Source organism: Elusimicrobiota bacterium, assembly GCA_041660185.1.
Lineage (GTDB): Bacteria > Elusimicrobiota > Elusimicrobia > 2-01-FULL-59-12 > 2-01-FULL-59-12 > JBAZWU01.
The window spans coordinates 173,015-279,319 of sequence record JBAZWU010000002.1; the positions used below are offsets into that span (position 1 = coordinate 173,015).

Annotated in this window: 98 protein-coding genes and 2 tRNA genes (1 of these 100 running past the window's edge); 51 read left to right on the forward strand and 49 right to left on the reverse strand. The window is 55.7% G+C overall.

Features of this window, described 5'->3' with window-relative positions:
- Together WC859_03135 and WC859_03140 are read left to right on the forward strand one after the other, a co-directional pair.
- A protein-coding gene (locus tag WC859_03135; protein ID MFA5975141.1) for an efflux RND transporter periplasmic adaptor subunit crosses the window boundary here: on the forward strand, window positions 1-806 show its 3' portion. 67 nt of this gene lie to the left of the window's left edge; the window shows 806 of its 873 coding nt (coding positions 68-873); its start codon lies off the left edge, out of view; its stop codon occupies window positions 804-806.
- Window positions 803-3,904 (forward strand): efflux RND transporter permease subunit, encoded by a 3,102-nt coding sequence (locus WC859_03140; protein MFA5975142.1) that lies wholly within the window; start codon window positions 803-805, stop codon window positions 3,902-3,904. The genes WC859_03135 and WC859_03140 overlap by 4 nt, the downstream gene beginning before the upstream one ends.
- On the opposite strand, the gene WC859_03145 is transcribed toward WC859_03140, so the two are convergent.
- Window positions 3,798-4,838 carry an acyltransferase gene (locus WC859_03145; protein MFA5975143.1) on the reverse strand — a complete coding sequence of 347 codons (1,041 nt, stop codon included), beginning with the start codon at window positions 4,836-4,838 and terminating at the stop codon, window positions 3,798-3,800. The genes WC859_03140 and WC859_03145 overlap by 107 nt on opposite strands.
- Window positions 4,839-4,983: 145 nt before the next feature.
- Between WC859_03145 and WC859_03150 the strand changes: the two genes are divergently transcribed.
- From WC859_03150 to WC859_03160, 3 genes are all read left to right on the forward strand, one after another.
- A complete protein-coding gene (locus tag WC859_03150) occupies window positions 4,984-5,847 on the forward strand; it encodes a sulfide/dihydroorotate dehydrogenase-like FAD/NAD-binding protein (GenBank protein ID MFA5975144.1) in 864 nt (287 codons plus the stop codon).
- Window positions 5,802-7,211 (forward strand): NADPH-dependent glutamate synthase, encoded by a 1,410-nt coding sequence (gltA, locus tag WC859_03155; GenBank protein ID MFA5975145.1) that lies wholly within the window; start codon window positions 5,802-5,804, stop codon window positions 7,209-7,211. Before WC859_03150 ends, gltA begins: the two co-directional genes overlap by 46 nt.
- 141 nt (window positions 7,212-7,352) lie before the next feature.
- On the forward strand, window positions 7,353-8,945 hold the full coding sequence (locus WC859_03160; protein MFA5975146.1) for an FMN-binding glutamate synthase family protein: 1,593 nt from the start codon (window positions 7,353-7,355) through the stop codon (window positions 8,943-8,945).
- Window positions 8,946-9,049: 104 nt separating this feature from the next.
- Here WC859_03160 and WC859_03165 read toward each other — a convergent pair whose 3' ends face one another.
- Entirely contained in the window at window positions 9,050-9,877 is an 828-nt protein-coding gene (locus tag WC859_03165) for a YihY/virulence factor BrkB family protein (GenBank protein ID MFA5975147.1), read from the reverse strand.
- Window positions 9,878-10,162: 285 nt separating this feature from the next.
- On the opposite strand from WC859_03165, the gene WC859_03170 reads away from it, so the two are divergent.
- Entirely contained in the window at window positions 10,163-10,657 is a 495-nt protein-coding gene (locus tag WC859_03170; protein ID MFA5975148.1) for a phospholipase D-like domain-containing protein, read from the forward strand.
- Window positions 10,658-10,867: 210 nt separating this feature from the next.
- Here WC859_03170 and WC859_03175 read toward each other — a convergent pair whose 3' ends face one another.
- A complete protein-coding gene (locus WC859_03175) occupies window positions 10,868-11,839 on the reverse strand; it encodes a cation:proton antiporter (GenBank protein MFA5975149.1) in 972 nt (323 codons plus the stop codon).
- A 261-nt stretch (window positions 11,840-12,100) separates the two neighbouring features.
- Here WC859_03175 and WC859_03180 point away from each other — a divergent pair, with 261 nt between their 5' ends.
- Window positions 12,101-12,736 (forward strand): outer membrane beta-barrel protein, encoded by a 636-nt coding sequence (locus WC859_03180; GenBank protein MFA5975150.1) that lies wholly within the window; start codon window positions 12,101-12,103, stop codon window positions 12,734-12,736.
- A gap of 17 nt (window positions 12,737-12,753) precedes the next feature.
- Here WC859_03180 and WC859_03185 read toward each other — a convergent pair whose 3' ends face one another.
- The 7 genes from WC859_03185 to WC859_03215 are packed head-to-tail and all read right to left on the reverse strand — an operon-like array spanning window position 12,754 to window position 16,998.
- Window positions 12,754-13,071: a transcriptional regulator gene (locus tag WC859_03185; GenBank protein ID MFA5975151.1), complete on the reverse strand. Its 318-nt coding sequence runs from the start codon at window positions 13,069-13,071 to the stop codon at window positions 12,754-12,756.
- Complete coding sequence (locus WC859_03190; GenBank protein MFA5975152.1) at window positions 13,055-13,498, reverse strand: type II toxin-antitoxin system RelE/ParE family toxin; 444 nt, start codon at window positions 13,496-13,498, stop codon at window positions 13,055-13,057. The genes WC859_03185 and WC859_03190 overlap by 17 nt, the downstream gene beginning before the upstream one ends.
- A 37-nt stretch (window positions 13,499-13,535) precedes the next feature.
- Window positions 13,536-14,483: a permease gene (locus WC859_03195; protein MFA5975153.1), complete on the reverse strand. Its 948-nt coding sequence runs from the start codon at window positions 14,481-14,483 to the stop codon at window positions 13,536-13,538.
- Complete coding sequence (locus WC859_03200) at window positions 14,480-15,154, reverse strand: aromatic aminobenezylarsenical efflux permease ArsG family transporter (protein MFA5975154.1); 675 nt, start codon at window positions 15,152-15,154, stop codon at window positions 14,480-14,482. The genes WC859_03195 and WC859_03200 overlap by 4 nt, the downstream gene beginning before the upstream one ends.
- On the reverse strand, window positions 15,154-15,588 hold the full coding sequence (locus WC859_03205) for a nitrophenyl compound nitroreductase subunit ArsF family protein (GenBank protein ID MFA5975155.1): 435 nt from the start codon (window positions 15,586-15,588) through the stop codon (window positions 15,154-15,156). Before WC859_03205 ends, WC859_03200 begins: the two co-directional genes overlap by 1 nt.
- On the reverse strand, window positions 15,585-16,640 hold the full coding sequence (gene arsB / locus WC859_03210; GenBank protein ID MFA5975156.1) for an ACR3 family arsenite efflux transporter: 1,056 nt from the start codon (window positions 16,638-16,640) through the stop codon (window positions 15,585-15,587). Before arsB ends, WC859_03205 begins: the two co-directional genes overlap by 4 nt.
- Window positions 16,641-16,653: 13 nt before the next feature.
- Window positions 16,654-16,998, reverse strand: coding sequence for a metalloregulator ArsR/SmtB family transcription factor (locus WC859_03215; GenBank protein ID MFA5975157.1), 345 nt, complete (start codon window positions 16,996-16,998; stop codon window positions 16,654-16,656).
- A 149-nt stretch (window positions 16,999-17,147) separates the two neighbouring features.
- On the opposite strand from WC859_03215, the gene WC859_03220 reads away from it, so the two are divergent.
- Window positions 17,148-18,236, forward strand: coding sequence for a transposase (locus tag WC859_03220; protein ID MFA5975158.1), 1,089 nt, complete (start codon window positions 17,148-17,150; stop codon window positions 18,234-18,236).
- Here the strand turns inward: WC859_03220 and ilvD are convergent.
- Window positions 18,188-19,837, reverse strand: coding sequence for a dihydroxy-acid dehydratase (gene ilvD, locus WC859_03225; protein ID MFA5975159.1), 1,650 nt, complete (start codon window positions 19,835-19,837; stop codon window positions 18,188-18,190). The two genes, WC859_03220 and ilvD, sit on opposite strands and share 49 nt — an antisense overlap.
- A gap of 337 nt (window positions 19,838-20,174) precedes the next feature.
- Window positions 20,175-21,401 carry an NAD(P)/FAD-dependent oxidoreductase gene (locus WC859_03230; GenBank protein ID MFA5975160.1) on the reverse strand — a complete coding sequence of 409 codons (1,227 nt, stop codon included), beginning with the start codon at window positions 21,399-21,401 and terminating at the stop codon, window positions 20,175-20,177.
- Between the two features lie 99 nt (window positions 21,402-21,500).
- On the opposite strand from WC859_03230, the gene WC859_03235 reads away from it, so the two are divergent.
- The 3 genes from WC859_03235 to WC859_03245 all read left to right on the forward strand — a co-directional run bounded on the left by WC859_03235 (window position 21,501) and on the right by WC859_03245 (window position 23,160).
- Entirely contained in the window at window positions 21,501-22,160 is a 660-nt protein-coding gene (locus tag WC859_03235) for an outer membrane beta-barrel protein (protein ID MFA5975161.1), read from the forward strand.
- Between the two features lie 52 nt (window positions 22,161-22,212).
- Complete coding sequence (locus tag WC859_03240; protein ID MFA5975162.1) at window positions 22,213-22,578, forward strand: hypothetical protein; 366 nt, start codon at window positions 22,213-22,215, stop codon at window positions 22,576-22,578.
- 171 nt (window positions 22,579-22,749) lie between these two features.
- Entirely contained in the window at window positions 22,750-23,160 is a 411-nt protein-coding gene (locus WC859_03245; GenBank protein ID MFA5975163.1) for a four helix bundle protein, read from the forward strand.
- A 96-nt stretch (window positions 23,161-23,256) separates the two neighbouring features.
- Here the strand turns inward: WC859_03245 and WC859_03250 are convergent.
- The 17 genes from WC859_03250 to WC859_03330 form a co-directional block, all read right to left on the reverse strand.
- A tRNA-Met gene (locus WC859_03250) sits at window positions 23,257-23,330 on the reverse strand.
- Between the two features lie 148 nt (window positions 23,331-23,478).
- Window positions 23,479-24,798, reverse strand: a complete 1,320-nt coding sequence (locus WC859_03255; protein MFA5975164.1) for a restriction endonuclease subunit S — start codon at window positions 24,796-24,798, stop codon at window positions 23,479-23,481.
- Window positions 24,791-26,413 (reverse strand): class I SAM-dependent DNA methyltransferase, encoded by a 1,623-nt coding sequence (locus tag WC859_03260; GenBank protein ID MFA5975165.1) that lies wholly within the window; start codon window positions 26,411-26,413, stop codon window positions 24,791-24,793. The genes WC859_03255 and WC859_03260 overlap by 8 nt, the downstream gene beginning before the upstream one ends.
- A complete protein-coding gene (locus WC859_03265) occupies window positions 26,410-29,541 on the reverse strand; it encodes a type I restriction endonuclease (protein ID MFA5975166.1) in 3,132 nt (1,043 codons plus the stop codon). Before WC859_03265 ends, WC859_03260 begins: the two co-directional genes overlap by 4 nt.
- A gap of 285 nt (window positions 29,542-29,826) precedes the next feature.
- Window positions 29,827-30,498 carry a hypothetical protein gene (locus WC859_03270; protein ID MFA5975167.1) on the reverse strand — a complete coding sequence of 224 codons (672 nt, stop codon included), beginning with the start codon at window positions 30,496-30,498 and terminating at the stop codon, window positions 29,827-29,829.
- 120 nt (window positions 30,499-30,618) lie between these two features.
- Window positions 30,619-31,767 carry a site-specific integrase gene (locus WC859_03275; protein ID MFA5975168.1) on the reverse strand — a complete coding sequence of 383 codons (1,149 nt, stop codon included), beginning with the start codon at window positions 31,765-31,767 and terminating at the stop codon, window positions 30,619-30,621.
- A gap of 155 nt (window positions 31,768-31,922) precedes the next feature.
- Window positions 31,923-32,576: an MT-A70 family methyltransferase gene (locus tag WC859_03280; GenBank protein ID MFA5975169.1), complete on the reverse strand. Its 654-nt coding sequence runs from the start codon at window positions 32,574-32,576 to the stop codon at window positions 31,923-31,925.
- A gap of 28 nt (window positions 32,577-32,604) precedes the next feature.
- On the reverse strand, window positions 32,605-32,871 hold the full coding sequence (locus tag WC859_03285; protein ID MFA5975170.1) for a hypothetical protein: 267 nt from the start codon (window positions 32,869-32,871) through the stop codon (window positions 32,605-32,607).
- 17 nt (window positions 32,872-32,888) lie between these two features.
- Entirely contained in the window at window positions 32,889-34,544 is a 1,656-nt protein-coding gene (locus WC859_03290) for a hypothetical protein (protein MFA5975171.1), read from the reverse strand.
- 204 nt (window positions 34,545-34,748) lie between these two features.
- Window positions 34,749-35,033, reverse strand: a complete 285-nt coding sequence (locus WC859_03295) for a hypothetical protein (protein ID MFA5975172.1) — start codon at window positions 35,031-35,033, stop codon at window positions 34,749-34,751.
- Window positions 35,034-35,236: 203 nt separating this feature from the next.
- A complete protein-coding gene (locus WC859_03300; protein MFA5975173.1) occupies window positions 35,237-36,040 on the reverse strand; it encodes a hypothetical protein in 804 nt (267 codons plus the stop codon).
- 140 nt (window positions 36,041-36,180) lie between these two features.
- Complete coding sequence (locus tag WC859_03305) at window positions 36,181-36,822, reverse strand: recombinase family protein (GenBank protein MFA5975174.1); 642 nt, start codon at window positions 36,820-36,822, stop codon at window positions 36,181-36,183.
- Window positions 36,812-37,252, reverse strand: a complete 441-nt coding sequence (locus tag WC859_03310; protein ID MFA5975175.1) for a hypothetical protein — start codon at window positions 37,250-37,252, stop codon at window positions 36,812-36,814. The genes WC859_03305 and WC859_03310 overlap by 11 nt, the downstream gene beginning before the upstream one ends.
- A 291-nt stretch (window positions 37,253-37,543) precedes the next feature.
- Window positions 37,544-38,083: a terminase small subunit gene (locus WC859_03315; GenBank protein MFA5975176.1), complete on the reverse strand. Its 540-nt coding sequence runs from the start codon at window positions 38,081-38,083 to the stop codon at window positions 37,544-37,546.
- A 44-nt stretch (window positions 38,084-38,127) separates the two neighbouring features.
- On the reverse strand, window positions 38,128-41,613 hold the full coding sequence (locus tag WC859_03320; GenBank protein MFA5975177.1) for a hypothetical protein: 3,486 nt from the start codon (window positions 41,611-41,613) through the stop codon (window positions 38,128-38,130).
- Window positions 41,610-42,416, reverse strand: coding sequence for an ATP-binding protein (locus WC859_03325; protein MFA5975178.1), 807 nt, complete (start codon window positions 42,414-42,416; stop codon window positions 41,610-41,612). The genes WC859_03320 and WC859_03325 overlap by 4 nt, the downstream gene beginning before the upstream one ends.
- 414 nt (window positions 42,417-42,830) lie before the next feature.
- Complete coding sequence (locus WC859_03330; GenBank protein ID MFA5975179.1) at window positions 42,831-43,181, reverse strand: DsrE family protein; 351 nt, start codon at window positions 43,179-43,181, stop codon at window positions 42,831-42,833.
- Window positions 43,182-43,243: 62 nt separating this feature from the next.
- Between WC859_03330 and WC859_03335 the strand changes: the two genes are divergently transcribed.
- The gene (locus WC859_03335; protein ID MFA5975180.1) at window positions 43,244-43,816 is read left to right on the forward strand and encodes a class I SAM-dependent methyltransferase; all 573 of its coding nucleotides are present in this window, start codon (window positions 43,244-43,246) and stop codon (window positions 43,814-43,816) included.
- A 64-nt stretch (window positions 43,817-43,880) separates the two neighbouring features.
- Here WC859_03335 and WC859_03340 read toward each other — a convergent pair whose 3' ends face one another.
- Window positions 43,881-44,558, reverse strand: a complete 678-nt coding sequence (locus WC859_03340; GenBank protein ID MFA5975181.1) for a sigma factor-like helix-turn-helix DNA-binding protein — start codon at window positions 44,556-44,558, stop codon at window positions 43,881-43,883.
- A 12-nt stretch (window positions 44,559-44,570) separates the two neighbouring features.
- The gene (locus WC859_03345; GenBank protein MFA5975182.1) at window positions 44,571-45,395 is read right to left on the reverse strand and encodes a hypothetical protein; all 825 of its coding nucleotides are present in this window, start codon (window positions 45,393-45,395) and stop codon (window positions 44,571-44,573) included.
- A gap of 558 nt (window positions 45,396-45,953) precedes the next feature.
- On the opposite strand from WC859_03345, the gene WC859_03350 reads away from it, so the two are divergent.
- Window positions 45,954-46,706 (forward strand): metallophosphoesterase, encoded by a 753-nt coding sequence (locus WC859_03350; GenBank protein MFA5975183.1) that lies wholly within the window; start codon window positions 45,954-45,956, stop codon window positions 46,704-46,706.
- 131 nt (window positions 46,707-46,837) lie between these two features.
- Here WC859_03350 and WC859_03355 read toward each other — a convergent pair whose 3' ends face one another.
- On the reverse strand, window positions 46,838-48,007 hold the full coding sequence (locus tag WC859_03355; GenBank protein MFA5975184.1) for an ATP-binding protein: 1,170 nt from the start codon (window positions 48,005-48,007) through the stop codon (window positions 46,838-46,840).
- Between the two features lie 363 nt (window positions 48,008-48,370).
- Here WC859_03355 and WC859_03360 point away from each other — a divergent pair, with 363 nt between their 5' ends.
- The 4 genes from WC859_03360 to WC859_03375 are packed head-to-tail and all read left to right on the forward strand — an operon-like array spanning window position 48,371 to window position 52,744.
- Window positions 48,371-50,656 (forward strand): glycosyltransferase family 4 protein, encoded by a 2,286-nt coding sequence (locus WC859_03360; GenBank protein ID MFA5975185.1) that lies wholly within the window; start codon window positions 48,371-48,373, stop codon window positions 50,654-50,656.
- Window positions 50,653-52,149 carry a glycoside hydrolase family 130 protein gene (locus WC859_03365; protein MFA5975186.1) on the forward strand — a complete coding sequence of 499 codons (1,497 nt, stop codon included), beginning with the start codon at window positions 50,653-50,655 and terminating at the stop codon, window positions 52,147-52,149. The genes WC859_03360 and WC859_03365 overlap by 4 nt, the downstream gene beginning before the upstream one ends.
- A 16-nt stretch (window positions 52,150-52,165) precedes the next feature.
- Window positions 52,166-52,312 carry a hypothetical protein gene (locus WC859_03370; GenBank protein MFA5975187.1) on the forward strand — a complete coding sequence of 49 codons (147 nt, stop codon included), beginning with the start codon at window positions 52,166-52,168 and terminating at the stop codon, window positions 52,310-52,312.
- A 3-nt stretch (window positions 52,313-52,315) separates the two neighbouring features.
- On the forward strand, window positions 52,316-52,744 hold the full coding sequence (locus tag WC859_03375) for a hypothetical protein (GenBank protein MFA5975188.1): 429 nt from the start codon (window positions 52,316-52,318) through the stop codon (window positions 52,742-52,744).
- A gap of 108 nt (window positions 52,745-52,852) precedes the next feature.
- Here the strand turns inward: WC859_03375 and WC859_03380 are convergent, their stop codons facing one another.
- From WC859_03380 to WC859_03405, 6 genes are all read right to left on the reverse strand, one after another.
- Window positions 52,853-54,034 (reverse strand): cache domain-containing protein, encoded by a 1,182-nt coding sequence (locus WC859_03380; protein MFA5975189.1) that lies wholly within the window; start codon window positions 54,032-54,034, stop codon window positions 52,853-52,855.
- 19 nt (window positions 54,035-54,053) lie between these two features.
- The gene (locus tag WC859_03385; GenBank protein MFA5975190.1) at window positions 54,054-54,260 is read right to left on the reverse strand and encodes a hypothetical protein; all 207 of its coding nucleotides are present in this window, start codon (window positions 54,258-54,260) and stop codon (window positions 54,054-54,056) included.
- 102 nt (window positions 54,261-54,362) lie between these two features.
- Window positions 54,363-56,366 (reverse strand): TonB-dependent receptor, encoded by a 2,004-nt coding sequence (locus WC859_03390; GenBank protein ID MFA5975191.1) that lies wholly within the window; start codon window positions 56,364-56,366, stop codon window positions 54,363-54,365.
- A gap of 161 nt (window positions 56,367-56,527) precedes the next feature.
- On the reverse strand, window positions 56,528-57,988 hold the full coding sequence (locus WC859_03395) for a potassium/proton antiporter (protein MFA5975192.1): 1,461 nt from the start codon (window positions 57,986-57,988) through the stop codon (window positions 56,528-56,530).
- Between the two features lie 31 nt (window positions 57,989-58,019).
- Entirely contained in the window at window positions 58,020-58,562 is a 543-nt protein-coding gene (locus WC859_03400) for a VanZ family protein (GenBank protein MFA5975193.1), read from the reverse strand.
- On the reverse strand, window positions 58,559-59,401 hold the full coding sequence (locus WC859_03405; protein ID MFA5975194.1) for an MBL fold metallo-hydrolase: 843 nt from the start codon (window positions 59,399-59,401) through the stop codon (window positions 58,559-58,561). Before WC859_03405 ends, WC859_03400 begins: the two co-directional genes overlap by 4 nt.
- Before the next feature lie 157 nt (window positions 59,402-59,558).
- Here WC859_03405 and WC859_03410 point away from each other — a divergent pair, with 157 nt between their 5' ends.
- The 10 genes from WC859_03410 (at window position 59,559) to WC859_03455 (ending at window position 70,929) form a co-directional block, all read left to right on the forward strand.
- Window positions 59,559-59,993 carry a PilZ domain-containing protein gene (locus tag WC859_03410; protein ID MFA5975195.1) on the forward strand — a complete coding sequence of 145 codons (435 nt, stop codon included), beginning with the start codon at window positions 59,559-59,561 and terminating at the stop codon, window positions 59,991-59,993.
- Window positions 59,994-59,995: 2 nt separating this feature from the next.
- On the forward strand, window positions 59,996-61,180 hold the full coding sequence (locus tag WC859_03415) for a glycosyltransferase (GenBank protein ID MFA5975196.1): 1,185 nt from the start codon (window positions 59,996-59,998) through the stop codon (window positions 61,178-61,180).
- A gap of 119 nt (window positions 61,181-61,299) precedes the next feature.
- Window positions 61,300-62,457, forward strand: a complete 1,158-nt coding sequence (locus tag WC859_03420; GenBank protein ID MFA5975197.1) for a hypothetical protein — start codon at window positions 61,300-61,302, stop codon at window positions 62,455-62,457.
- Between the two features lie 132 nt (window positions 62,458-62,589).
- A complete protein-coding gene (locus tag WC859_03425; protein MFA5975198.1) occupies window positions 62,590-65,652 on the forward strand; it encodes a tetratricopeptide repeat protein in 3,063 nt (1,020 codons plus the stop codon).
- A gap of 42 nt (window positions 65,653-65,694) precedes the next feature.
- Window positions 65,695-66,915, forward strand: coding sequence for a homoserine O-acetyltransferase (locus WC859_03430; protein MFA5975199.1), 1,221 nt, complete (start codon window positions 65,695-65,697; stop codon window positions 66,913-66,915).
- The gene (gene metW / locus WC859_03435; GenBank protein ID MFA5975200.1) at window positions 66,912-67,511 is read left to right on the forward strand and encodes a methionine biosynthesis protein MetW; all 600 of its coding nucleotides are present in this window, start codon (window positions 66,912-66,914) and stop codon (window positions 67,509-67,511) included. Before WC859_03430 ends, metW begins: the two co-directional genes overlap by 4 nt.
- A gap of 4 nt (window positions 67,512-67,515) precedes the next feature.
- Window positions 67,516-68,667: a RuBisCO large subunit C-terminal-like domain-containing protein gene (locus tag WC859_03440; GenBank protein MFA5975201.1), complete on the forward strand. Its 1,152-nt coding sequence runs from the start codon at window positions 67,516-67,518 to the stop codon at window positions 68,665-68,667.
- Window positions 68,664-69,110 (forward strand): cupin domain-containing protein, encoded by a 447-nt coding sequence (locus WC859_03445; protein ID MFA5975202.1) that lies wholly within the window; start codon window positions 68,664-68,666, stop codon window positions 69,108-69,110. Before WC859_03440 ends, WC859_03445 begins: the two co-directional genes overlap by 4 nt.
- A 17-nt stretch (window positions 69,111-69,127) precedes the next feature.
- On the forward strand, window positions 69,128-70,423 hold the full coding sequence (locus tag WC859_03450; protein ID MFA5975203.1) for an O-acetylhomoserine aminocarboxypropyltransferase/cysteine synthase family protein: 1,296 nt from the start codon (window positions 69,128-69,130) through the stop codon (window positions 70,421-70,423).
- Complete coding sequence (locus WC859_03455; protein ID MFA5975204.1) at window positions 70,384-70,929, forward strand: CoA-binding protein; 546 nt, start codon at window positions 70,384-70,386, stop codon at window positions 70,927-70,929. Before WC859_03450 ends, WC859_03455 begins: the two co-directional genes overlap by 40 nt.
- 347 nt (window positions 70,930-71,276) lie before the next feature.
- Here the strand turns inward: WC859_03455 and WC859_03460 are convergent, their stop codons facing one another.
- The 4 genes from WC859_03460 to cbiM are packed head-to-tail and all read right to left on the reverse strand — an operon-like array spanning window position 71,277 to window position 73,993.
- Entirely contained in the window at window positions 71,277-72,182 is a 906-nt protein-coding gene (locus tag WC859_03460; GenBank protein MFA5975205.1) for an ABC transporter ATP-binding protein, read from the reverse strand.
- A complete protein-coding gene (cbiQ, locus tag WC859_03465) occupies window positions 72,116-73,000 on the reverse strand; it encodes a cobalt ECF transporter T component CbiQ (protein MFA5975206.1) in 885 nt (294 codons plus the stop codon). Before cbiQ ends, WC859_03460 begins: the two co-directional genes overlap by 67 nt.
- The gene (locus tag WC859_03470) at window positions 72,990-73,313 is read right to left on the reverse strand and encodes a PDGLE domain-containing protein (protein MFA5975207.1); all 324 of its coding nucleotides are present in this window, start codon (window positions 73,311-73,313) and stop codon (window positions 72,990-72,992) included. Before WC859_03470 ends, cbiQ begins: the two co-directional genes overlap by 11 nt.
- Window positions 73,310-73,993, reverse strand: a complete 684-nt coding sequence (cbiM, locus tag WC859_03475; GenBank protein MFA5975208.1) for a cobalt transporter CbiM — start codon at window positions 73,991-73,993, stop codon at window positions 73,310-73,312. The genes WC859_03470 and cbiM overlap by 4 nt, the downstream gene beginning before the upstream one ends.
- A 264-nt stretch (window positions 73,994-74,257) precedes the next feature.
- Here cbiM and WC859_03480 point away from each other — a divergent pair, with 264 nt between their 5' ends.
- On the forward strand, window positions 74,258-74,551 hold the full coding sequence (locus tag WC859_03480; GenBank protein MFA5975209.1) for a hypothetical protein: 294 nt from the start codon (window positions 74,258-74,260) through the stop codon (window positions 74,549-74,551).
- Between the two features lie 143 nt (window positions 74,552-74,694).
- Here WC859_03480 and WC859_03485 read toward each other — a convergent pair.
- The 3 genes from WC859_03485 to WC859_03495 form a co-directional block, all read right to left on the reverse strand.
- Window positions 74,695-74,780: transfer RNA gene (locus WC859_03485), tRNA-Leu, on the reverse strand.
- Window positions 74,781-74,806: 26 nt separating this feature from the next.
- The gene (gene malQ, locus WC859_03490) at window positions 74,807-76,354 is read right to left on the reverse strand and encodes a 4-alpha-glucanotransferase (GenBank protein MFA5975210.1); all 1,548 of its coding nucleotides are present in this window, start codon (window positions 76,352-76,354) and stop codon (window positions 74,807-74,809) included.
- A 38-nt stretch (window positions 76,355-76,392) separates the two neighbouring features.
- Window positions 76,393-78,105 carry a maltotransferase domain-containing protein gene (locus WC859_03495; GenBank protein ID MFA5975211.1) on the reverse strand — a complete coding sequence of 571 codons (1,713 nt, stop codon included), beginning with the start codon at window positions 78,103-78,105 and terminating at the stop codon, window positions 76,393-76,395.
- Window positions 78,106-78,304: 199 nt separating this feature from the next.
- Between WC859_03495 and WC859_03500 the strand changes: the two genes are divergently transcribed.
- From WC859_03500 to WC859_03520, 5 genes are all read left to right on the forward strand, one after another.
- Complete coding sequence (locus tag WC859_03500; protein MFA5975212.1) at window positions 78,305-79,372, forward strand: ROK family protein; 1,068 nt, start codon at window positions 78,305-78,307, stop codon at window positions 79,370-79,372.
- Window positions 79,373-79,403: 31 nt separating this feature from the next.
- Complete coding sequence (locus WC859_03505; protein MFA5975213.1) at window positions 79,404-80,975, forward strand: Ppx/GppA phosphatase family protein; 1,572 nt, start codon at window positions 79,404-79,406, stop codon at window positions 80,973-80,975.
- A 1-nt stretch (window position 80,976) separates the two neighbouring features.
- A complete protein-coding gene (gene ppk1, locus WC859_03510) occupies window positions 80,977-83,037 on the forward strand; it encodes a polyphosphate kinase 1 (protein MFA5975214.1) in 2,061 nt (686 codons plus the stop codon).
- Between the two features lie 225 nt (window positions 83,038-83,262).
- Complete coding sequence (cobA, locus tag WC859_03515; protein MFA5975215.1) at window positions 83,263-84,774, forward strand: uroporphyrinogen-III C-methyltransferase; 1,512 nt, start codon at window positions 83,263-83,265, stop codon at window positions 84,772-84,774.
- On the forward strand, window positions 84,771-85,604 hold the full coding sequence (locus tag WC859_03520) for an inositol monophosphatase family protein (GenBank protein MFA5975216.1): 834 nt from the start codon (window positions 84,771-84,773) through the stop codon (window positions 85,602-85,604). The genes cobA and WC859_03520 overlap by 4 nt, the downstream gene beginning before the upstream one ends.
- Here WC859_03520 and WC859_03525 read toward each other — a convergent pair.
- Window positions 85,582-87,681 carry a PAS domain-containing sensor histidine kinase gene (locus tag WC859_03525; GenBank protein ID MFA5975217.1) on the reverse strand — a complete coding sequence of 700 codons (2,100 nt, stop codon included), beginning with the start codon at window positions 87,679-87,681 and terminating at the stop codon, window positions 85,582-85,584. The two genes, WC859_03520 and WC859_03525, sit on opposite strands and share 23 nt — an antisense overlap.
- Before the next feature lie 131 nt (window positions 87,682-87,812).
- Here WC859_03525 and hemB point away from each other — a divergent pair, with 131 nt between their 5' ends.
- Both hemB and WC859_03535 read left to right on the forward strand, forming a co-directional pair.
- Window positions 87,813-88,775, forward strand: coding sequence for a porphobilinogen synthase (hemB, locus tag WC859_03530; GenBank protein ID MFA5975218.1), 963 nt, complete (start codon window positions 87,813-87,815; stop codon window positions 88,773-88,775).
- Window positions 88,753-89,442, forward strand: coding sequence for an NUDIX hydrolase (locus tag WC859_03535; protein ID MFA5975219.1), 690 nt, complete (start codon window positions 88,753-88,755; stop codon window positions 89,440-89,442). The genes hemB and WC859_03535 overlap by 23 nt, the downstream gene beginning before the upstream one ends.
- 187 nt (window positions 89,443-89,629) lie before the next feature.
- Here the strand turns inward: WC859_03535 and def are convergent, their stop codons facing one another.
- Genes def through WC859_03550 form a run of 3 tightly spaced genes read right to left on the reverse strand, consistent with a single transcriptional unit; the run spans window position 89,630 to window position 91,302 of the window.
- Window positions 89,630-90,130: a peptide deformylase gene (gene def / locus WC859_03540; GenBank protein MFA5975220.1), complete on the reverse strand. Its 501-nt coding sequence runs from the start codon at window positions 90,128-90,130 to the stop codon at window positions 89,630-89,632.
- Complete coding sequence (locus WC859_03545; GenBank protein MFA5975221.1) at window positions 90,127-90,672, reverse strand: ACT domain-containing protein; 546 nt, start codon at window positions 90,670-90,672, stop codon at window positions 90,127-90,129. The genes def and WC859_03545 overlap by 4 nt, the downstream gene beginning before the upstream one ends.
- Before the next feature lie 30 nt (window positions 90,673-90,702).
- A complete protein-coding gene (locus tag WC859_03550) occupies window positions 90,703-91,302 on the reverse strand; it encodes an HNH endonuclease (GenBank protein MFA5975222.1) in 600 nt (199 codons plus the stop codon).
- 94 nt (window positions 91,303-91,396) lie between these two features.
- On the opposite strand from WC859_03550, the gene WC859_03555 reads away from it, so the two are divergent.
- The 16 genes from WC859_03555 (at window position 91,397) to pstB (ending at window position 106,241) form a co-directional block, all read left to right on the forward strand.
- On the forward strand, window positions 91,397-91,822 hold the full coding sequence (locus WC859_03555) for a FlgD immunoglobulin-like domain containing protein (GenBank protein ID MFA5975223.1): 426 nt from the start codon (window positions 91,397-91,399) through the stop codon (window positions 91,820-91,822).
- A 90-nt stretch (window positions 91,823-91,912) separates the two neighbouring features.
- Window positions 91,913-92,638, forward strand: a complete 726-nt coding sequence (locus WC859_03560; GenBank protein ID MFA5975224.1) for a HAMP domain-containing sensor histidine kinase — start codon at window positions 91,913-91,915, stop codon at window positions 92,636-92,638.
- Between the two features lie 127 nt (window positions 92,639-92,765).
- Window positions 92,766-94,283 (forward strand): GspE/PulE family protein, encoded by a 1,518-nt coding sequence (locus WC859_03565; protein ID MFA5975225.1) that lies wholly within the window; start codon window positions 92,766-92,768, stop codon window positions 94,281-94,283.
- Between the two features lie 70 nt (window positions 94,284-94,353).
- Entirely contained in the window at window positions 94,354-95,673 is a 1,320-nt protein-coding gene (locus tag WC859_03570; GenBank protein ID MFA5975226.1) for a PAS domain-containing protein, read from the forward strand.
- A 162-nt stretch (window positions 95,674-95,835) separates the two neighbouring features.
- The gene (locus tag WC859_03575) at window positions 95,836-96,462 is read left to right on the forward strand and encodes a DUF47 domain-containing protein (protein MFA5975227.1); all 627 of its coding nucleotides are present in this window, start codon (window positions 95,836-95,838) and stop codon (window positions 96,460-96,462) included.
- A 17-nt stretch (window positions 96,463-96,479) separates the two neighbouring features.
- Window positions 96,480-97,481, forward strand: coding sequence for an inorganic phosphate transporter (locus WC859_03580; protein ID MFA5975228.1), 1,002 nt, complete (start codon window positions 96,480-96,482; stop codon window positions 97,479-97,481).
- Between the two features lie 120 nt (window positions 97,482-97,601).
- Window positions 97,602-98,279 (forward strand): response regulator transcription factor, encoded by a 678-nt coding sequence (locus WC859_03585; GenBank protein ID MFA5975229.1) that lies wholly within the window; start codon window positions 97,602-97,604, stop codon window positions 98,277-98,279.
- Window positions 98,279-98,926: a hypothetical protein gene (locus WC859_03590; protein ID MFA5975230.1), complete on the forward strand. Its 648-nt coding sequence runs from the start codon at window positions 98,279-98,281 to the stop codon at window positions 98,924-98,926. Before WC859_03585 ends, WC859_03590 begins: the two co-directional genes overlap by 1 nt.
- 38 nt (window positions 98,927-98,964) lie before the next feature.
- Window positions 98,965-100,062, forward strand: a complete 1,098-nt coding sequence (locus WC859_03595; protein MFA5975231.1) for an ATP-binding protein — start codon at window positions 98,965-98,967, stop codon at window positions 100,060-100,062.
- Between the two features lie 124 nt (window positions 100,063-100,186).
- Window positions 100,187-100,639 carry a cysteine rich repeat-containing protein gene (locus tag WC859_03600; protein ID MFA5975232.1) on the forward strand — a complete coding sequence of 151 codons (453 nt, stop codon included), beginning with the start codon at window positions 100,187-100,189 and terminating at the stop codon, window positions 100,637-100,639.
- 170 nt (window positions 100,640-100,809) lie between these two features.
- Window positions 100,810-100,980: a hypothetical protein gene (locus WC859_03605; GenBank protein MFA5975233.1), complete on the forward strand. Its 171-nt coding sequence runs from the start codon at window positions 100,810-100,812 to the stop codon at window positions 100,978-100,980.
- A 154-nt stretch (window positions 100,981-101,134) separates the two neighbouring features.
- Entirely contained in the window at window positions 101,135-102,352 is a 1,218-nt protein-coding gene (locus WC859_03610; GenBank protein MFA5975234.1) for a putative porin, read from the forward strand.
- A gap of 10 nt (window positions 102,353-102,362) precedes the next feature.
- Window positions 102,363-103,379, forward strand: coding sequence for a phosphate ABC transporter substrate-binding protein PstS (gene pstS / locus WC859_03615; GenBank protein MFA5975235.1), 1,017 nt, complete (start codon window positions 102,363-102,365; stop codon window positions 103,377-103,379).
- A 57-nt stretch (window positions 103,380-103,436) separates the two neighbouring features.
- Window positions 103,437-104,417: a phosphate ABC transporter permease subunit PstC gene (gene pstC, locus WC859_03620; protein MFA5975236.1), complete on the forward strand. Its 981-nt coding sequence runs from the start codon at window positions 103,437-103,439 to the stop codon at window positions 104,415-104,417.
- A gap of 130 nt (window positions 104,418-104,547) precedes the next feature.
- Window positions 104,548-105,393 carry a phosphate ABC transporter permease PstA gene (gene pstA / locus WC859_03625; GenBank protein ID MFA5975237.1) on the forward strand — a complete coding sequence of 282 codons (846 nt, stop codon included), beginning with the start codon at window positions 104,548-104,550 and terminating at the stop codon, window positions 105,391-105,393.
- Between the two features lie 59 nt (window positions 105,394-105,452).
- The gene (gene pstB, locus WC859_03630; protein MFA5975238.1) at window positions 105,453-106,241 is read left to right on the forward strand and encodes a phosphate ABC transporter ATP-binding protein PstB; all 789 of its coding nucleotides are present in this window, start codon (window positions 105,453-105,455) and stop codon (window positions 106,239-106,241) included.
- Window positions 106,242-106,305: the final 64 nt, after the last annotated feature.

Here is a 106,305-nt window from a genome sequence, read left to right on the forward strand (position 1 = left end):
ACGAAACCCCGCGACTGGAAGCCTTTCCGGTCCGCGTGGAGCGCGTCATGGCCCGGACACTTGAGGAAACCCTGGTCCTGGTCGGCTCTCTCAAGGCACGCAACGAAGCGACGCTTTTCCCCCGCGTTCCCGGTAAACTGAAAGAGAACCTTCTGCGGGAGGGAGACCCGGTGGAAAAAGATCAATCCGTCGCGCTCATCGAACGCGACGAGGTCGGCGTCAAATTCGAAGCGGCGCCTGTTCCGTCGACGCTCGGCGGGGTCGTCGGGCGGATTTATCTCGACAGGGGAGCCAATGTGACCCTGAACACCCCCATCGCCTTCGTGGTGGATGATCGGGAAGTGATCGCGAAGGCGGATGTCCCGGAACGTTACGTCGGGAAGATCTCTCTGGGGCAGGGCGCGCGCGTCCAGGTGGAAGCGTATGCCGATCAATCCTTCCAGGGGACGGTTTCCCGCGTCAGCCCGGTGGTGGACACGGCCACACGCAGCGCGCCGATTGAAGTTCGTATTGACAACACCGCGCGGCGGCTGCGATCAGGCATGTTTGCCAAGATGACCCTGGTGACGACTCGCCGGCCCGGGGCTCTGGCGGTGCCCAAAGAAGCCGTTATGGACGACGGGCGTTCCTTTGTGTTCCTCGTTCAGAACGGCCAAGCGGTGAAGCGGGAAATCCATACCGGCCTGGTCACGGAACGCTATCTGGAAGTGACCGATGGCCTGCCGCTGGGGGCCACCGTCATTACGTCCAGCCTGTTTGGCCTCCAGGACGGCAGCCCGGTGGATGTCACCGAGGGAAATCCGTGAAACTAGCCGACATCAGCATTAAACGTCCGGTTTTCGCGGTGATGATGATCGCCGCATTGGTCGTGCTCGGTCTCTTTTCCTACAGCCGCCTGGGAGTGGACCAGTTCCCGAACGTTGATTTTCCCTTCGTCATTATCCAGACGACCCTTAAAGGCGCCAGCCCCGAAGAGATCGAAACCTCCCTGACCAAACCGATCGAGGAAGCGGTCAACACCATTTCGGGAATTGAGGATCTTCAATCCACCAGTTTTGAAAGCCTCAGCCAGGTCTTCGTTTCCTTCGTTCTGGAAAAGAACTCGGACGTGGCCGCGCAGGAAGTCCGCGACAACGTCAACCGTATTCTCAGCCAGCTGCCGCAGGGAACCGACCCCCCGGTTATTCAGAAGTTCGACCCGGGCGCGGCGCCCGTCATGTCCATTTCGGTGAACGGCTCCCGCTCGCTGCGCGACCTCACGGAAACCGCCAAAAAGAAAATCAAAGAACCCCTGGAGGGGCTCAAAGGCGTCGGCAAAATTACGATGGTGGGCAGCCGGGAACGCGAAATCCATATTATCCTGAACCCGATGAAAATGGCGGCGTTCAAGCTCTCCAGCAAAGAGGTCAAGGACGCTCTCACCCAGCAGAACATTGAAATTCCCGGAGGCCGCGTGGACCAGGGGCAACGAGAACTGGTGCTGCGAACGCTGGGCCGCATCGCCGCCTCCGCTGATTTCGAGAAGGTCATCGTCACGAACGTTAACGGCGTGCCGGTCCGCATCCGGGACATCGGACGGGTCGAGGATACCGAAGAAGAACCCCGCTCCCTGGCGCGGCTGAACGACCAACCGACGATCTCGCTCATCGTGCAGAAGCAATCGGGGACGAACACCGTGGAAGTTATCACAACCGTTAAGACGGCGCTTGAAAAACTGACGGGTGGACTTCCTCCCGGGGTTCACGCGGAGGTCACGCGCGATCAATCGGATTTCATCCTGGCTTCGGTCCGCACGGTGCAGGAGCATTTGATCCTGGGGGCTCTTCTGGCCAGTCTCATGGTCTTGTTCTTTCTCGGCGACCTGCGCAGCACGATCATCGCGTCTATCTCGATCCCGACCTCGATCATCGCGACGTTCGTTTTGATGGACCTGGCTCATTTTACGCTCGACACCATGACGCTCCTGGCGCTGGCGCTGGCGGTCGGCGTGGTGATTGACGACGCGATCGTCGTACTGGAAAACATCTTCCGGCACATGGAGGAAGAAAAAATCGTCCCCATGACCGCCGCGTCCAGCGGCACCCGTGAGATCGGCCTGGCGGTCATGGCCACCACGCTTTCGCTTGTCATTATCTTCCTGCCGTTGGCCTACATGCAGGGAATTGTCGGGCGCTTCCTGAAGAGTTACGGACTCACGGTGGCTTTCGCCATCATGGTCAGCTTGTTTGTCGCTTTCACGTTGACCCCCATGCTTTGTTCGCGTTTCCTCAAACTCCGGCAAGGTCCTCGCAGTGCCCTGCAACGAGGGGTGGATGCCTTTAACGAGGTTCTCAGAACCCGCTACGGGCGTCTCGTTCAATGGGCTCTGGCGCACCGGGGATGGGTCGTGGGGGGTGCGGCCGCGGTGATCCTTTCCACCGTGCCGCTCATCCTCGTGATCGGCAAAGACTTCCTGCCGCCCGACGACACGAGTGAAATGCAGATCACGATTAAGGCACCCGAAGGCACGTCGCTCACGGCCACCGATGAGATTATGAAGCAGCTCGAACGGGAGATCCGGCGACTGCCCGGCGTGCGCACCCTCCTCACCTCCATTGGAGAAGGGGAAGGCCGGAACGTCAACGATGGTTTAATTTATGTCCGCCTGCAACCCATCGGCAAGCGGCGGCATTCCCAGTTTGAGATCATGGCCATGGCGCGCCGGGCTCTCAAAAAATACACCGGCCTGCGGACCAGCGTCAGTAAGGTCGACCTGATCGGCGGGACCAACTTCCCGACCTCCGACTTCAGTTACGTGCTCGTGGGCCCTGATCTCGACAAGCTGCAGGAGTACTCCGGAGCCATTGTGGATGGGCTCAAGAAGGAACCGGGGTTTGTCGACGTGGACACCACCCTGAGCTACGCCAAGCCGGAACTGCAGGTGCGCATTGAGCGCGACCGCGCCCAGGACATGGGCGTCAAAGTGGAGGACATCGCCTCCAGTTTGAGAACGATGGTCGGAGGCGAAGAAGACATCACCAAATACAAAGAAGGGGATGAACTCTACCAGGTGCGCCTGCGTGTGGATAAAAATTACCGCAACACCGCGGAAGCCGTGTCCGGACTCTATTTACCATCCTCCAAGGTTGGGCTGGTTCGCCTCGACAACATCTCGACGCTCATCGAACGCAAAGGGCCCTCCCAGATCGACCGGATGAACCGCCAGCGCCAGGTCACGATCACCGCCAATCTGGAAGATGTCCCGATGGGGGCGGCCATCGCCAAAGCGGACGCACTGGTGAAAAATCTCCGCATGCCGCCCGAATACAAACCCCTGCTCATCGCCGAAGGCCGGGAAATGGGCCGCATGTTTACGGGATTTTTGATCGCCTTTGGGTTGTCGCTCATCTTCATGTACATGGTGCTGGCGTCACAATTCGAGAGCTTTCTGCACCCCATCACCATTCTTCTATCGTTGCCGCTGTCGATTCCCTTTGCCCTGCTGTCGCTGTTTATTCTGGGCCAGAACCTGACGATCTTTTCAATCATGGGATTGTTCATGCTTTTCGGAATCGTGAAGAAAAACGCCATCCTGCAGGTAGATTACACCAACACCCTGCGGGCCAGGGGAATGCCGTGTTATGAAGCGATTCTCGAAGCCAACAAAACCCGGCTGCGCCCGATTCTCATGACCACGCTCGTGCTCGTCGCCGCCATGATCCCCGTGGCGCTCGGCCGGGGGCCCGGATCGGCCAACCGCGCGACCATGGCCGCCGTCATCATCGGCGGGCAGACGCTCTGCCTGCTCATTACGCTTCTCATGACTCCGGTCGCTTACTCGCTCTTTGACGACGCCAACACCTGGTTTCGAAAACGGTATCGGTCCCTTGAAGCGCCACGCCCGCCCAAACAAGAGTCAAACTAAAAGCCAGAATTCGACTGACGTTCCCTTCGCTGTAGCGAAAAGCAGCCGTCAACCAATAGGCATGGGATAGATATATCCCGAAGCTGCGATGCCCCAGTTCCACCAGCGGCCGCCAGCTCAGGAAGGATTGGAACCCATCCGCACGTTCATTCAACACACGGTCCGTCACCCAAAGAAGAATGAGTGCTCGTGATAACTCTGTGGTCATCAGGGAAAAACCGTTCCCGAAAAGGCTCCCCGCAAACACCTGCCGCAGGAAAATCAACCCTAATCCTCCCAATCCAAAAAGCTCAATCGATTTCCGGTTCCGCCAGGCGGCCAGCAGCGCCCCGGCCCCGAATGTTTCAAAAGCGCCTGGCGTCATAATGTCGAGCGCAATCTTCGGCCAATCGAAAAATCCTCCGATGGTCCGGATCAGGAGTCCCAGCGCCACCAGGACGAGGCTGACTGTTTTCAGGCGCGGCCATCCCGCCCACCGGATGACCCAGGGCCAGATCAAATAAAACTGCATGATCACCGCCACAAACCACAACGGACCGCCCGGACTCGAGAAGCGCCCTTCCCGGATAAAATGCCAATTGCTCAGAAACGATAAATGCCAGGGAAGATGCCGCAGCTCCTCCAAGCGGAACAAAGCCGCCAGAAGAACCGTGATTAAGAAAAGTGGAAGGATACGGCGAAAGCGCCGCTGGTAAAACACGGCCAGCAGCTCCCGCCAGGACTCCCGCGGCGCCTCGGCCAGAGGGCGAAGGGAGCGCGTGATCAGATAACCGCTCAGGACAAAGAAGACATCCGCGCCCAGACGGCCGCCCGTCGGGTCAAAGGAAATCCCGTGGGGCAGGTAATGCTGCCCCACGACCAGCAGAATAGCCAGTCCCCGCAAGCCGTCGAGTCCAGCGTCGTGTTGAATGGCTTTCGAAGGAGTTTGAGTCACAATGCTGAAAATTAGAGCATTTCTTGAACAGCGGAAAGAAGATGACCTGACTTTGCGATATTTTTCGACCAATCAGATAAATTATCATGTTAAAGTGTTCGCCGGTCGGTCGAACGAGAGGGATTGAGGAGAGGCAGGGAGTAGAATGCACAAGATCCTGAGAAAAGAACAACTGAATGCAGGGATTACCCTGCTCGAGTTCGAAGCGAAAGAGATCGCCGAAGCCGCCAGGGCCGGCCAATTTATCATCCTCCGGATTGACGAACGCGGAGAACGATTTCCCTTAACTCTTTTCGACTTTAACCCCCAAAAAGGAACGATCACCGTGGTGTGCCAGGCCGCCGGCGTCAGCACCCGAAAACTCTCCTCCCTCAACCCGGGGGATTCGATCCTGGATGTGGCCGGGCCTCTCGGGCACGCGGTCGACATCGATTCCATGGGCCGCGTGATCATGATCGGCGGCGGGGTAGGCACCGCGGAAGCTTATCCGATTGCCAAAGCCCTCCAAAAAAGCGGAAAAGAAGCGACCGCCATCATCGGCGCCCGGACCAAGGACCTCCTGATCTGCGAGAAAGAAATTCGCGAGGTCTGCCGCACAACCTATTTCACAACGGACGATGGTTCTTACGGCCGGAAGGGGTTCGTGACGGATGTCCTACAGGAGCTTCTGGATAAAGGTTCCTATGACGTGGTCTTTGCCATCGGCCCGGTACCCATGATGAAGAAGGTGTCCGAGGTGACACGCCTCAAAGCGGTGAAAACGCTCGTCTCCTTAAACTCGATCATGATTGACGGCACCGGGATGTGCGGAGGCTGCCGGATCCAGTTGAACGGGGAACCCAAGTTTACCTGCGTGGACGGCCCTGAATTTGATGGGCATGCCGTTGATTTCGCAGATCTGACACGCCGTCTGCAGCAATACAAAGAGCAGGAGAAGCGATCCCTGGACCGCTACGAAGAACAATGCCGGATTGGTCTGAATCAAAATCAAGCGACCCCTCCCCGATGAAAGAACAAGATCCGAAAGAACGGATAAAGAATTTCAACGAAGTCCCCCTGGGATACACCGCCGAAGAGGCGATCGCAGAGGCCTCTCGATGCATTCAATGCAAGAATTCCCCCTGCATCAAAGGCTGCCCGGCCGAGATAGATATCCCCGGTTTCATCAAGGCCATCCGGGAGAAGCGCTTTGACGACGCCATTTTTGTCGTCAAAACCACGAACAACCTGCCGGCGGTCTGCGGGCGGGTCTGTCCCCAGGAAGACCAATGCGAGAAGCTTTGCGTTTTCGTCCGAAAGGGAACTCCCATCAACATCGGGAACCTCGAGCGATTTGCCGCGGATTGGGAATTGCGAAACGTTGCGGCCACGCGCAAGCCGAAGAACCCCACGCCGGGTCCTCTCGAAAAAGTAGCGGTCGTTGGATCCGGACCTGCCGGGCTCGCCTGCGCGGCGGACCTCGCGAAACAAGGATACCGCGTAACGATTTTTGAAGGGCTGCACAAACCCGGCGGCGTCCTGACCTACGGGATCCCGGAATTTCGCCTGCCCAAGGAAATCGTCATGCGGGAAGTGGAGTCGATCCAGAAGTTGGGCGTGGAGCTCAAACTTAATTTTGTGATCGGCAAGATCAAGACGATCGACCAGTTGCGCGCGGAAGGCTTCAAAGCGTTTTTTATCTCAACGGGAGCCGGTTTGCCGCATTTCATGGGAATCGAGGGAGAGAACCTCAACGGGGTTTACTCGGCCAATGAATTCCTGACGCGCATCAACCTCATGAAAGCGTACACGTTCCCGGAGGTCGACACGCCGATTCGAGTGGGGAAGAAAGTCGTGGTGACCGGGGCAGGGAACGTGGCCATGGACGCGGCCCGCTCAGCCTTGCGCCTCGGCGCCGAGAAGGTCTCGATCGTCTATCGGCGATCCGAAGCCGAGATGCCCGCACGGCTGGAGGAGATCCATCACGCCAAAGAGGAAGGCATTGAATTCCATCTTCTGACGTCTCCCGTAAAAATTATCGGCGATGCCAATGGCCATGTCAAAAAACTGATTTGCCTCAAGAATGAACTCGGGGAACCCGACGCGAGCGGTCGCCGGCGCCCTGTTCCCATTCAAAACTCCGAGTTTGAAATCGAGGTCGACACCGTTATTGTGGCCGTGGGGAGCGGCTCGAATCCGCTCCTCCTTAAAACGGTGGAGGGCCTGAAGCTCAGCCGGAAGGGAACCATCAAAGCCAACGAATCCGGGCAGACCAACCTTCCGGACATTTTCGCAGGCGGCGATATTGTCACGGGGTCTGCTACGGTCATCGCCGCCATGGGAGCAGGAAAGAAAGCGGCCCGTGCCATCCATCAATTTTTGAATAAGGTTTGATTCTTCCGTGAAGTGTTATAGAATCCGCTGAATCCCCACGGGATGTTCCGTTGGATGCAATGACGCATCTATCCGGTCCTACCTATCTTGCCCTGGATGGGGGTCGCGCTAAAACCGCACTACTAAAAGGAGATCATTTCCATGAACCTATGTTCCCCCAATGCCAATGACGCCACTGGGTCGTTCAACCGTTCCAAAAGTGTTGTTCCTATGAGTGGCCTTTGTTCTCGCTGTTTGGACGGTTGCCGAGGCAACTGCGAAGTGTTTAAAGCGACGTTCCGCGGAAGAGAACTCATCTATCCAGGCCCTTTCGGCGAAGTAACGGCCGGCGGAGATAAGGATTATCCCGTCGACTATTCTCATCTCAACATCCAGGGTTATGCCCTCGGCGCCCGCGGGCTGCCGGCGGGGGTCAAGCCGGGACCGGACACCGCGCGCTTCCCGGCGGTGGATACCGCCACCGAGTACGGATGGAAGTCCAACGTTCGCATGACCATGCCGGTCTTCACGGGGGCCCTCGGGTCCACGGAGATCGCCCGGAAAAACTGGGATCACTTTGCCGTGGGCGCTGCCCTTTCCGGCATCACCATTGTGTGCGGAGAAAATGTCTGCGGGATTGATCCAAAGCTCGAGCTGGATAAGAAGAAAAAAATCAAGAGCTCTCCTGAAATGGACCGGCGCATCGAAGCCTACCGGAAATACCACAAAGGCGACGGAGAAATCCTGATTCAAATGAATGTCGAAGACACGCGTTTGGGCGTGGCCGAATACATCATCGACAAACATGGGATTAAAACCATCGAGCTCAAATGGGGCCAGGGAGCCAAATGCATCGGCGGAGAAATCAAAGTCAATTCGCTGGAGCGGGCCCTGGAACTCAAGCGGCGGGGGTATATTGTGACGCCGGATCCGGAAGATCCCGTCAATCAGGCGGCGGTCAAAGACGGCGCGCTGAAAGAATTCGAACGGCACAGCCGTCTCGGGTTCATCGAAGAGGAGGCGTTCTATAAAGAAGTGGAACGGCTGCGCGCGCTGGGATTTAAGCGCATCACGCTCAAGACAGGGGCCTACGGCCTGCGCGAATTGGCGATGGCCATCAAATGGTCCTCAAAAGCCAAGATCGACCTCTTGACCATCGACGGCGCCTCGGGCGGGACCGGCATGAGCCCGTGGCGGATGATGGAGGAATGGGGCATGCCCTCCCTCTATCTCCATGCCGCGGCCGCCGAGTTCGCGCGGGTGCTTCACCACAAGGAAGAAAAGGTGCCGGACCTGGCGTTCGCGGGCGGCTTCAGCTCGGAAGACGGCCTCTTCAAAGCGCTGGCTCTGGGATCCCCGTATGTGAAAGCGGTCTGCATGGGGAGAGCTCTCATGATCCCGGGCATTGTCGGGAAAAACATCGCCCAATGGCTGGAAGAAAAGAGCCTGCCGAAAACCGTCAGCGAATACGGCACGACCCCGGAGGAGATCTTCGTCTGCTACGAACAGGTTGCCGAAATGGTCGGCAAGGCCGAAATCAAGAAAATCCCGCTGGGGGCGATCGGCATTTACAGTTACATCGACAAACTGCATGTCGGCCTGCAGCAGCTCATGGCCGGCGCGCGGTGCTTCAACCTGGCGTCCATCAGCCGCAGCGACTTGATGTCATTGACGGACGAATGCGCGAAAGTTACGGGAATCCCGTACCTGATGGAGTGCAACCGGGAGGAAGCGCTGGCAATCCTCAACAGCTGATCTCCGTTTAGATCGCAGATCACCGAGAAAGCCGGAAAGGCCCGTCAAGGCCCTTCCGGCTTTTCTCGTTTTCGAGGTCAGCCCCTCAAGGGGACGCCGCCGTGTTAGAGGACGTAGTCTTCTTTTGAATGGGCTTGAGCAAAAACGCGGGTAAAAACAGCGCCGAAAAAGAAAATCTGAGCGGAGAAATACGTCCAGGCCATGATGACAATCAGCGATCCGGCCGCGCCGTAGAGGGATCCGTAGGAACGCCGGCTGAAGTAGAACCCGAGAGCGACTTTGCCGATATCAAAGAGAGCCGAGGTCAACAACGCCCCGGGCCAGATCTGTCGCCAGCGAAGTTTCACGTCCGGCACCCATTTGAATATCCCCCCCAGGAACAGGGTGACCAGCGCCAGCGAGGTGAGATGCCCGAGGCCCTTCCAGAAGGCGACCCGGCCAATGCCGGGGAGGAAACCGCCGAACTGGCGGTTAGCGATTCCCAGTCCGGTATCGAGCACCGTAAAGGCCAGAATAAAAACACCAGCGGCCAGGATCATGGCCAGCGGGACCAGCGTGGATTTAATAAACGCGCCCCACCCGTGTTGGGTTTTGACTGGCACGTGCCAGATATGGTCGAGAGAGGCCTTGAGCTGAACAAAGACCGAGGAAGCGCCGTAGAGAAGCATCGAAACGCTGAAAAAGGTCAGCGTCTGCAGGCCGTGCCCCCGCTTGGGCAAAAGCCAACCCCGAATGAGATGCCCGACACGCTCCCCCATAACCACATCGAACTGGGCCATGATCTCGGCCCGGGCAACAAAACGGCCGAGAATCCCGATGATCAAAACCAGAAGCGGGGTAACGGAAAAGATGGCAAAATATGCCAACCCGCCGGCCAGAATTTCCGGCCGGACCTTTCGCCATTCGTGATAGGTTTTCTTGAGAATCTCCAAAATCGTTCCCTCCCGCCATTATCCTACAGAATTTTAGTGAAAATGCATCTGTTGCCCTCTCCCTCAGCAGGGAGAGGGCAAGGCCGACCAACGGGACCCGCCACACTGCTGGCGAGGCCTCGCGGGACGTCTGGCGGGGAGCCGCGGGTGAGGGCACAACTTTAACCCTCACCCAGACCCTCCCCCTCATCAGGGGGAGGGATCTACTGTTAACATTCCCGTTCCCTATTCTTAACCCTTCGGTTCGTTGTTTTTCTGTCGGAAAGGAGGTAAATCCAGAGGGCCATGAAACCCTCCTCCATCGTTAAAAGCCTCCTCTTTCTTGGATTTATTCCATCGTTGGCGTGGGGAACGTCTCTGAGAAGCCAGATCTTGGCGCAGATCGCAGAAACACATTCCTCCATCCAGGTCGTTATTTATGAGATCAACTCTCCGGAAATGGCGCAGGCTCTGGCTTCCGCAGCCCATCGCGGAGTGGATGTGCGGGTGATTGTCGACGAAGCGCGTTCCAATAAGCCGTCAAGCCAGGAAGCGTTTTTGAAGAGCGAGGGCGTTGCGGTCAAGAAAATCGCGGCAGACGGCCGGAATCTGATGCACGACAAATTTGTCCTTTTTGACCGCTCTCTGGCGCTGACCCCCTCCTATAACCGTTCCATCCGGTCCCTGCGCGAAACCGGCTCCGCCGAACAACTCTTCACCGATGAGCCCACCCTCGTACGACAGTTCCAGAAGGAATTCGAAGCCGTCTGGCACGCCGCTGACTACGCCCGCCTCCCCTAACACCTTGGTGACAGACACCGGTTAGCGACAGTGATTTCAGCTTATCTGTAGAAGGTTTTCGATCAAGTTTCTCGAAGTGGGCCCGATCTGGAGGAATAAAAAAGAGCGGTGGTGCCGGATTGCAAATCGGGGCAGAAATGCGCAGCTCACTACAAACGATACACCCAACATATTGAATTTGAGTAGTATCCCAGGTGACTGACACCAAGGTTAATGAAGGACTTTTTTCAGGAGGGGTGGTGTGATGAACGTGGTGACGACCACCATGGCGATGAGGGCCGAATAGAGAGGCCCCTGAATCACACCGGAGGCCAGCCCGACTTGCGCAAAAATCAATCCGACTTCCCCCCGCGGGATCATACCGATACCAACACTGAGGCGATCCACGCCTTTCGTCCAAACCGCCCAGCCGCTCGCCAGTTTCCCGATGACCGCCACCCCAATCAGCAGAACAACCAAACCATAAAGGCCTGCGGAGGCCGCAACAAACGGATTAAAGGGACGAAGATCCACTTTGGCGCCGACCATCACAAAGAAAATCGGGACAAAAATGCCGGCGGCGGGTTTCAGGAAAGAGTGTATTTTCTCCTTCCGGGGTGTCTGCGCCAGAAGGATCCCGGTCATAAAAGCCCCCACGATAAGCACGCTCCCCACGGCCTGCCCCCAGGACGCCGGCCCGGACAAGGCCTGCCTCTGCACAACGGCCAGAAGGATGATCCCCAGGATATCGTCGATCACCGCCGCACCCAGGATAATCTGCCCCTCCGGCGTCTGGAGCTTTCCGATGTCCGTCAGAACACGCGCGGTGATGCCAATGCTTGTAGCGGTCAACGCCGCGCCGACCAGTACCGCCGGCAGACTCGCATGCCCCAGACCCCGCATGACCACAACCCCCAGGAGAAAGGGCAGCACCACCCCGACACACGCCACCGCAAAGGAGACCGGACCGGCTTTTAACAACTGTTTCAAGTCACTGTCGAGCCCGGTCTCCAGGAGGAGAAGAATCACCCCGGCCTCAGCCGCGAGCGAGAGCCCCGGATCATTTGGATGAAAAAACGATACCACTCCAGTTCCCAGGAGGACGCCCCCGAAAAGCTCCCCCAGCACCGCCGGCTGTTTCCAACACTCCGCCAGCTTTCCAAAGAGCTTCGCGCTGACCAGAATCATCAGCAGATTAGTCAAAAAATGGGAAACGTGCATTTGAAGCATTTATACCAATAATCTGACAAGACCTCGCAAAAAAACGTCATCCCCTGCGGTCTCTGGCAGGGGATCCATCCTGCCTTTTATCACTGATAGATTCCCCGCCAGTGGCCGCGGGGAATGACGATCATGAGTTAAGAATTTGGGTTCCGATGTGTAAGCAGATTATGCTATCGTCCAATCATTATGCGATCAACCCGTTTGGTATTCCGGACTGCTTTTTGCGCGGCGTGGCTGTGGATGACTGAGAAGCCCGGCAGGGCCTCGGAAAACCAGCTTGAGTTTAATCTGGGGCGCGGTTTTCCATCGAGTTCGATCCAGGCCGGAGACCGTTCCGACCGGGTTGGCGCGCGCGGCACAGAATGGTCCGCAAACCTGTTGCATCATCTGGCCGGCAAGAGGGCCTACTGGGGCCTGGGCGGCGGCCAATTCAGATCAAACGACAATGTGTCGCAAACCTTTGTGCCGAACGCTTTTTCGACGATCACATCAAAGGCAACCACGGTCCTGGTCCTGCTGAGGACTGATCTATCCGCCCAATCCAGGTTTGTTCCTTACTTTATCGGCGGTCTCGGCTGGGCACAAAACTCCCTCTCGGTGGTCGCTGTGCCAAACTCCACCTGGACGGATACGGGAACGTCGGAATCCAGAAAGCTTCTAAAGGATTCAAAGAACACCTTGGGGTATGCCTACGGCCTTGGACTGGATTATGCGCTCAACGATCGGCTGCTGATCGGCGTTGAAGCCCGCTACCAGGGATCCCTGAAAAACACCTACGAAATGACCCCCGCCGGCGCTGCCGCCACCGGCCAAAACAGCGTCCGAGCGCCGTTGAACCTCTTCGCGACCAGCGTCAAAGCCGGTATCAAATACTAAATACGAGTAAATTTAAGTCAGGCGGCTTCAGGGTGTTGGCCCAATTTTTTAGGGACAATGGCCAGGTCCAAACCGACAGCATGAAGGATGTCGTGAAGGCTCACAATTTCAGGGTTTCCCCCGCGCGACAGGATCTGATAGAGATGGCCGCGATTCATGCGGGTGCGGCGGGACAAGGCCAGCAAGCCTCCCTGAGCTTCGGCGACGTTACGCAGGGCAACCAGGAAATGTCGGCGGTCCCCCTCTGCGAGCGCCGCATTGAGATAGGCGCAGGCTTCACAGGGATTCTTCAAATCCTTAATAAGTTCTTTATGGTAGCTAATGCTTGGTTCCATGGTTTCTCCATTGGTAATCTTGCCAGAAGTTCTGCGCTTCATGAATATCCCGTGTCTGAGTGCTCTTTTCGCCACCGATCAATAGAATGATTATGTGTGGGCCATCGCAACCAAAGTAAACCCGATACCCAGGACCCCAGTATATCTTTAGCTCGAAAACGCCCTGACCGACCGCCAATGGCCAGGGTTTCCTTCCGCAAACCGTTCCAGTCGATTGCGTATGATCGCCCTTGTCCTGGGGTTCCGAAGCCCACGCAGCCAATCCAGAAACGGGACCCGGCCGCCAACCAGAACATATGGCCGGAGCTCCTTCGAACCACTCAGCACGGAGCGTTACCCAAATTGTACGGTATAACAGACATTCCCGCAACCTCTTTCCGAGCCACCAAGTGAGACGGAGCCCTACCGACTTAGATAGAGATCGCAATGAACTATTCAGAGAGGAAGCAGGGACAGGAGGGAGGTCAGAGAATGGCGTTGAAGAGGTAGCCGACGGCGATGATCGACAAAGCGACGATGGCGAAAAAGGTCGCTAAAAGCCGGGGTTTGAGCACCCTGTTTAAGATAACCGCCTCCGGGAAGGAGAGCGCTGTCACCGCCATCATGAAGGCGAGTACGGTTCCGACCGGCAGGCCTTTGCCCATCAGCGCCTGAACCACCGGGAGGATGCCGGCGGCGTTGCTGTAAAGGGGAACGCCGATCAGAACAGCCACCGGCACGGCAAAAGGATTGTGGCGGCCGGCATAGCGCACGAGGAAATCCGACGGGGCATAGCCATGAATAAATCCGCCGATGCCGACGCCGATCAGGATGTAGGGCCAGATTTTGTTGAGCAACTCGACGGTGTATTCCCTGGCGTAACGCACTCGATCAGTCCAGTTTTGCTCCTCCGGAGCCGCAGAACCGACCTTGGTTTGATAGACATAATCCTGGACATACCTTTCCATCCGCAAACGTCCAATCACAATCCCTGACACGATCGCAACAACCAGCCCCGTACCGATGTAGAGCAGGGCAATTTTCCAGCCAAAAAGGCCCCAGAGCAGGACCATGGCGACCTCGTTGATCATGGGCGAGGAAATCAGGAAGGAGAACGTCACCCCCAGAGGGATTCCAGACTCGATGAACCCGATGAAAAGGGGTACGGCGGAACAAGAGCAGAACGGCGTCAAAATACCCAGCAACGCCGCCAGGACGTTTCCAAGATACTGCCGCCGGTGCGACAGCATCGCCCGGGCGCGCTCCGGGGAAAAGAAGGAGCGAATGACGGCAATCCCGAAGACGATGATCGACAGAAGCAGGAAGATCTTGGTCGTGTCGTAAACAAAGAAGTGGACCGCTTCCCCCAGCGGACTGCCGGGAGTGAGCGCAAAGACGGTCCAGCTGATCCAATCAGCGAATAGTTTCATCATCTTAGAACTCCATAATAGAAACCGATCAGGATGAAGACTCCTCCGGTGATGCGACGCGCCCAGACCTCGATGCGCCGGATTTGCTCAAAAGCACGGGCAAGCCCTTGGACACCGGCGGCAATCGCCAGGGCAAAAACAGCCACCGGCAATCCGGTCCCAAGGCCGTAAATCGCAGGCAGGATCAGCCGGGATTCATGCGCCACCGCAAGAGGAACAAGACCTCCGAAAAAAAGCGCTGCCGAGACCGGGCAGAACGACAACGCGAAAATCATTCCTAGCAGGCCCGCACTGACGAGCCCCTTGCCTGACACGCGGGCCTGCAGCCGGGCAACCCAGCCCTCTCCAAAAGAGGGAAACCGCAGCCATTCCAGGAGAAACAACCCCATCAGAATCAGGAGCGGCCCCAGCAGCACCTGCGCATAGCGCTGCAGCGCAAAGGAAAGACCGGGAATCGAAAGCATCCCCGCAACAATAAGTATGGAAAGCACGATGTAACTCACCATGCGCCCTGCCGTATAGAAGAGCCCTGACAGCCAGACGCTTTTCAGATCGTCCATTCGACGGCCGATAAACGACATCGCCGCGATGTTGCTCGCCAGGGGACAGGGGCTGATGGAGGTCAGGAGCCCAAGCCAGAAAGCACCGCCAACGGCTATGGCTGAGGAATCCATCAAGAACCCTTTTGAAATTGCCGCACTTCGTCCTCAACGTAGCGAGCAAAGGCTTCGGGCGTCTTGACCAATGACCAGACCTGATCAAGGTTCTTCCAGTGAGGCTTGTCTTTCGCCTGGCTCACCAGCACCAGCGAACTGGCGTAAAGACCGAAGTCCTTGATGAAATGACGGTTGGCGGGTTCATCGATATTGACTACCCGCCATTCCAGCGAACCGCTAGCCAGTTCTTTGGCAAACTCTTTCTTGAGGGCCTCTGCGGAATAGGCCTCGATCTTGCGGCAGGTGGGACAGCGCCGGGCCGAATGGAAGTAATAGGCGACGACCTTCGAAGTTCCCGTCGATGGGCGCACCGCAAACACTCGATCCGCCATCACCAATGGGCTCAAGACTGAAAGGGCGACCCCTAATAGAAACACCTTGCGCCTCATCATGCGCGGGATCCGCAAACGAACCAGTGTTTCGTCCGGACGCAGAAGCTACAGACCGACAGCATCACCGGAACTTCAACGAGCACGCCGACGACGGTGGCCAGGGCGGCTCCGGAACCGGGGCCATAGAGCGCGATCGCCGTAGCAACCGCCAGTTCGAAGAAGTTCGAAGCGCCGATGAGCGCCCCCGGCGCGGCAATCGGATAGGGTACTTTGACCAGTTTCATCAACCCGTAGGCCAGCCCCGAATTAAAGTAAACCTGGATCAAAATCGGGATGGCAATCAGGACCACATGCAGCGCCCGGGTCGTAATGTTCTCAGCCTGGAACGCGAAAATCGCCACCAGCGTGGCCAGGAGGGCCAGAATCGTTATGGGATGGAAGAACGAAACAAATTTTTCATTGAACCACTCCACGCCTTTGCGGCGGATCAGCCAGGCGCGGCTCATCGACCCCAGGACCAGGGGGATCACCACAAAAACAAGCACCGAATAGAGGAGCACCTGGAACGGCACCTGCAAACCGGAGGCGCCCGACACCAGGAGCTTCACGATCGGCGCAAAGAGCACGAGCATCAGGAGGTCGTTGACCGACACCTGAACCAGCGTATACGCGGGATCGCCGTCCGAAAGATAGGACCAGACGAAGACCATGGCGGTGCAGGGAGCGGCGGCGAGAATAATCGTACCGGCGATGTACTGACTGGCCAGATCGGGGCTTATCCAGGACTGCAGGAGATGCCGGAAGAAAAGCCAGCTGAAGAACGCCATCGAGAAGGGTTTGACCAGCCAATTCACAATGAGGGTTACGACCAGACCGCCGGGCCGCTTTCCCACGTTTTTAATCGAGGCGAAATCGATCTTAAGCATCATCGGGTAGATCATCAACCAGATGAGTACCGCTATCGGAATATTGATGTGGCTTCCCTGGCCGAACTCCATACGGCGCAGTGCATCGACCAATCCCGGGAGCGTCTGGCCGATCAAGATTCCTAGCCCCATGCAGATGGCGACCCACAGCGTGAGGGTGCGTTCAAAAGTATTCATCTTCTTCATAGAATTCGCTCTTTCATCGATTTCTTTTCACTTTCCACCACTTCTGGAGATTCACCCTATCGCGTCCTAGCACCTTAACTTCTTCGGAGCAGCCACGCAGGCAGCCCAAAATCCCCCGATGGAATGCGTTTTGCGGTTCGCACAAGGAATAGTGTTTCCAGAGCCCTTCCTTCCGGTCTCGAACCAGACCAGCCCGGCGAAGATAAGCCAGATGGCGGGATACTTTTGATTGGGGAAGGCGGAGAGTTTTCAGGAGGTCGCAGACGCAAAGTTCGCCATGCGTCAGCAGATGGAGAATCCGAAGCCGCGTCTCATCGGCAAACGCCTTAAACATCCGATCCGGTTGGGTGGCTTTCATCTATATCTGCCTTGGCAGATATAGTAGCACACTTCAGGAGGACTAGAGGATGTTGCTTCCGGTTTTAAACCTCAAGGGGTAGGGGACGTTGCTTCCTTTCTTCCTTTTTATTTTTATGAATAAATGGGTCTCGTTTTCATCTAAGAGATGTGCCTCGTCAACCGCGCCTGAACCTCCCCGGCCTGTTTTATCACGTCATGGTCCGGGGCATTGAACGTCGCAGGATTTTCCGGTGTCCCGCTGATTATCTGGATTTCCTTCGACGCCTCGGTGACGGCCTGTCCAAGACCGGCTGCCGTTGCTTTGCCTGGGCGCTTATGCCCAATCATCTGCACCTGCTGCTCTTAAGCGGTGTTCGAGGCTTGGTCTCGTTGATGCATCCCCTGCTCACCGGATATGCCGTCAACTTTAACACCAAATATCGCCGTGTCGGCCATCTCTTCCAGAACCGCTACAAGGCCATCATCTGCGAAGAGGACCCTTACTTCCTTGAATTGGTCCGCTATATCGGGCTCCAACCCGTGCGTGCCGGTTTTCTTCATACCCCGGAAGAACTAGCGCGCTACCCTTGGACCAGTCACCCAGCGATCATCGGCGAGACTGCGGATTCCTGGTTAGAAGTGGATGAGGTTCTGAGCCGGTTTGGATCGGAGCGGCTGCAGGCCAGAGCCGCCTATCAGCGCTTTATATTGGACGGCTGGGACCAAGGCTATCGAAACGATCTGGAAGGAGGCGGGCTTCTGCGCAGCGTGGGTGGGATCTCCGGTGCTCTGGCCCTGAGGCGCTCGGGCCAACAACAGATGGCGGATGTCCGAATCCTGGGCAGTGGCTCTTTCGTCGAAGGGATTCTGCATCAGTCCGAGACTCTGAAGCAAACGAGTCAGGCGATGACGCAACAATGGTCTCTGGAGGAGCTTCAACAGGCCATCGCCGAATGGACCGGCGTCAAGACGGATGAGTTGACTTCCGGGGATCGCCGGCGCACTGTCGCAGCAGCCAGAGCTCTCTTTATTTTTGCCGCCCGGGAATGGTTGGGGATGACAGGAGCTGCCCTGGGACGTCAGCTCGGTCTATCCAGCGGAAGCCTGTCGAAGGCTTTTGGACGCGGACGAGACCTAGCTCAAGAACGGCAACTTCTAATCCATATCAAAAGGAAGAAAGGAAGCAACGTCCCCTACTCCAACGTCCCCTACTCCAATACGGCGCCGGTGTCGGCGCTGGTCACAAAACGCGCATAGCGTCCCAGCCAGCCGCGCTCCACGCGAGGCTTAAAGGGTTTAAGCGCCTTCAAACGTTTAGCGATCTCCGCCGAAGAAAGCAAAACATCCAGCTTTCCCTTAACGGTATCGATCCGGATCCGGTCGCCTTTCTTCAGAATAGCGATCGGCCCGCCAGCCGCCGCCTCAGGGGAGACGTGCCCGATACAAAGTCCTCGTGTGCCGCCGGAGAACCGGCCATCCGTAATCAGCGCCACCCGAAGACCCGCGCCGACAATGGCGGAGGTCGGGCTCAGCATCTCCTGCATCCCGGGCCCGCCGCGTGGTCCTTCGTAGCGAATCACGACGACGTCGCCGTTCTTGACCTTGCCGCTCAACACGCCGTCCCGCGCGTCTTCCTGGGATTCAAAGATGTTCGCCGGTCCTTCAAATTGCATCATGTCCGGCGCCACACCAGCGGCTTTCACAACCGCCCCGCGGGGAGTGATGTTCCCGAACAGAACGGCAAGCCCGCCGGTCTGACTGAAGGGATTGGCCACCGTCCGGATAACGTTGCCATCCGGCGCCGGCGCTTGATCCAACATGTCGCCCAGCTGCCCCGTCACGGTAGGGCAATCGGTCTTCAGCCCGGCCCTGGATTTTGCCGCTTCTTTTAAAATCGCAGCAATTCCTCCTGCGGCATGGACGTCCTGGAGATGGACATCGGGCCGGGAAGGACTCACCTTGCAGATGCACGGCGTGCGTTTAGCCAGCGCACTGAGACGGCGCAGGTCATAACGCACCCCGGCCTCATGGGCCAGCGCCATCGTATGCAGAACGGTATTGGTGGAACCGCCCATCGCCATATCCAGAATGAACGCGTTATCCAGAGCCGCCAGCGTCACGATATCCCGCGGCCGGAGCTTCAGATCGATGCACCGTTTGAGCGCGTGCGCCGCCCGGCGAAGAAGCGCTTCCCTCTCCGGATTCGGAACCATCTGTCCGTTCACCCGCTGTTCAGCCGGAATCGTGCCGTTGCCCGGAAGCGCCAGCCCGATCGCTTCGCCCAGACAATTCATCGAGTTGGCCGTAAACATCCCGGCGCAGGAGCCGCAGCCGGGGCATGCCCGCTCCGCCAAGGCGGAGAGTTCCTGCTCGGACATTTTGCCGACGGACTGCTTTCCGACCCCTTCAAAAACGGTAATGAGATCGGTGTTGCCGCCCCCGGCAAGCATCGGGCCGCCGGAGACATACACCGCCGGGATGTTGAGGCGTACCATCGCGTTGTACATCCCCGGCACGATCTTGTCGCAGTTGCCGATGCCGATCCAGCCGTCGCACGGGTGGGCGCCGATCACGGTTTCAATCTGGTCGGTGATGAGCTCACGGCTCGGAAGCGAGTACTTCATCCCGAAATGCCCCATGGCGATGCCGTCATCGACGGCCCCGCCGACGTTGCAGTACCAGACGTTGTAGCCCAGGCTTTTGAGCTCCCGCTCAACAAGATGCCCCAACTTTTCCAGATGGGCGTGCCCGGGGATATGGGTGGTGTAAGAGTTGACAACCGTCACGAACGGCTTTTTGCGGTCCGCTATCGAACCAATAACACCCGCCGCCTTCATCAATGAGGCAGCCGGCAGCATTTGAAAGCCTTCTCCGACAATACGGCTGCCTTTCTTGCGAAGGTTATCGATGCCCTCGTTGATCCATCCCTTATCGCTGTGTTTAGCCATGAGCGTTCTCCCTAATCTGCTGTTTTCTTTATCAGGCTGTGTCACAACTCGTCATCCCCGGCGGTCACTGGCCGGGGATCCAAGCATCTTGGCATGATGGATTCCCCGCCTGTGGCCGCGGGGAATGACGAAGTGTGTCGCTATGACACGCTTTCTTTATTAAACCATAAGACGCCTTTAAGAGCGCAGAACCTCCAGCTTTTTGACCAGGATATCAACGATGGATGGGGTTGACTTCTGACTGGCTTTACCGGGCGGCGGAACGGCCCGCGATCCAGCCGGTGGTCCAGGCGTTTTGAAAGTTAAACCCGCCCGTGAGCGCATCGATATCGAGGATTTCCCCGGCGAAATAAAGCCCGGGAGACTTTTTGCTCTCCATCGTCCGGAAGTCGACTTCATCCAGGCGCACGCCGCCGCAGGTAACGTACTCTTCTTTATTGGGGTTTTTGCCGCTGACAGGATAGAGACCGGCCGTCAGTTCACCGGCCAGCACGTGCAGCCGCTCCTTCGACACTTCGCTCCAGTGCGCGCCGGCAACGATCCCGGCCGTTGAGGCGAGGCGTTCCCAGAGCCGGCGCGGCAAACGGAAGGGACCGTGTCCCGGTGTCGCACGCCGCAATTGGATGGAGCGGTATTTCTGAAGCGAGAGCAGAACATCTTCGGCGGTCAGATTCGGCAGCCAGTTGATTATGATCTGAGCACGGTAATCGCGGGTCTGCAGTTCACGCGCACCCCAGGCCGACAGACCCAGAACCGCCGGACCGCTCAATCCCTGGTGCGTGATCAGAAGCGCTCCGGTCTGCGACAAGCGCGTGCCTTTGAGGCCCAGCTTGGCCTTCGGAACCGAGACACCGGCAAGGCCTTCGAGGCGCGGGTCCGCGATCAAAAATGTGAACAAGGATGGAACCGGCGGAAGGAGCGTGTGCCCGAGCGCCTTCGCCCATTCCCAGCCGAGCGGACTGCTGCCCGTAGTCAGAATCACGCGCCGCGCAGCGCGGGACTCGCCGTTGGCCAGACTCAAAGTATACGATTCGCCCTCGCGCGAAAGTGTTTTCACTTCGACAGCCGTCTGAACATCGACGCCGGCCGCGCGGGCCGCGGACTGAAGACAATCCACAATCGTCTGTGATTGGTTTGTCTCCGGGAACATTCGTCCATCGTCTTCGGTTTTAAGGGGCACACCATGCGCCTCAAACCAGGCAACGGTGTCCCGCGGCTGGAACCGGCTGAAAGGACCGCGCAGGACCTTCCCTCCGCGCGGGTAATACGTCACGAGAACCGCCGGGTCAAAGCAGGCATGCGTGACATTGCAGCGGCCCCCTCCCGAAATCCGGACCTTTTCCAGAACGTGGGGGGTTCGTTCCAAAAGGTTCACGTGAAGCCCCGGGTTGGCCTCCGCACAGGCGATCGCCGCGAAAAACCCGGCGGCGCCTCCCCCCAAAACAACGATATTGTTCAACTCGTTTACTCCCATGCAATCATTCTAACGAATCAGGGCCGGCTATCGCTGACGCGTGTGCTATAATTCCGCGATGGTCATGAGAAAAAACTCACCCTATAGGAGGACGTATCCGTGAAAAAATTCATCGCTTTGCTGTTCCTGGCCGGCCCCTGCTTCGGAGCGGTCAATGTTTCCCTCCTGGGCGGCGGCGCATTCCCGCTCAGTGACCTGGAAATTGAAGGAGGAGGGTCGGAGAAGATCGGAGAGTCCGGCGGGGCGATCGGCGTTCAGCTGATGGTCCCGATCGATGAACAGATTTCGGTCGGATTTGACTTCTTGAACCAAGCCTTCGGCGAGAAGAAATCGGATTCGCTCATTCCAACGGCGAGGACGACCTACCAGTTCAGCTCCCGCACGTTCCTGGCCGGGGTGCGCTACACGATGAAAAAAGAGAAATGGCATCCCTTCCTTTTTGGAGGCCTGGGTGTCGGATATCTGTCGGGGACAGCCGATCTCGAACCCGCGGCAGGCTATATCTGGAGCGACACCGGCACGGCGGAGAAACGGAAGATCCTCGATGATTCGGGCGCCGCGGCGGCCGTGGCGCTGGCGTTTGGAGCGGACTACGCGGTGACACCGCGCTTCAGTTTTGGGGCTGAAGGCCGGTTTTCCTATATCGGGAAGACCACATTCACAACCCGGTCGATCAGCACGACCACCTCAACCGTCGGCGAAATCAAAGGGAATTCGTCATCCTTCGCCCTGCTGGCCCGGGGCACGCTGCACTTTTAGCGCAACTCAGGACAAGCGGCCCTTGTTCTTTGTACCATGAGAGGCAGACCCCATGGAAACGATCTATATTTATCTCGAAAAACCGCCCAGAGGAATGAACCATGCGCGCACCGTGCAGGGACGGGCGGCCGCGAATAACTGGACCAAGCTCAACGCCTTTGCCCGGGAATTGAAGGCACGGCCCCTGAACGACTTCCTCGGGAACGATACGGACGCGGGGACCTGGTTTCCGCCCAAAGAAGCGCTGGCCACCCTTCAGCGGCTCATCACGCGCATCGCCTCGGATCGGCAGGCGGTGGACAATGTCCGCCACCTCATCCGTGACCTGAACAGCTACGAAAACATCCTCTCGGCGGCTCAGGCGCGCGGCTCCAAATTCCATTTTTCCACCCGAAAAGAAAAACCGGTCGTCGAATAACCTCCCGGCCGGGAATCACCTTCAGCCGATAGTCTATCCTCCCCTCGTTTCTCCCATTCATAAATAAATACGTCTTTGGGGTTCAAATACTACCCTAAAAATAGAACCGCCGGTCGATCCTCTGATGAATATTCCTACGACTTATGGATCTAAGTTACAGGAGGAATATCAATGAATTCACTGAATAAACAAAATAAAGCGGTTTCAGAAAACAAGCTGACTGAGCCGTTTTTAGAACGATGCGTCCGATTTAGCGTCTGCATCCTAGATCTTGCCCAAACGATTCCAAAGACTCCGGTCACCCGCCCGGTCATTGATCAGCTGGTGCGCAGTTCGATGGCAATCGGAGCTAATACCAGTGAAGCGAAATCTGCCCAGTCGCGGGCTGACTTTATCAGCAAATTTGAAATCGCTCTGAAGGAAGCTCGGGAGACCGGGTATTGGATTGAGGTGGTGCGGCAGGCCCATCTTACGCCCGACGCGGTAGGTATCAAAGAATTGGCTGGAGAGTGCTACCAGCTGACGGCCATCCTGGTGTCATCGGTCAAAACGGCAAAGCAGAATGCAAAGACCAGAAAGTGAGATCAGAGAGCAGAGATAAATTTGGGGCACCCAGTATAAGCAACGAGCATCGATCTTTTCTGATCTCTGCTCTCTGCTTTCTGATGTGCCCCAAATTTGCGGGGGCTGGATTTGAACCAGCGACCTTCGGGTTATGAGCCCGACGAGCTACCAGGCTGCTCCACCCCGCGAAGCCATTATAGCACGGGATGACGTACTGATCTGGAATTTTGTCGGAAGGGGTGATTTACGACGCTGATCGGATTTGTGATCGGGGAGAGAACTAAAGAGGGCTAAGAGTATCTAAATTGGTTCGATGCCTCCACCACCCCAAAAACCTTAGTTAACGGTGACCTGTCCGTTCATTAGCATCGGAAGGAGCCAGTCGCGATGTTGGGTGAGCTGCTGGTTTTCCTTGCTCAATAAGTCAATGCGTTTAAGGGCAGGTGCAGTCAACCTTGAAAAATCGTCTATCAGCGCTTTACTCCCATAGGCCAATTTGAATGTTTTCAACACTCCGTGACGTATTCCCTTGTGAATACTTCCAGAAGATGAATTTTTTGTAAAACTCTTCATCTGACTTGATGAGAGCAGAAAGTAGAGGTGTTCGGGAGATGTCTTGTTGTAGTCGGGCCTGATTGTGAAAACAGATTCATTGATATTCCAGTTTTTCGGCTTTTCGTGAATTAAATAGGTAACACCAACCGGTTCAATACTTGTAAACAGCACGTCGCCAGGTTGTAGCTGGGCGCGCCGATCAATGATGCTTAACGCTTCGTCATCGATTTTGTCGCACTTATCATTAAGAACGATTTCCCCATCCTCAATGTTTTTTATTGTTACGTAATAATTGTTTCCAGTGCCAAGTTTGAAGTTTTCTCGTGGGTTTAAGCCTGTGGCGGACCGACTGATGATGTTAGACAATTCACATGCCATCCACCCTGCCGGAATCTCATGCTTCAGCGTAGCGTCATAAACCATCTTGCCACCGGAGGCGCGGTAGGGTTTGCCTTCTAGTTTTGGTTTTCCCATCGCGGCTGCTTGGGCCGCGGTGATGGGGAAGTCAAACTGCACAAACCAGTAGTCATACAGCAACTTCGCCATCCCCTTCAATTGCTTATTGATCTGTTTGTTTAGATCGATCTTATCGTCGAGCGATGAAAGGAGCTTGGCGACCGCTGATTGTTCGCGTCGCGATGGTAGCGGAACCTGCAGATCGTAGATTCTTTCAGGCGAGGTATGTTTTACCTTGCTACCAGAGGCGCTGCGCCTGATTTGCAGTCGGACTGATTTCGTTTTAAAAAGGTGATAGAGAAACGCAACATCAACATCGCTACTCAGAGAGGTGACAAGGCCTAGCCGCTGATTATGAAGGAATCGGTCGCTTTCGGGGATTTTGGCCATGCTCCCAAGTAAGCCATCGGCTTGCTCCGTCATGGCGATGACAAAGTCTCCCTTTTTCAAAAGATATTCTTCGGGGAAAGATTCTGAATAGCACTTATCCTTCTCTTGATTGCGCTTGAATCCACCTCCCTCGTAAAAATTGCCAGGAGTTAGAACAACATACCTTCCGGAGCTTTCGAAATGCTCGCCCTTGAACGGGAACCCATGTTTCACTTGGATTTTGCCAAGCAGCTTTGTAAGCGGTCTTTTAGTCATGCGTTAGCCGGGCGAGTTGTTTGGCGACTTCCTTTTCACAATTGCGTGATTCTTCAAAGAGAGTCTTCAGCATAGTAATCCGATCGTGAAGGTCCTTTTCGAATTGATCCCGCGTCATCGTAATATGCTCAATTTTCACGTCAAAATATTGGCCTGCGCTGAACGAGTAATTCTTTGCCTTAATTTCCTCGTAGGAAACCGTGACGGAAAATTCATCGATAGCCTTCTTTGTATTAAACGTATCGATGATCCGCTGCTCTTCATTTGGCCTCAATATCGTTTTCTGATTCTTACCTTCCTTGATTTTCTCGCCGAGATTCGATGCGTCAAGGAGTATCACCTTTCCTTTATTGGAGGCATCTATGAAGAGAATTGAGACATTCGTTCCGGTAGTCGCAAAGATGTTGCTCGGCATGGAGACGACGCCGCCAAGCATCTTCTTCTCCACCAAGTGCTGTCGGATACTCTTCTCAATGCCTGACTGAGCGGTGATGAAGCCTGTTGGAACAACGATGGCGGCGCGGCCATCCGGCGAAAGAGAGTGAATGACATGCTGGATAAAGAGAAGGTAAATTGCCATCTTGTCTTTTTTCTTGCCGGGCACTTTTGGAATTCCAGCAAAGAAACGTTTCCGATTCGCATTAGTATCGAGCTGGTCGCGGAAATCAGAGAAATCGAGCTTGAAGGGCGGGTTGGAAACGATGTAATCGAACTTCCGCAAGTCAGTCCCACCATCCTCCTTGTGGTACGGTTCGAGAATCGTGTTTCCCTGAATGACGTTGGGGATAGAGTGCACAAGATTATTGAGAATGAGATTGAGCCGTAGGAGGCTCGAGGACTTCTGTGAAATATCTTGCGTGTAGATTGTGCAGCGATCCTCACCGATCGCATGGGCAAGATTCATCAATAGTGTCCCTGACCCTGCCGCAGGATCATAGCAGGTGACATTCTTGACCTTGTTCGGCACGAGGCAAGCAGCCATGATCTTTGATACGGCATGAGGGGTGTAATACTCGGCATACTTACCACCACCGTCTTTGTTGTAGTCCTTGATCAGATATTCGAACAACGTGGAATAGAAGTCGAATTTCTCAGAGAAGATACGCTCGAAGCTAAAGGGTATGAGCTTGTTGATGATGGCCTTGGCAAACTCATCGCGCTTAGAGGCGACATATTGAGTGACGGGATCGAAGAGGACAATCTTCTGGCCGTCATTGGTCTTTACGGAGAAGATGTCACCATTCAGCTTGGCGATATCGAGGAGAGTCGCATCAAAGATCGCAGCAAAATTGTCGTCATTCTGCTTGGCCCAGAGGGTTGAGAGAAAGTGCTCGGGCTTCAGCCGGGCGGTGGAGGCCCCGAGCTGCATGAGCAAGAGTTCATATTCCTTCTTTGACGTATCGCGCAACGCATCTTCCCAGGAATCGGCTTTTGCCAATGAGGGTTCGAGGCGCTTTATTTCATGCGCAAATTTGTCGTTAAGGAACTTATACAGGAAGACCTGAGTGATAATCTTGAACTCGTTTCCGTCATTTCCCAGACCATAGTTGGCACAGACGCCTTTGAGGTCATCAATGAGCGTGATTGCATTTGCTTTGAATTCTTGAGATGTCATGCTGCTTGTTGTCCTTGGAACTCAGCCAGATATTCTTTCATCACAAGGTTGTTGATGAATAGAGTGTTCTCTGGGGTCAGAGGAATGCGATGCTTATTTTTGAATTGCTCGATAATGAGACGCGTCATTTCCGCCTTGGCAAAAGCTTCATTGGTGAGGATTTGGGCATTCTGCGAAATGCAGGCGTCAGCCTCAGCTTTGAATGCACTGAGAGCTTCGAATAGTTTGCGCTCGTTATCAGTGGGTGCCCCTTTTTCAAGGAGTCTCTTATGCAGCCGAGCGTATTTCTCATCATTTGCGTACTTGGCGCGGAGAAGTTGATTTTTCCGCTCTAACTCACGGGCGCGACTGTCGATGCCTTTGAGTATCGCGATGTTCTCGACCATTTCAGCCTGAGTGATCTCCGAAAGGTTCTTCTTCTTAAATAGGCGTTCGAGTTCCTCTTTCAAGGTGACGAAGGCGGGATCTGCGGGGTCGAAGTTGCCTGCGAGTCCTTCTCGGGTGCGGCGTAGGTTCTCGCGGAGTTCGTCGGCGATGACCATCTCGCCCTCAGACACTTTTCGGAACGTGAATAGCACGTCCTCAAGCGCGATGTTGAGGATATTTATGCTGTCATCAGCGCTTGCCAGTGCTTCACGTTGGTTCAGCAGATTAAGGTGGTTGGATGCTTCCGTGTAGAGCTGGTTCAACTTTCGAAAATCAAGTTTGGCAAGAAGCTCATATTGGCCGGAAAGGCGGATAAGGTTGTAGAGGGTTCTGGCATCATTGAGCGCCTTGACGATCTTGCGCATTTCAGTGCGATCCACAATCTGGTTGATTTGCCGGGAGAATACTTCAGCATTATTCGTGTCAAATGGAAATAGGACGCCCTTGATCGCCTCAATGTCGGCGGTGATTTCCGCCTCCGTCTTGAAGAGTTCCGAATACTTGTCCATCTCGTCACCAAGTTCCCCTTGTAGTTCATCGAAATAGTCCTTATTGGTTTTTTCAAACTCGGACTCGATATCGACGAAATCCACGACGTAGCCGTAACGATAGGAACCATAAGGTCGGTTGACCCGCGTGAGTGCCTGAAGCAGGTTGTGCGCCTTGATGATGCGTCCGAGGTAGAGCTTCTTTAACCTAGCCACATCGAAGCCCGTGAGCAGCATGTTGAATACGAACAGGATGTCTATTTTGCCCTCCTTGAAGGCTTCCACCTGTTCCTTGCGATCATCCTTGGTACCTTCGTCATGAAGAATAAGAGCGCAGGTTTTGACAGTGCGGCTTGGGGCAACATAGAGCCGAGGCGCATCTGCCACTAGCGCTTCGGTCGTGGATTCATCTGCGCCGGCAACTGACGGCGCGACAGCGTATTTTTCTTCGAAGAGACGCGCCATCTCCTTTGCCTGCTCTGAGGAGTCACAGATGACCATAGCACCTATTGTACGGTCATTCTTCATGACTCGTGAGCTCTCAAAATCCTGGATGATGTAGTCGAGCATAGGCTCTACGAACTTCGGGTGAGCATAGACCAGAGTCCGGTTCTGCATTTCCTTGAGCACCTTGATCTGGGCAAGGGTCTCCTGAAGATGCACCTTGTATTTTGTCTCGATAGCTTCTCGTATTAGGCGAAGCGTGTATCCGTCTGCGATAGAGCGGTTGTAATAATATTTGTGGATGTAGTCACCGAAGATGGCCTTGGAGTTGTAAGTCTGCCGTCCCGTGGCGTTTCCGTTTTCGTCTCTCGTGCCTGGAAGCGTTGCATTAAGTAACGGTGTCCCGGTTAGTCCAATCTTGATCGCATCACGGTCCGATTCATTGAGATTGGCTAAAAAGCTGCCCTGAGGATTGTAGCTCCGGTGGACTTCGTCCAGGAAGTACACGCGCTGAAGCCCGATGGCATAGTCTGTGCTGCGAACAACATCAGGGTCATCCTTGAAGCGCTGGATATTAATAACAGTGATCTCGCGATTTCCGGAGTCATTGTGGACTGCCAGATTCGATTTGATTTCTTTCGCAAACTCTTCGCGGGAGTTAATCTGGTGGACATGCAGCCCGCGACTACGGAATTCCCGGCTCGCCTGGTGCAGGAGATCTATGCGATCAACAATGAAGTAGAACTTCGGGACGAGGCCTTTTTTCTGAAAATAGTCTGTAAGGAAATGGACGCAGTAGAACGCGAGGGCAGTCTTTCCGCTGCCCTGAGTATGCCAGATGATACCCTTGCGGACTCCGGCGTCGAGTTTGCTTTCAATGGCCTTCGTCGCGAATATCTGGGGGTAGCGCATGATGTGCTTCTCATATCCTGTTTCGTTGCGGACGTAAGCGATCCCGAAGCGAAGCAGGAAGGCAAGGCGACCGCGCGAGAAGAGCGAGGTGCTGAGTCGGTTTGTCGGGGTGTCGGGGTTTTTGTTGGTTGCAAACTCAGGCGAGTGCTTAATGCTGGTTAGGTTGGTGTCCGCAAGAACGAAGTCCTCCGTTTGCTTATCTTCAGGCTGAAGCAGATTGGCGAGGTTCATCACCTGTTCCTCGCGGAAATAGTTGAAGATGGGCTTATCGTACGAGGTGGAAGCGTAAAACGCACCTTCGAGCGGCTCCGGGGAACCGTCAACGTATTCCATGTTATTCGAGAACACCATGAGCTGGGTGATGTTGATGAACCGTTTGAATTTGTGATTTCGGAATCTGGCAATAATGCGATTACGTTCCGCAAGGATGCCATCACGGTTGTTCGGCTTCTTCACCTCAATGAAGACCAGCGGCAGACCATTGACCAGGAGGGCGATGTCTGGCCGAAACTCTTCATCGTCCTTCTTGCAGGCGAACTCTGTGACAACGTGGAATGAGTTCCGATTGAAGTCTTCAAAGTCGATGATCTTCAGACCTGAGGTCTCAGTTATTTTCTCGTAGAACTGCTTTCCAAGGTCTTCGTTGTCGAGGGATAGGATTAGTTGGTCCAGGGCGTTTTCAATCTCGGCTGGCGTGGCGGAAGGATTAAGTTCAGAAATGCTCTTGCGGAAAATCGCGGGGACTATATTGCTCGATTCATCCCAAGTAAGCCCCTTCAAAGATAGATAGGTGTATCCCAGCCGCGTGAGGTGAAGAATGGCGGGGATTTTCACCCTGGAATCTTCGTTGAATCTCATGAAACGGACAAACAATAGCTTTGATTCATATAAATAGTGATGAGGCAGACTGATGGTTAGCCAATATTAAATTCCCGAGTATTAACGCTGACAGCCTCGTAGGCTACCAGGCTGTCCTTTTGCTATCGACTATTTTTGCTGATTTTTGGGGTTATTACTAGCTGTTGGCTGTTACTGGCTGGGCTTCGATGTTCGGAATTCTGATCGGGTCGGCGGGAACTAGGGCGGTTTCAGTAGATTGGACAGTTAGGGGGCTGCAATTGGGCCAGGTCGGGAATCAATAAGTTAAGGCAACTCAATCTCCTCCATTCGTGGCAAATCTACCCCCTTTTTTGTTCCGCGGCGGAGGTCGATAACTCCTCGCTGAGCGGCTAATCGCCGAAACTCTAGATGCACGTCAAAGTGAATTGCCTTTTGTTGTGGAAACACTCTGACATTCATATCGCTCGGCCATAACCCACTCGCATTCGCACAAAGAAGCCATATTTCGGCGATGTTAGGTCGGTTGCTCTTGAAATGATTCACGACATTCATCGATCGAATGGGGCTATTAGGCTTCTCAACGTCAACAACGAGAATAGTATTCTTGAGATAATTCTTTCTTTTGAGTTTGTTATCGATGGCTTCAGTGATGTCATTAAACGGCGAATTAGACTCCCATTCCATGACTTCGATTGGGAAATTCGACCGGCTACTCCCTTTGGGTCTTCTAATTAATTCAACCATCCAGGCGTCCGGTGGATCTTTTTCAGGGCTTCCAATCCAAAACTCTCTCTGAGAATCTTTACCAAGACCTATGGCAAAAATGGCTACGGCACGCGCTTCTCTAGCTGGCTTGAACGGTGCTTGAGAAAAAACAGCGTTATCACCATGCTTTCTGCGAAGGTCATCAAACCGTTCAAGCACTTTGCGAGGACTAAAAAGGAACTTGGTTGGAAGAAACGGAATCGAATTCACTTTACGATTTTAACAGAGACGCCATTCCGAGACTAACATTGTTTCCCCGCTTATGACCGCCCGGAGGACGTGTTTGACCGTGTTGGGACTGAAAGTGCCACTCAGCTTCTCAGCACTCCTCTATCGAGGATTGATCGGATTTATAATCGGTTCGGCGGGGATTAGGGCCGTTTCAACCTGCTGGATGGTAACGGGAGCAGGCGGCAGGGCGACCGGGAGTTGCAAATCCAGGGTTAGGGCGGCTTGACGGACATGCCCTGGCAGTAGGTGGGCGTACCGGGCCATGAGGGATTGAGTTTTAAGGCGGAGGAAGTGCTGGACCGCGTAAGGATCCTTCGAACCCATAATGGCGTATGACGCAGCCGTGTGCCTGAGGTCATGTAGATGGAAGTTCTTATTCGCTTTGACCTTCTGCCAGCGATTCATGCCCTCTTCCCAAACCTCCTGCAGCAGACCGGCCTCAGCCCGGGCCTTCTTCCACAGCTTGTCGTAGTGCGTGAAGTCGAGAACCTTGCTCTCAGGCGACGGTAAAGCCCTCACAATGGGCGCTAGGACGGCGAAAAGGGTATCGGTAAGGGGAACGGACCCCGGCTCCCCGTTCTTGCTCTGCGGAATCCAGATGGTGCAGCGGTCGAGGTCGACGTCCCGCTTCCGGATGCGCTCGAGTTCGCCGTGACGCATTCCAGTGTGTGTGGCGGTGATGATGATGGTGCGCATCCGCGGGTGGGCGACTTCCAAGAGCTTTTTGAACTGCTCCTGGGTGAGGAAGTTGCGCCGCCAGTACGGCCGCTCGTTCTCCAGGGGGACGTATTTCCCGGATGCCGGGTTCTTCCCGTCGAAAAGCCCGACTTCTTCCAGCCAGTTGAACATCCGGCGGAGGTTCTTCTGGCGGTGGTTCACGGAAACGGGATGGAGTCCTTTCGCCCTTTCCTTCGCGCGATACTGACGGATGTCTTCCGGCGTGATGTCATTGATAAGTTTGGACCCGAAATGGTCTATCGCAGACAGGGTGTTGTAGTAGTAGTGCTTGGAGGAAGGTTTGTTCTTCGCGAATTGGTCGATAAACCGCCGGGCGGCATCGCTGAAAGGCAGATTCGGTTTGTTCCGCTCAGGGAAGTATTTCCCTTCAGCCAAGTCCAGCCGCATTTGCGCCTCAACGTCCTGGCCCAACTTCCGGTTGCCGGTGATGACCTTCGCGTAGTGCCGGCCCTTGTACCAGAAGGCGATCCGGTACTTCCTTTTCAGCGGGTCGATAAGCTTGAATCCCATAAGTTCAGCTCAGTCGGGCCAATTACGGCCAAATTGAGGGATCGGGATCGTATGATCATTTCTGAAATTGATCAAGCGCTTTTTTACCGACGGCGATTTCTCGGCGTGTCCAGTTCTCCAGCTCCGCCCTATCAAACCTCAGAAGTCGTCCGACCTTACGGAAGGGGATCCTCCGGCCGCTGGTCCAGCCGTATATCGTTTGCTTCGAGACTCCCAGTAGTTCCACCACCTCGTTCAGTGTCAGAAACCGTGACTCGTTCATCGTCCTCCTCCTTTTGCCCTTCTGGGCTGAAATAATCGCACTCATTGCCGAGCTGGTCCCAGCCCGGTCTCTTCTCCCGCGAGAATACGTCGATGCGAGGACCGGGCGACATAGTTTCGACGATGCGGTAGAACTCGTCTGGCTTTCGACTATGCTCCCGACGGTCGGCCAGGAACCAGGTCCGTGCATTGCGTCGGAGTGGCTTCAGATGGCCCCGTACCCCGAAGAGGATCGGCTCCGTAGAATTTCGATAGAAATTCCCAACCCCCATTTGAAGCTTTATCCATACGATCATGGTCTTATATTCGAACCCCCATGCCTTCATAACTTCGTATCCCTCGCTGATCATGGCGTTCGGTACCCAGAGATACAGATGAGCGTCGTCTGCGGCCATTTCCGCGACCGGGAACCGCTTGATGTCCTCCAGATTCAGGAGGCTGTACGGCGGCCGAACGCAACGCGACGCCCGCCGGAACTGCCATGGAGGATCTACGACGAGCGTTTGGTATTTGCTTTTCGAGGTCGTGTCCATGATCTTTAAATCCATGGTTTTTTCAGGTTAAAACCTCTTTTGCCTACTGAAAAAGCTCATGGGTTCCGTGACCCTTTTTGATGTACTTAATTAGTTGCTCAAGAGCTTCGGCGAGATCAAGTGGCTCCATTCCCGCACATACCTTCACTTCTATGAGAAAGTCTTCTTGGTGAGATTGTTCGCCACAGCCTGGGAAACAAAAAAGATGGTCCTTGTTTTTGCATCCGTATTCATCGAAGCTGTACAGCGTCTTTGAAATAACATACTTGTCGTATTCCTGCGCTGTTTCTTGCTCTGCTAGTTGAGTCATGTTAGCCTCCTATAGTTTTAGTTGTCGCATTCTTCCGCATCTATCGGTGATTCCATTTCAACATCAAAATCGGGGGAGCCTAATGAACCTGGTGAACCTTTTCCGTCCAGCCCACAAATCGAAGCGCTGGGTTCGAGTCCAGAGTTTTGCATCTGATCGGTTGGAAAAAGTTCACCGATGTTCACTGGTTCACCCGAGCCGATCCGGATTAATCGCCAGCGTTTGGCGCGGTGGCGCTCTCCAACCAGAGTGATGCGGAGATTGTCATATTGGCGATCCCTGGCCTGGACGAGGTCTTTCCCCAGCTTTGTTCGGCGGCTTTTCTCCTCGCCTTTTCCAAGATCGAGGGGCTCTTCGAGCTCGCTGTTGAGGGCAAACAGCTCACTGACACCCACTTCATCTTCGCCAAACCTTTCCAGCCACGCCTGGACGAACCCTCGCCAGACCGCCGCCTCTTCGTTCGATGCTTCGTAGAAATCTTCGAGATTCCCAAGGAAACCATGGATGCCTGATACCTCGAGAATGCCACCCATAACACTAGTCCACTCTTCAAACATGCCAAGTGTATTCTCGGAGTACATGGGGCGGCCTTCGGCCAACCAGGCCTGAATCAACAATAATGCTGACCTAACTAATTCAGCACGGTGTTCCATGACCCAGCTACGGAGATTTGTGTGCCGAAACTGCTTTCGGAGCCATGGACGGTCTCTCTTGGCATCTAAACGTATGCGGAGGGTACGCCGGGCGATTTCGTTGGACAATGCCGGATTGTTCCCAGTAGCTACCCAAAGACATCGGACCAGCATATTGACCACCTTGGATTGCCCCAGGACACGATCTTCCCATGAAGGGGAGGTGATAGCGGCCGAAACTGCGGCAGAATCCAACCGTCGGCGGAGATTGTCGACAAGCAAAACGCTCGGCCTTATCATCAGCTTGGCGGTAATGCGTTTTCGCCATTCGTCCTCGTCTCGTCCCTCCGCCATGGTTGTGACAGGTCGGCCTAACACCGGATACGTCAACACCTCAATCAACAATCCTTTTCCGGTTCCCGGCGACGGAGCTTCAATCAGATGAAGCGGGGTCGCCCCCAGAATTAGATCTCTCGCGTAGGGGAGCAACATGCAGGCCACAGCATGGGCGCGCTCAGCCTCGCCAACGAAAGGGAAGTCACAGAGAAGCTCATCAAGAATGAGCGACCGCGCCTGGGATATGTCTGCGGCGGTAGGAGCATTCGGTACTTCAGGGATCCTGAACCCATCTTTGACCGCGAAGTAAGTGCGGCTGGCGGTATGGTAACCAGGCTCGGTCTGTAGTTGGCCATCAGGAGAGAAGACCGGGGCTTCAACTATTCGATTCAGGACCGGCAAAGGCAGATCAGCGGCCGCCAGCATGTCTTTGACCACATGCATGGGCGGTAAAGCTGGTATTTTCCCATCCAGGGTCTTGCGGTACCACCGGGCAGATCTTGCAAGGACGTGACGCAATTTGTCATTCACAAGCTCGCGCAACATTGGAGCACCGTTATCATCGGCCTCGAGTCGCATGGCAACGCCTCCGCTGCGAAACAATAATGGAGGTTCGTTGTAGGCCCGGATGGCATCCCAGGCCGCTGCGGATACTCGCTCCAGATCCAAATCTCCTGCATTGATCTCGGGAAGTTTGGGATTCATGCGGCCTCCGAGTGAGGTGGATGGACTTCCCGCCTATAGGGACCAACGATGACCCAATATGACGACGCCAGAATATGGTGGTAGCGGCCGGCATAAACGCGATTCAAACACGGCTGGCAGAGCGTGATCCGGCTTCTTTGGCATGGGACCTCTATGTAGGTCACGATGAAATATCGCGGGGTTGCGCCGCAGAGGCCGCAATAGTTAGTACTGGCGAACAGGTTCATGATGTTTCGCTCCATCTCTTTGTCGCGCTCGTTCCAGCTCGAATATTTGGTCCTTCACTCGATCGATCGATGAGGCGAAATCACGAGCCACCACACGAAGCTCCCCCGAGTCATATGCCTCCAAAATCGCGGCTGATTCCTGGGAATCGAAGAAACCCCAGAACCTGCCGTCATGCTCGGTTTTCTTGGGAGCGATCTTGTGAAGATCAAGAATTGCCAGCTTTTTAATGTCAGACACAGCTCTTAAGGGTGGGGTCGTCATCGCATCTCCTCTCCGTTTGCCTCCGATCCAATTCGATTACTTCATAATTCTACGGACATGCGAAAAGCGTTTGGATACCACATTCCTTTTAGTTTGACAGAATGTGAATCTGACTGGATTTACGATTCAGAATTGAATCGAAGGCAATGGCCAGGGGGAGGGAAAGGGAGACACCGAAGGAGAGCTATTCGACGATTACCGTCTCAGGCGCACTCGGCTGCCTTCTTCTTCATGTGCCGTGAAATATGCGCTTCTTGGATTTTGTTCATCTCAAAACATGACATGACATCAGCAATTGGGGCCACATGACACCCAGTAGACTTACGGCCCATTCTCTTATCAAATAAAGCACTAAGGGATTCTACGAGCTTCCAATAAACCTTCTCACCTTCGCCCGGCTTCGATCTTGGAAACGCTTGGTTCTTTAATCCCTTTAACTCTTTGAGCGTTTCATTTAAATAATACTTCCCCGGAAAGGTTAAGAATCCGTTCAGCACAGCCGCCACTCTCGTCAGAGGAAATCTCGGAGTGTTGCCGTTAAAGTCTTCCCAGTAATGGACATCTTCCTTCACGTCCACTCTCCAATTCGCATAGGCCTCCAACCAGGAATAGATCTCTCGATGCAATCTTCTGAGACGAGTGAGACGCAATATCGTCGAGTTAAGCTCCCGTCGCAGGTCGGAGTTGCGCTTCTTTGCGTCAGCGAGGTTTTTTCGAATTATGTCAGGGTACGCAACGAGGAAGTTCATAACTGTAAATAGGACTTCCCGGGGCGCTACTCCTTGCCGGGTGAGTTTCTTCGATAGTATTGCCCCTCTGTCAAATTGCGCCAGCACGGCGTCAACCTCAGCTCGCATGTCTCCATGCGACACACCTAACTGCATGGCTCGCCTCACTGATGGAGACTCTCGATAGAAATCCACTACCGGGGCAGCATGGCGTTCAGCCTCGCTCAGTTCATACCGTAGCGTCCGAAGCCTTTTCTCCCAATCTATGTCCTCTTCCATTTCTCCATCTCCATCGATACCTGCTCATTGCACAGGCAGCTTTCTCAATCCGGTCGACATCGGTCCCTTCCGAAAATATTTTAGCGTTTAATTCCCCTTATGTCGTTGTCGCAGATCAACTGGTCTGCGACAGGCACAATTCAGGACGTGGCCTCGACGGATCCAAGCAACCGATTTTGGGCCCCATCTGCGACAGCCGCGGATTGCCGGCCGAGCAATCTGCTGATGGTATCCTTGCTGACGCCAAACGTGGTGGCCAGGGAGCGCAATCCCAGGCCCTTGGTGGCCTCCCGGCGTAGCCTTCCTATATCCACGTGGTTCCGCCGTGGCCCCGGCGTTTTACCTTGTGCTTTGGCCCGTCTGAGCCCGGCAAAGATACGATCCCGAATCAGTTCTCGCTCGAACTCGGCCAGAGAGGCGATGACACCAAAGACCAAACGCCCCTGCGGCGTCAAAGTGTCGATGCCTTCCTGGAGACTTACAAAGGCAACGCCCAGGCTGCGCAGCTCCTCCAGCGTGTTGACGAGGTGTGGAAGGCTCCGAGCGAAACGGTCGAACCGCCAGACCAACAGAACGTCGATCTCCCGCTTTCTGGCAAACCCCGAGATGACCTTGAGCTGAGGTCGGTCATCCTTCGCACCACTGATACCGGCATCGACGCATTCCGCGACAACGTTCCAGCCCCGGGCCTGGCAGTATTTCCGCAGGTCGAGCAGCTGATTCTCAGCGGTCTGGTCCTTGGTTGATACTCGACAATATATCCCAACTCGTTTAGGTTCCATGTTCATCTCCTTTTCGATCCTCTTCAACGCGGTCCTCTGCCTCCGCTGCCTTGGCCTCCCGGGCTTCGACTTCAGGAGGGCGGCCCGACTTCGTTCGGAAGTACCCGAAGCTCAGTATCGCCGGCTGGTCGGGCCGCGAACTGAATTCTCCTTCGTGCCAAGAGACAATCCCTGTACGCTTCTTCAATGACGCATCGCCTACCGCCGGCGCGTCCGGACCGGCAGCGGAAGGCTCCGTGGAAGGCCCCGCCGGCCGGCCGGGATAACACCCGCCGATGATCCAACCCGCTTTGAATATCGGGTGATCCTTTGGGGTTCGCCCTCTGAAGTACGGACTTTCACCCGGCCTCCTTTCACCTATCGTGTACGTATCCGTAGTCTCCTTGGCCGTCGATGGCGCGGCTTTTTTTGACTTCGATTTCTTATTCATGATGGGTCTCCTTTCAATTCGACAGACATTGACGCCGGAGACTGATGAGAAGATGGGTTGAGAAATAAAAAACCCAAGGCCATCAGCCTTGGGACAGGGTTCCGATTTAGGCCGGTGAAGCCGGCCGCACCAGCTTTGGGCTGGCGGAATCTTAGGTCAAGTTACTCACTCTTTCGAGCTGCCGGGCGGACCAAGCTGTCCCGAAACACACCCGGCATATATGCCTTACGACGACCTATTCTATCACTCTCGACGACGAACTTCAATGACGCGGCCGATCGCACGTCACTACTACTTGCCTTTAGCTTGTTTTGCGGCCGCATTGAAGCGATCGAGCATCTGCCAGGCATCTTCATGGACAGAATGATCGAACTTTTCAGTCCAGAGTTTCAGGTGCTTGCCGAGTAGTTCGAGGGCCCTCACCTTATCGTGAAGCCTCAAATTGAGAGTCCGTCCAATCTGTCTCCTGGCCGCGCCAGCCCCTTCGAAAAGGCCGACGGTGGTATATGAAGCAAGCGCACGGGAGAACCTCTCTGGCATCTCCTGGATCGATCTGAGCGAACCGTCCGGGTTATAGGCATCACTGATATTGGAATCCGCGATGGACCATAGCCCCCTCAAGATTTTCTGGGCCGATATGTCCTCTTCGTTGAGGGCAGACTCTACAGCCTTGTGAATCTCAACATTTTTCAACAGGCGCTGCCCCTGCGAATAGGCCGTCTTTCGGGAGTAACCCGCCACCATAGCCGCTTTTGTGGCGTTTGGGTGTTGAAGGTATTCAGCGACAAACCGTCGTTGTCGGGGTTTGAGACTGCGGGGGACCAATTCCATGCTCTGATCGTAGATCAGTCGAGGATTTTGATCAAGAACAGAATCTAATCCAAAAAGCCAAAGTCTTTGAGCTTATTTTCGATCTTCTGGTGAATCTCGAGGGAACGCAATGATTCAGGCAATCCTTTATAGGCTTGCACCCATTCAAATAGTTCGTAATACCTGGTATGTTCAGTTACGCCTTCGAGAAACACCCAAAAGCTGTCCAGGAAATCCTGGATATGCTTTTCTGCCAGAAACCGCGCAATTTCGCCGGGTGGCCCCCAAGCTTCAACTGCAATGCCGGCTCCGAGCGATTTAGCTTCCTCTGTTATTGCCGCATTGAGCAATTCTAGATGAGCAGCGTATTTGGCTGGCCACAGAAGCGAGATTTTTAAGACGTCGTACAGCCTGGAGAAGACTTGGCGGTCATATAGGCCAAACATTACTCTCCAATATGGCTCGACAGCATCGAACGATGTATTCTTGCCTTCGTTCTGTTCGCGAGCCATCTGCCAGAACTGGGTGGCGATCTCCGCCCGAAACGGGTTTTGTGATTGGCAGAGCACCGTCAATCGCATTTTGAAGTCGTCAGATACAAAAGGGACTTGTGGAAATTGGCCCTGGCGGAACACCGCGAAATATATAAAGAGCGATCCTGCGCCCTCTGCCTCGTATTTCTCGAAGAACACCAAAGCCTTCATCGCCTCATCGGGGGTAAGATCACGCATGAATAGAAAGATATTCACAATCGCCTTGACGGTTGCCTTCGGAGTGATCTGATATTGCTTGACCTCGTGATCAATGGTTTCCAGTATGTCGAGCATTGACTGCTTCAGCTGATATTCTTCCCCAAGCATCTGACGTCGAGTCGGATGGACCAAAGAAGCGAAAACCAGTAAGGCGAACGTTCGCACATAGTAGTCAGCTCGAGAATGCCCTAAAGCTCTCGCCAGAGAACCATCAAGGTCAACGAGCCGGAATGCGGAGTCTGCGGCAAAAGCCATCAGATCGGGTTCCGATTTCTTGGCAAATGCCATGAGCAGCCAAGCCACGGTCCCGCGCACTGTGCTGATTGTGTTTTCATCCTTACCGCTGATAATCTCCTTGTCATAGCTGTCGGTATCGTCAGGGTTAGGGTCGGGATCGTCAAGCGCAAGCTCGATGAGGTGTCGTGCCTCCGCAACCCTGCCTTGTTGGAGCAATGGTTCGGCAAGCCATATAAATCGGGCCCGTATATATGAGTTTTCGCGAAATGTTGTTTGGAAGATCTTCTTATCAGTCAGAAAAGGCAAAAATAGTTGATAGGTTTTGAATGCGTCCGTTTCAGTGGCTTCTCTGACGGGTGTTGACAAAAACTGCAGAACTTTCGCGTGAGGGGATACTTTTGCCAGTAGCTTTTGCACTATCAATCGGCCATACGATGTCCCATTTTGGAAGTCCTTGCGTATGAGCTTCGAGAGCATACCGCTTTTGTCCCACGCGATGTCGTCGCCTAACGTTTCCAAGTATTCAATGAACTGGTCACTGCCGATTAACTCGGCAATTAGTCCCGGATTAACGTCGGCGACCGAGCTTGCACTTAGAATTTCGAAAGGCTGGAGGCTCCTATCCCTTGCCAAGAAGCCGGGACTTTGCACCAATTTGACAAAGTAATCTACCGCTGGACGATAGTTTTCTTGTATCAAGCGTACCAGGCATTGCATTGCGAATAAGTTGGTAGGGTATATCTCCCCCTTAAGACGTCTCCGATATTTTCTAGCATCCAGTTCAATGAGTTCCATGACTCTGTCATAGCCGAACTTCCTCATTTCAGCCGCTCGAAGGCATGAGAAGATCGTTTCAGAAGTATCGGGTATTCCGCGGCGGGTGGACAGAATATTCCGCAACATTCGGGATGATCTTCTTTGTTCTGCATCTGAAATTCCCGCCTGGCACATCTGTTCGATCAGTAGCGGTGCTAATCCGCGTCTCAGGAACACCGGGTTAGTCCTGCCAGGACCCTGGCTAAGAATGTGTCTTTTGGCAAATCGCCATAAAATAGATGGGTTATCCTCGTTCATCTTCCGAAACAGAGGCTCAAACACGAAGCGAACTAGGCCAATATCTGTAATCGTGTACTCGCTGCCCGACTGCGAGAAAGATCCGCCAGCGAGCTCGTACCCTGTAAATCTGGCCCCATATTCACGGTCGTATTGTTCTGCAACTCTCCGTAACACAGGGACAAGCCGCGTATATGGGTCGATCAAGAGATATTGCCGAATAATTGCATAGACCTTGGGATGGGTCTCAGTAACACGCTCAAAATCATCTCCGATGAGATGAAAGGTGGCGAAAATGTATTTCACAAGCTTATCAGGGTCCTTCGTTCTGCTGAAATACTCGACTACGATCTGTGCTACATGTTCTTCTTCGCGCCATCCCTTGCGTTCCAGCCTGCGGTGCCTGCCGTCTTCTCTTTTTTCAATAGTGTTCTGAATAAATCCGAGAATGGTTCCCTCGTATCGTCCTCCCATATCATCATGAGCGACCTTTGCTAGTATCCGAAGGGCGTCGTCATAATTCAGATCGTCGCCGAGTGATCCATAGTGCTTCATGAGAAAGTCGATTACATAATCGGTTGAAGCTCTTTGAGCGTTCCACTTAGTCTCGATAAGTTTTAACGCCATCCTCATGTACGATTTCTTTACCAGCACCTTCTCGACAAAATACTGACATTCCGGAAGTGTAAAGCTGTTAGACATCAACTTTTCGGCCACGTAAAAAATCAACCCTGCATGTGAGCTAATTGGACCAAGGTACCGTTCCAGCGATCGGAATGCTGTTGGGCTTCCCAGAAATGACCCCAGGGCCTGTTTCCTCTTGCCGAACGTAACGTCCGGCGAAAAGGACTCTGACCGGACATTGATCTCCTTTTTGAAGCCTGCCAACTCGGCAAGAAAGTCCTCTTTGGAGATGCTACCGCCTGTCCGGCCTAGCTCCAGAAGAGCCCTAAAACTGCGACCGACAAGGCTCTTAAGATCACCCTCGGAAAGGTAATACGGGTCTTCCAAGGCAAAGTATTCCTGGATCTTGCTGAAAACCGTTTCTGTGCTCTTCAATTCAAGAAGCTCGGTACGCGATAAAAAGGCGATGCTAGCCGCGGACCAGCCGCTTTTCATAAGTTTCCTGACGACTCGATCGCGTCGATATTGCTTCTCTGGCATGTGCCGCCAAAACTGGAAAGCTTGGCGGATATAACGATGGTCTTTGACAAGACTTTCGCTGAATGAACGCGAGACAACGGTGAAGCTGTCGGCTTGCGTCAATGCCTTCTTAAGCTCCTTACCAATTGCGCGTCGAACGAGGTGATGGGTGACTTTACGCTGATGCCATTTGACCTCGTAATCCTCATTGTGGTCACCAAACACGAGAGTGAAATCCTCCCATCGGCTTCCCTCGACAATTAGTTTCTGAAACCCTTGGCGTTTGTGATCTCGCAAAAGCAAGTACAGCGTGACATCTGCTTGCCCCGAGATCCCTGTGACTGTTCGCTGCCCGGCAACACTCATTGATGAATCACCTTGTATTCAGTGAGGAATGATTCAATTTCTTGTTTAACGTAGGTGCATTCCTGGACAAGCTCATGTGGCCTATCGAATGACGGAGCACCGTGCGCTACGTGTATGGCTGCCCTTAGCGTTGCGATACGGTCGAGCGCTTTTCCTATGGCATTAAACCGATTGCGCAGGCTAATAAAGCGTTCGTCTCTTAAGGTGAGGCATTTGTCTTCCAGATAGCGACGCGCATTGAGGAGATACTGGACGTCGATGCCAGCGAGCGTGAAATCATCTTGTTCGATGCGGGTAATCCAATACGAAACCTGTTCCAGATGCTCAGGAACAAATCGGGACGAAAAGAATCGCCTGCGAAGTTCGTCGCCTGACTGAATCGGTCGAGAACGATTTCCTTCGCGGACATAAATACAATCATCGGCCATGTGTGGCCTATCAGAATCCAGGCCTGGCTGGATGAGATAGACAATGACGAGTTTAGTTCCGAAACGAAATTGTTTTAGAACTGAGTACTTAACAGATGGTCGTAGGCGGTCGCAGTCAAGACAGTTAGATATGTTCTCAAGGAATTCATTCGCGCCGCAGTCAATCCCGACGATCGCGCGGTCAGTATCACGAATGCCAAAGAAGATAAATCCACCTGTCGCATTGGCAAAAGCGGAGAATGCCTTCCGGATGGCACTCCCTTTATGGGGCTCAATACGCTCTTTATACTCGATTGCATCGCCCTCAGGAGTTCCCCTATCCAGGAACGCTTGGAACTGGCGGTTGTCCCATCTTAGAATGTCAGCTGCTCTCATTCGGCTATTCAATACGATCCACGCTCCTACGATTTTACCTTCAAAAGCGACATAAGGGAGTGATCGGATTTCTGATCGGGTCTACAACGTGGTCCAGATAAATTCGGAAAGATTGGGTGAAAGGACGAAACTAAGAAGGAATATTCTCGACGAAAAACGAATAGAAATAAATAAGGATGGAGCCATTCCCCGACGAGCTACCAGGCTGCTCCACCCCGCACGGTGATTATAGCAGAGATCAGAAATCAGAGAGCAGAAATGTGGTAGCTCCATTCAGAACGTCAAATCAGTGTGTTTCATAAGCGGCCGAGTCTTCGAGGCCGACCTAATCTCTGCTTTCTGCTGTCTGCTCTGCCTCAAATGGTGCTGATCGGAACACTGATCGGTGTGACACCCAAATACGGATAGGGCGGGCTAAAAGGTGATCACTCGTTCGGAATCCACCGTCCATGACGCCAAGTCTTTCATGGTCGCTGGCCAGTTCGACGACAATACATCCCCTTTGCCGATTCCGCAGCGGTTGATGCAGGTGGTGCAGAGTTTGATTTCGGCTCCTTTTTTCTCGAGATCAAGGAGCATCTGCCCTAAATCGAACTCCGCGTTCTCAGGCTTAGCCTGTTTGCGCGTAGCGTCCATCGCATCATTCATGAAAAATATCCGGACGTCGTGGCCCGTACCGATGAGAGTATCCGCCAGACGCAGAGCATTCCAAACCACATCGGAACCGTCGTAGGCTTTGTGACTGAGAATCAGCAGAATTTTCATGGTTCCTTCCTCGCGAGTTCTTTCTATTTGCGAAACGATGCTTCAGTCTATATTATGGAAGCATGAAAGTGCGAGACAGCGGGATGCCGGAGGAAGAGCTGTGGCGGACGTTTTTTGACCCGGCGCTGATTCTTGCCAAATTGGGCCTGACCTCAAAGAGCGGAGATGTGGTGGAGTTCGGCTGCGGTTTTGGCCTCTTCACCCTCCCGGCGGCCCGGATCACCTCGGGCATCGTCCACGCCTTTGACATCGATCCGACCATGGTAAAGGAGACAACGCGAAAAGTCGTTGAGCAAAACATCGTCAATGTGCGATGTTCTCAGCGAGATTTTGTTTCGGATGGGACGGGACTGACGACAGCAAGCATCGGGTATGCCATGCTCTTCAACATTCTTCACGCCGAGGACCCCCTGGTTCTCTTGCGCGAAGCCTTCCGCGCATTAAAACCCGGCGGCAAGGTGGGCATTATTCATTGGAACTACGACGCCGCCACTCCTCGTGGCCCCGCAATGGACATCCGCCCGCGACCGGGCGAGTGCGGCGAGTGGACGACCGAAGCAGGATTTAAACTCATCATTCCGCACATCGATCTGCCTCCCTACCATTACGGCTTGGTTGGACAAAAGCCTGCCTGATTGCACTGATCGGATTACTGATCGGGGAGAGAACTAAATAGGCACAAGAACAATACTTACTAACTTAGTGATCCGGCTTGTTTGGGGCCAAGAGTTGCCACTTCTTGCCGAGCGGGTCGAAATAAATTGCTCCACAATAGTTTTTCATAGAAGCCAACTTATTTAATAACGTGCCATATCGCTCTATTAAACGTAAATCACCGTCTAAAGTTGGGATGCCACCCTGATTAGGTGTATAACAACAACTTTGGTGTTCTCGCAGTTGACATATTGCTCTTTCGATAACTTCACCCTTGAAACGTTTTAGCAGACTTCGCTCAGTCTTATTCTGAAGCTGCCGCACTCTTTCGCGCGAAATTGCTAATCGTTTGGCCAGTTGCTCAAGCGTCAGCGGTCGCTGGCCGTGCCGACCCTTAATAATAAGCCGCTGCCGCGCATCCAGACGCCCAAGCGCCTTCAAGAGAAGCTTGATAACCGTGCTGGGGCGAGGGCGACCGGGAACACCAGTGCGATTTCTTTTCGTGCGAACCGGCTCTGGTGCCAAGTGCAGAGCATATTCGGCCAGAGACTCTTCTACTTCCTTCAGACAAGCTTTACCAAAACCGTCGATTTCCATGAGCTGGGATGGCGACATCTGAAGCAACTGCCCAAGGGTCCGCAGTTTCCCTCGGCGCACGGCCCTGGTTGTGCGTACAGAAAGCATCTCTAATACGCTGGAGATCGTTTCATTTCCTGAAAACATGCTTTTCAATTTTTAGTGAGAAGCTTTATATGCAGTATAAGTGAAAATTAGAACTCCGACGGCCACCACAAGAAGTATCCATGTTGGGAAGGCTCCTGTAGATCGATGCCGTTTTTGCAGCGGCACTACTTTTGAGATATTTTTCTTTATCTGCGCGACAGTCTGATCCACCGCTTTACTCAAATGACTTGTGTCGCGGCCTTCGGTTTTTAATACGGATTCCATCTCTTTGTAGAGTACGAGGGTCCCCGAAAGATCGTTTCGCTTGATGGCCTCGAGAAGTTGTTGGTTTAGTTGCCCCCATCGACGATCATTCTTCCGCAGACCAGATTGCTTTGGTTGTGCCCCGTTGCCACACGTCAGAGCATAGCTATTGCCAGCCCGGACACGTTGAAGCTGGCCGAGCCATTCCAAGGCGCTGACGATGCTCGCGATGATATGCCCATCGGATGCATTTAGTGCTTTCTTTAAATCTTTTTGTAAACAACCAGGTCGAGTCGTCACATAATCAATAAGCTGAGGAGTCAGTTTTAAAATTAATTGAGCTTTCTCAGCATACGCCTTCCAGGGTTCTAATTCTGGATATTTTTCAATTAGCACGGCCAAGGCAGTCACATCAGGCTCCGAGCCAGTCACACCAAACAGAATGGCTCCCTCCTCAATTGCGGGGATACTTATGATGTCGAATCGCCCGAACTCCGCTACCACAGAGCTCACTAACGCAGGAATAAGTGTCAGGGACTCTCGGCAACATCGAACGCATTTCCTCACATCATCCTTTTTGCGGATGATGTCTAGCATTTGGAAATACCGATCGATGCTGGAATTGCTAGACATTTTGCTAGGGCCTTCTTGTTTCCCTGTGCCCAGGTCAGTTTTCGGTGGCCATAAAGCTTTATAGGCTACCAGTCTGTCTTGCTGCGAGGTTCTATTTTGGCTGTTTTTACGGTGATTTTCTAGGATTCCCTTATTCTTAGGTTTACCTGAATGTTCGTTTTTCTGATCGGCTAGGAAACTTTTTCGGCAATAAGGACCGGAGTGGCGAGGGTCTGCTGAATTGCTGGGGTGGCCACGGGAAGCTGCTTATCCAGGCTGAGGGCGGCCTGGCGGCACCGTCCTCTCTATTGCGGTCGCGGTGGCGACCGCGTATTCAGTCGGTGCCGTCCCGACCATTGAGAACATAAACAGGAGGACGGGACGGACGTGTCCGGGCGATAGTCACTCGCGCGGGCCGAGCAAGCCGCGCGAGTGCGGCGGCAGCGGTGGGCGGCTGGCACCGCCTTCCGACCGTGCGCGTAGTGCGCCATCAGGGATTGCGTCTTTAAGCGCAGGAAACTCTGTGCCGCGTAGGGGTCTTTGGAACACATGATCATACGAATGTATAATGACTACCGGATGCGACTTCTATTCCTGGCTGATCTGCACCTTGAGTTTGCGCCCTTCACGTCTCCCGTCGAGAGGGCAGACGTTATTGTTTTAGCCGGTGATATTCATGTCGGCGCCAAAGGAATTCAATGGGCGCAAGAAACTTTCGGTGAGACACCGGTCATTTATATCGCCGGGAACCATGAATATTATCGACAGTCCTACCCGGACCACCTCGACAAGATGCGCGAAGCGGCCAAAGGGACGAATGTCCTGTTTTTGGAGAATGATTCCACTGAAATCGGCGGAGTGACCTTCCTGGGATGTACCCTCTGGACGGATTTCAACCTATACGGAGACGTGAAACGCGCCATGAGTGAGGCTGAAACCTCGATGAACGATTATCACGTCATCCAACTTGGCCTGACGGGCCGGAGGCTTCAGCCAGAGGACACATTATCCCCGCACAAGAAATCAGTCCAATGGCTCAAGAAGACGCTTAAAACACAGGTTGGCAAACCGGTGGTGGTCGTCACACACCATGCCCCCAGCCTGCAATCGGTCGCGGGCCAGTATAAGCGGGACCTCGTCAGCGCTGCTTTTGCCTCTCCTTTGGATCGCCTGGTGGCCGCTTCCAAAGCCAAGCTCTGGCTGCATGGACATGTCCACCATGCTTGCGACTACCCGATCGGAAATACGCGGGTCCTCTGCAATCCGCGCGGGTATCCCAACGAAACAGGCAACGGCTTCGATCCCCAATTGGTTCTCGACGTCAGCTTCTAGAAAACAGTAGAAAACAGGGGACGTAGTTGCAACTTTGCAAGCTCGCCTTTGCCGAGGAAATGAAAAGTTGCAACTACGTCCCCTGGCCTTCCCATGCGCCATTCGATCGGCGGAAACTCCAAGTGGGCCCTCTACGACAACTTAATTTTACGCAGGTCCTGCCAGGGGATGGCGCGGAGGCGGGGCGCAAGCTGCATAGCGTGGGGTGTTCGGCAAACGACGATCCCTTTTTCTGCTTCAGGATATTCCGCGAGAAAGGTCTGGAGATGACGGGCGTCCTGCTGGGTCGGCGTTTCGGTCCATTTAACTTCAATGGGAATCAGCCGCCCTTCCTGTTCGATCACCCAGTCCACCTCAGGACCGGAGGCATCGCGCCAGAATCGCAGATGCCCGGAACCTTGACGCATCGACCGCAAGAGTTCGAGACCCACCCATTGTTTCAGCAGTTTCCCCCAACTTTCGAGCGGGAGCCGCCGTCCTTCCTGCGCGGCCAGCCGACGGACACCGAGGTCGAAGAAAAGATACTTGCTCCCTCGGGTCAATTTTTTGCGCGTGGCGCTGCGGGTCAATGGGTCGATCCGTTCCACAATGAGGCAGTCTTCCAGAATCTGAAAGTAGGAGCCAATCGTCACATGGGAAACCCCGATCTCCTGTGAGAGTTTGCGCAAATTGATGAGGCCCCCGGACTCCGAGGCCGCCAATTCCAGAAATCGGCCGAAAGGACTCAAGTTCCGCACGAGCGCTTCTGCCCGGACCTCCTCCTCCAGATAGGTGGTGACGTAGGACCGGAGCGCCTGCTCCCGCGCCTCAGGCGTTGGGTCCAATACAACGAACGGGAGCGCACCGTAAAGGAGTTGGTCTTGCAGAGTGCCTTTCGCGTACTCCTCACGACGAAATGGGTCCAGGCGATAGGCCAGAACGCGCCCAGGAAGCAGGTTGATGTGGGACCCGCGTCTCAGCTTTCGCGCCGAGGATCCGGTCAAGATGAAGATCGCCTTCTTTTCATCGATCAAAACCTGAAGGGCATCCATCAAGGCGGGCACTTTCTGGACTTCATCAATCACGACCAGAGGCGGCGCACCAGACTCGGCCTCCAAATCATGAATTTCATAAATAAGCGCGGCAGGACGCTTTTCATACCGCTGCCGTTGGTCTGGATTGGCTAAGTTCAGGAGACGAGTGGGGGAGAGTCTTTGCAGGAGTGTCGTCTTTCCCGTCTGCCGGGGCCCCAGAAGCAGGACGCTCTTCTGCTTAGCAACGGCGTCTCGGAGGTCCTTTTCGATGAGCCTATTGATATACATCGCTTTCCATTTTCCATGATTTTGGAAAGTCCGTCAACCATTTTCTTACTCGAAGGGTTAAACCAATAACTGATCGGATTTCTGTCCCGTCCTTTATTTCGCTCGCCCAAGCGAGCTATATCGAAGGGACTGCACCGGCCCATTAAGTCGCCTCCGGCGACTCTATTGAGAGGACGGTGCTGATCGGCTCCACAACTCGGTATCGATGGGGGACGTTCTTCGGGAATTAGGTTATTTGCCCGGATTTGGCGAGCGGAGCGGGATCAGTCAAACCTCTTTCTCCGATGTGTGTTAGCATCCCCGAAAAAATCGAATTACCTAAGTACGTCCCAATATTTGATGCCGATATGTCATCATCTAAGGATGAAACCCCGCCAGGAAATCCGCCACATCGCCTTCATCGGCGACTACCTGCCGCGCCGGTGCGGCATCGCCACCTTCACGACGGATTTATGCACCTCCGTGGCGGCGCAGTTCCCTAAAGTAAAGTGCTTTTCCGTGCCCGTGAACGACGTGGAAGGGGGATACGACTACCCTCCCGAGGTCCGCTTTGAAATTGAAGAGCAAAATCTGGCCTCTTATCGGCGGGCGGCGGATTTTCTGGGCATCAGCGATGTGGACGTGGTTTGCGTTCAACACGAATTCGGCATCTACGGGGGAGTGGCGGGCGGGCACCTGTTGGCCCTGCTGCGCGAAGTCAACATCCCCATTGTGACCACCCTGCACACCGTACTCAAAGAACCGAATGCCGACCAGAAACGCGTCATGAAGGAGTTGATTCAGCTCTCCACGCGTCTGGTGGTGATGTCTCAAAAGGGGGATCGGTTCCTGAAGGACGTTTACAAGGCGCCCGCCGCCAAGATCGACGTGATCCCTCACGGGATTCCTGAAACCTCCTTCGTGGACCCGAGCTTTTATAAGGACCTCTTCGGCGTGGAAGGCCGGCAGGTACTTTTAACGTTCGGCCTGCTCTCACCCAACAAGGGCATTGAAAATGTGTTGAACGCCCTTCCTAAAATCGCGGCCGCGGTCCCCAACGTCGTCTACATCATTCTGGGGGCCACCCATCCCCACCTTCTCCGCGAGGCGGGCGAGTCCTACCGTCTGAGCTTGGAACGGCTGGCTGAAAAAAACGGCGTTCAAAAGAACGTGATCTTTTACAACCGCTTTGTGGAACTGGCCGAGCTGAAGGAGTTTATCGGCGCCGCGGACATCTACATCACCCCCTACTTGAATGAGTCCCAGATCACATCGGGATCACTGGCCTATTGCTTTGGCGCGGGCAAGGCCGTGGTGTCCACCCCCTATTGGTACGCCCAGGAGCTTTTGGCGGAGAGCCGCGGGGTGTTGGTCCCTTTCAACGACCCGGACGCCATCGCACGGGAAGTGACGGGGCTTTTAGCGGACGATACAAGACGCAATGCCATGCGCAAGAACGCCTACAAAATGGGACGGGAAATGGTGTGGAGCAATGTGGCCGGCTCCTACATGCAGTCCTTTGAGAAGGCCCGGAACGAACGGGCCGGCCTGACCCGGAAGCTCTTCACGGTGAAGACGATGGACAAGCAGCTCACCGAGCTTCCCGAAATGAAGTTGGACCACCTCTACCGAATGACCGATTCCACGGGCCTTTTTCAACACGCCATTGTGGCCGTGCCGAACTTTTCCACCGGATATTGTACCGATGATAACGCCCGCGCCCTGATCTTGTCCGTGCTTCTGGAAGAGCTGGGGGAAGATTCTCCTCATCTTTTAGACGTTGCCACCACCTATGCCGCCTTCCTTCAATACGCCTTTGACCCGAAGCTTAAATGTTTTCGGAACATCATGGACTTCAACAGGTCCTGGAAGGACGAGTCCATCTCCGAAGATTGCTGCGGCCGCGCGATCCTGGCCCTGGGAACCTGCGTGGGCCGCTCGAAGAACACCGGCTTCCAAACCCTGGCGGGACACATTTTTGCGCAGGCGCTTTCGCCCGTGACCGAATTCCGATCGCCCCGGGCCTGGGCGCTGGCCTTGATGGGCACCCACGAATACCTGCGCCGGTTCAACGGAGACCGGCAGGTGAATCAGATTCGCGACACCCTGACGGACCTTTTGATGGGGCTCCACGACCGCACCGCCACCCCCGAGTGGCCCTGGTTTGAGGATTCGGTCACCTATATGAACGCCGGTTTATCGCATGCGCTGATCTTAAACGGCCGCGAGACCTCCCGAGCCCGCGTTCTGGAGACGGGTTTAAAAACCCTGCGCTGGCTCACGAAGATTCAGACCACCGAGGGGGGTTATCTCCGCCCGATTGGCTCCAACGGCTTTTACAAACGCGGCGGCGAGCGGGCCCATTATGATCAGCAGCCGATCGAGGTTCAGGCGATGGTGTCGGCGTGTCTGGAGGCTTACCGGTGCACCTCGGATGACTACTGGTTCACTCAGGCGCGCCGAGCCTTCGACTGGTTTTTGGGACGCAACGACCTGGGTCTTTTCCTTTACGATCCCACGACCGGCGGCTGCCGGGACGGGCTTCACGTGGATCGCGTGAACCAGAACCAGGGGGCCGAATCCACCCTGGCGTTTCTCGTCTCGCTGGCCGAGATGCAGCAGGCGCACAACGAATTGGCCGCTTTTCAACACCCGGCCCTTATTCAATGAAACGACCCCTCTTAAACTCCAGAATCCTCACCGTTCGCCGGACGGAGATCCGGCTGGCCCCCGACCAAAGCCGGGTTGTTTTGCGGCATTTGAGGTTCGGGACCGATGAGGAGTATGTCCGGATCATCCGCCGGGCGCTGGCCCTTTCGGAGGCGGATGTGCACCGAACGTTGAATCGCGTTTTGGCGGAGTTTTCGTCCCGCCATCGGCAGTTGAGCGACCATTTTTTGACACGGTTTCGCCACGTCGAACAGTTTCTGCCTGCCTCGTCGGCAGGCGGGCCTGCCGACAGCGACCTGTCGGAAGACCGAAAACAGCTGATCGGTTCCTATTTCCTCTTCGAATATTCCGTCGAATCGGCCGGGCTGTTCAACCCCTCGATCATTCCCCATCCGGATCAATCGGGTCTGCCGGAAGGGCACCTGCGTTTTCTCCTGAGTTTGAGGTCAACCGGAGAGGGGCACCTGTCCTCCATTTCTTTCCGCAGTGGGGTCATCGACGACCGCCGCGGCATTTCCATTGATCCGCCGGCACGGTTTTTGACGGAACCCGAGCTGATCGAAAACCCCTCCTACCACAAAACGCTCTTCGGGCGAAAAGCCGCGGAGCTGGGCCTGGCCGGCGAATGGACGGACCATGTCCTGGACCGCTTGCCGGACACCTTCACGCTGACCAACCTCCGCGACAGCCTGCGGGACGCTCTTGGGGCGACGGCCAACCGGCGTTTTGAAGATCACCCCATCGCCGAAAGTCTGTGGCTTCTGGCCAAGTGCAATTATGAGATCTGCTTTCCCCCGGAGCAGGACCTTTCCGAATGCGTCATCATGCCGGTCACCCCGCTGCAAAGCAACGGCATCGAAGACGTGCGCCTCGTCGCGCACCAGGAAGAGAACGGCCAAACGATTTACTACGCCACCTACACCGCCTACGACGGCCGCCATGTGCTGCCTCAACTGTTCACCACGGAGGACTTCCGGCATTTTAAATTCACCACCTTAAACGGCCCCGGCGCAAAGAACAAAGGCATGGCCTTATTCCCCCGAAAGATTAATGGCCTCTACACGATGCTCTCCCGCCAGGATGGAGACAGCCTCTTCCTCACCACCTCCGACAACATCCATTTCTGGTCCGAGACCCGGCGAATCATAGAACCGGTCTATCCCTGGGAGGTCGTGAAGATGGGCAACTGCGGTTCCCCCATCGAAACAAAGGATGGCTGGCTCGTTCTCAGCCACGGCGTAGGCCCCTTGCGGCAATATTGCCTCGGGGCTTTTCTCCTGGATCGGAACGACCCTTCCCGGGTCATCGGACGTCTGCGCGAGCCTTTGATGCGTCCCGAAGGGATTGAGCGGGAAGGGTACGTTCCCAACGTTCTTTACACCTGCGGCGCGCTGGTTCACGGCGATCAGCTGATTCTGCCCTACGGCCTATCCGATCGCGTGACGGGCTTCGCCCTGATTTCCTTGAACGAAATTCTGGCCTCGATGTCCTAGAAGAAAGAGGATTATTATGACGTTAGCCGATCGTGAACGGATTCGATTGCATCAAGACAAGGAGGAGAACCAGGGACCTTCACCGGACTCTCCGTTGAAAGTCTGGATTTTCGTCGTCCTCCTGGGAGTCATCATCGGGATGGCGCTCTATCATTACCGGTAAGACATGAACAAGATCGGTGAAGCGTTTGCGTTTGTGCCGCCGTTTGGTTGGGAGGAATCCCGGCGGGGGGCGACTCTGGTTTTCCGGCAACTGGAGCGGGAGCTGCGGGTCTCTTTCTGGCCTCTCAAAGAGAAAGGATCGCTCAAAAAGAAAACGGCGGCTCTCGAGGAGCTGAAGCAAACGGCGCTGAAGGCCATCGGGAGGGATTTAAAGAATACGAACCTGCGCGTTGCCATCCCGCTCAGCCGCGTAGACGAAAATAAGTTGGAGTTCTGGGTCCAGTCCCTTGGCACCCGCGACGGAACCACGCTGATCTGTTCGGCGGTCGCGTGCAGCCCCCTGGGCATTCTGATGGTCTCGCTCGAAGCGCCGAACAAACCCCGATCCTTTCCAATCTTTGTCGATTTCCTCCGCTCGGTGCACAAAGCATAATCATAGGGGACGTAGTTTAGTTTTTCACTTTCCCCTAATCGAAAATGTACGCAACAAACAACTACAAAACTAAACAGCGTCCCCTAGCCCTACCGTCCTAGCCCACCTTTATTTTCGCTGGGCCTTATCCAGCAGGGTAAGCACATAGAAAAAGATCGCCCGTAATTGTTCGAAGAGGCTCTCCAGCTCCCCGATTTCATCGTCGGAGGACATCGTGACCTGGGCGGCGAAGTCCCCTCCCACCACCTTCGTGGCGACCTGGACGATATGATCGATGCGATTAAAAATCAACCGACGCAGCAGGATCATGATGAGGAGCGGAATAATCACGATGATCACAAGGATCACGACCAGGAGCCGTTGTTCCATCTGCCTGAAACTGTAGTAAGTCGAGGCCACATCCTTGGCATCGCGCAAGACAAAGAGGCCGCCGATTTTCTGGCGAGTCGGGTCATCATAGAGCGGGAAGACCCCCCGCACGAAAAGCGAGTTCCCTTTCTTGAGCCGCTCGAGCACCCGGCCTCCATCGGGAACCGAGTCCAGATCGCCCGAAAAACGAAGCACGCTCGAATCCTCAAATGTTTTGTCGATGATCACGACATCCCGGTGGTCGTCCCAATTATCAGGCTGCTGAAGATATTGACGCGTCGCCGCGTAGTCCTTTCGGTTCAGAAACGTTTTTTTAAGGACTATTCCGTAATCATCGCCCGTCTGTAATTTCATCTGTCGAAGGAAATGACCGATTTCCTCCCCCATCTCCGTATAGCCGATGAGTTTCCCGCGCGAATCCCTGAAAGGCATGACGTTTCTCACCACAAAGCCGGACAAGCCCAATTCGTTGCCCGTGACGGGCTTGTGCGTTTTGACGCACGCTTCGAAGCTCAGACGCCCCAACAGGTCCCCGAATCGGGTGGGGTTTTGCAGCCGCAAGAAAACCGTCTTGGCCGGTTCCGGAAGAATAAAAATCCAGTTCGTGATGTTGTATTGGTTCTTGAGTGTCTCGAAAAGCGGACGGGTCACCGCCATCAACTGAGCCCGATCCTGCTGGGCCATCGCCGACTGGATCAGAGGATTAGTCATGAGGCTCTCGGAAGCCGCCGCCATTTTGGCGATATTGTTTTCCCTTAAAACACTGAAAAGTTTCTCCGCGTTGCGCAGGGAATCCTGGGCCAGCACATTCATATTGTGGTTATAACTCTGGCGCAGCGCGGCCAGAAGGATGGCGGCTCCGACCGCAAAGGTGGCGACGATCGTCGACAGGATTTTGAATTTAATGGAATGAGATCGCATAGACTTTTCTCCGGATCGCTTAAAGTTCGACCGTTGTCTTAAGAATTTCGACCGCCGCCGCCTTCAATTTCTCAATCACGGCTGGATCATCCGGTGAATTCGGACCGATCATCCCGATCGGCACCCCGGCCTTGAGTCCAATTTGCCCCTTGACGATAAACGCGTTCTGGCCCGTTTCTGCAATTTTCTTCTCAATGGCCATTCGTAAATCATAGAGTTTGCCCATAATGCCCCCTTCAGAATCTACTCATTGTTTAGCCTACAAAACAAATATGAAAAATAAACATGCCTCCGGCAAGTGAAATGTGTTGGCCAAAGAATGAACTGTTTAGAAAGTACAGCTGACACGCACGATGAATTCCCGGGAGGGCCCTGGGAGGGGAGCGTGACTGCTGTCGTAAGGTTGGATGTAATTATAGCCGGAACCGAATAGGTCAAAGATTCCCGCTCCGACGTCAAGTCCCTTAAGAAAAACGTCTTTTTTCCTCACATAAAGATTGATCATGACCGCGGTGGATTCCCGCCGCAAGAGCATATTCCCGAAAGGATCCTGCCTGTAATAGCCGTATCGTTCGGCCAGCACGATCGCTGAAGGATTCATACTGAAGCCGTGACCTAACGCATAACTTCCATTCAGCGCGACTTTATGCACCGGCCAACCCAGCAAAACATCCTGACGGCCAGGAACCGCGTAAAGAGGAACACGATTCTGCGTGGCCGAATAGAACGAATAGGAAATGTCTGCGTAGTTTGGGCCGCTCTTCCACCGGCCGGTGAGTTCGAAGCCGTGAGTCCCGATGGGATCGTCGTTGCTGTAAAATTCCGAGCCCGTCACCGGGTCGTTATGATAAACAATCGGACGACGAATTTTCGTGTTGAAGAAGGCGACTGACGCGAACAGGTCCTCGCGGAAACAATAGCCTGTCTCAAGTTCATAGGTCGTCAGGTATTCGGGACGGATGTCGGAGTTGAGGCGGATGTTCTCAAGACTCGGTGTCCGAAAAGCCTCGCTGTAAAGCGCCTTCAGGTGCCAGCGGTCCCAAAGCTTCGTCCAGGCCACGCGCGGGACCAGGGAGTCTTTATACAGACTATGATGTTCGTAACGGCCGCCGCTGACCAAGGTCCCCCAGGACGACAACTCCATCTGCCCTTGCGCGTAATAGGCTGCGTTCCTGTAGGTGATCTTGCGGTTATTGCCCGGCCAGAGCCCGGTGTCGGGAGTGTCATCGGAAACCTTTGCGTGGTCCTGTTGGAACTCCAGCCCGCCCAGAAAAACAAACTGGCGAGAGTATTCATACTTGGCCAATAGACTTTCCTTATAGCGATCAAATGTTTTGTCGTACAGAAAAAATACATCGCGCTCGTTCCAGGGCCGGTGCTGGTTGAAGTTAAATCGGGGCGTAATCGTCCAGCGTGCCGCGGGCTGCAGATCGTAGCCGACTTCCGCCAGATAGAAAGAGCTGTTGATCTGCGAAGCATCCGCCTGGTTTATCCCGAAAGCATCGCGTTGAGTGGTAAAAAATTGGTCGGCAATAAACCGGCTGTGAAATCCCCCCTTTTCGACCCCCAGATTCAAGCCCCGAGAAATCAGATCAGAATTTCCCTTCATGGGGTAGGTCTCTCCGGTCACGTCGGTGTACAGGCGGTCGCTGCGCTGAGATTGGCCAAAATGAGCCGCTCCACTGAGACGCCAATTCGTGTCTCCGCTACCGTAATGCATATCCACCTGACGATCATCTCCGCCTTTCCAGCCACGGCCATAGAGGCCTGCGACTTGCACGCCTTTCTCCGCTGCTCCGCGCGTGTGAATATCGATCACCGCCACTTCCGCATTGCCTCCATAGAGCACCGAACCAGGTCCACGGATCACTTCAATCCGTTCGATTTGCTGGACGGGGATTCGGTCGATTTGTGTTCCTCCATACCCAAGATCGTTGTACTCCTGCCCATCGACCCGAACGAGCACTTTTCCTTCCTGGCCCCATAACCCGCGAAAACCTATTCCAATGATTCCTTGAATATCGACCCCAAACTCGATGCCCGGCACTAATCGCAACACGTCAAAAAGGTTTCGCGCGCCGGAATCGCGGATTTCGTCGCGGGTAATGATCGTCAGGATGCCGGGAGACTCTCTCAAGGGAAGGGACGTCTTGGTTGTCACACTCGTCTTGGCGTTGAGCGTCTGCTCGAGTGAAAGTTTTTCGTACTCGAAGAACTCGAAGACGTCGTTCGTCTGCGGCCAGACCGGGGCAATAGCACCAAACAGGAAACCGCCGAGCATCAGAAAGCGAAACTCGTTGGTCTTGCGGCCTCTTCGTGATCCTGCAGCCATAGTCATATGCCCTGTAACAACCACGTGACCATTCTTCAAGGAAACAAAAGGTTAACGAATCAAGGACACCGTACGCCAAACATCGAGATCAGGATGAATCGCGCGCCCGGCAACCCCTTCCTGGACAGCTGGAGCGATGAAGAATGGCTGGTTCAGTTTTCTTATTTTTGCCGGGAGAGAAGCGTCTGAATCTCGCCAATGCCGTCGGGTGTGGTCAGGACTGAAATGACGTCTCCTTCCTGAAGAACGGTCCTGCCGCTCGGGACCAGGTACCGGTCGTCCCGGCAAACGAGGGTAATCAGGCTGTCGGCTGGCAGCCCCAGTTGCGTCAGGCTGTTGCCGGCGACCGCTGAATTGAAGGGAACGATGAACTCCTCAAGGCAAGCGTCAATGGCTCCCGGCGCGTCGAATTCCAGCGGCGAATGCCGCTTCCGCTGAAACGGAACCTCGACCCGAAGCCAGCGCGCCACCCGGGCGATCGAAGGCCCCTGCAGCATCACGGAAACCACCACGGTGAAAAAGACCAGGTTGAAATACGTTTCGGCCCGTGGGAGTCTGGCCACGAGCGGAAACGTCGCCAGGATAATCGGAGCGGCGCCTCGTAATCCCACCCACGACACCATGGCCTTTTTCCGGGCGGACAGGCCCGATCCGATCAGGCTGATGAAAACGCTCGCCGGCCGCGCCACAAAAACCAGGAAAAATGAAAGCCAAAGCCCCGGCCAGAACACCCGGGGCAGATGCACCGGAAGCACCAAGAGTCCCAGGATCAGGAACATGCTGATCTGCATGAGCCAGGCCAGCCCGTCCTGAAAACGGGTCATGGTCTTTTTGTGAAAGTAATCCTTCCCGGCCAGGACAAGACCCGCCAGATAAACCGCAAGAAATCCGCTGCCGCCCAGAAACGAGGCCAGGCTGTACGTCAGGAGCACCATGGCCAAGAGGAGCACCGAGTAGAGACCTTCGTGCTCGAGTTTGAGACGCTGCAGGACGAGCACCATCCCTCGCCCGGCGAGATACCCGATTCCCCCGCCAAGTCCCATCTGGGTCACGAAAAGAAGCAGCAGGCTCGCGGGAGACTTCATCGGATGCTGAATCAGGCTGATCAACCCGATCGTGAGGAACACCGCCATCGGGTCGTTGCTGCCGGACTCAAACTCGAGCAGCGGGCGGATCGGTTCTTTCAAGCTGACTTTCTGGGATTTCAGGACCGTGAAGACCGCGGCGGCATCCGTCGATGAAACGATGGCTCCAAACAGCAGGCCCTCCAGCCACGTAAAGGAGAGGAACTGCTGGGCGAACCACCCCACCAGAACCGTGGTCAGCAGGACCCCGAGGGTTGAAAGCGAAGCCCCCATCCACAAGACCGGACGGATTTCTTTGGAACGGGTCTGCAAAGCGCCGGCGAAAAGAATAAAGACCAGCGCGATCACCCCGAGCGCCTGCGCCAGGGGCGCATTATGGAAAGGAACGCCGCCCGGGCCGTTGGCGCCGGCCAGCATCCCGATGCCGAGAAACAGGAGCAGCGCCGGGACCCCGAAACGGTCGGCAACGGTGTTGGCAAAAATGCTCGCCAGCAGCAGAACAGACCCCAGCAAAAGCCAATGTTCCAGAGAAACCATGGACCATAGGATAGCTTGAGATTAAGGAGAATTACAAAGGAAACTCTTTGAGCGTGTCGGTTTTCTTTCGGGGGACCAGAACAAAAACAAGGAGAGGCAACGCCAGAAAACTGCCGACGATCCCCCGGGCGATATCCTGCCAGTCAAAAACCCTTGATGGGACACAGATCTGAATCGTTTCCTCCAAAGCCACAACGATGGCGGCGAAAGCACAGGCCGCCCCGGCGGCTCTTCCTGGCGAAATCCACTTTTCTGATAGAGGACGATAAAAAAGGTACGCCAGAAACCCCGCTTGAATAAAATGGATCCCTTCCTCCGGCGCAAAGACCCAGTAACGGATGATCAGAACATAAATACAACTGATCAGGACCAACACCAGAGTCCTGAAAAAGGACTTAAACCCTCCGCGCTTCGCGAATGAATTCGTTACGCCAACAACCAGGACCAGCACGATAAGCCCTATCGAAAACCGCAAAAGCCCCCGCGCCCGAAACCAGCTGATAACCGGTCGAACAAAGGGAACGCTGAGCCAAAGATAGACGCTCATGCCCAGCGCAGGCATCCAGGATTTCATGGCTCCTCCACCGGATGACACCATTGCCCATCGCAAAGGATACTGAAGGAATCCCGCTGATCCGTCCGGAGAATCCGCTGATGAAGTTCTGGATACGACTCCACACGGGGCAGCTGGTATGGGTTTGGGCCCACAGAAAGAGCGATCCAGGGGATGGTCTGGAACCGGCGCGCCAACCCGGGAGCCAGAATATCCCCATGATGAGGCCAGGTCACCACCTGCAGCGTGGCGCCTGTTTGCCGCAGGCGCTGCTCCACCGAAAGAAGAACGGATTCCTGCACAGTCGGGTCAAGGTCGCCCAAAAACAAAAGGGCGCTCCGGCCATAGAAAACGAGAACCACCAGGCCGTTGGCGTGGAGGGACCCCCCGGGAGAAGACAGGGCCATCCCTTCGACCGTGAGCGCTCCCCCATTCACGGAGATCTTGAGATCGCGATCAATCGTTTGGATGGCCGTGCCTTTTCGTCTTAACGATTCGAGTTCGGGCGGGAAGGAACCCTCGCTGGACCGATAGAGCGTCTGGAGGCGGGGCCCCTTCCAACCGTCGAGCAAACTCCCGACATGGTCGGGGTGAGCATGCGTGATGAAAACCGCATCCACCAGGCGAATCCCCCGAGCATTCAATGCCTGGCGGATCAAACCGCTGTCTTCCGCGCGGCCAACATCGATCAGTCCAGACCATTCACATCGGCCATTCTTTTCAAGACAGAGGAGAGCGCTCTCCCCATAAGCCACGTTCAGTGCTCGAATGCTGAGATGCGCTTGCGCCAGTTGGACAACCAGACCGCAACCCAGGATCGCCCCGAAACAACCCGTGATGGCCCTCCGCAAAATAAACACCGGAATCTCTCCTCCGTGGTCCGTCAATAGATGATACTAACGATAACGCCTCCTGGGTATTTCGACTCATTGACACGTTCCCGTCGTTGATTGATAATGAGCAAGGTTACGGCAAGGTTACAACCATTCGATTCACTTCCTCATTAAACGAGGTTTTGTGTCTGAGACTCCTCCTGCAGACGGGCCCGGCAACGAAGACATAAACGCCCTCCCCCCCGAACGGGAACAGCGGCGGTACGCGCGCATGATTCTCTCCGGAGACAGCGCGGTGCTGATGTCGCGCCCGGGACAGAGACGCCCCCTGAACGGCAAAATCCTGAACGCCAGCTTAAGCGGCGTTTCGTTTGATCCGGCCAGCCAGCACCGGCTCCAACTCGGCGACTCCGCGACGGTGGAGTGGGCGCCGACTCCGTATCTCCGGACACCCCGAATACTCAAGCGTTATAAATTTACAGGCCAGGTGGTGCGCGTCGACGAAGGCGGAAGCGTCGGGATCCGATTTCACCGGCTGATCCCGGAACAAATCCAGCGCGTGGATACGCGGCCCCAGCGTTTCTCCGCGGTGGGGGTCGCGGACTGCTGGCGGGCCTGATCGTGGTTCTGAAGGTTCACAACATTATCTTCTACTGGTGGGCTCCCCTCATCAACACGTACAGCCTTCTGGTCTGTACCTATATTTTCTGGCGGGTGGCGATGTCCATGTTCTACCGGGAACCCCAGGATGCCGGGTATATGCCCTCGGTCTCGATGATCATCTCCGCCAAAAATGAAGAACACCATATCCGGGAAACACTGGAACACGTTTTTGCTTCGCGTTATCCGAGAGAGCTACTGGAAGTCCTTGTGGTGGATGACGGCTCCACCGACCGGACGTGGGAGATCCTTGAGGAATTATCCTTTTTGCATCCGAGGAGATTGCGAACGTTCCGCCATGAAACCAACAAAGGCAAACGTTTCGCCATGGCCCTGGGCGCTCAGAAAGCACAGAATGAAATCCTGGTCTACATCGACTCGGACAGTTTGATCGACCCGGAAGCGCTTTACCGCGTCGTCCAGCCGTTTCACGACCGCTCGATCGGCGCGGTGGGAGGAGAAATCGGCGTGGTTGTTGAAAAGGACAACTTCTTTTCAAAGATGGAAGTGGTCCGTTACCAGATCTCCCAACGGGTGATTAAAGCCTCCGAGAGTCTCTTTAACTCGGTGACGTGTTGCTCAGGCCCTCTGGCGGCGTATCGCCGCGTCTCCGTCCTGCGCGTGCTGCCGGCCTGGCTCAATCAAACCTTTCGCGGCCGGCGCACCACCTTCGGAGACGACCGTAGCTTAACCAACTTCATCCTGCGAACGCACCGGGTGGTCTTTCATCACGGCGCCATCTGCCGGACCTATGTTCCAAACCGTTTGAAAACATATCTTCGCCAGCAGCTACGGTGGAAAAAGTCCTGGTCCAGGGAAACGATCATCGCCAGCGGCTTCATGTGGCGCAAACACCCGATGGCGGCGGTTCCTTTTTATCTCGGGATCCTGGTGACGTTGTTGTCGCCGCTGATTGCCCTGCGGGCGCTTTTTTACCTGCCGGTTTTCCTGTCGGTCAGCTGTCTCCCGTATCTGACGGGACTGGCCCTGATTAACTTTCTGCTGGCCAGCGTGTTCTTCTACTACACCCGCTCGCGGTACTGGCCCTATCTTCTGGCTTTCGTCGCCTTCTATATCGGTATTTTGTCCTGGCAGACCTATTACGCGATCACAACTATTCCACGCAACCACTGGGGGACCCGCTGAGCACTGAGGCGATCACCACCGAGTATTTTCCAAACGATACGTACCACTGGCAGTGGAGCGCTTTTTGGCTTGTGGTCGCGGGGGTCGCCGTGTTGTTGTGGGTAAGTTTTTTTCATGCGGTGCCGCCGTCGGCCCCGCCGCTGTCGCCGCATTCAGCCGGCTACGACTGGTATCTGGTTCTGCACCTGCCGGAAACACCGAATGACCCTTATCAAGCGGCGGTGGCGGGAAGAAATCTGCACATCTGGCTCACTGCGCTCAAACGCGGAGGCTATCAACCGCTGCTTTTTTCCGATGCGCAGTCCCGCCTGTCGCGGGGTCTTGGCCTGCCGCAACGGGCCGTGGTACTGGTTTACGACCCGGGCTTCCACCGCACGTTCGATACCGTTTCCCCTATTCTGCTCAACCACCGCGTACCGGTGGTCTGGGTGACCAATCACACCGCGGTCCTGCGCGGAGACCGACACTACATGAACCGCCGCGAAATGCGCCGGATGCTCCAGAGCGGTTACTGGGACATCGGTTTTTCCGGAGACGGCTTCTGGTCTCAAGGCACTCCGGAAGAGCGCCGGCAGGTTCAATTCAACCCGGCGCTCCGGCTGAGCTGGGCGCCGGAAACCGGGCGACAGGCCATCAACTGGTTATCGGCTCTCAACGCCGTTCACCGGCTGGATATAGGTTCCCGATGGACCGCTGAAGACCTTTTGGACCGGCTGGCCACGGAACTGCCGCTGCAGGGAACCAGCCGGCTGGGCCTGCGGATGATCAGGGGCCGGCTCTGGGGCATTATTATTCCCTCGGCTCAGGAAGCCAGCGCGTTTTCGCTTCAGACTCCGCTCACCGGCACATCGCGAACCCTTTACTGGCTGGGAACGCAGGGGCTGCAGGACGCCCGCCTCGAGCTTCAGGCGTCTTCTTTCTTCGGACAATTTTTCCTGTGGCTGCGCTCCGGCGATAACCGGCAGGACGGCGTGGGCATCGGATTTTCGCGGGAGGAGGTCTTTCTCGATCAACGGACCGGATCCAAACGTCACCGTCTGGCGGTCCTGCCGCGAAAACCGGCGGGCAACACCCTTCAGGCGACCGTGACGCTCTCTGGCCAGGAGCTGCAGATCAGCGGACCGGATCTCCCCACGACAACGGTGAGCTTGAGCCCGGCCCCGACGACCGGACGCGGGCTGGTCCGTATCGCGGTCTACGATCATGTGAGGGGAGCGGCCCGGGCCGAAGACGTCAACGTGATTTTGACTCCTTTGACTCCCCTGGAACACCGCTGAGGCGGTCGAATGAAAAAATCCTCTTCAATGTTGTCATTGCGAGGAGCGAAGCGACGGAGCAAGCTATCCTCAATAACAGATCGCCACGGTCGCCACACAACTGGCGACCTCGCGATGACAGCAGTGGCCCTTTTGAGCAGACAGCTGGTGATACTTCTTCTTCCCGCTCTTCTCCTTGCGCAACCGCCTTCCGGACCGGAACTGCAGCGGGCCGCGGTGCGGTTTTACCAATCCGGCCGATACAAAGCGGCGATCCCTCTTTATAGGCAGCTGACCGAATCCAATCCTTCCGACACAGGCCTCCAGAAGGATTTTTTGATCCTGCTCTGGCTGGACCACCGGTATGCCGACTCCGTATCCGTCGGGAAAACGCTGACCGCTCAGGCACCGGACGACTTTGAAACGTGGTTTATTTATGCGCGGTCGCTGCTGGCCAGCGGATCCCGCGAAGAAGCGCTGGCCGCCTTCCGGCGCTGCCAGGAACTCCAGCCCGGAAAGAAGGAAATCGAACTGGCGCAGGGACGGCTGGACGGACTCTTGCGCCACTATGACGCGGCTCTGTCACGCCTGCGAACGCTGGTTCAGGACCATCCGCGATTCAAACAAGCCTGGCCGGAACTCGCTCACCTCGAACAGATCACCCACCATTATCCGCAAGCGGCCGCGGCCTGGGCTCACGCGGCGGATTTCTATCCGGACCGCTCCGGTTATGCTTTTCATTGGGCGGAATCGCTGTATTACAGCGGGCAGAAGGAGGCGGCCCGGGACCACTTGAAAAAACTGATCGCGGCGGATCCGCCCTATTGGCCGGCGTTTGATTTTCTAACGGACGAGGCTCTGGCCCGCGGCGACCGCCGGAGCGCCCGGGAGCTTCTGGAAACCCGGCTGACGGCCCTCCAACCCGACGATGAAGGACGGCTTGTCAAACTGGCTCAACTGGACCTTGCGGAAAAACGCTGGAAGGATCTCCTCAACGTCTGTGAACGCTGGCTGAGCCTCAACCCATACCGGGCCTCCCCCTGGCTGCTCAAGGCCAACGCGCTTCGAGAGCAAGGGGCGCTCGCGGAATCCATTCGGACGTATAAAAAAATAGTTGAGCTGAATCCCGCGGAATCCAATGCCTGGCTGGGGATGGCCCGCGCTTACGATGATGCCCGTCAGCCCCGGAATGCTTTGAAAGCAGTGGAGAAAGCCCAAGCGCTCGATCCAACGGATCCTTACCTGACGCTGCTCCGGTCCTTTTATCTGAGCGAGTCTGGAGAAACGCAAGCGGCGCAGGAACTGCTGAGCGCGACCCTTCACCAGAGCTCCGGGCCTGTTTTGCCGGCGCTTTTGTATCACGGTCTCACCCCCTTTGAAGGCGATCCCATCCTCGCCTACGCCATGAACCGGACCACCGCCACCTTTGCCGACCACCTGCAGGCGCTTCAGTCCGCCGGTTATCACACCGTAACAACCGAAGAAGTCTCGACCTGGCTGAAGGACCATGCCGCTTTACCGGAACGGCCGGTTCTGATTACGTTCGACGACTCGCGAATGGACAGCCTGCTCTACGGAGATCCGATTCTTCAACGAAATGGTTTCAGCGCCGCGATGTTCGCCGCGCTGATCGATGTGGAAGGATACATCCCGCGTGCCGCGGTTTGGAATGATCTCAAACATTATCAAGACACCGGCCGCTGGGAGATTCAATCGCACGGCGATCAGGCGCACCAGCTCATTCCAACGGACCCCGAAGGCCATCGGGGCCTGTTCCTCTTGAATAAACAATGGCTGGAAACAAGAAGAGGATACGAATCCAATGACGAATGGGCCCAGCGGGCACGCACGGATCATTTCCGCGGACGAAAAAAAATAGCCGACCGTCTCCAGATGCCCCCCCACAGCTACAGTTTTCCGGAAGGGGACTTCGGCCAGATCGACATTCCCAACGCGCCGGACTCCGCCCGGCTGACGCTGGCCCGAGCGCACGACGTTTTCGATACCGTCTGGCATCAGGATGACTACGGGATGAACCTCCGAACACGCGATCCGGCGCGGCTGACGCGCTTTGAACCGCCGGCCGGCATGACCGGGGCATCGCTGGTCCGGCACCTGAGCGACGATGCTCCGGCGGTCATGATGCGCCGCCGCCTGCTGCGCCTGTCCGGGGTAGATAACCGCTGGCACGAAGCCTTTCAGCGGCTGAATGATCTCCGGACGCATGGGGTTTCCGATCTTTGCCTCTGGTCGGAAGAAGCCCGCCTGCGCGTGGCCCACGGCGACCGGACACGGGCGCTCGAGCTCGTCCGGCAGGCGCGCCGGGAAGAAGATTCCCCTGACACAGAAGAATTGCTGGAGGCCATTCAACACTCGCCTCGTTGGCTCTGGCGTCCCTCCTTTTATTATCAGGAAGACAACCGCAACCGGGTAAGCCGCCGCTTTCGCCAGGATTTTGGAACAGCCCATCTGGCGGGTATTGATCTGTTCCTTCATCATGTGGCGGGGTCCTATTCGGAAGCCGGAATCCAAACGATTGAAGAACAAGGGGGCGGCCTTACCCTGGCGCGAAACCTGGGCAATTATCAACGCATCACCCTCGAAGCCACAGGGCATCATCTGACCCTCCCGGCAAAAAACACCTACTCGCTTGAGGGGAATCTCCGTTCCTCCTGGACAGACGACTGGACAACGGAGTTGAGCGGCGGCCGCCGCCCCTATGACACCACCCGTGCGATGGCTAACAACATCATCCGGAATTACGTCGATGGGTCGGTCCGGGGGGACCCGCTTGGGAATTGGAGAGCGTCCGCGCAAGCCCGGGGAGAATTCCTTTCCGACAATAACACGCGGGCAACGCTGATTCTTCAGGGAGGCCGGCGCATCCTTTGGCCCCGGTTTTATCTCACCGGCCGGGTCTGGCTGGACAACATGGATCACCTCCGCCCGGATTACTACAGCCCGCAGAAACTACAGACGTATCAGTTCGGGTTTGATTATAAAACCGTGCTCACAAACCGGGCCAATGTTCACCTGACCTATCTCCCGGGCTATGGAAAAGAAGAAAGAACGGATGGCGAGTTCGTGCAGGACCTCGATTTTGAGATGGACGTGTTCCTCACCCGCACCTGGACGTTGACTCCGTCGTTCGTCCTGACCCACACGCCCAGCTACCACCGCCAGACCACCGGCCTTGCACTCACTGCACGTTTTTAAGAAAACAACGCTATAATACTTTCGTCTTCTTGAGACAAACACATGGCGAACCTCTGGCAACGGCATTTCGAAAATAAAATACCGGATCCCACTCCGGCACCCGCAACGGAACCTTCGGAGGATCCGCCGGGAAGCGCTGGAATTGTCAAAACCCACTACTTCCGGCTGGCGGACGCGCACGACGCGATCCGCCTGGAGTCCGGCCTGACGCTGGACCAGGTGACGCTCGCCTATGAAACCTACGGAACGCTCAACCCGGAGAAAACAAACGCCATCCTGATCGAGCACGCGTTCTCCGGCGACGCGCACGCCGCCGGCTTTCACGAAGGGGCCTCCACCCCCGGCTGGTGGGACACCATGATCGGCCCCGGAAAAGCGTTCGACACCAACCGATATTTCGTCATTTGCACGAACGTGATCGGCGGCTGCAAAGGGAGCACCGGCCCCTCCTCGATCGATCCGGAAACCAAAAAACCTTACGGGTTGACGTTTCCAGTGATCACCATCGCGGACATGGTGGAAGCTCAGCGCCACTTGATTGATCATCTGGGTCTGTCCCGCCTGCTCTGTGTGGCCGGCGGCTCCATGGGAGGCATGCTGGCTCTCCAATGGGTCGCGTCGTATCCGGAACGCGTCCGCAGCAGCATCCCGATCGCCACCACGCTGCATCACTCGCCCCAGCAAATCGCGCTGGACGAAGTGGGCCGCCAGGCCATCATGGCGGACCCGGCCTGGGCCAAAGGGGATTACTACGAAACCGGCCAACCGGAGCGCGGCCTGGCCGTCGCCCGCATGATCGGACACATCACCTACATGAGCGCCCAGTCGATGGAGGAAAAATTCTCCCGCAAACTGAAGGAGAAAAACTACAGCTTCAGTTTTAACGCGGATTTTGAAGTCGAGGGGTATCTCCGGTACCGGGGCGACAATTTCGTCAAACGCTTCGATGCCAATTCCTATCTCTATATCACCAAGGCGATGGATTACTTTGACCTGTCCGGGGACAAATTGATCCCGTCAGGGAAAACTATTGATACGCGGTTTCTGGTGCTGGCCTTCCAGTCGGACTGGCTATATCCGGCTCCCCAGTCCCAGGAAATTGTCCGGGTCCTGCGCGGCCAGAATGTGGACGCGTCCTACTGCGAGATCGCCTCGACCTATGGCCACGATGCGTTCCTTCTCGAAATCGACGAACAAACCCCTCTCATCCGCCATTTTTTGGAGAAAACATTCCGCGACGCGCAACCTGACGCTTCCCGATGAGCACCCCTCCGAAGCGGCTGGACCATCAAGTCATCGTCGGGATGGTCCATGAAGGATCCCGGGTCCTCGATCTCGGATGCGACGAAGGCGATCTGCTGGAACGGCTGCGGGACGAAAAAAAAGCGAATGTCCAGGGCGTTGAATTGAACCAGCAGGCCATTTACAAGTGCATCGCCAAGGGCCTGAGCGTCGTGCACAGCGATCTGGACAGCGGCCTGGTCGGGTTCCCGGACCAGTCGTTCGACTATGTCATCCTCAACCAGAGCCTGCAGGAGGTCCGGAACATTGATCTGCTTCTGCGGGAGTCGTTCCGGGTGGCGCGCCGAACCATCGTCGGATTTTCCAATTTCGGAGCGCTGACCGCCCGGTGGCAGCTGGGGGTTCTCGGCCGCGCACCCGTCACCGGTTCGCTCCCTTATTCTTGGCACGACACTCCCAACCTGAGGTTCTTGACCATCCGGGATTTCCGTCACTACTGTGCCACGCATCAGATCCAGGTTCGCCGGGCTGTTTTCCTGGGCCGGAATCATCGCACACGGTTATTCCCCAATCTGTTCGCTGATCAGGCGATTCTCGAGCTGGTGGCGAAAAAGTGACGCCATGATCAGCGGGAAGCGGTTCAAAGTCCATTACCGGCTGGCGGGCCTTCTCGATGAAACCGCGGCGCGCGCGGTGGCCAGCGATATCGCGCTGGAACAAACGGTTGAACTCCCCGACGATCTGATCCCCTCCCAAACCATCCGCCACTCCGTGGTGGGGCAGATCGAATCCCTGGAACGTCAAGATGATCACACCTTTGAAACCGTGATCAGTTACGCCGAGGAAACCACGGGAAACCAGATTCCGCAATTTTTGAACGTTCTCTTCGGCAACTGCAGCATCAAACCCAATATCCGCGTTCAGCGGCTGGAGCTGCCGGAAGGTCTTTTTGACTGTTTCCGCGGGCCCCGTTTCGGAGTGGAGGGACTGCGGCAGCGGCTCGGCGTTCCGGAACGCCCGCTGCTGTGCACCGCGCTCAAACCCATGGGGCTGAACGCGAAGGAACTGGCGGATCTCGCGTATCGCTTCGCGCTGGGTGGAATCGATCTGATCAAGGATGACCACGGGCTGGCGGACCAGCCCTTTGCCCGTTTTGACGAGCGCGTGGAACGCTGCGCCGCCGCGGTGGCGCAGGCCAACCGGGAAACCGGCGGGCATTCTCTTTATTTTCCGAATGTCTCGTTGTCGTCCTCTGATTTCCCCCGCCATCTTCGTTTCGCCCAATCGGCCGGGGCGGGCGGCTTTCTCATCTCGCCCGGCCTGACCGGTTTTGACGCGATGCGCCGGATCGCAGAAAACGACGAGTGGGACCTGCCGATTCTCATGCATCCGGCTTTTCTCGGTAGTTTTGTGACGCATCCTGACAACGGCCTGTCGCATTTCGCATTGTTCGGCCAACTGGCCCGGCTGGCCGGCGCCGACGGCAGTATTTTCCCGAGCTTCGGAGGGCGGTTCTCCTTCAGCCAGGCGGAATGCGCCGAGATTGCCGAAGGATGCGCCGCTCCTATGGGGCATTTCAAACGGATTTTCCCGGTCCCCGGCGGCGGGATGTCACTCGAGCGGGTCCCGGAGATGCTGTCGGTCTACGGACGCGACGTTATTTTTCTGATCGGCGGAGCGCTGTTCCGCCACGGGCCGGATCTGACGGCCAATGCGCGGCACTTCCGGGAACGGGTCGAACGTTCATTGCCTGCGGAAACAACGCGGACATGATCCTCCGGTTTTGCCAGAAGAAAAAGCAGTACCGCTGGGGCCGGCTCCCTGTGCTGGCCTATAAAGAGGAAGGCACCCATTTCAAGCGCATCCGCCGGCAAATCCTCTTTGGAGAAGCGCAAGGCTTCTGCTCGCAGCTGCGCTATTTTGAGATCGCCTCCGGCGGTCATTCCACGCTCGAACGTCATCGGCATGTGCACGGGGTGATGATCCTCCGCGGGACGGGCAAGGTCTTGATCGGAAAGGATATCCTGACCGTGAGGCCTTTTGATATTTTGTATATTCCGCCGCGCCAATGGCATCAGTTCCGCGCCGGCTCAGGGCCAGCGTTCGGATTTTTGTGTCTGGTGAATTGCGACCGCGACCGGCCGGAACGGCCGACGGTGGCGGCCCTGAAACACCTGTGCCGGACAGCGACTGTTTCACGGTTTATTCGAACCTGACGGAAGGAGCTGAACCCATGGCTGAAAAGCGAACCTTCGGATTTGAAACCCGCATGGTGCATGCCGGGCATATTCCCGATTCGGACACGGGCGCGCGGGCCGTGCCGATTTATCAGACAACGTCCTACGTTTTTAACGACACCCGCCACGCCGCGCAGCTCTTTGAGATCAAACAGTACGGCAACATTTACAGCCGCATCAACAACCCTACCACCGCTGTCTTTGAGGAACGGGTCGCTTCGCTGGAAAACGGCACGGGAGCGGTGGCGGTGGCCAGCGGCATGGCCGCCCAGCTGGCGGCTATTATGACGCTGCTCGAACCCGGGGATGAAATCGTCGCCTCCGCGCACCTCTACGGCGGGACGATCACCCAGTTCACACACACCTTTAAAAAACTCTCCATTAAGGTGCATTTTGTTGAACCGGGAGACCTGGCCAACTGGGAACGCGCCATCACACCCAAGACCAAGATGCTCTATGGCGAAACCATCGGCAACCCGCGCGGCAGCATCCTCGATTTGGAAGCGCTGGGGAAACTGGCCGCGGCGCACAAAATCCCGCTCATGATTGACAATACCTTTGCCACCCCTTATCTGTGCCGGCCCATCGACTGGGGCGCCTCCATCGTGGTCCATTCCGCCACTAAATTTATCGGCGGGCATGGAACGAGCATCGGCGGCGTGGTGGTTGATTCTGGATCGTTTAACTACGGCCGGTTCCCGACCATCACCGATCCGTCGCCATCCTACCACGGTCTGCGTTTTTACGACACCTTCGGCCATTACGGCTTTTTGACCAAGCTTCGCCTGGAGACGGTGCGCGACACCGGCGCCAGCATCGCGCCGATGAACTCGTTCCTGCTGATTCAAGGACTGGAAACGCTCTCGGTCCGGATGGACCGGCATGTGACCAACGCGCTGACGGTGGCGAAATTCCTGCAGAATCACCCGCGCGTGGCCCATGTGTTCTATGCGGGGCTGCCGGATCATCCGGATTATCAACGCGCCAAAAAATATCTCCCGAAAGGGCCCGGCGCTGTTTTTTCGTTTGAACTCAAAGCGGGGGCTCTCGAGGCGCGCGAGGCGGGCCGGCGGTTCATCGAATCGCTGCAGCTGTTTTCGCATCTGGCCAATGTGGGCGATTGCCGCAGCCTGGTGATCCATCCGGCCTCGACGACCCACCAGCAGCTGACCGACGAGGAGCTGAGCGCCTGCGGCGTCTCTCCTTCGACGATCCGATTATCGATTGGACTTGAAACCCCGGAGGACTTGTTATGGGATCTGGATCAGGCTCTTCTTGCAGCATCCGACTGAATTCGTCGCTGCCCCCGGAGTACCGGGGACGCTACCAGAACGAAGACGTCATCCGCGATTTGATTACCGATTCGCGAACGATCGCCATCGTTGGCGCGTCCACGGACTGGCAAAAGGCGAGCTACTTCGTCATGGCGTACCTCTTATACTTTGACTACCGCATTATCCCGGTCAACCCCAAAGCGCAGTCCATCCTCGGGCAACGTTGTTACCCTGATTTAAAATCCATCCCCGAACCGGTGGATCTGGTCGACATCTTTCGTCCCTCCGGAGAAGTGCTCGACATCACGAAGCAGGCCATCGCGATTCATGCGAAAGCCATCTGGACGCAGCTGCGCATCGTGGCGTTGGATGCGGGAGAACTGGCTGAAAAGGCGGGGCTAAAAGTGGTGATGGATAAATGCGTCAAGATGGAGCACGGCCGTTTCAGCGGGACGTTGCACTGGGCCGGAATGAATACCGAGATTGTCAGCGCCCGCAAGAAACGGCCAAGTCCAAGGACTTAATTTACTTCGCTGGCGGGGGCGGCGGAGTGGCCATCATCCCCATGGGACAAGTCATGCGGCCACAGAATTGACGGGTTCCCCCAAGGTAGCCGAGAATACCGCCCAAGAGTAAAAGAACCAGGACCATTAAGGCCTTTTTACAGCAGCAAGAACTACCACAGCAGCTCTTGCAGTCACATCCTTCTTTTCCACAACATTCCTTCTTTTCTTCTTCCATATAAGCCTCCTTCTTGAGTCTCTATTTTCATTATACGCCTCTGGTTATCGTTCCAAACCAACTATTCTTCATCTGGGTGTGAGGGACCCCCCTCTCCCGACCGGAGCGTCGGGAGAGGGGGATTGACGAGTCATCTGTTTTTCAGCCCCTCACCATCTTCATGATGGGGCGACTGGCCTGATAAATGGGAGTGAGGATGCCGGTGCCAGCCGTCGGCGTGCCGGTGCCGATGGACGTGGATCAGGTTGGCTTGTTCCATCAGCGCCTGATCCCCGAGCACCTCCGGGGTACGACCCACGCGCAGGAGTCGCTGATGCTCGCCTAAAACAATCGCCCGGTCGCTAAGGACTTGCGCGACTTCCAGATCATGGGTGGCGATCACAAGCGTTTTTCCCGCCGCGTGCAATTCGACCAGCCAATCCACCAGCTCCCACCGGCTTCGCGGATCAAGCGCGAGCGTGGGCTCGTCCAGCAGGAGAACCGACGGATTCATGGAGAGAACGGAAGCGATCGCCACCCGCTTCTTTTCCCCTCCGCTGAGCTGATACGGGGGCCGCTCCGCCAGCGCTTCGAGGCGAAGAAGCCGCAACGTGTCGGCCACGCGCTGCCGGACCTCCGTTTCCCCCAGACCCAGCTGCAGCGGGCCAAACGCCACTTCTTCAAAGACCGTCGGAGAAAACAGCTGGAAATCCGGGTTTTGAAACACGAACCCGACCCGCGACCGGAACTCCCGGAAAAACTCCGGATCTTTTAAGGCCGCTTCCGTCAGGGCTTTGTTCCGGTAGCGGATGGCCCCGCTCGAGGGGAACAACAGGCCATTCAAGATTTTAAGCAGGGTGGATTTGCCGGAACCGTTGGCGCCTAAAATCGCAATTTTTTCTCCCGGGTCTATCGCAAAGGACACCTGTTGCAGAGCGACCGGTCCCCCGGGATAGGAAAAATCAACCGCCTCCGCCTCGATCAGCGCCATTAATGAATTCCTCGCCAGAGCTGGACCATTCCAATCATCCAGAGGCAGACCCAGGTACCGTCCCATCCGGATAAACCTCTTCGTTCCAACAACACCACGCGTCCGGCATAGCCGCGCGACACCATCGCGCCATAAATTTCTTCAGACCAGAGAAGCGACTTCCGAAACATCGTCACCAGAATCCCGGCCAGGACGCTCTGGCCCTGATGACGGGGAAGCCCTCGGAGAATGCGACTCTTTAAAGCCAAATGCGTTTCCTCCACCAGGCACACAAACAGCAGAAGATAGCGGATCGTCATCCCGAGCGTCATGACCAGCGCCTGCGGGACACGGATCACCTGCAGGGCGCCGAAAAGCGACGACCACCGTGTAGTCCACAGAAGGAGCAGCGTCCAGGAAATGGCTGTCGCCACGCGCAGGACGATAAGGCACGCTAATAAAAGACCTGCGGAGGTAATGGTGAAAGCCCGGGTGGGTCCAAAAGTGACCAGAGCAGGACCTGGCGTCACTCCTCCAAAAATGACGGGAAACACCATCAGGACCGTAAATAACGGGACGAAAAGCCACGTTTGCAGCAGAAGCCCTCCGAAAGGCAGCCTCGATAATAAGGATAGAACCAACGTCATGGCATAAAGCATCCCAAGGACGGACAGCTGATGGGTGAGCGTCACGCTGACAATAATGAATCCGATGGTGACCAGCTTCACTCGCGGATCGACTTTTTGGAGCAGCCCTTGACGCGCCGCGAATCGCTCGGAGTTCTCCAGAGTCCGGAAAAAGCTTTCAACCCCGGACAACGTTTTATCGATAAAGGAGTGCGTCCCGATCATCCGGTCGGAGCCGGGAGCGCTGGACTCGTTTTTGGCAAGCCATTCAGGAAGCATCGCGTTTTCCCTTGGTCAGCCATTGTCCCAGCAGCCATGTAAAAAGAAGAATGATGCCGACACCGGCCAGCGCTGATAACAGATAGCCCAGCATCGGGTGTCCAGCGCTTGACGTGACGGGGACCGAATAATCCGGCATTTTCGCATTCCACATCGTTCCCAGGCGTTGGAGCTCTTCTGGTGCAAATCCAAGCAGTTTTTTCAGTTCCTCGGCGCCCCATTCCCCCCAGGCCGTTCCTTTGGCCACCATCCCGAGCGGCGTGGCCAGCGTGAGCACTACTAAACCGATCATCAATCGTGTTGTCGTTTTCATGAACGATCTGAACCCAAAAACACAGCGGGATCTGTTCGAAGAAGATAGGCGACGACCACCGCTGTAAGAACCCCTTCGATCCACCCAAAAAGGAGGAGATGCTCCGTCAGCATGACCGGAACGGTCACCTTCAGCGAGTAAGGGCAGTACAGCGGGGTGCCATCCAACCGGTGAGCCAATCCGGGCTGCACCCCCAACTCAATGGCCGTGCTCAAAGCGGCCAGGTTTAAGGAAAGATATCCGGCGAGTCCCGCGGCCCAGATGCGGCGTTTCCCGTTCCGAAACGCCCGCCAGGAACAAAGGCGATAAATCGCATATCCCGACAACGGCATCAGGACAGCCATGTTAAAACAATTCGCTCCGATGGCGGTGATGCCGCCGTCTCCAAAAAGAAGCGCTTGAACAATCAGCGCGATGGAGGTGGTAATCATGGCGGCCCAGGGTCCCAGAACAATCGCCACCAGGGTGGCGCCAACCGCGTGTCCGGTGGTTCCGCCGGGAGCCGGGATATTGAACATCATGACAACAAAAGAAAATGCCGCGCCGATCGCCAGGAAAGGCACCTGTCGCGCGGCCAACGTCCGGCGGAGCTGCCGTGAGGCCCAGGACCAGACCGGGATCATGACCGCCCACAGGCTGCCGTACGTTTGAGGTCCTAAATAACCGTCAGGGATATGCATAAGCTCGTTTCAAAACGATGTTACATATTTTGACGAAGTAAAGGTTAAGGGGGACGTAGTTGCAACTTTGCACGAGGCATCTCGGGTAACAAGGTGCAAAGTTGCAACTACGTCCCCTGATACGAACCTACGACTCAACAGCCAAAACAGTCCAATCGTTACACATTAAACGCATCTAATTATATATGCAAATCAGCGCTGACTCGATCGCGCACTTGCGGCAATTGACATTTTTTAACATCCCAGTTATACATGAGTATGAAGATGAGGGTGATTCAAGGAGTGTTCCTGGGCATCCTGTTTCTATCGGCGGGATCTCTGTCTGCCCAGGGGTATCGCGGGTCTCCCCGCATTTCCCGCGACTTCACCTACGAACAAGCGCTAAAATACGAAGCCGGTGTCGATAAAACTCTGACGCCAGCCAAGGCCTTCCGCTGGATGATGAATCTCATCGGCCATCCGATTCTCAGCGCTCCATCTTCAACCGAGTTCCAGCCGATTGTAGGTGTTCAAAATACAAAGGTCCGCATCATCGCGGCCTTCGCTTATAAATTCTGAATAAGCTGGTGGGCGAACCTAAAAAATAATGGCCCCGCCCGGACTCGAGCGCCACATCCGCCACACGACAGGCTGACCCGACCGTAGTGTGTCGGGCAACGGGCGCTCGCCCGACTGTCGTGTGTCGGGCGAACCCAAAATTATGGCCTAGGTGGGACTCGAACCCACACACCCGTTACCAGGTACGCGATTTTAAGTCGCGGCTGTCTACCAATTCCAGCACTAGGCCGTCGAAAGGATTGTATAAAACTACCATCAAATCCTTCCGCACGTCCGGGCCAGCGCGCGCAGGCGCCGCGCCAGTGGAGGGGTGAGCGCAGCCGGGCGAAGGCGCCATTCCCAATTCCCCTTGGCGATTCCCGGACGGTTCATTCGCGCGTCCGAGCCCAGCCCCAGGACATCCTGCAGGGGCACAATCGCGGTATTGGCCACCGACTGAAAAGCGGCACGGATCATATCCCAATGGATCTCACGGCCGTCGCTGTGCAGATACTGCAGCGCAAACGCGCGCTCTTTTTCATGCCCGCTGGCCTCGAGATGATGGAACCAGCCGGCGGTCGTATCGTTGTCATGCGTCCCGGTATACACCGCGGCGTTGGGCGGATAATGATGCGGCAGGTACTCGCACGCCTCCGGATCGCTTCCGAAGGCGAACTGCAGAACCTTCATTCCCGGCAAATGGAACTGATCCCTCAACGTTTTGACTTCCGGCGTGATCTTTCCCAAATCCTCGGCAATCAATTGAACCGGGCCCATCCGCCTGAAAATCGCCTTAAAAAAGGCGGCCCCGGGCCCGGGACGGTAGCTGCCGTTCTCGGCGGTCAACGCATTCCCGGGCACTTCGTAATAACGGACAAACCCGATAAAATGATCGATCCGGACGGCTTCAAAAAAACGGAATGTTTGCCCGAGACGCTCCAGCCACCATCGATACCCCTGGCGCTGATGCGCCTCCCACCGGTAATGGGGATTTCCCCACAACTGGCCCGTGGCTGAAAAATAATCCGGGGGAACACCGGCCACCACCTCGGGCTTCCCGTTCGGACGAAGCTTAAACAGGTTCTGATGGACCCAGACGTCCGCGCTGTCGAGCGAAACAAAAATGGGAACATCTCCGATCAGACCGACCCCCCGCTGGGAGGCATAGCGCCGGAGCGCCTTCCATTGCCGGGCAAACTGCCATTGCACAAACCGGTGGAATTGGATGTCCCGCGCCCAATCACGGCGCGCCGCGGCTAACGCTTTGGGATGCCTTTCGCGCAGTTCCGTTTCCCACTCCACCCATTCCTTCCCCGGGTGGTGGTACCGCAGCGCGGAAAAAAGGGCGTAATCCTCCAGCCAGAACGCTTCCTGCCGGCAGAAAGACTCGAACCCTCTCCGGGACGCAGCGGAGGACGCAATCGCAAACCGGTCAAACGCACGCCAGAGACAACGCTGCTTGATGTCCCTTGCCGCCTCATAATCGACTTTCTCGTGAGAAGGGCCATGCAGGGAAGCCAGATCGCTCGAATCCAGCCATCCATCCCTGGCCAGCAGCTCCGGGCTGATCAGCAGATAATTTCCGGCAAAAGCCGAGAAGGATAGATAGGGAGAGTTTCCTTTTCCCAGAGGACCGATAGGCAGGACCTGCCACCACCGTTGGCCGCTGGCCGCCAGAAAATCGGCGAACGCATAAGCCGCAGGTCCCACGTCACCAATGGCATACGGACCCGGCAAACTGGTCGGGTGAAACAATAAACCGCTGACGCGCTCTTGCAAAGAAGGCACTTTCGCGGTTTGTTTTTTAGGTTTTATTTTCTTCATGATCCGCACAGAGAGTACCAAAGAGACCCGCTGATGGTCTACCGAATCCGGAAGATGTGAGCCGGCATCAACTGCGGATCCAGTTGCACAAAATTATAGGCGCCGTGCCACAGGAACCGGCGATCGCTCAACAGATCATGGACTTCGTAGTGCTCGGGGAGCCCCCACTCCTGGACCGGCACCGTCACCACCCCGGATTGCATCCGGTGCGGATCGAGATTGACGACGATTAAGAGCCGGTTGGAGCGGTCCGGCGTGATCTTTCCATAAACCAGCAGGCTCTCGTTCTTAACCGGATGAAACGAGAGATTGGCGTTAAAGTGGAGCGCCGGATTCTCGCGGCGGATCCGATTGACGAGAGCGATCAGATCTTTGATATTCCCGTGGCGATCCCACTCCCAGCTCCGGATCTGATATTTCTCCGAATCCGCATAATCCTCTGTCCAGGGAAACGTGCGCCACTCGCCAAGCTCAAACGGCGGCCCATATATCCCATAACTGGCGGCCAGCGTGGCGGCCAGGATCAGGCGAATCTGAAAAGCGGGACGCCCCCCGGTTTGGAGAAACGTGTGAAGAACATCCGGGGTATTCACAAAAAGATTCGGCCGTAGATATTCTTTGACGTCGGATTGGGTCAGTTCTTGAAAATAGTGCGTCAACTCATACTTCGTCGTGCGCCAGATGAAATACGTGTAGGACTGAGAAAACCCGCATTTGGACAGATAGTGCATCACGCGCGGACGGGTAAAGGCTTCGGCCAGAAAAATCACGTCCGGATGTCGCTCATGGACTTCACGAATGAACCACTCCCAGAAGTGAAACGTTTTGGTATGGGGATTATCGACGCGGAACAAATGAACCCCCCGCTGGATCCAGAACAGCGTCACCTCTAGGAGTTCCTGCCAGAGCGACAGCCAGTCCGCGCACTCAAAATTTAAAGGATAAATATCCTCGAATTTGTTCGGCGGATTCTCGGCGCACCGGATCGAACCATCCGGTCGGCGTTTAAACCACTCGGGATGTTCCCGGACATACGGATGATCGGGAGAACACTGAAAGGCCAGATCGAGCGCGATCTCCAGCCCCGCGGCTTGAGCGGCGTTGACAAAATGGCCGAAATCCTCCAGCGTTCCAAGCCCCGGTTCAATCGCCCGATGGCCGCCCGCCCCGGAACCGATAGCCCAGGGGCATCCTGGGTCTTCGGGACGCGCCACGGGGGAATTGTTGGGCCCCTTTCGGAAACTTGTGCCGATGGGATGGACCGGCGGCAGGTAAAGCACATCAAATCCCATCCGGGAGATCTCCGGCAGGCGCGCCTCCGCCTCCCGAAAAGTCGCGCTGCGGGAAGGATCAGGCCCCGCCGAGCGGGGAAACAGTTCATACCAGGCGCCAAAACGCGCCCGTTCCGGCTCCACCACCAGAGGCAAACACCGGTATGTCGTGGATTGGCCCGGATCGACCCACGCCGCCAGCGTATACTCATAGGAACCTGGCCGATCCACGACGAAACGGCCTTCCCAGAGATCCAGCCCGGCATTCAGTGATTTCAAAGGTATTTCAGTCCAGGAGCCATCCTTCGAAAAGCGATAACGCAAAACAGCCGAAATCGGATCCGTCGAATACGTATGGATCACCGCCTGGACAACCACCTCGTCACCCGTACATCGTTTGATCGGGAAACGACCACCGTCGATTTCCGGCGTGACCTGCTCAATGATCACGCGATCCGGCAATTCAGAGGGTAAGGTCATATTTTCAAAGTTAGCTTACTAAATCCCGCAAAACACTGTAACTCATTAGTCTCTGGAAATACGTTCAATTCTTCTGTTGGCCTGGAGACCGTATCACAACTCGTCATCCCCGGCGGTCACTGGCCGGGGATCTATGAACAACGAATTACAATGATGGATTCCCCGCCAAAGACCGCGGGGAATGACGAAGTGTATCGTCATGATACAGTCTCTGCCCCAGGCCATTGCAGAACGTTGGTATAATGAAAAGGATTTTCTAACCATGCTCAAAGGAAAACCCTATTCGATCGGAATTGATATCGGCGGCACCAAGATTCTAGTGGCGCTGGTGGATAACGCTTTCCGGGTGATCTCGGAGATCAAAGCCAAAACCAAGCCGGAGAAAGGCGACCGGGACTTTCTGGTGTGTCTGTTCGAATCGGTCCGGCATGTTCTAAAAGACGCGGCTGTGGATCGCGATGAGGTGGTCGGCATCGGGGCCGGATGCCCGGGCCTGATTGATCTAAAAACCGGCCGGGTCAAGACGTCGCCGAACATCCCTTTTTTGAAGAACTACCCGCTGGCCCAACGGATCGCCGCGCTGACGAAACTTCCGGTCGTGATCGGCAATGACGTGCAGACCGGCCTCTTTGGAGAACATCAGTTCGGAGCCGCCCGCGGCTATCGCCATGTCGTCGGGCTGTTCATGGGAACCGGGATCGGCGGGGCGCTTATTTTAAACGGCCAGATCTACAGCGGCTCCAGCGGCAGCGCCGGGGAAGTTGGCCACCTCTTAGTGGACCCTCTGGGCCCCCCGTGCGGATGCGGGCGCCGGGGTTGCCTGGAAGCGCTGGCCGGACGGCTCGCGATTTCCGCGGAAGTCGCGATCGCGGTGGCGCGACAGAAAGCCCCGCATTTGGACATCAAAAACAGCGCAGATCTTCGAGGAATCAAGAGCGGCGCGCTGGCCAAAGCCATTCAGGCGGGCGACCGGGCGATTGAAGAGCTGATCCGCCAGAAGGCACGGCTCGTCGGTCTGGTGATGGCCAATTTGGTCAATACCTTGAATCCCGAAATCATTATTCTCGGAGGAGGCGTCGTGGAAGCGATGCCCCACCTGATCGTCCGGGAAGCCGAAAACGCCATGCGCGAGCAGGCCCTGCCGGCGCTGGCGCGGACCGTCAAAGTGACCGCCGCTAAATTGGGCGATTATTCCATCGTCATGGGCGGCGCCAAGCGGGCGGTGGATCGCTTCGGCGAAAAACACAGAATCGATCACCCCCGCTAAGCATCCCCGAGCCGGGAAAAGGAACACCGTTATGCCGGAAACATCCAGCGGAAAAGAAATTGTTGCTGTCATTGAAGTCGGGTCGAGCGCCATCCGTATGGTGGTCGCCGAAGCCGGACCCAAGTGGCAGATGCGCACCCTGGAAAATCTGCAGAAACCCATCTCCTTCGGGAAAGATGTCTTCACGACGGGGCGGTTGAGCCACGCCGCCATTCGCCAAGGCATCGAAATTCTGGAAAACTTTCGCGCGATCCTGGACGTCTACGGCGTCCGCCGCATGCACGCCGTGGCCACCAGCGCCGTCCGTGAAGCCGCCAACCGAGACAATTTCCTGGATCAGGTGTTCGTCCGGACGGGGATTGACATTGAAGTGATCGAAGGCGCCGAGGAAAATCGTCTCAACCTGATCGCGGTGGAAAACGCGCTGCAAGGCCGCACGGAATTCGACAAGAACAACTGCCTCATTATGGAAGTGGGTACCGGCAGCACGGAAGTCATCGGTACGATCGGCGGCGAAGTCGCTCTGACCCGCACGCTCCTGGTGGGCCCCGTGCGATTGCCCGATCAGGCGATCCTCGGGAAAACCGATTCCGCTACGCTCCAGCGTCTATTGAAGCGCCGCATCCACACTTTTGCCGAAGAGTGCTCCCGTGAATTTAACCTGAAAGAAATTGCCACCTTTGTGGTCATGGGAGCCAGCGTCCGGTTTCTGGCCAGGCACGTCCAGGAATCCACCGATCCGGTGGCGCCCCTGACGCTGCCAATCAAAGATTTCGGAGAATTCATCAAAAATATTTCCAAACTTTCGGCGGAAGAAATCTCCGAAAAATATGGAATCCCTTACTCGGAAGCCGAAACCCTTTATGCGTCTCTGCTCATCTATCTGGATTTCCTGAACGAAACGAAAGCCGACAAGATTGTGATTACCATGGTCAGCCTCCGGGACGGGTTGCTGCTGGAGCTGGCCCAGATGGTCTCCGGGTACAAGCGCACGGACCTGTCCCGCCAGGTCATCCATTCCGCACGTAAACTGGGCAAGAAATATCAATATGACGAACCCCACGCGTCAACGGTGGCGGCTTTGGCGGTGAAACTCTTTGATCTTTTGCATGAAGAGCACGGGTTGGGATCGCGCGAACGGCTGCTCCTGGAAGTGTCGGCGATTCTGCATGACATCGGGACCTTTATTTCGCCTTCGAGCCACCACAAACACAGCTTCTACCTGGTTTCGGCGGCCGATATCTTCGGGCTGCGAAAGATCGACAAAGACATTATCGCCAACGTGGTCCGTTACCATCGCCGTTCCCCGCCGAAAATGACCCATATCCCCTACATGTCGCTCCCGCGGGCCGAACGCGCGGTGGTCACCAAGTTATCGGCCATTCTCCGGGTGGCGGATGCGCTCGATACCAGCCACCAGCAAAAGTGCCGGGACTTTACGCTGGAACGGACCGGCGACACCTATATTCTCTGGGTCCCGGAAACGGTTGGCGACATCTCCCTGGAACGGCAGTTGCTGATCAAAAAAGGCGATATGTTCACGGATTTCTTCGGGATGGCCGTTCAGCTAAAACAAGGAATGCCAGCCACCGCCAAAACCTGACATGGAAAAATTCTTCAATCGTGAATCCTCCGCTCTGGAATTCAACGCCCGCGTACTGGCCGAGGCGATGGACCCGTCCAACCCGCTGTTGGAACGGCTCAAATTTATCGGCATCATCAGCTCGAATCTGGATGAGTTTTTCATGGTGCGGGTGGCCAGCCTCAAAGCCGCCCATGCCCCCCTGGATGAGGTCCGCACAAAAGCCCTGGGACTCACGGAAAAACGGAATGACTATTTTCTGAAAACGCTTTTGCCGGAGATGGCTGCGGCGGGGCTCGTCCGGACGCCCCTGGAGTCCTGCAACGCCGTCCAGATGGAGTATTTGACCACCTTCTTCCATCGGGAGGTGTTACCGGTCCTGACGCCGATCGCCCTTTCCAACGATACGCCCTTCCCTTCTCTGGCCAATCTCCGAATCCACATGGTGGTTGGGCTGATGGCCCCGGATCAGCGAGAGACAACCCATTACGCCGTCGTAGAAATCCCGCACAAGGTCTTCCCGCGCATTCTTTTCCTCCCGACCGCGCTGGAAACCAGTGAAACGCGGACCCATCCGTTCGTTCTTCTGGAAGACCTGATCGCCTTTTTCGCCAAAGTCCTGTTCCCCGGCTACGAGATCATCGAACAGGGGTTCATGCGGCCGACGCGAGGCGCGGAACTGACGATCGATGAAGAGAAGGACGAAGATTTCATGCGGGTCATGACGGAAGCGCTGCGGGAGCGGCGGGTTGGGAACATCGTGCGGCTGGAGGTCTCCACACCCCAGGAGTGGGTGCGCTTCCTGCAGGACAAGATGCAGATTGACGACAACGATGTCGTGGTGAACAAGGCCTGGCTGGACCTGAAAACGATTTCGCAGCTGACCGTTCAGCCCGGTTTCGAATCTCTGAAGCGTCCCCTCTGGGAGCCCCGGGCCGTCTCGGCGCTGGAGACGGCGGACGACCTCTGGTCCCTTCTCCGGGAAAAAAACGTGTTATTATTCCATCCCTACGAATCGTTCGATGCCGTCATCCGTTTTCTGGAAACCGCCGCGGATGACCCGGACGTGCTGGCCATCAAACAAACTCTTTATCGCACCGACCCGGATTCGCCGGTCCTCCGAGCCCTCGAACGCGCCGCCGAACGCGGCAAGCGGGTGACGGCGCTCATCGAATTGAAAGCCCGGTTTGACGAAGAAAACAACATCGAGTGGGCCCGCCGGCTCGCCAGCGCCGGCGCCAGCGTCCTCTACGGCGTGGCCGGGTACAAAACCCACGCCAAAGCCTGTCTGGTGGTCCGCCGCGAGCGGGACGGCATCCGTCGCTACGTCCACTTGGGAACCGGCAACTACAATGACCGAACCGCCCGCCTTTACTCGGATGTGGGACTGTTCACCAGCGATGACGCGCTGGCCAGCGACATTTCGGCTTTTTTCAACATGATCACCGGATACTCCCAACCCATTCAGTGGAGAAAAATTGAGGTCGCCCCTTTTGGCCTACGAAAACGCATTCTGCGCCTGATCCAGCGTGAGGCCATGCGCCACACGCCGCAGCACCGGGGGCTGATCCGGGCGAAGATGAATTCCCTGGTTGATCCCGAAATTATCGAAGCGCTTTATAAAGCGTCCAACGCCGGGGTCGACATCTACCTGAACGTTCGCGGGATCTGCTGCCTGCGCCCCGGCGTCAAAGGGCTCAGCGAGACCATTCACGTCGTCAGCATCGTGGACCAGTTTCTGGAACACGGCCGTATCTTCCATTTCGCCAACGGCGGCGAAGAGGAGGTTTACCTCTCGAGCGCCGACTGGATGCCGCGCAACCTGGACCGGCGGATTGAACTCTTATTCCCTATTGAGGACCCGGCCAACAAAAAACGCCTTCTGGAGGTGCTGGACCTGTATTTCCGGGACAATGTGAAATCCTGGGCGCTTCAACCCGACGGTTCCTACAATCGCGTCGAGATCGGAAACCATAAAAAAGTGCGGGCTCAGGAAATCCTCTGCGAGCACGCGATTGACGAAGAAAAGAATCGCCACAAAGCCATCCCCTCTGAATTGAAACCTCAAAAACCCAGACCCTAGTTCAACGCCATGGTGTCAGTCACCCAAAATAATGGTCAAATATGGCATACACAGAGTGTCATTTTAGTCACATTTCAAAAGTTGGACCAATTTTGTGGCAGCTATCTGCGCAATCTGCAAAAATCTGGTCCATTTCAAAGGATTTGATCAAATCTTTTTTATGAACGTGCCGAATATGTTGACTCTGTTTGGTGACTGACACCAAGGTGTAGTAAACTGACATTCATGAGAGGCAAAGTTTATCTGATCGGCGCAGGACCCGGAGATTCAGGGCTGTTGACGCTCAAAGGCCGGGATTGCCTGGTCCGGGCCGACGTGGTTGTCTACGACACGCTGGTCCATCCGCAAATCTTAGAATTCGCCAAACCGTCCGCCTCCCGCATCCCCGTCGGGAAACGGGGGAAGCATCACGCCCTGGAGCAGTCGCGGATCCATGACCTTCTGGTCAAACAGGCGCAGCGGGGGCGGGTGGTCGCCCGGCTGAAAAGCGGCGACCCATTCCTTTTTGGCCGGGGAAGCGAAGAAGCCGAGTATTTGGCCGGCCATCACATTCCGTATGAAGTGGTTCCCGGAGTCTCCAGCGCATCCGCCGCTGCAGCGTATGCCGGAATACCACTGACCGATCGCCGGATGGGTTCCATGGTGACTCTGGTGGACGGCCGCGAAGAGGAAAAACGGAAAATCACCAGTGTGGTGGAGTGGTCCCGCATCTCCCGCCAGGGAACGTTGATTATTTTCATGGGACTGGATCAATTTGAAACGATCACGCAGCGTCTGATCCGCCTGAATTGGGATGAAACCCTGCCGGCCGCCGTGATCCGCTGGGGCAGCCTCCCCGGGCAGGTCGTGGTGGAAGGCACGCTGGGCGATATCGCGCAGAAGGCGCGTTCTATCGACGTCCACCCTCCGGCACTCATTGTCATCGGCCGCGTGGTGGGACTGCGGAAGAAACTCCGTTGGTTCGAATCCAAACCGCTTTTCGGTAAACGGCTGGTAATCACGCGTGCCGCGGAACAAGCCCCTGAATTGGCTCACCTTCTGCAGGAGGCCGGGGCCGAGGTCCTTTCCTTCCCGACGATTCAGATCCTGCCTCCGAAAAACTGGTCGATTCCGGATCAGGCGATCCGGGAGATCGCGACCTTTGACTGGATTCTTTTTACCAGCGCCAACGGCGTAGGGGCATTTGTTAACCGTCTGAAAACCCTGGGAGGCGATGTCCGTGATCTGAAGGGCATACGGCTCGGGGCCATCGGCCCTAAAACCAGCGCCAGTCTTCAGGCCTTTGGCTTAAAAGTGGATGCCTTCCCATCCGAATACCGGGCGGAAACGTTGGCGGACGTGATCGGGGAAGCCAAAAACGTCCGAGTGCTGCTCGTGCGCGCCGAAAAAGCCCGCGAGATTCTGCCCAAGACCCTGGAAGCACGCGGAGCGCTGGTCACGATCGCACCGGTCTATCGAACCATCAAACCGCGGGGCCTGGCCGCGGACATCCGGCAGCCTTTGCTGGACAGAAAGATTGACGCCATCACCTTTACTTCTCCCTCGACGGTGGACGGTTTAATGCAGTACTTTTCCGCACGGGAGAGACGGCGGATTTTTGAGCATGTCAAAGCCGCGGTGATCGGGCCGATTACCGCGGCTACGCTTCGCGAATACGGGGTTCACCCCACTATCCGGGCCAAGACCTATACGGTGGATGCCCTGGCCAAAGCCATCATCCAATATTTTTCAAAATGAATAGACCTGTAGGGGCGGACCGCTGTCCGCCCGCTCATCTCCTGAGGCAGACCTTGTTTCTCGCGCTCCAGCGCGCCGGTCAACTGGTTCGCGAGAATTTTCACCATCCTAAGAAAATCCGCTATAAAAATAACAGCCCGATCAATCTCGTGACCTGGGTCGATCAGGCCGGGGACCGGTTAATTCGCCAGACCATCCACCGGCGTTTTCCCTCCCATGATTTTCTCACCGAAGAATCCAAACCGACCGGCCGAGGGTCTCCCTACAAATGGATCGTTGATCCGTTGGATGGAACCACCAATTACGCCCACCACTTCCCGCAAGTGGCCGTCTCGATCGGGCTGGAACACGAGGGCGAGATTTGTCTCGGCGGGGTTTATGATCCGTTACGCGAGGAGCTCTTCTGGGCTGAAAAAGGAAAAGGCGCATTTTTGAGGCAGAAACGGCATCAGAGCCGGCTGCGGGTGTCGCCGACGCCGCAATTAAAGAAATCGCTCCTCCTGACGGGTTTCCCTTATGACCGGCGGGAACGCGCGGATCTCTACCTGTCCTACCTGAAGGCTTTCATGAACCGGATTCAAGGCATCCGGCGCGCGGGAGCCGCGGCGCTGGATTTGTGCTGGGTGGCCTGTGGACGCGTGGATGGTTATTGGGAATGGCGGCTGAAACCCTGGGATGTGGCGGCCGGGCGGTTGATTGTGGAAGAGGCCGGAGGGAGTTTGTCGGATTTTTCAGGCCGCGCGTTCAGTATCTACCGGAAACAAACGCTGGCCACCAATGGACGGATTCACCGCGAAATGCTGGCGGTCATGAAAGCGTTGTCTCGCTGATCCCTGGCCCTTCGGGTTTCTCCTGGGCATTCGGAATCCAAAACGTGAAACGGCTGCCGTGCCCGATTTCGGATTCCACCCGGATATCCCCTTTGTGCGCTTCCACGATAAATTTGACGACCGCCAGACCCAGCCCATACCCGGCTGAACGATCCCCCGGACGCACCTGCTGGAATTTATCAAAAATACGGGATTGCGCCTCCCGCGGGATGCCGCGCCCGGTATCCATGACTTCAAAAATCATTCGCCCCTGCCCGCGCTGCGCGGCCACCGTCACCTTCCCTCCCGAGGGAGTAAACTTGATGGCATTGCCCACCAGGTTATCGAACACGCGCTCCAATAGTTTGGGGTCTCCCCAGACAGACTCTTCCTGAACGTCGTCGCATTCCAATTTCATCTGGACCTGTTTTTGCTGGGCCATGACCGTGAAAAAGTTCTCCAGACGCTCAAAAATTTCCCGTATGGCAATGGCTTGCGGCTGTAATTCAATATTTCCCTGCTCAAAGCGCACGACATCCAGAATATCGCTGACCATCCGGGTGAGCCGCACCCCGGCTTCACGGGCCAATCCCATATACTCCGCCGCCTTCGGCTGCTGATCGTCCTTGATTTGCCGGCGCGCCAGATCGATATACCCCATGATGGCCGAGAGCGGACCCCGCAAATCGTGCGTGATCCCGCTCATCATTTGTTCCTGAACATGCTCCCATTGCTTTCGAAAGGTGATATCCCGGATCACGACAAAGAAGCCATCGACCGTTCCTTCTTTGGTTTCAACGCTTTCCACCCACAGACGGTATAAATATTTGTTTTCGGCCCAGGTTGTTTCGACCTCTTTCCCGAGGTTTTTCTGCTTGCCGGTGAAAACCGGCTCCAGAAAAGGCTCCAGATAACCGCGCGGGATCTGAATCCCCCCAACGGTCCTGTGTTCATGCCCCGTCTCCTGGTTCAGCGTCAGAAACGCCCGGCCTAATTCATTGGAGAGCTGTAGATGGCCTTCCGCACTGAAAAACAAAATCCCTTCCGGCAGGGATTCGACCAGGAGTGACAGGAGTTTGCGATCCAGATCCAGACCGCGGCTCAAGGATTCGGCTTTCTCCCATTCAGGCACCAGCCAACGCAGATTCTTCGCCACCGACGTCAACTCTTTCAACTCCGGAGGCGGGTCATTGAGCGTGGCCTCTTTGCTGAAAATAAACTTATCGACGCGCTGGCCGTACTGCCGCAGTTGGCGAGACATCCATTGACGAGACATCGCCGACGCGGATCGCCAGGAAAAACCAGCCAGCATCATCACGCCCGTCAGGCCTATGACAAAGGAAAGGAACGGCGCATACGCCCAGGGAAGGGGTTCCGTCACCACAAACGTCCAATCCGAAAGCGGATCGTAGCGAAACGTGACCAGCCAGTGCCAGGCCTCTTTCCCCCGCCATTTCACCTGCCCGGAAAACGTGCCGGTGCGCACTTTATTAAGAATCCCGTCTATCATGGACTCGATCACTGGCGAGGGATTGGACAGATAAATCGGATGCCCTTCATAATCGTAAACGAACGTATGGACCTGCCAGGGGGGCGTCTCCTGCTGAAAAACCCGCGTGATCTCAGGGTTCTGCATATAGATGATGAGCGCATGCTGGCGGTCGAGCGGCCGCACCACTGTCTCATGAGCCACTCCATCAATAAAAAGAACCGGCCCGGGCAGGTTGGTCCCAGTCTCCAGGGATTTGAGCTCCAATGCGACGAGCCGCGGATCGATGGTTTCGAGTGAAGACCGGACCGAATCGCGCACCCAGCGTTTGGTCTGATGCGAAAGATGATTGGTCCGGAAAATAGCCACAACGGAAGGATACTCCTCGGCCTGCTGACGCATTTCATTAATGTCTTCCGGCAAGTCATTCACGCGCCGGGTGAGGTTCTGCCGCTCCGCCATCACCCGGTCCGAAAGACGGCTCACCCAGCGGGCATGGCTCTGGATAGCGTTCCGGTGAATCTGGAACAGGTTCCACGCCCCCAGTCCGAAAATGCCGGCTAAACTAGCCGCCAGCATCACCCAAGCCAATCCTCGATATCGGATCAAACGTCCCCCTCCTTTACATGATCTTCGTACAAAGTATACGCCGTATCTGTAAAGGATTCGTTATTGATGTGTAACAAGAGTGTAAAAAGATCAAGAAAATACGCTGTTTTTCATTTGCTAAGATTCTTCCTATGGCTTTTCCGGCTACCCGCCTGCGGCGGTTGCGTATGAATCCGCGCATCCGACAGAGTCTGCAGGAAACGGATTTACCAGCCGGGCGGCTGATTGCGCCGCTCTTTGTCAGGCCCGGGAAAGGGATCCGCCAGCCGATCCAATCCATGCCGGGACAGGCTCAATGGTCGATCGATCTGCTTCTACGGGAAGCTCGATCGCTGAACCGGCTGGGGATCCGCTCCATTCTTCTCTTCGGCATTCCTTCTCACAAAGATCCGTACGGCCGGGAGGCCTATGCTCCTCAAGGCATCGTCCAACAAGCGGTCCGAGCGCTCAAGCTCCAGATCCCGGAGCTTCTGGTCATCACCGACCTCTGTTTCTGCGAATACACCTCGCACGGTCATTGCGGTGTTATAAGGAACGGTTCTCTTGATAATGACGCGACGCTGAAGCTCATCGCGAAAACCGCCCTGGCGCAGGCCCGGGCCGGGGCCGACATCATCGCCCCCAGCGGTATGATCGACGGGATGGTCCGGACCATCCGCCAGACGCTCGACCGGCACGGCTTTCAAGACCGGCTGATCATGAGTTATTCGGCCAAGTACGCCTCCGCCTTTTACGGCCCTTTCCGCGAAGCGGCCGGGAGCGCCCCTGCAACAGGCGACCGGAAAAGTCACCAGATGAATCCCGCCAACAGCGAAGAGGCGCTGCGCGAAGCCGCGTTGGATGTCCAGGAAGGCGCCGATATCGTGATGGTGAAACCGGCGCTGGCCTATCTCGACATCATTCGCCGGATGAAAGAACAAACCCATCTCCCGATTGCCGCCTATAATGTGTCCGGTGAATACGCGATGGTCAAAGCGGCCTCGCAGAACGGGTGGATCGACGAGAAGCGCGTGATCCAGGAAATCCTGACCGGCATTCGGCGCGCCGGGGCCGATTTGATTATTACGTACCATGCGAAAGATTTTCTTGCCTGATTTTTACTATCTGGAATCCGACGGCCAGGTTTTTCTGGTCAAAAAGAAAGGCCTGTGGCGCTTTCCATCCCGGCGCCGGGAAATTCCCTTCCGGTTTACGCCGGTACTGATCATCCCTCACTTAAAAAACCGCATTCAGTTTGCGATCCCCATCCTGAAGCACCACCCGGACCGCTGGTTTCACAAAGACGACCTGATCGGGCGCCAAGAGGTGGATCCGATCGTTCAGCAGGCGGTGAACCGGAGCCTGCCGCGCGGCGCCGCCAAAGTCGCGGTCATCGAAAAAGGCAAGGTACTGATGGTCAAGGCGGCCCGGGGCCTCACCAAGGGGTATTGGAATTTGCCGGGCGGATTTATGGGGTATGGGGAACATCCGACGGAGAGCGCCCGGCGGGAAGTCTTTGAGGAGTTGGGGATCCGCGTGCGACTGACGAAGCTTCTGGGGATTTACTCGGACGTTTTTCCGCAGACCGGCGGCTACATGCTGAGTTTTGTGTACCTGGGGAAACGGCGGCCCGGCCCCATCAAGCCCCACCCGGAAGAAATTGAGACGTATACCTGGATGCCGGTCCGCCAGGCTCTGCGCTCCACCTTGAACCCGTTCGCCAAAGCGGGGCTACGGGATTATCGAAGAAAACCATCCGCTCGTCACCCCCGAGTGCTTTAACCCTCACCCCAACCCTCCCGCAACGACGCGGGACTCGGGGCGCTATGGGGAATTGCGGAAGCCCCGTGGTCTCCCTCAGCAGGGAGAGGGGGATGACAACCACGAGAATCTGATGTTCCCTCCCCCTGCGGAGGGGGAGGGCAAGCCGAACGGCCGCTAGGCCGGACAGGCGCGGGTGAGGGTATCATCAGCAGTATTTTTTCCTTCGGAACACATCGGTTTCCAGCGACGCGACCCGGTCCAGAAAAACGAATCCATCCAGATGATCCAGCTCATGCTGGAACACCACCGCCTCAAAACCTTCCGCTTTAACCTCAACTACATTCCCGGCGCGGTCTTTCCCGTGGATCACCACGGCCGCCGATCGCAGCACATTGCCGGTGTAATGAGGAAGGCTCAGGCACCCCTCCCGCAACAGCGAAGGACTGCTGCGGGCGGAGATCCAGGGATTCAAAAGAACGACCAGGCCATGCTGTGTGCCGGGCTTATCGATGCGGGACGCATCCACCGCAATGACCCGCCAGGGTTTTCCCACCTGATTGGCCGCGAGTCCGACACAACGCGGATAATGGTACAGCGTCTCCAGAATGTCGTCGATAAAGGCGGATAGGCCGTCGAGATCCGGCTCCACCAGATGGCAGCGGGTTTTCAACAGCGGGTGAGGAACGTCGAGGACGTCTAAAATCACAGCGCGATCGCTTCAATATCCTGCAGGGTCAACTCGACCTGCAATGATTGACGCAGCCGCTCCAATTCGTTGCGCAGTTCATCCACATCCAGCGCGGTGGGCGTCTGGACCTCCAGAAGCATGACATAAAGGGGCGCGTGGCCTCGCGTGATGGATTTGGTCTGCAGATCGGTAATATTGATACGCCGATCCGCCAGGGCTTTGGCCACCTGGTAAATGATGCCGGCCTGGTCCGTCCCGTAAATCGAGATCAGGTAATGCGGTTCCGAGCGTGTCCCCCGTGCCAACCCAGCTGACATCGGCTGCACGCTGACGTGAAGGGCCAATTTTTTCCCGAGGGGGTGCAGTCCTTTCTGAAGCGTTGGCAACGAGAGCGAGGAGGGGACGCTGACAATCAGCATAATCGTGAATTCGCCTCCCAGGCGGGTCATGGTGGAATCTTCGACATTCCCGCCGAGTTCGAAAAGAACCTTCGTAACCGCCGCGACAATCCCGGGACGGTCTTTGCCGGAGGCGCTGATCAGAAAATAGTTTTTAGACATGGTTTCCTTTCGAATAACGAACAGGGAAGATTACGGTTCGAGTTCGGTGTTCCAATAAACCGTATCGACAAACCGCTGCCAGGAGGCCCGGATTTTAAAGGGTGCTTTAAACACCAGCGAAGCGCTGCCGCGCCACTTCGGCTTGGACGGCTTGATCAGGAGTTTCATGCCGGCCTCTACCGGAAGACGATCCGCTTTTTTCAGGTTGCAGGGGATGCAAGACGTCACGATATTCGACCAATCCGTCTTGCCGCCGCGGGAATGCGGAAGCACATGCTCCAGATTCAACTCCGGCGTCCCGAACCGCCTGCCGCAATAACAACAGCGGTATCCATAATGCTCGTAAATATTACGCCGGGTGAATTTGACATCGCCGACGGGCAGTTTATCGTAGGTCCTTAAAGCGATCACTTCGGGAACGGCGATCCGGAACGTCGGGGTGGAAACAAAACCGGCGGGATGATTTTCCAGGATTTTAGACAACTCCCGCCAATCGTCAAAGCTATAGGTCCGGTATTCCTGGTCCACGACCCGGGCATGATCCAGGTAGACCAGCGACAGAGCACGCTGCCAGTCCGCGATGTGAATCGCGTAAAAGTTTCGATTCAGGACAAGAACATCGGAAAGCATATCGATTCCGCCGCAATTCTAGGCGATTCTTCGATCACCCATCAATTTACAGGGCCTTCATATCGTTGTAACACGTACAGGGTAGACTTAGCATATGAAAAAAGTGCTGGCCTTCACCGCGTTATTTTTCAGCAGCCTGGTCTGGGCTGAATCCACCCCTTACGGGACGCCCCCTGCACTCTCCACCCTGCCGCATGAGATTATTGCCCAGGTGACCAATGCCCCCAATCCCTTTGACTCCCGCAGGGGCGGCATCGACGGGGAAACCCGGATTTCCTACTGGCTCGCGAGCAACTACTCTGTTCAAGTGACCCTTTATGATCTGCTCGGCTCACGGGTCTGCCGGTGGACATTCCAACCGGGCCAGGAAGGGGGCCGTTCCGGAGTCAATTCGGTCCGTTGGGACGGCGTCAACGAAGCCGGGCAGAAAGTCGCCAAAGGCGGCTATATCGCCCAAATCGAAGTCGAGGCCGGGACCACCGTCGCGACGGTTTTCCGCAAAATCGGCGTTCTTCATTAAAATCCTTACCACAATCGAAAAAACAATTTACGTCGTTTTAACACACCGCGCCTTCTTCCGTAACACGCAAGGGGTAACCTTATCTTGAACATGAAAACCGAATCCTCATCCTCGCCGCTCCTTAAACTGATCCAGCAGGAAGGCCTGCAGACGGTCGCGCACGACCTGCGCACGCCCATTACGGTGATCAAAGGAAATCTTCAATTGTTGCTGAGCGGCATTGTGGGAGAAATGTCGGGAGATCAGTTGATGCTGATTCAGCGATCCATCGGCCCGCTGGACGATCTGATTCGAATGACGGACAACATCCTTCAAATGGCCCAGATTGAAAACAAAGAGCTCCAGCTGTCGCTGGAAGATATTGATTTAGACAAGCTTCTGGCCGAGATTTGCGAATTTTATCAACTGCCTTTCCAACAGCGCGGCATGCAGATCCACCGGGATGGAAACACCGTGGGGCTCCATCTCAAAGCCGACGGGTTCTGGATCCGGAGGGTCCTTCACAACCTGGTTTGGAATGCCTACAAGTTCACGCCGAATACCGGCACAGTGGTTCTTCAGGTGCGCCACAAAGGAGAAGGCGTTGAGATTCTCGTTCAGGATAATGGACGCGGGATCCCGGCGGAGAACCTGAATAAGATTTTTGATAAATTCGAACAAACGGACGTCCTGAAGGACCGCAAATTAGGCAATGGACTGGGCCTCTGGATCAGCAAACAGGTCATTGAGCGCCATGGCGGAAGCATCTCCGTTGAATCGAAGGAAGGCCAGGGCAGTTCCTTTATCCTCTACTTCCCTCCCGACAAAGTTTTCTAACCTCAACACAAATCTTTTGTAGGCCCGATCCCGGGTTTTGGCTGTTAACATCTTGTTTTCATTTTTTTAACATACTGTTTCATTGTCAAAAACAGCGATCCCCTGTAAACAATACCGGGGGACCCAAATGGAACAAGTTAAGCCGGCCGCCAATGACGCGCCTGTTCGAAATATTGATATTTCAAAGATGTCCATTTCCCCGACCCTATTAAGGGTTATCCCGGCCGACATGATGGAACGGTTTCTAGCCATCCCCTTTGACCTCCAGGGCGAGCGGCTTTCGATTGCCATGCTGGACCCGCAGAATGTCAATGCCATCAAACAAATCCAAACACTGACCGGATTTGAACTCCAGATTCACAGCACGACCAAGGACGCCATCATCGCCGTTCTTCAAAAGAACGGCTTACTAAAGGGAAAAGTCCCCTTCTGCGAGCCCCTGAGATTACAGGCAACGGGAGATGAAAGTCCGATCATTAACGCGGTGGACAAACTGTTCGAACTGGCTGTCGCTCAACGCGCGAGCGATATTCATCTGGAGCCCCAGATCAACGGTCTTTTCGCCCGGTTCCGCATCGACGGCACCCTGCAGACCATTCACCAATTCCCCAAACAGGCGGTGAGCGCGATCATCTCCAGAATTAAAGTCATATCCGGTATGGATGTGGCGGAAAAACGCTTTCCTCAGGACGGACAGATTAACGCAAAAATTCTGGGCAAGGATATCGACATGCGGGTGTCCACCCTGCCCGGGAAATACGGGGAAAAAACCGTTATCCGGATGCTGGACAAATCCGGGGGGCTTCTGGAGTTTTCCATCCTGGGGATGGATCCGGTCACCCAAAGTCAATTTGAGATGATGATTGACCGGCCTCAGGGACTTCTGCTCGTCACAGGACCGACCGGCAGCGGGAAGACATCCACCTTGTACGCCCTCATTAATCGCCTGAAATCGCCTCTCAAGAACATCATCACGCTGGAAGACCCGATCGAATACGAACTGCTGGCGTCCTGCGGCAATGAAGCGGGGATTACCCAGGTTCAAGTCAACCCGAAAATCGACCTGACCTTTGCCGCGGCCTTGCGCGCCTCTCTACGGCAAGACCCGGACGTTATTATGGTCGGCGAAATTCGCGATCAGGAAACAGCCGAAGTCTCCATGAAAGCCGCCATGACAGGCCATATCGTCTTATCGACCCTGCACACGAACGATGCACCCTCCGCGGTAGGCCGTTTGCGGGACATCGGGGTTGAACCTTATCTGATCGCTTCGACGCTGCTGGGCGTCCTAGCCCAACGGCTCCTCAGGGTCCTGTGCGTTCACTGCAAAGAACCGTACGATGTCCCGGGTCGAGCCATGAAACATCTGTTTCCTCATCACCCGGAGGACCAAAAGCTGACACTATACCGTCCGAAAGGGTGCGAACATTGCCACGGGACCGGCTACTGGGGCCGCAAAGGCATTTTCGAACTGCTGGTCCTCAACGATACCCTTCGCGCCCAAATCCATGAAAATGTCAGCAACGACATACTGAAAAAAACAGCTGTGTCCCAGGGGCTCCGGAGTCTGCGGGAAAGCGGGCTTGAATTCGTCCGCCAGGGGCTCACCACCGTAGAAGAAGTCTTCCGCCACACGGTGGAGTAAACATCTCTTAACGCTTCCACTTGCCGGTTGAAATTGCCCCCATTCGAGGCTAGACTTCGGACAGCGCCTTATGGGAAATTCTCGATTTCTTGAAATGGCTGTCAAACACCTGCCCGGAGGGCTTATCCTGGTGGATCTTCAGGGCCGGCTGCAGGCCATTAATGAAACCGCTGAATCGCTTTTAAGCCTCCCCGGCCCCGTTCTTCCCGGAACCCCGCTGGAACTGGCGCTGGCCGGGCATCCCAAAATTGTGAAAGTTCTCAAAATCGCCTGCGCCAATCTGATTGGGACCAACCGCCAGGAATTGACCACCACCCGGCCGGACGGCGAAAAGATGGTGCTGGGCTACGGGACCTTAATCCTGAAAGATGAACAGGAAACTCCGATCGGCGTCGGGATGACCTTTCAGGACATCACCCGGATGATCCCGTTGATGGATTCCCACCGGTTCCTCGATATCGCCCTCAAGAACCTCCCCGGCGGATTGATTTTTGTGGATTTGCACGGGAAAGTCCGGGGCATTAACCAGATGGCGCAGCGGATTCTGGGCCTGGCCGAGGAGATCGAACCGGGAACAGAGTGCCACAAGGCGTTTTCCCATTACCCCCCGATTTATAAAGTCCTGCTCTCCACCTGCGAGAGCCTCACCGCCGCGAACCGGCAGGAACTGACCACGCACAGACCGAACGGCGAGAAGGTTACGGTCGGTTACGGCACCCTGATCCTGAGAAATCCCCAGGGCCAGCCTGTGGGCATCGGGATGACCTTCCAGGACATTACCCGTTTTATCCCGCTGCCTTTGCAAGCGGAATTCGTGCGTCTAGTGGACCGGTTTTTCACCCCTTTTGCCGCCACGATGGTTATCGCCTCCATGGCGCTTGGCTATGCCGAGAAAAAAACGGAATATATCGCATTGGCTCTGATCAGTTTTCTGGTCGTTTTCAATGAGGTGTCCGCCTATTTGGCAAAGAAACGCAGCGAGTGGACGCGCGTGATCAGCACCACTCGCCTGATCACGAATTTTCTGTCGAATATCGTCCTGGTGTACATGCTCGGAACGTTCTGGGGCCCCATGTGGCTGTTATTCGTCCTGACCCCGGTCGCCACCGCGCTCCACGCGGAATGGAAAAAGACACTGATCACGTCCCTGGTCGCTGCCGGCGCGCTCCTCGGCATTTACTGGTCCAGAGGATTGGAGGGTTCCGTGGGTTGGGGGCAGGCCTCGATCCATGCCGCTTTCATCGTATTTATCAGCCTCTTTGTGAACTCCATCGCCCGGATGGTCATGCAAATTAAAAGCGCCGGTCCTGTTTCAAAACCAGCCACCGGGGCCATTCAGCTCTCCGCCACTTCCCAGACAGACCCCCACTCCAACAAACTTGCCGCCTAAGGGCCTAGGGGACGTAGTTGCTTTGTTGCCTAAACAATCCGCAGGACGTGGGTCTTAAACAATCGACTCGAAAAAGCAACAAAGCAACTACGTCCCCTACCGCCCTGCCGCTTAATTACTTTTTGTACAATGCCAACGACCACCATATAAGGAGGGTTTGTCATGGCTTTTTCGCTTATCCCGAAGGATGAAAAGTTTTTCGATTTATTGGAAGAGGCGGCCGACAACATTCAAAAGGCAGCGGTGACGTTCCGCGAGCTGCTCCAGAACTGGTCGCTGACCAGCGACAAGTTTCAGAAAATGCGCGACCTTGAACACGAGGGGGACCGCATGACGCATGAAATTATCGACAAACTCAACCGGACCTTTATCACGCCGCTGGACCGGGAAGACATCCACGCCCTGGCCAGCGAGATCGACGACGTTATTGACGTCCTGCAGGCCACCACCGACCGGATGCAGCTCTACCGCATCGAATCCTCCAGCCCGCATCTAACGAAAATGGCCGAGGTTATTGTGAGTGCCACGGAAGTCATCGGCAAAGCCATTAAGAGTCTTCGGGATCTATCGCACACGCGACGAACGCTGGATTTCTGTATCGAAGTCAACCGGCTGGAGAACGAAGGTGACACCATCCTGAAAACAGCGATCGGCGAGCTTTTTGCCAATCGCCGGGATGTGCTGGATGTTCTCAAATGGAAAGAAATTTACGAGCAGACGGAGTTTGCAACGGACAAATGCGAAGATATTGCCAACGTCATCGAAGGCATTATCGTCAAAAACGCTTAACAGAACTCTTACACCCTATGCACTTATCCTCCCTCTATGCCATTGTAGCGATTATCGCCATCGCGCTCATATTCGATTTCATCAACGGCTTTCACGACTCCGCCAACTCCATCGCCACCGTGGTCTCGACCCGCGTCCTTTCACCGCGGCTGGCTGTCATGTGGGCCGCTTTCTTTAACTTTGCCGCCGCCTTCGGCTTCGGCGTGAAAGTGGCTACCACTATTGGCAAAGGCGTTATTCATCCGGGGGTTGTTGATCCCACCGTCATTCTTGCGGGGCTCCTGGGGGCTATTCTCTGGGACCTTCTCACGTGGTATTACGGTCTTCCGACAAGCTCCTCGCACGCCTTGATCGGTGGGTTTGCAGGAGCCGCTGTGATTAAGGCCGGGTGGGATGCCATCATCGCCAGCGGCTTTCTAAAAATTGCGGCGTTTATTGTCATCTCGCCAGTCGTCGGCCTGGCGATTGGATTTTTCATGATGGTGATCGTGCTGAATGTTTTCAAGCGTTTCACCCCGGATCGGGTGGACCGCTTTTTCCGGGTGGGCCAGCTCTTTTCCGCCGCCGCCTACAGCCTGGGGCACGGAACCAATGACGCGCAAAAAACCATGGGGTTAATCTATATTCTCCTCATCACCTGTGGCCGCCTGCCGGCGAGCGCTTCCGTGCCGGTATGGGTCATTCTCACCTGCCATGCGGCCATCGCACTGGGCACGCTTTTCGGCGGCTGGCGCATCGTTAAGACCATGGGACAAAAGATAGCCAAACTCAAACCCGTGGGTGGGTTTTGCGCTGAGATGGGCGGAGCCACCATGCTGCTGGCAACAGCGGCAGCCGGCATCCCGGTCAGCACCACGCACACCATTACCGGCGCCATCATGGGAGTGGGAGCGACGCAGCGCCTGTCCGCGGTCCGCTGGGGGATAGCCACCAAAATTATCTGGGCGTGGCTTTTGACTATTCCGGCAGCGGCATTTGTAGCCGCGATCAGTTACAAAATTCTGATGCTCTTTGCCTGACCTGACAAAAACAAATCGTCATTCCCCGCGGTCTCTGGCGGGGGATCTAAGCAGACCGTCACACGGCATGATGGATCCCCTGCCAGCAACCGCAGGGGATGACGCAAGGAAAAAGTGCCCATGTCCAAACGGATCCTGATCGTTGAAGACGAAAAAGACATCGCCAAACTCCTCCGCTACAACCTGGAAAAAGAAGGATACGAAACATTCCCCGCCGCCGACGGTGAAACCGGGTTGTCCCTCGCACGCAAAGAGAAGCCGGACCTAATCATTCTGGATCTGATGCTTCCCAAAATGGACGGCATTGAGGTGTGCCGCATTCTCCGCCAGGAATCCCGCGTCCCCATCATCATGCTAACCGCCAAGAAAGAAGAACTCGACCGGGTTCTGGGCCTGGAGATCGGCGCGGATGATTACATCACCAAACCGTTCAGTGTGCGGGAACTGTTGGCCCGCGTCAAAGCGATCCTGCGCCGCGCCCAAACAACCGATTCCCCGGAGAACGCCGTGCAGGTGGGTTCGCTGGTCATTGATTTCACACGCTACACCATCACGCTGAAAGGGAAGCCTGTACAGCTCAGTACGAAAGAATTCGAATTCCTTAAAATTCTGGTCGAAGCCAACGGGAAAGTCCTTTCCAGGGACCAGCTTCTAGAGCGGGTCTGGGGATATGACCGTTCCTTTGACATTGATACGCGGACCATTGATCAGCACATCGCGCGACTCAGGGACAAACTGGGCTCTGAAGCCGGGAGAATTATCACGGTGAAAAATATCGGATACCGCTTCAGCAGGTAATGAACCTTTCTTACACAAAAAAACTGACTCTGAGTTATCTCTTCGTTGTGGTGGTCACGTTAGTGTTCACCGCGGCCTTCCTGACGCACCGGCTCCAGAAAACCTTCCTAAAACAACTGGAGCAATCCCTCGCCGCCCAGGCGACCCTTATCGCGAAACCACTCCCCTCCCTGGAAACAATTTCCAAACCAGTCGATCATTTCCAACCGTCCATCCAACAATTAGGCCATCAGATGCAGATGCGCATCACTCTGATCCGCAAAGACGGACAGGTGATCGCCGATTCCGAGCGAACGCGGAAAGAGTTGCCACAGATGGACAATCACCTGTCCCGACCGGAAGTCCGCACCGCCATGGTTTCAGGGATCGGTGAGTCCATGCGCTACAGCGCCACTCTGCATGAAGACATGCTCTATGTAGCGGTCCCGATTGGGCCAACGGCAACCCCTTCAGGGGTTTTGAGGGTGGCGCTCCCACTCACAGAAGTGCACCATCGCGTTCAACAGATTCAGAAGGATATTCTTGTGGCCGGTGTTGCGGCCCTAGCCGCCGCCTGGCTCGTGGCGCTTGTTTCCGTCCGGCGGATCAGCCGGCCGCTGAGGCAACTGATCGAGGTGGCGAAGGCCATCGGACGCGGTCATTATTAGCCCCTGTTTTTGTCGCCTCGCGGGATGAATTCGGCCACTTGGCCGAGACCTTCGCCGAAATGGCCCGACGCGTTGAAGAGAAGGTGCAGGAGCTCAGCCGCGAGCAGACCCAGCTGACCGCGATTCTATCCGCGTTGATTGAAGGCGTTATCGCACTGGACCATCAGGGTCGCGTCCTTTTTTTAAACCCTGCAGGGGAAGCCTTGTTCGGCGTACAGAATGCCTCCATCCGGGGCGGGTCTTTCTGGGAAGTCCTGCGCCACAGCCCGCTCAACCAATTGTTTGATAAAACGTTGCGCGGGCAGAAACCCTTGACCGAAGAAGTCGTTCTCTTCACACCAGCGGAACGAATCCTTTCCGTACACGTTTTGCCGGTCAACTACGGGGATGGACAAACCGGTGCGCTGGCGGCTCTTCACGACATTACGGAATTGCGAAAACTGGAGAGCATCCGGCAGGAGTTCGTGGCCAACGCCTCTCATGAACTCAAAACTCCCCTGACGTCCATCAAGGGGTACGTCGAAACATTACTCGAAGGCGCGCTGGAAGATCCCAAACACAATCGAGAATTTCTGAAAACTATCCAACTGCAAACCGATCACCTGATGCGGCTTATTGAAGATTTGCTGGATCTCTCCGCGATCGAGGCCCGCCGCATCCGCTACCATTTTGAACCGGTCTCGTTGAAGGAAGTGGTCGAGCAGATTGCGCAAAATGTGGCGCCACTGGCTAAAGCAAAGCCGGTGACGCTCGATCTGCGATGTTCAGAAGACCTCCCGCGCGTGCGAGCGGACCGCGAAAAGCTGGGGCAAATCTTCATGAACCTTTTGGATAATGCCATCAAGTTCAATAAACCGGGCGGGCGGGTGACGGTCACCGCCTCGCCGGGACAGGGCTTTGTCACGGTAGCGGTTCAAGATACCGGTGTCGGCATCCTGCCGCAAGACCTGCCTCGCGTTTTTGAGCGTTTTTTCCGAACGGAAAAATCCCATTCACATGACATCCCAGGAACCGGCCTGGGTCTGGCGATCGTGAAGCATCTGGTTGAAGCACACCAGGGGAGTGTCACAGCCGAAAGCGTACCGGGCCAAGGTTCTGTTTTTCACTTCACGATCCCTTTGGCAATCGATCAATAATACGACGCTATTTGCAGAACGCACCGAAAAGTGTCGGGTGAGTCACGAGAAAATAAGGAACCTTTTGGGAAGTAGAACCGTCTAATGCTTATGGTTGTCATCCTATGAGAAAAGGAGTTCTTTTATGAACCGCAAACAGCTCGTCGCCGGCACATTGATGCTGGCTTTTGTTGGAATGGCCTGTCTTTCACAACCCGGTTTCACCTATACCAAAGGAGCCTGCCGGGACGATATGGAAAAACTCTGCCCCGGAGTGAAAGGGAAAGAGTCGCGCCAGTGCCTGAATCAACATGAAGCCGAACTCTCTGCGGCATGTAAACAGAACATTGCGGAGGTCAAAGAACGCGTCAAAGAAAGGGCTGATGAAGTCAAAAAAGTCTGTCAGGCTGACGTCCAGAAATTTTGTTCTGACGTCAAACCCGGAGAAGGACGAATCGTTCACTGCCTGAAAGCGCATGCCCCTGACCTGTCAGCGGCCTGCCGCAAGGAGATGGGCAAGAACCGGAAGATGATGCGTCCGCGCCAGGGCGACGCGGCCACCCCCCCGGCCCCCGGCACCCCTCCCGCCGAAAAATAAGCCAGCGTTTCGTCACATTATTCACCGCCGCTTTTCCGCGACAGCGAGAAAGCGGCGGTTCTTTATTGTCACGCGGCCGTCACGCATGTTTTACCTGCCCGCTATAGGTTTCACCCTCTTCATTCCCTAAAATACGGTCAAATAAAAAACGAAAAAAGGAGGTCACTGGTATGGTGACTGAGACGAGAAAAGACAACCTGTCGGCCGGCATCCGGAAACACATTGAATCCCTGGGATGCGTGATCGACGACATCGAAAATGAGCAGATGGGCGAAGAAACGTTGTCCTGGCGACTCCGGGCTGTGGAGCAAAGCTTGCGACGTTTGCGCGAAGCGGCATGAACGAGGGGTTCTCCCCTCACGATTTTTTCAAAAGGGGCCGTGATGTATCACAACGGAAATCAATTGGACGGGTGGCTCCCTTTCCCCTTTTCTTGGGTGCCACCCGTCCATTTTCAATTCAAACTGAAAACAAATTACAAGGAGGAGTACAGAAATGTCTAGCCGAGTGAGTCGTTTAAGGAAGAGTTTTGGATTCTTGATGGTTTTGTGGCTGGGTCTTGGAATTATCGGGCAGGTCTTCGCAGATACAGCCTTTGTAGGAGAAAAAGCAACAGATCAATTGAAGTTCGGGGGGGATCTCCGTGTGCGTCACGAAGACTTCTTTAATAAGGGAGTCAACGCCGTGGACCGGCACCGGGAGCGCTTCCGGCTGCGTTTTGGCGTGACCGGGCAACTGCAGGATTTCACGGCAGGGTTCAAGATTGCTTCGGGAACGGGAGAGCAGACCTCCACGAACCAGACATTTGGAAACGCCTTCAACCAGAAAGGGCTCTATATTGATCAGGCGTATGTCCAATGGAAGGCTCTTGAAAGCCTTAAGCTTACGGGCGGCCGCATGCCGAACCCCATCTGGCGGACCTACAGCTCCGACGTGATGTGGGACGGAGACATCAATCCGGAAGGCTATGCGGAACAGCTCACGCTTCCGGCAGGAGACCGGTTGTCGTTGTTCGCCAACTTCGCCCAGCTTCCAATCAACGAGAGCAGTTCTTCCAATGGTGATCCCTGGGTGTTCGCGCATCAGATCGGTGCAAACACCAAACTGGCAGAGGACACAACAGCACGGTTTGGAATCACCTATTACGGTTTTATCAATGAACGTAAAGGCGTGTTCCTTTCCACCGCCGCCGCAGACTCCGCCAACATCCAGGAAGCCAATACACGAGTAGCGGGTTCAGCCCAGCTGGCCAGCGCCTTCCAAATCATCGATCTGACCGCTGAACTGGCGACGCATGTCGGCCCGCTGCCGCTCTCCGTTCAAGGAGACTACGTTAAAAACATGGCTCCAGGGAATGCGTTGCTGGCCGCGGCCAAGGCCAACGGTCAGACCCAGGGGTATCAAGTCGGCTTCGTCGTCGGAAAAGCCAAAACCCAGGGGAATTGGGAGTTCGCCTACTTCCGCAAATGGCTCCAGGCGAATGCCACGATCTCCGACTGGGCCGACTCCGACTTCGGCAACGGCGGGACCAACCGGAAAGGGCATATCTTCTGGCTGGCGTACGCGGTCCGCGATTATGTGACGGTGCAGGGGAAATACTTCATCACATCGAAGTTGAACCCCGAGCTCAACAGCTCGACCCCCTTCGGCGCCACACACAACAACTTCGGCGACATCAACCGCTTCCAGGCTGACGTTGTCGTGAAATTCTAGGAGAATGTTTATGAAGAAATTACTCGGGAGTCTTTTAGCAGGCTTGATGGTGATGAGCGGCACGACCGCCTGGGCGGAGGCGCTGCTCATCAACGGAGCGGGAGCCACATTTCCCTTCCCCATCTACTCAAAATGGTTCGACGAATACCATAAATCGCATCCGGACATTCAGTTCAACTACCAGTCGATCGGATCCGGCGGCGGCATCCGGCAGGTTTCTGCCCGGACCGTTGACTTCGGCGCGACCGATGGTCCGATGACAGACGCTCAACTCGAGGCGGCCAAGGGAACGCTGCTGCATTTTCCCACCGTCCTGGGCGGCGTGGTCCCGGCGTACAACGTCGAAGGCGTCACGGAAAAGCTGAGTTTTACTCAGAAAGCGATCGCCGGCATCTTCCTGGGCGACATTGCCAACTGGAATGACCCGGAAATCCAGAAGGCCAATCCCGGAGTCAAACTTCCGGCGGCCCCCATCGTTGTAGTACATCGCTCCGATGGTTCTGGCACGTCTTACTGCTGGACGGATTACCTGAGCAAAATCAGTTCCAAGTGGGTCACGCGGGCAGGCCGGGGCACATCAGTGAATTGGCCGGTGGGGCTCGGCGGCAAAGGCAATGAAGGGGTGGCGGGGCTGGTCAAACAGACACCGAACACCATCGGGTATGTCGAGCTGATCTATGCCAAGCACAACAGCATCCTCTACGGGAAACTGCAGAACAAGGCCGGGAACTTTGTCGACTGCTCGGAGGAAACCATCTCCGCGGCAGCGGCTTCGGCGAAAATGCCGTTTGATTTCCGGGTCTCCATCACCAACGCCGACGGAGCGCAGGCCTATCCGGCTTCGACCTTCACCTGGCTGCTGATCTATGCCAGTCAGTCGGATAAACAGAAGGGGCAGGCACTCGTGGACTTCCTTCATTGGATGTTAAAGGATGGCCAGAAATTCGCGCCAGAGCTGGGGTATGCGCCCCTGCCGGCGGAGGTATCAACTAAAGTGGAAGCCGCCATTAAAAAGATCAAAGTCTAAGACACGCCTCCCCACCCCTGCCGAAAAGCAGGGGTGGGGAGTTCGTTTCGTATCCATATGACACCAACAACCCTGACACCTCAAATCGATTTTCAACCGCCAACCCCGATGAGCCACTCCGAAACCAGCGGGAACTCAATCCGATTAGGCGATTGGATTTTCCGCGGGCTGACTCTACTGTTCGCGCTGAGTATTCTTGCCATTGCCGCGGGGATGGCCTGGCAGCTTTTCCATTCGTCGGTTCTGGCGCGCCGCGCTTTTGGCTGGGCTTTCCTTGGCAAAAAAATATGGGACCCCGTGGCCGAGAACTTCGGGGCATTGACGTTCATTTACGGGACCCTGGTTTCCTCCGCGCTGGCGCTGGTTATTGCCGTCCCGCTCGGGATCGGCATCGTGATTTTTCTGGCGGAGCTGGCTCCCCGCCGTCTTTCCGAGACGTGCTCGTTCCTGATCGAGCTGCTGGCGGCGATTCCGAGTGTCGTTTACGGCCTGATCGGCATCTTTTTTCTGGTGCCTCTGATGCGCCAGGTCGTTCAGCCAACGCTGGCCGGAACGCTGGGCTGGCTGCCCTTGTTTCAAGGACCTGCTTACGGCGTCGGAATGCTGAGCGCGGGGATCGTTCTGGCCATTATGATCGTTCCTTTTATCGCCACCATCTCTCGAGAGGTGCTGCTCTCGACGCCTCGCGAATTAAAGGAGTCCGCCATGGCGCTGGGGGCCACGCACTGGGAAGTGGTGCGCATGACCGTTCTGCCGTACGCGCGAGCGGGCATTCTGGGATCGATTTTTCTGGCGCTCGGACGCGCCCTGGGTGAAACCATGGCGGTGACCATGGTGATCGGGAACCGGCCGGACATCTCGGCATCGCTCTTTGCCCCGGGGTACACCATGGCGGCGGTGATCGCCAACGAGTTTACGGAAGCGACCTCGGATCTTTACGTACACACCTTGATCGAGATTGGTCTGATCCTTTTCGTCATCACGATTCTGGTCAACGGCATCGCGCGGCTGATGCTGTTGAGGCTTAAAACCTCATGAAGATTCAGAACACATCGGGACCCTCTCTCGTCATTCCCCGCAGTCACTGGCGGGGAATCTATCATGCCGTTCAAGTTTGCTCTGAAGATCTCTGGATCCCCCGCCAAAACCCGCGGGGGATGACGGTTTTATGATCAGCCACAATTATCAGCGGCGGCAATGGGTGAATACGGCGGCGTTCAGCCTGACCGCCGGCTGTGCTATTTTTACGCTGGCCATCCTCTTTTTTGTGCTCGGATATGTGACGTTTCACGGGGCCTCCTCCCTCAGCTTGGATTTCTTTACGAAATTGCCGAAGCCGGTCGGCGAAGCCGGCGGCGGTATGGCCAATGCGATCGCCGGGACGCTCAAACTGCTCCTCCTGGCCGGGGGCCTGGGCATACCGTTCGGTTTAATGGGCGGAATTTACCTGGCGGAGTTCGGGGACAACAAAATTGGTTTTCTGGTTCGGTATGCGGCCGATGTCATTAACGGCGTACCGTCCATCGTCATGGGGATTTTCGCTTATACGATCATCGTTCTGCCGATGGGGCATTTTTCCACGCTGGCCGGGGGCGTAGCGCTGGGCGTCATGCTGATCCCCATCACCGTTCGCTCCACAGAGGAATTTATGAAACTCGTTCCCAACGGCGTCCGCGAAGCGGCGCTGGCTCTCGGGCTGCCCGAGTGGAAAATGATTTGTTTTGTGGTGCTGCCGACCGCCATCAAGGGAGTGTTGACGGGTAATCTGCTGGCAATGTCGCGGGTCGCGGGAGAAACAGCCCCTCTTCTTTTCACCGCTTTTGGGAACCGTTACTGGAGCTCCGGCTGGCTGAATCCGATTTCCGCCCTTCCCGTCATGGTCTACACGTACGCCATCGCTCCGTACAAGGACTGGAACCAGCAGGCGTGGGCAGCCGCTTTGGTCTTACTCATGATTGTTCTGTCGGCCAATATCGGCGCCCGCTGGATCATGCGCAGAGGACTCACATCTTGACGGAGGAGAATGTTATGCCAGCAGCTTTGGACGCTTCGGCGAAGAAGGTGACCATTTCAATGCCAGTAATTGCCCCGACGGCTAAACCGGAGGCTGTTGCCTATGGTTTAGACGCAGAAAACCTGTCCGCCTGGTTTGGGACCAAGCAGGCGGTTAATCAGGTGAGCCTGCGCATGAAAGCGCGGCAGGTCACGGCCATCATCGGGCCGTCGGGTTGCGGCAAATCCACGTTTATCCGGTGCCTGAACCGCCTGCATGAGGTCGTCCCGGGCGCGCGCATGGAAGGCCGGGTCCTCCTGCGGGGCCAGGACATCCAGCAAATGGACCCCGTGCTGCTTCGCCGGCAAGTGGGCATGGTATTTCAAAAACCGCAACCCTTTCCCACGATGAGCATTTTTGAGAATGTCGCCGCGGGTTTGCGCTTGAATGGTTTCCGGGATCGGCACCGGCTTGAACAGATTGTGGAGGAGAGCCTGCGCCGGGCAGCGCTATGGGACGAAGCCAAAGATATCCTTCATAAGCCGGGGACGGGGCTCTCCGGAGGTCAGCAGCAGAGGCTCTGCATCGCACGGGCTCTGGCGGTAAGTCCGCAAGTCCTTCTCATGGATGAGCCGTGTTCGGCGCTGGACCCGATCGCCACGGCGAAAATCGAAGAATTAATTCTAGATTTGAAGAAGAATTATACGATTGTGATCGTGACCCATAACATGCAGCAGGCGGCGCGCGTGTCGGAAGACACCTCTTTTTTCCTGATGGGTGAACTGATCGAATGCGACAAGACGCAGAAAATTTTCACCACGCCTACCGACCAACGGACGGAAGATTACATCACAGGGAGGTTCGGCTGATGGAACGTCATTTTGATCAGGATTTACAGCAATTGAAAGAACGGATTCTCTACATGGGAAGCCT

Coding starts and splice junctions, on each gene's coding strand:
- WC859_03605 (MFA5975233.1), top strand. CDS start 100,810: ATGGTGACTGAGACGAGAAAAGACAACCTGTCGGCCGGCATCCGGAAA.
- WC859_03185 (MFA5975151.1), bottom strand. CDS start 13,071: ATGGAACCAAGCATTAGCTACCATAAAGAACTTATTAAGGATTTGAAG.
- WC859_03350 (MFA5975183.1), top strand. CDS start 45,954: ATGCGACTTCTATTCCTGGCTGATCTGCACCTTGAGTTTGCGCCCTTC.
- WC859_03245 (MFA5975163.1), top strand. CDS start 22,750: ATGAATTCACTGAATAAACAAAATAAAGCGGTTTCAGAAAACAAGCTG.
- WC859_03590 (MFA5975230.1), top strand. CDS start 98,279: ATGAACCTTTCTTACACAAAAAAACTGACTCTGAGTTATCTCTTCGTT.
- WC859_03500 (MFA5975212.1), top strand. CDS start 78,305: ATGATACAGTCTCTGCCCCAGGCCATTGCAGAACGTTGGTATAATGAA.
- WC859_03390 (MFA5975191.1), bottom strand. CDS start 56,366: ATGGCTGCAGGATCACGAAGAGGCCGCAAGACCAACGAGTTTCGCTTT.
- WC859_03295 (MFA5975172.1), bottom strand. CDS start 35,033: ATGACGACCCCACCCTTAAGAGCTGTGTCTGACATTAAAAAGCTGGCA.
- WC859_03215 (MFA5975157.1), bottom strand. CDS start 16,998: ATGAAAGCCACCCAACCGGATCGGATGTTTAAGGCGTTTGCCGATGAG.
- WC859_03280 (MFA5975169.1), bottom strand. CDS start 32,576: ATGGATTTAAAGATCATGGACACGACCTCGAAAAGCAAATACCAAACG.
- ppk1 (MFA5975214.1), top strand. CDS start 80,977: ATGGAAAAATTCTTCAATCGTGAATCCTCCGCTCTGGAATTCAACGCC.
- WC859_03200 (MFA5975154.1), bottom strand. CDS start 15,154: ATGGATTCCTCAGCCATAGCCGTTGGCGGTGCTTTCTGGCTTGGGCTC.
- WC859_03265 (MFA5975166.1), bottom strand. CDS start 29,541: ATGAGATTCAACGAAGATTCCAGGGTGAAAATCCCCGCCATTCTTCAC.
- WC859_03450 (MFA5975203.1), top strand. CDS start 69,128: ATGGCTGAAAAGCGAACCTTCGGATTTGAAACCCGCATGGTGCATGCC.
- ilvD (MFA5975159.1), bottom strand. CDS start 19,837: ATGCTGCCGGCTGCCTCATTGATGAAGGCGGCGGGTGTTATTGGTTCG.
- WC859_03445 (MFA5975202.1), top strand. CDS start 68,664: ATGATCCTCCGGTTTTGCCAGAAGAAAAAGCAGTACCGCTGGGGCCGG.
- WC859_03560 (MFA5975224.1), top strand. CDS start 91,913: ATGAAAACCGAATCCTCATCCTCGCCGCTCCTTAAACTGATCCAGCAG.
- cobA (MFA5975215.1), top strand. CDS start 83,263: ATGAGAGGCAAAGTTTATCTGATCGGCGCAGGACCCGGAGATTCAGGG.
- WC859_03340 (MFA5975181.1), bottom strand. CDS start 44,558: ATGTTTTCAGGAAATGAAACGATCTCCAGCGTATTAGAGATGCTTTCT.
- WC859_03320 (MFA5975177.1), bottom strand. CDS start 41,613: ATGAGTGTTGCCGGGCAGCGAACAGTCACAGGGATCTCGGGGCAAGCA.
- WC859_03520 (MFA5975216.1), top strand. CDS start 84,771: ATGAATAGACCTGTAGGGGCGGACCGCTGTCCGCCCGCTCATCTCCTG.
- WC859_03455 (MFA5975204.1), top strand. CDS start 70,384: ATGGGATCTGGATCAGGCTCTTCTTGCAGCATCCGACTGAATTCGTCG.
- WC859_03275 (MFA5975168.1), bottom strand. CDS start 31,767: ATGGGATTCAAGCTTATCGACCCGCTGAAAAGGAAGTACCGGATCGCC.
- WC859_03260 (MFA5975165.1), bottom strand. CDS start 26,413: ATGACATCTCAAGAATTCAAAGCAAATGCAATCACGCTCATTGATGAC.
- WC859_03470 (MFA5975207.1), bottom strand. CDS start 73,313: ATGAAAACGACAACACGATTGATGATCGGTTTAGTAGTGCTCACGCTG.
- WC859_03380 (MFA5975189.1), bottom strand. CDS start 54,034: ATGCGATCTCATTCCATTAAATTCAAAATCCTGTCGACGATCGTCGCC.
- WC859_03400 (MFA5975193.1), bottom strand. CDS start 58,562: ATGAAATCCTGGATGCCTGCGCTGGGCATGAGCGTCTATCTTTGGCTC.
- WC859_03570 (MFA5975226.1), top strand. CDS start 94,354: ATGGGAAATTCTCGATTTCTTGAAATGGCTGTCAAACACCTGCCCGGA.
- WC859_03290 (MFA5975171.1), bottom strand. CDS start 34,544: ATGAATCCCAAACTTCCCGAGATCAATGCAGGAGATTTGGATCTGGAG.
- WC859_03335 (MFA5975180.1), top strand. CDS start 43,244: ATGAAAGTGCGAGACAGCGGGATGCCGGAGGAAGAGCTGTGGCGGACG.
- WC859_03300 (MFA5975173.1), bottom strand. CDS start 36,040: ATGGAAGAGGACATAGATTGGGAGAAAAGGCTTCGGACGCTACGGTAT.
- WC859_03575 (MFA5975227.1), top strand. CDS start 95,836: ATGGCTTTTTCGCTTATCCCGAAGGATGAAAAGTTTTTCGATTTATTG.
- WC859_03545 (MFA5975221.1), bottom strand. CDS start 90,672: ATGTCTAAAAACTATTTTCTGATCAGCGCCTCCGGCAAAGACCGTCCC.
- WC859_03460 (MFA5975205.1), bottom strand. CDS start 72,182: ATGGGACGGTACCTGGGTCTGCCTCTGGATGATTGGAATGGTCCAGCT.
- hemB (MFA5975218.1), top strand. CDS start 87,813: ATGGCTTTTCCGGCTACCCGCCTGCGGCGGTTGCGTATGAATCCGCGC.
- WC859_03585 (MFA5975229.1), top strand. CDS start 97,602: ATGTCCAAACGGATCCTGATCGTTGAAGACGAAAAAGACATCGCCAAA.
- WC859_03255 (MFA5975164.1), bottom strand. CDS start 24,798: ATGACTAAAAGACCGCTTACAAAGCTGCTTGGCAAAATCCAAGTGAAA.
- WC859_03315 (MFA5975176.1), bottom strand. CDS start 38,083: ATGGAATTGGTCCCCCGCAGTCTCAAACCCCGACAACGACGGTTTGTC.
- WC859_03480 (MFA5975209.1), top strand. CDS start 74,258: ATGAGGGTGATTCAAGGAGTGTTCCTGGGCATCCTGTTTCTATCGGCG.
- WC859_03535 (MFA5975219.1), top strand. CDS start 88,753: ATGCGAAAGATTTTCTTGCCTGATTTTTACTATCTGGAATCCGACGGC.
- arsB (MFA5975156.1), bottom strand. CDS start 16,640: ATGAAGAAGATGAATACTTTTGAACGCACCCTCACGCTGTGGGTCGCC.
- WC859_03285 (MFA5975170.1), bottom strand. CDS start 32,871: ATGACTCAACTAGCAGAGCAAGAAACAGCGCAGGAATACGACAAGTAT.
- WC859_03170 (MFA5975148.1), top strand. CDS start 10,163: ATGAAACCCTCCTCCATCGTTAAAAGCCTCCTCTTTCTTGGATTTATT.
- cbiQ (MFA5975206.1), bottom strand. CDS start 73,000: ATGCTTCCTGAATGGCTTGCCAAAAACGAGTCCAGCGCTCCCGGCTCC.
- cbiM (MFA5975208.1), bottom strand. CDS start 73,993: ATGCATATCCCTGACGGTTATTTAGGACCTCAAACGTACGGCAGCCTG.
- WC859_03180 (MFA5975150.1), top strand. CDS start 12,101: ATGACTGAGAAGCCCGGCAGGGCCTCGGAAAACCAGCTTGAGTTTAAT.
- WC859_03355 (MFA5975184.1), bottom strand. CDS start 48,007: ATGTATATCAATAGGCTCATCGAAAAGGACCTCCGAGACGCCGTTGCT.
- WC859_03440 (MFA5975201.1), top strand. CDS start 67,516: ATGATCAGCGGGAAGCGGTTCAAAGTCCATTACCGGCTGGCGGGCCTT.
- pstA (MFA5975237.1), top strand. CDS start 104,548: ATGATCAGCCACAATTATCAGCGGCGGCAATGGGTGAATACGGCGGCG.
- WC859_03565 (MFA5975225.1), top strand. CDS start 92,766: ATGGAACAAGTTAAGCCGGCCGCCAATGACGCGCCTGTTCGAAATATT.
- WC859_03580 (MFA5975228.1), top strand. CDS start 96,480: ATGCACTTATCCTCCCTCTATGCCATTGTAGCGATTATCGCCATCGCG.
- WC859_03365 (MFA5975186.1), top strand. CDS start 50,653: ATGAAACGACCCCTCTTAAACTCCAGAATCCTCACCGTTCGCCGGACG.
- pstC (MFA5975236.1), top strand. CDS start 103,437: ATGACACCAACAACCCTGACACCTCAAATCGATTTTCAACCGCCAACC.
- WC859_03610 (MFA5975234.1), top strand. CDS start 101,135: ATGTCTAGCCGAGTGAGTCGTTTAAGGAAGAGTTTTGGATTCTTGATG.
- WC859_03160 (MFA5975146.1), top strand. CDS start 7,353: ATGAACCTATGTTCCCCCAATGCCAATGACGCCACTGGGTCGTTCAAC.
- WC859_03430 (MFA5975199.1), top strand. CDS start 65,695: ATGGCGAACCTCTGGCAACGGCATTTCGAAAATAAAATACCGGATCCC.
- WC859_03370 (MFA5975187.1), top strand. CDS start 52,166: ATGACGTTAGCCGATCGTGAACGGATTCGATTGCATCAAGACAAGGAG.
- WC859_03505 (MFA5975213.1), top strand. CDS start 79,404: ATGCCGGAAACATCCAGCGGAAAAGAAATTGTTGCTGTCATTGAAGTC.
- WC859_03330 (MFA5975179.1), bottom strand. CDS start 43,181: ATGAAAATTCTGCTGATTCTCAGTCACAAAGCCTACGACGGTTCCGAT.
- WC859_03195 (MFA5975153.1), bottom strand. CDS start 14,483: ATGATGAAACTATTCGCTGATTGGATCAGCTGGACCGTCTTTGCGCTC.
- WC859_03305 (MFA5975174.1), bottom strand. CDS start 36,822: ATGGAACCTAAACGAGTTGGGATATATTGTCGAGTATCAACCAAGGAC.
- pstS (MFA5975235.1), top strand. CDS start 102,363: ATGAAGAAATTACTCGGGAGTCTTTTAGCAGGCTTGATGGTGATGAGC.
- gltA (MFA5975145.1), top strand. CDS start 5,802: ATGCCGGATTGGTCTGAATCAAAATCAAGCGACCCCTCCCCGATGAAA.
- WC859_03345 (MFA5975182.1), bottom strand. CDS start 45,395: ATGTCTAGCAATTCCAGCATCGATCGGTATTTCCAAATGCTAGACATC.
- WC859_03395 (MFA5975192.1), bottom strand. CDS start 57,988: ATGGTTTCTCTGGAACATTGGCTTTTGCTGGGGTCTGTTCTGCTGCTG.
- WC859_03205 (MFA5975155.1), bottom strand. CDS start 15,588: ATGATGAGGCGCAAGGTGTTTCTATTAGGGGTCGCCCTTTCAGTCTTG.
- metW (MFA5975200.1), top strand. CDS start 66,912: ATGAGCACCCCTCCGAAGCGGCTGGACCATCAAGTCATCGTCGGGATG.
- WC859_03360 (MFA5975185.1), top strand. CDS start 48,371: ATGAAACCCCGCCAGGAAATCCGCCACATCGCCTTCATCGGCGACTAC.
- WC859_03385 (MFA5975190.1), bottom strand. CDS start 54,260: ATGGGCAAACTCTATGATTTACGAATGGCCATTGAGAAGAAAATTGCA.
- WC859_03375 (MFA5975188.1), top strand. CDS start 52,316: ATGAACAAGATCGGTGAAGCGTTTGCGTTTGTGCCGCCGTTTGGTTGG.
- WC859_03240 (MFA5975162.1), top strand. CDS start 22,213: ATGGAAACGATCTATATTTATCTCGAAAAACCGCCCAGAGGAATGAAC.
- WC859_03310 (MFA5975175.1), bottom strand. CDS start 37,252: ATGAATAAGAAATCGAAGTCAAAAAAAGCCGCGCCATCGACGGCCAAG.
- WC859_03550 (MFA5975222.1), bottom strand. CDS start 91,302: ATGCTTTCCGATGTTCTTGTCCTGAATCGAAACTTTTACGCGATTCAC.
- pstB (MFA5975238.1), top strand. CDS start 105,453: ATGCCAGTAATTGCCCCGACGGCTAAACCGGAGGCTGTTGCCTATGGT.
- malQ (MFA5975210.1), bottom strand. CDS start 76,354: ATGAAGAAAATAAAACCTAAAAAACAAACCGCGAAAGTGCCTTCTTTG.
- WC859_03555 (MFA5975223.1), top strand. CDS start 91,397: ATGAAAAAAGTGCTGGCCTTCACCGCGTTATTTTTCAGCAGCCTGGTC.
- WC859_03600 (MFA5975232.1), top strand. CDS start 100,187: ATGAACCGCAAACAGCTCGTCGCCGGCACATTGATGCTGGCTTTTGTT.
- WC859_03495 (MFA5975211.1), bottom strand. CDS start 78,105: ATGACCTTACCCTCTGAATTGCCGGATCGCGTGATCATTGAGCAGGTC.
- WC859_03230 (MFA5975160.1), bottom strand. CDS start 21,401: ATGGGAGTAAACGAGTTGAACAATATCGTTGTTTTGGGGGGAGGCGCC.
- WC859_03325 (MFA5975178.1), bottom strand. CDS start 42,416: ATGAGAGCAGCTGACATTCTAAGATGGGACAACCGCCAGTTCCAAGCG.
- WC859_03150 (MFA5975144.1), top strand. CDS start 4,984: ATGCACAAGATCCTGAGAAAAGAACAACTGAATGCAGGGATTACCCTG.